This window comes from Sphingomonas sorbitolis (assembly GCF_036663875.1).
Lineage (GTDB): Bacteria > Pseudomonadota > Alphaproteobacteria > Sphingomonadales > Sphingomonadaceae > Sphingomonas.
Genome location: NZ_JAXOJS010000001.1, coordinates 1,095,588 through 1,210,930, shown reverse-complemented (window position 1 = coordinate 1,210,930; position 115,343 = coordinate 1,095,588). Strand labels below are relative to the sequence as shown.

Genomic DNA, 115,343 nt, shown 5'->3' with positions numbered 1-115,343 from the left:
TCGGTCTCGATGTCGTCTCGACCGATGGGGAGGCGATCGGACGGGTCGTTGCGATCGATAATTTCGGTGCGGGCGACGTGATCGAGATCGAGCGGCCGCCCGTGGATGACAAGCCTGGCAAGCGGTTCATGATCCCGATGCGCCCTGAAGCCGTTCCCGAATGGGATGCCGACCAGCTCATTGTCGAGGCTTCGTTCGCGGCTGAATAAGCCTTGTTCTCCTAAGTCGAGTAGCGATTACCGCCGAAGCGGCCGCTGCTCGGCGAGTATGTTGCGGATCGTTGTTGCGGCGACGCCGGCTTCGCCCATTGCATGACTGATCTGGTCGAGACCCTTCACCACGTCGCCGGCCGCGAACAGGCCGGGGATTGAGGTTCGCTGGTGGGAGTCGACCTCCAGACATCCGTCCTCGGATGCGCGCGCGCCTGCTGCGACGGCGAGTTCCGAACGGATGACCGATCCGAGCGCTGGATAGATGCTGTCGAACGACAACCGTCCCTCGACCGTGTCTAAAGCCAATTTGTCTCCCTCGATCGCATAGTTGCCGCAAGGGCCTCCGACGCGGACGATCCCGGCATCGTCTAGCGCCGCTTCGCATGCCGGATCGAGGTCGTGGCCACCCTCTGGGGCGATCAGCGTCACGTCTTTCGTATAGCCGCGGAGGAACAGCGCCTCGCGCATGCCGTGGTCGCCGGTGCCGATGATGCCGACGCGCTTGTCGGTGACCTCGTAGCCGTCGCAGATCGGGCAGTAGCGGAGCAACCCGGCCTCCAGCGCTTCGTCGTGGATTGCGTCGGGCACGTCAGGGCGGTTGTTTACGACTCCGGTGGCGAGCAGTACGCTCCGGGCTCGCGCGCGGCGATCGCCGAGCCGTACGGTGAAGCCGTCGTCGTCGACCTCGATCGCGTCTACCCGCACACCCTCGCGGACTGCGCCATAGGTCTCTGCCTGTGCTAGCATCCGGGCTAGCAGGTCGGTGCCGCGGATACCTTCGGGATAGCCAGCATGGTTGTGGGTGCAGGGGATCAGTGCCGCGCGGCTGCTGCCGCAATCGAACAGGCGGATCGAGAGGTGGAAGCGCGCGAGATAGATCGCCGCGGTGAGGCCTGCCGGGCCGGCGCCGATGATGATGCAATCGTCCATGCCCCGCGAGCGTTTCGCAGGCGTAATTGTTCCTTGCACCGGTTTCGTATATACGTCGTGTGCATACGGAGGCGGCAATGGCCAAGGAATATCGCGCGAAGGTCTTCAAGTCGGGCAACTCGGTCGCGTTGCGCTTGCCCAAAGCGCTTGGGATTGCGGAGGGCGCGGAAATGACCGTGCGCGAGGATAGCGGCAAGTTCATCGTCGAACCCTATTCTCCGGTGCCCAAGAAGATCGACCTTACCGGCATCTACGGCTCGATCCCCGGGTTGAAGCTCATCGACCGCGAAGACCGGATCTTCGAGCCCTCGCCGCGCCCGTGGGATGATCCGTCCTGGCCGGGGCGGACCGACGAGCCGTGAAGTATCTGCTCGACACCAACATCTGCATCCTGTTGCTTGGTGGTAATGTCCCTGTGCTCCGACAGCGTGTCGAGCAGTGCGACGAGGGCGAGCTGGGCATGTCGGCGATCGTCTTTGCCGAACTGGCGGTCGGCTGCTGGCAAGGCAAACTGCCGCCGTTGCAGACGGTCGATGCGTTCAGCCGGTGGGTGCCGGTACTTCCGTTCGACGAAGCGTCGGCTCGGCTATATGCACGACTGCCCTTCAAACGCGGGAGCTTCGATCGGCTGATCGCAGCCCACGCGCTGTCGCTGGGTCTTACTTTGATCACCAACAACGAGCGCGACTTCGCCGACGTGCCCGGCCTTCGCATAGAGAATTGGACGCTGTGACTTTCGCTGCCACGATATTGACGCTGTATCCGGAGATGTTTCCGGGGCCGCTGGGGACGTCGCTTGCGGGCCGGGCGCTGGGGGAGGGGCGGTGGTCCTGTTCGCCGGTGCAGATCCGGGACTTTGCGACCGACAAGCACAAGTCGGTGGACGATACGCCTGCTGGGGGCGGGGCCGGGATGGTGCTCAGGGCCGACGTGGTGGCCTCGGCGATCGACAGCGTTGCCGATGGGCGGCCGGTGCTGGCGATGACGCCTCGGGGGAAGCCTCTCACCCAGGAGCGGGTTCGCGAACTCGCCAAAGGTCCTGGCGTCACCATTCTCTGTGGCCGGTTCGAGGGGTTCGACGAACGGCTGTTCGAGGCGCGGGAGATCGAGGAGGTCTCGATCGGCGACTACATCCTGTCGGGCGGCGAGATGGGCGCGCTGGTGCTGCTCGATGCTTGCATTCGGCTGCTGCCCGGCGTAATGGGCGCGGCTTCTAGTGGGGATGACGAGAGCTTCGAAACGGGGCTGCTCGAATATCCCCACTATACCCGACCTCAGGAATGGGAAGGGCGCACGATCCCGCAGGTGCTGCGATCGGGGGATCATGCGAAGATCGCTGCATGGCGCAAACGCCGCGCGGAGATCGATACACGGTCACGGCGACCGGACCTTTGGGAGCGCCATGAGGGCGTTCGGGTCCAGTCGCCCTCTGGCGCGCAGCGACACGAGGACGAGACATGAACCTGTTGCAGACGATCGAAGCCGAGAACATCGCGAAGTTCCTGGCCAACAAGACGATCCCCGATTTCCGCCCCGGCGATACGCTGAAGGTCGGCGTGAAGGTCGTCGAAGGCGAGCGCACGCGTATTCAGAACTACGAGGGCGTGTGCATCGCGCGCTCGAACAAGGGCATGGGCTCGAACTTCACCGTGCGGAAGATGAGCTTCGGCGAGGGCGTCGAGCGCGTCTTCCCGCTCTACTCGCCGAACGTCGATTCGATCGAAGTCGTCCGCAAGGGCGCCGTGCGTCGCGCCAAGCTGTATTACCTGCGGGGCCGCACCGGCAAGGCAGCGCGTATCGCCGAGCGTCGCGACATGCGCCCTGCCAAGGGCACCGCAGCCGCCGAGTAATCGGACTGCCGCCCGCCCTGGGCTAGAGTTGGAGAAGGGCGCGGGGGCGATGGTCCCCGCGCCCTTTTTCATTGTGCGCGGGGCGGGGGCTGGTTGGGGGGGCAAGGTGTTGGAAGTGTTGTCGTTTGTTGGTGTTTCGCGTTTATGCTGCGGTGCGGAAGTATAGGAAGTGTAGACGCTGGGAAGCTTTCTTGACGTGGGGGTGGCGTCGGGGTGTGGGAGCGGTGTCGCGGTTAAGGGGGTGGGCGCGCGCATCTGGTGATGGTGCGCTTCTCCGGGCGTGTAGGACAGTTGATTAGTTTGCCGGTCAGCGGTGGCGGTGGTGGCTGCACGCTTCGTCTGTCCATCGGGGCGTGGGAGGCGGTTATCCGGTCGGACAGGGACGCGCGGTTCTTCGCAGGCCGACTTGCGCTTCCTTGTTCTCCCGCGAAGGCGGGAGCCCAGTCTGGGTCTCCGCCTTCGCGGGGAAACACGACTTGTTGGCGGATTGGGATGGCTGCTCGTTTGAGGCGTGAGGGGCTTTGCCACGCTGAGCACGCTCGCGTGGACATGCCCCACCCCGACCCTCCCCTGAAGGGGAGGGAGTTTTCGTCGGGCTACCATGCAACCTTGGCGCGTCACGCAACGCACTCCCCGCGCGGGCGGGGAACGCTATCCTCGGGACTTATGATCACATTGCGCCACGGAGCGCAGCTCAACGACTGGATTCACGCGAAGGCACTAAGGCGCGAAGAGAAGACCGGGCAAGTGCGCTAAATAAGCTGCTTCTATTCGCGCCTTAGCGCCTTCGCGTGAACATGCCCTTCTCCGTCATCCTGACGAAAGTCAGGACCCAGGATCACGAACGCCGCGCTGCTTGGCTCTGGGTCCTGACTTTCGTCAGGATGACGGCGTGGGTGGGGAGGCGTTCCGCTTGTAATCACGAACGTTGCCGTCTGTAGAGCGTGCCTGTGGGGTGTACCACCTCAACCACCCGTCAGCCCGCCTCAAGCCCCCGTCAGGCGTCGCGCCACGTGCCGGGCTCCAGACCCGCCACGGTCCAGTCGCCGATGCTCCACCGGACCAGCCGCAGCGTGGGGTGGTCGATCGCGGCGGTCATGCGGCGGACTTGGCGGTTGCGGCCTTCGCGGATCGTGATCTTCAGCCAGCAATCGGGGATGCTCGCGCGGACCCGGATCGGCGGTACGCGCGGCCAGAGGTCGGGCGCGGCGATCCGCTCGACGTCGGCGCGGGCAGGGCCGTCCTTCAGCACGACGCCGCCCCGCAACCGATCGAGCGCGTCCTCGCCGGCATCGCCCTCGACCTGCACGAGATAGGTCTTGGCCAGCTTGAACCGCGGGTCCGCGATCCGCGCCTGGAGGTGACCGTCGTCGGTCAGCAGCAACAGTCCTTCGCTATCGCGGTCGAGCCGCCCCGCCGGATAGACGCCCGGCACATCGACGAACTGCGACAGCGTCGCGCGCGGGGTCGGACTGTTCACGTCGGTGAACTGGCTAAGCACGTCGTACGGTTTGTTGAGCAGGAGTACGCGGGGCATGGCGGGGCTTTAGAGCGATTGTCGACCGGGTTCGACCGTAATTCCTCCCCTACGAGGGGAGGTGGCAGCGCAGAGCGCTGACGGAGGGGTGACCCGCTCAAGATAGGGCGTCACCCCTCCGTCGCTCCGCGCCACCTCCCCTTACAGGGGAGGATAGGGGGGCGGTTTTCCGGATTGGTTTCGACCGCAATCATCGTTCTGAAAGACTGCATTGGTGGAGCCGAGGGGTATCGGTTAAAATCCCCGTAAGAACCGGAAAAAAGGATATTTATTTCGTCGTCGGGACCGTTGTATTAGCCCTTTGTACGAGCGCAGGCGAGGTGCCTTTCAACAACCAAGTGGCGCAACAGAGCGGTCGGTGGGAAGCGCTGCAAGCCTTTGAGCCAAGCCAATGGAACTTGACTCCAATTCCTCTCTTGTAAGCCTTGGTGCCCATAGCTGATATAATGCTACGATATTGTACCAGTAAGGCTGCGCAGTATCGTTCCCACGAAGTATCGAAATAATGTGATAGTTTGATTTTACGGTCGCACAGTACGACCTGCCGATTATGCGGAAACCTGTTTTTTCGTCAGCAACGCGAGAAATAAAGTAGGATGCGATTAGTTCTAGCTCATTGATCGATGAAAGATCAGTCTTTGCTATTAATAATGTTTCATTCATCTTACGGCGCAGATTTGTTGACACCGAAGATGCACTGAAATCACCGAACTCTCCATTAAAAGTAGGCAACTTCAATTCGACAATTTTATCATATTCGATATTCGCCAACCTGATGTATTCGGATAAATATCTCGTTGCAGCCTCGATAGCCTTTTCCTTGGCCAGTCGTTCATTTCGGACATTCGCGTCACGAGAAAACGCTACCAGCTGCGAACGGGCCAAAATGAGACCTATGACGAGAATTATTGTGGCAGTAAAAGACAAAACTTCAAGATACGGTCTGACGGATTTTATAAATTCAAGCATATCTTATTCCCCCTGCCATCTTGATAAGCGCCAGTTAACCTACAGAAAAGACTGGATGAACAGAATTTATCTTGCTGCGCGGCCTTATTTGAACGCATCCCGGCTATGGCCTAATTTCGGTAGAGATTTGCGAGAGGGCAATCTCCATCCCTGCATGACGTGTCACAGTCGCCATAGGATCGAGCTTGAAGAACCGAGCCATAGCCATCCTGCTCGCCATGCTCATTTGGTTTGGCACAGCTATCATCAGGCTTGAACAATACCATTACGCTTCCCTGCTTGGCTTCTGCGAACGCAAGGCCAAGCCGATACGGCTGGAGCAACAGTGTTGCCTCGATACGATAGAGATTAGGACCAGCCCGCTATATCATTTGGCCTACGGACTGTGGCTAATCTGACCTGTCCACAATCGCCAAACGAGGTTCAGGCGAATGCTGGCGGGGCGCTGTTGCTCTTTCGGCGTGAAGCTCAGTGCGGATGCCAGCCCACGTTGGACGCCGCTACAAATTAGAAAAGGCCGCGATGTTTCCACCGCGGCCCGTTCTTTCAATCAACAATCCCAACCCTTACTGGTCGAGGAAGCTCCGCATCTTCCGGCTACGCGACGGATGCTTCAACTTCCGCAGCGCCTTCGCCTCGATCTGGCGGATGCGCTCGCGCGTCACCGAGAATTGCTGGCCGACTTCCTCGAGCGTGTGATCGGTGTTCATGCCGATGCCGAAGCGCATGCGCAGCACGCGCTCCTCGCGCGGGGTGAGCGACGCCAACACGCGCGTGACCGTCTCCTTGAGGTTCGCCTGGATCGCGGCATCCACCGGGATGATCGCGTTCTTGTCCTCGATGAAGTCGCCGAGATGCGAATCCTCCTCGTCGCCGATCGGCGTTTCGAGGCTGATCGGCTCCTTGGCGATCTTCATCACCTTGCGCACCTTCTCCAGCGGCATGGAGAGGCGCTCGGCCATCTCCTCCGGGGTCGGCTCGCGGCCCTGCTCGTGGAGGAACTGGCGGCTGGTGCGGACCAGCTTGTTGATCGTCTCGATCATGTGGACCGGGATACGGATGGTCCGCGCCTGGTCGGCGATCGAGCGGGTGATCGCCTGGCGGATCCACCAGGTCGCATAGGTGCTGAACTTGTAGCCGCGGCGATACTCGAACTTGTCGACCGCCTTCATCAGGCCGATATTGCCCTCCTGGATGAGATCCAGGAACTGCAGGCCGCGGTTCGTGTATTTCTTGGCGATCGAGATCACCAGCCGCAGGTTCGCCTCGACCATCTCCTTCTTGGCGATACGCGCCTCGCGCTCGCCCTTCTGGACCATGTTGACGATCCGGCGGAACTCGGTGAGCGCCATGCCGGTCTGCTGCGTGATGTCGGCGATCTCCGCGCGGATGCGCTCGACCGCCTCGCCCTCGTTCGCGACGAACGCGGTCCACTTCTTGTCGACCTTGTTGACCGTCGTCAGCCAGTTCTCGTCGATCTCGTGCCCGATATAGCGATCGAGGAAGTCCTTGCGCGGCACCTTGTGGCGCTCGGCGAGGCGCAGCATCTGGCCGCCCAGCGCGGTCAGGCGACGGTTATAGGCATATAGCTGATCGACCAGATATTCGATCTTGGCGTTGTGGAACTGGACGCTCTCGACTTCCGCCGTGAGTTCCTCGCGCAGCTTCTGGTATTTCCGCTCGTCGGCCGCGGAGAAATCGCCGCCGATGCCCATCGCGTCGACGCGCGACTGCTGGATCTTGCTGAACTTCTTGTAGAGCGCGGTGATGCTGGCGAACCGCTCGAGCGCGATCGGCTTGAGCTGTTCTTCCATCTGCGCGAGGCTGAGGGTGTTGTCCTCCTCCTCGTCGTCCGATGCGCGCGGAGCCCGGCGCTCGCCGTCCTCGTCCTCGTCGGCGGACGGCTCTTCGGGCTCGGCCTCTTCCTTGAACGAGGGGCCGGCGTTCTTCTCGCTGATCTCGCCGTCGTCGGCTTCTCCGTCCTCGGCCATAGCTTCGGGAGCGGGGTCCTTCGACAGCATCGCGTCGAGATCCATGATCTCGCGCAGCTGCATCGTGCCCTCGTTCAGCGCGGTGGACCAATCGATGATCGCGTTGAAGGTGATCGGCGATTCGCACAGGCCGAGGATCATCGTGTCGCGACCCGCCTCGATCCGCTTGGCGATCGCGATCTCGCCCTCGCGGCTGAGCAGCTCGACCGCGCCCATCTCGCGCAGGTACATGCGGACCGGATCGTCGGTGCGATCGATCGTCTCTTTCTTCTTCTCGATCGCGGGGCCTGTGTCGGCATCCGCGTCGGCGGCCTCCGGCTCGTCCTCGTCGTCCTTGGCGGGCTCGGTCTCGCCGTCCTCGCCGGCTTCGTCGTTCTCGACGATGTTGATGCCCATCTCGCTCAGCGCGGCGCTGATGTCCTCGATCTGGTCGGACGACATCTCGCCCTGCGGCAGCGCTTCGTTGAGCTGCTCATAGGTGATGTAGCCGCGCTTCTTGGCGCGCGCGATGACCTTCTTGATCGACGCATCGTTCATGTCGATCAGCGGCGCATCGCCGGTTTCGTTCGTATCGGCGGGTTCCGCCATGTTCGCCTTAGCCATCAATCGCCCTCGGTACCCAACGCTCGGGCGTCTTCGTTCGACTGTACAAGATTTGCAAGTCGGACTTCCAACGCCTGTTTCTCTCTTACCATAGCCACTTGTCGTTCGAACGCATCTTCGGTGAAGTGCGTCTGCATCGCCGCGGTCGCCTGCTTGAGTGCCGCGTCTACCTCAGGGCGGGCGACCATGATCGCGATCGCCTCGTCGAGGTCGGCACGGACGCGGGCTGGATCGGCCGTGGTCTGCGTGAACGAATAGGGCATCGTATCGGCTCTCAACAGGTCACTCGCGACTGAATTGAAACCGGACCTCGCCAATATGGTGAGCAAGCGCCCGCTATCAAGCTTCTGGTCCTCAAGTGCAACATCTACGACCGCTTCGAACAATCGCCCGAGCGCGCCGTCGATCATTTGCAGCGAGCCGAGCACCTCCATGTGGCGCGCGATCTCGACCGGGTGGCGGATCAGGCCGGCGAGGACTGCCTTCGCCAAGACGCGGTCGATGCCGGTGGCGAGGAAGGCCTTCGCGTCTTCGGTGACGGGGGCGGCGGGGGGCTTCCAGCCGCCTTTCGGTTTCTCGCCGCGGGGCACGAAGGGGGCGCGGACGGGTTTGAAATGCTCGTAGAAGCGGTTCTTGAACTCGGCGTGATATTGCTGCTTCACCGACGGGTCGGCGATGCCCTCCGCGAGTTCGTGGAGGCGGCGCTTGAGGCCGGCGCGCTGTTCGGGGGTGTCGAGCGCCTCGGCGGCGACTTCGGACGCCCAGAGCCGGTCGACGAGCTGTTCGGGGGATTTGAGGAGCGTTTCGAATGCACCGGGGCCGCCGGCGCGGACGAGGTCGTCGGGGTCCTGGCCTTGCGGGAGCGTCACGAACGCGAGGCTGCGGCCGGGGGCGAGTAGCGGGAGCGCGCGGTGGGCGGCCCTGAGCGATGCCTTCTGGCCGGCGCCGTCGCCGTCGAAGCAGAGCAGGGGCACGTCGACCATCCGCCACAGTCGTTCGAGCTGCGCTTCGGTGAGCGCTGTGCCGAGTGGCGCGACCGCTTCGCCGAACCCGGCCTGGGCGAGTGCGATGACGTCCATATAGCCCTCGACCACGAGCACGCGGCCCGACTTGCGCGAGGCGGGGGCGGCCTTGTCGAGATTATAGAGCGTGCGGCCCTTGTCGAAGAGCGGCGTGTCCGGGGAGTTGAGGTACTTCGGCTCGCCACCGTCGAGCACGCGTCCGCCGAATGCCATGGTCCGCCCGCGGGGGTCGCGGATCGGGATCATCAGGCGGCCGCGGAACCGGTCGTAGGGGTCCTTGCCCTCTACCGATATCAGCATGCCGGACTCGACCAGCATCGCGTCGCCGTAGTCCTTCAGCGCGGTCTTGAGCTTGCCGCGGCTGTCGGGGGCGAACCCCATCCCGAACGCGCGCGCCGTCTCGGGCCTGATGCCGCGGCGGTCGAGGAGCGCGCGCGCTTCGGTGCCGGGGAGGCCGTTGAGTTGCTCGGTGAACCAGTCGGCGGCGTCGGACATGACCTCGTGCAGGCCCTTGGCGCGTTCGGCCTTGGCGGCGGACTGGCGGTCCATCGCGGGCATGTCCATCCCGGCGGCCTGAGCGAGTTCCTTCACCGCGTCCATGAAGGGGAGGCCGCGCTGGTCGGTCATCCACTTGATCGCGTCGCCGTGTGCGGAGCAGCCGAAGCAGTGGTAGAAGCCCTTGTCGTCGTTGACGTAGAAGCTTGGGGTCTTCTCGTTGTGGAACGGGCAGCAGCCCTTGTGCTCGCGGCCGGCCTTGGTGAGCTTGGTGGTCTTGCCGACGAGCGCCGAGAGCGAGGTGCGGGCGCGGAGTTCGTCGAGGAATTGTGGGGTTAGCGCCATGGGGTGACTTTGGTGGGGTGGGTGTTTGCGGCACTGCCCTCTCCCGACCCCTCCCGCAGGCGGGAGGGGAGCAGAAGGGGGGCGGCGTTTGCAGCGAGCGCAACCGAGTCCCCCTTCCGCTTGCGGGAGGGGTTAGGGGAGGGGCGTTCCGCAAGCACGCGCCCGATCTCGGCCACCACGCCTTCCATCCGCTCCAACACGTCGTTGTTCCAGAACCGGATCACACGGTAGCCTTGTTGTTCGATGAGGCGCGTTCGCCGGGCGTCATCGTCGGAGTGCCAGTCATGCTGTCCGCCATCGACTTCGACGACGAGTTTCGTAGCGCGGGACACGAAGTCGCAGATGAACGGACCGATCGGGACCTGACGGTTGAACCTCACGCCGGACGTTCGGCGCGCGGCGAGATGTTGCCATAGCGCGCTTTCGGCACGCGTGGGGTTGGTGCGGAGTGCTCGGATGCGGGTGCGTTGTTCCAATGCTCCGTCTCCTTTGTGGCGCTGCCCTCCCCCGACCCCTCCCGCGAGCGGGAGGGGAGCAGAATTTACGATAGCGCTGCCTTTACCAGGCCGCTCGCCTTGCTCATGTCCAGTTCGCTTGCGTGGCGTGCCTTCAGTTCGGCCATCACGCGGCCCATGTCCTTCATGCCGGTCGCGCCGAGTTCCGTCTTGATCGCCTCGATCGCCGCCGATGTTTCCGCCTCGCTCATCTGCTGGGGCAGGAAGCGTTCGATCACCGCGACCTCCGCCGTCTCCGCATCGGCGAGTTCCTGGCGGCCACCCTTCGAGAACATCTCGATCGACTCGCGGCGCTGCTTGACCATCTTCTGCAGCACTTCGACCACCAGCGCGTCGTCGCTTTCGGGCGCCTTGCCATCTCTGGACTGAGGGGCACGCGCCTCGATGTCGCGGTTCTTGATCGCGGCCTGGATCAACGAGATAGCGTTGCGGCTCTGCTTGTCGCCGGCCTTCATGGCGGTCAGCTGCGCAGCCTTGATGTCGTCGCGAATCATGTACTGGTCTTTCAGGCGGTTCGGGATAGCCCGACGGGATAGCGCGTCCGCCGTCCGTTTAACAGATTGACGCTGCGGCACGCCGGCCTTAGCGGACACCACTTAGCGACATCGTCAACGTAAAGAGAGTGCCCAGCCTGATGGCCGACACCAATCCAATAGCCATGCCTGCTGGAGCTACTGGCGTCCTCGTCCTCGCCAATGGCGACGTGATCTGGGGTCGCGGGTTCGGCGCAGAGGGCAGTGCGGTCGGCGAAGTGTGCTTCCACACCGCGATGACCGGCTATCAGGAGGTGCTGACCGACCCGTCGTTCGCCGGGCAGATGATCTGCTTCACCTTCCCGCACATCGGCAACGTCGGCGCGAACCCCGACGACGTCGAGGCAGACGACCCGCACGCGCTCGGCATCATCGTCCGCGAGGACGTGACGCAGCCGTCTAGTTTTCGTGCGGTCGAGGGGCTGGATGGCTGGATGAAACGGCATGCGCGGATCGGCCTGTCGGGGGTCGACACGCGTGCGCTGACGCGGCGGATCCGGGTTGCGGGCGCGCCTAATGGGGTGATTGCGCATTCGGCGAGTGGCGAGTTCGACGTGGCGGCGTTGCTGGCAATGGCGCGGGCGTGGCCGGGGCTGGAGGGGATGGACCTCGCCAAGGACGTGTCGACCGAGATGCATTATGGCTGGGGTGAGGAAGCTCCGGGCGGGACGTGGAAGCTGGGCTTCGGCTACGGGGACAGCTCGCACGCAGGAGAGGGCGCTTCTGCTCCCCTCCCGCTTGCGGGAGGGGTCGGGGGAGGGGCTGGCCAATCAGCCACAACCCCGCCTGAGGCCATGCCCTCCCCCAACCCCTCCCGCTCCGCGGAAGGGGAGCAGAAGGCGCGCCCCCACGTCGTCGCGATCGATTACGGCTCGAAGCGCAACATCTTCCGCAACCTCGTCGAGGCCGGCGCGAAGGTGTCCGTCGTCCCCGCCACCGCCAGCTTCGAGCAGGTGATGGCCCTAAACCCCGACGGCATCTTCCTGTCGAACGGCCCCGGCGATCCCGCCGCGACCGCCGACTACGCGGTGCCGGTGATCCGCCAGCTGCTCGAGACGGGCAAGCCGCTGTTCGGCATCTGCCTCGGTCACCAGTTGCTCGGCCTCGCGGTCGGCGCGACCACGACCAAGATGTTCCAAGGCCACCGCGGCGCCAACCACCCGGTCAAGCGCCTCTCCGACGGCGCGGTCGAGATCACCAGCATGAACCACGGCTTCGCAGTCGAGCGCGACAGCCTGCCGGCGAACGTCCGCGAGACGCATGTATCGCTGTTCGACGGATCGAATGCGGGGCTGGAACTGACCGACCGGAACGCATTCAGCGTGCAGTATCACCCGGAAGCGAGCCCAGGCCCGCAGGATAGCCTGTATCTGTTCGAGAAGTTCGTCGGGTCGCTGCGGTGATTGGGACCTCGTCTGTCCCGACGTATACGCCGGGGATCACCCCTGCCACGAATCGATCAGCGCGAGCCCCAGCCCGTCGGAATGTCTCCAACCGGGGACAGGTTCAGCTTCTCCAGGGATCTATCGTGACGACAGCGATGTCCTCGAAATCGCGAACGTTGCGTGTTGCCAGCGCCACGCCGAGCGCCATCGCTTGTGCCGCGATCAACGTATCGAACTGCCTCGATCCGACGCGCTGTCCGGATATCAAGACTCGCGATCCGAATTCACCCCATTTCGTCGCGTGCGCGAGATCGAAGGGAACGATGCGCCCGTCATGGCGCGCGATCAATCGATCAAGCCATGGCAGGAGCAGGGCGCGTTTACGTGCGCTTGGCGTTGTCCGTATGCCGATCGTCAATTCGGCCAAGACGATCGTCGACAGCAACGTTTCGTTGCGGTGTGCAAACAGCCAATTTACCACGCTGTCGTCGGGCGTCGTCTTGGTCAGTTCGCTGAAGACGTTCGTATCAACTAAAATCATCGAACTGGAACGGCACTGCGCGATCGCCCAATCCACGAAACTGCAAGTTGATCTCCGCACCTGGGCGCGTCATTTCAATCAATTCGTGAACCCAATCGTCGCCCCAGTTTCGCGGTGGAACCACGTCGATCACCGCGGTGTCACTCTGACCGATCTTGTTCAGTTCCGGGCGGTTCATTGGCGCCTGTCTCCTTGCGAGACTTTCCTTACCACATCGAAAGCCGGCTGAGAACAATGCCAAAACGCACCGACATCTCCTCGATCCTCGTCATCGGCGCAGGACCCATCGTCATCGGCCAGGCGTGCGAGTTCGATTATTCGGGCACGCAGGCGATCAAGGCGTTGAAGGAGGAGGGCTATCGTATCGTCCTCGTCAATTCGAACCCCGCCACGATCATGACCGATCCCGAGCTGGCCGACGCGACCTATGTCGAGCCGATCACGCCCGCGATCGTCGCCAAGATCATCGAGAAGGAGATCGCCGCGCATGGTGGTTCTTGGGCGATCCTGCCGACGATGGGCGGGCAGACCGCGCTGAATACGGCGCTGGCGCTGTTCCATGACGGTACGCTGGAGAAGTTCGGCGTGACGATGATCGGGGCGGATGCCGATGCGATCGACATGGCGGAGGACCGGCTGAAGTTCCGCGACGCGATGGACCGGATCGGGCTGGAAAGCGCACGCTCGGCGATTGCCCATACTGTCGAGGAAGCGCTCGAAGGCCTTGAGAAGACAGGGCTTCCGTCGATCATTCGGCCGAGCTTCACGATGGGCGGCTCGGGTGGCGGCATCGCGTACAACCGCGAGGAATTCATCGCGATCGTCCGCAACGGGCTCGATCTTTCGCCGACCACCGAGGTGCTGATCGAGGAATCGCTGCTCGGCTGGAAAGAATACGAGATGGAGGTGGTGCGCGATCGCAACGACAACGCGATCATCATCTGCTCGATCGAGAACGTCGATCCGATGGGCGTCCACACCGGCGACTCGATCACGGTCGCGCCGGCGCTGACGCTGACCGACAAGGAATACCAGATCATGCGCAACGCATCGATCGCGGTGTTGCGCGAAATCGGTGTCGAAACAGGTGGTTCGAACGTCCAGTTCGCAGTCAATCCGAAGGACGGCCGACTGGTCGTCATCGAGATGAACCCGCGGGTTTCGCGCTCGTCCGCGCTGGCGTCGAAGGCGACCGGCTTCCCGATCGCGAAGGTCGCGGCGAAGCTGGCGGTCGGCTATACGCTCGACGAGATCGAGAACGACATTACCGGCGCCACGCCTGCCGCGTTCGAGCCGACGATCGATTACGTCGTGACGAAGATTCCGCGGTTTGCGTTCGAGAAGTTCAAGGGTGCGTCGAACACGCTCGGCACCGCGATGAAGTCTGTCGGCGAGGTGATGGCGATCGGTCGCAACATCCACGAATCGATGCAGAAGGCGTTGCGCGGGCTCGAGACGGGCCTGTCGGGGTTCAACCAGGTCGATCATCTGGTCGGTGCGCCGCGCGCGGAAATCGAGGCGGCGCTGGCCGTCGCGACGCCGGACCGGTTGCTGGTGGCGGCGCAGGCTTTGCGCGAGGGCTTCACGGTCGCCGAGGTGCATGCGATCGCCAAGTACGATCCGTGGTTCCTGGAGCGGATCGCCGAGATCATCGCGGCCGAGGCCGAGGTGATGAAGGACGGCCTGCCGATAGACGCGCCCGGCATGCGCCGCCTTAAGAGCATGGGGTTCAGCGACAAGCGGCTCGCGTGGCTGGCGCTGCAATCCGCCAATCTGCGCGGCATGAACCGCGGGATCGCGCGCGGCTCGGGGCTGATCCACGAGGTCGTCAAGGCGATGACCGGCGGCGTGACCGAGGAGGAGGTGCGCCAGCATCGCCTGAAGCTGGGCGTGCGGCCGGTGTTCAAGCGGATCGATACGTGCGCGGCCGAATTCGATGCGAAGACGCCGTATATGTACTCGACCTACGAGGCGCCGAGCTTCGGTGAGCCCGAGAACGAGTCCGAGCCGACCGATCGCAAGAAGATCGTCATTCTCGGCGGCGGGCCGAACCGAATCGGGCAGGGGATCGAGTTCGATTATTGCTGCTGCCATGCGTGCTTTGCGCTGGCCGATGCGGGCTATGAGACGATCATGGTCAACTGCAACCCGGAGACGGTGTCGACCGATTACGACACTAGCGACCGGCTGTATTTCGAGCCGCTGACCGCCGAGGACGTGCTGGAGGTCCTGCATGTCGAGCAGCAGAACGGCACGCTGGTGGGCGTGATCGTGCAGTTCGGTGGGCAGACTCCGCTGAACCTCGCGCGTGCGCTTGAGGCGGCGGGCATTCCGATCCTCGGGACGACGCCGGACGCGATCGATCTGGCGGAGGACCGCGAGCGGTTCGCGGCGCTGATCACCAAGCTCGGGCTGTTGCAGCCGGCCAATGGCCTGGCGCGAAGCCGGGACGAGGCGGTCGCGGCGGCGGAGCGGATCGGCTATCCGGTGCTGATGCGGCCGTCTTATGTGCTCGGTGGCCGGGCGATGGAGATCGTCGACACGATCGGGCAGCTCGAGCACTACATCGCGACCGCGGTGCAGGTGTCGGGCGACTCGCCGGTGCTGATCGACCAGTATCTGCGCGATGCGATCGAGGTCGATGTCGACGCGATTTGCGACGGCACCGATGTCGTCGTCGCGGGTGTGTTGCAGCATATCGAGGAGGCGGGCGTCCATTCTGGCGACTCTGCGTGCTCGATCCCGCCATATTCGCTGTCGGCGGAGATCATTGCCGAGATCGAGCGGCAGACGGTGGCGCTCGCGCATGCCTTGTCGGTCGTCGGCCTGATGAACATCCAGTTCGCGGTGAAGGATGGCCTGGTTTACCTCATCGAGGTCAACCCGCGTGCGTCGCGGACCGTGCCGTTCGTCGCCAAGGCGATCGGCGCGCCGATCGCCAAGATCGCGGCACGCGTCATGGCGGGCGAGAAGCTGGTCAATTTGCCGACGATCGACCGGCATATCGACTATTATGCGGTGAAGGAGGCGGTGTTCCCCTTCAACAAGTTCCCCGGCGTCGATCCGGTGTTGTCACCGGAAATGAAGTCGACCGGCGAAGTCATGGGAATCGATCCCGATTTCACGATCGCATTCGCCAAGGCACAGCTTGGCGCGGGGACGATCCTGCCGACCAAGGGCAATGTCTTCGTCAGTGTGAAGGACGGCGACAAGGCGATGATCGTCGAGGCGGTGAAGGCGCTGGTCGACACCGGCTTCTCGATCGTCGCGACCGGCGGGACCGCGGATCATCTGGCGCGCGCCGGCTTGCCGGTCGAGAAGGTCAACAAGGTGGCGCAGGGCCGACCGCATATCGTCGACCGGATCAAGGACGGCGATATCGCGCTGATCTTCAACACCACCGAGGGGTGGCAGAGCCTGAAGGACTCGCAGCCGATCCGCGCGTCGGCGCTGGGACAACGCATTCCGTACTTCACGACTGCGCCCGCTTCGCTCGAAGCGGCGAAGGCGATCGCCAAGCTTTCGACGCACAGCCTTGAAGTACGGCCGCTGCAATCCTATTATTCGCAGTCGCACGACTGATCCCGACATGAGAATGATGTGTGGGCGGGGCTGGTACAGGGCCTCGCGCGGGGAAATGGATTTGGGGACGAGATGATGGCGACCGTCGAAAAGATGCCGATGCTGCAGGAAGGCTATGAGACGCTGAGCGCGGATCTGAAGCGCCTGAAGGCCGAACGTCCGACGATCGTCGACGCGATCGAAGAGGCGCGTGCGCACGGCGACCTGAGCGAGAACGCGGAATATCATGCCGCGAAGGAGCGTCAGGGCCAGGTCGAGGCATCGATCTCGGACATCGAGGACAAGCTGAGCCGCGCGCAGATCATCGACCCGAAGGACCTGTCGGGCGACAAGGTGGTGTTCGGCGCGACGGTGACGTTGCTCGACGAGAACGACAAGCCGGTGAAGTATCAGATCGTCGGCCAGACCGAGGCTAACGCGAAGACCGGACGGATCTCGTACAATTCGCCGCTGGGGCGCGGGCTGATCGGGCGGAAGCTCGACGAAGAGGTCGAGGTCACGGTGCCGGCCGGCGAGCGGTATTACGTCGTCTCCAAGATCGAGTTCATCTGAGCTTTATGCAGTTTTTCGAGACGCGGGCGACGGCGATCATTACGATCGTGACGGTCATCGTCTCGGGATTTCTGGTGCTGAGCGGGTCGCTTGGGTACTGGGCGGTGAACGCCGGGTTCATTCCGCTGCGGATGACCGATCTCGGTATTCCGAGCGAGCATATGTTCGTGGTGCCTGCCTGGGCGACGCCGCTGACCGCGACGTTGATCCATGGCGGGTGGGCGCACATCGCGCTGAACCTCGTGATGCTCGTGTATTGCGGGCAATTCGTCGAGAAGGCACTGGGGATGGTCGGGTTGGTCGTGCTGTACGTGCTGGGCGCGTATGCGGCGGCGGCGGGGCATTGGGCGTTCGGGCCTGACTCCACTGCGCCGATGATTGGTGCTTCAGGCGCGATTTCGGCGGTCGTTGGGGCTTATGCGCTTTTGTATGGCGAGCGGCGGGCGCAGGCGATCGGGCCGGTGCCAGCTGGGGTCGTGCATGTGGTGTGGCTGGCTGCGGCGTGGATCGGGATCCAATTGCTGATGGGGCTGGCCGGGTTTGGGGCATCCGTCGGGGCTAGCGGGCCTATTGCTATTGGCGCACATATCGGTGGGTTCTTGGCGGGGCTGGTGCTGGCTCGGCCGTTGTTGCTCTGGCACTACCGCGCGGCTTGAGCGCCCTGTCCCTGACAAGCGCTCGCCGCCCCACGCTAGTCTACACCCACACCCTCACACCCACACCGTTCGTCCTGAGTAGCTGCTGAGCTTGTCGAAGCGGCGTATCGAAGGATGGGTTGGCGCTCGGGACCTGTGCTTCGATACGAGCCCTCGATACGGCTCTTCGAGCCTACTCGGTCTCTACTCAGCATGAACGGGTGGGGGAAGGTCGCGCTTGTGCGCCTTCGTCGGCTGTGCCGGCGTATCTCTACCCTCTTCGGGCGGGGGCAGCGCTTGAACGGAATGCGTCCGTCAACAAGGCAGCGCGACGAGTGCCGGTAGCACTGCTCAGCGTGCCCTCACCCATCGCCGCATTCGGCGTTTCTCCCTCTCCCGTCGGGAGAGAGAAGGGGCACGCGGCTGCTTGGCCTTGGGAAGGGTGAGGGCAAGTTGTTTTGCGCTATGCCAGTTTCGCTAGGTCATGAGCACAAGCTTACGTTGGCGAAGGCAGATGTGCCGTCGCTCAACACCGTCATCCCCGCGCGGGCGGGGATCCATAGCCTATGCCGTTACGATCAGTTCGCGACGTTAGCCAATATGGGTTCCCGCCTCCGCGGCAATGACGGCCCAGAGGCAGTTCAGGCTACAGTCGCACCCAAGTTCGGCTCGAGCATGCGGTGCAGATGTACCACCACGAACTTCATCTCCGCATCGTCCACGGTCCGCTGCGCTGCAGCACGCCAGGCCTTCTCGGCACTTGCATAATCGGGGAAGACGCCGACAAATTCGATCTTGCTCAGATCGTTGAAATCCAGGGTGCGCGGGTCGCTGACGCGGCCGCCGAATACGAGGTGGAGCTTGCTCATGCGCTGCTTGTCCTTGGGAGGGAGGTTGCAGATGCCCTAGCGTGTTCGACCCGCGCTTTGAACCCTTAGCGGTCTCTATTTAGACCGCTGGCTTTTGCGAAACGGCCTTCGCACCTGCGGTACCAGCCGTGGTCAGCGCCTTGACGACGCCTTCGAGCAGACCCTTGGCCTGACCGCGCGCATTGTCCTTGGTGAGTCCCAGTTCGCCGAGTTCAGACTGACCGGCAGCCTTGGCGGCGGCGGTGGCGGCGACGACGGTCTCGCTGAGACGCTTGCCGACCGGCGCGAGCAGTTCCTTCTCGCGCGCCGAACGCGGGATCAGGGCACCGGCGAGCGCACCGACGGCGAGACCGCCGACGAGGATGCCGAGCGGGTTGGATTCAAGGTTGTTGACGACACGCTTCGTCTTTTCGCGCGAGACTTCGAGAACCTCGGAGGCCTTGTCGCCCGCGTCGTGATAGACCTTCGATGCGGTCTCGCGGACGGTGTCGAGGCCTTCGCGCAGGCGGCTTTCGGTCTCGTGGGCGGTTTCGTTTGCGGTGGTCTTTGCGTCGGTCATGGAAATGTCCTTCTGATGGCAAGCTGCTCGCCGTTCAATGCAATGGGGGTTCAACGCGAGCCGGGACTTCAAGGTTTCAATGCGGTGACCGCAGTCAATGCAGTCAGCGCCCGCGGCGGAAGAGTCCGACGATCCGGTGCCGCGCGAGGAACAGCCCGGCGACCGCGGCGAAACCTGCGGTCGGCCCCGGATTGCGCTTCACCGTCTCGACGCTCGCGGTCAGGGCGGCGGTGCCGGCATCGGCGACGTCGCGACTGGCGTTGAGCGCGAGCTTCCGCGGGTTGAGCCGGTCCTGCAACTGCCCAACCGTCATCATGACGCGCTGGCGGGCGAGGGCGGCTTCGATCTCTGCGGCGGCGACTTTGGCGGATGTCATGATACGGGCTCGCTTTTGGTCTGAAGCTTCGACTTGCCGATCATCGCCAGGATGCCGGCCAGCGCCAGCACCGCAACGACGACGATTACGGTCGACCATCCAGGCCCTACCAGCGTTGCCAGCGTCAAGATCGCACCGACCAGCAGTGCGATCAGCGCGGCCAGCGCCAGCACGCCGGCAACTGCGAAGAACATCGCCGCCGACTTGTACGCGCTGGCCGTCTCGCCGAACTTCGCCTTGTAAACAGCGACTTCCGCGGTCGCGAGACTCTTCGTCTGGGTCGCCAGCCGGCCGACGATCGACGAAAGGCTTTCGTCTTCGCCGGTCAGCATCACGGGATCGGACAAGGCGTCAGGCCTTCGGGCTGGCGTCGACGCCCGACTGGACCAGTCGCGCGATGACGAAGCCGATGGCTGCTGCGGCGCCGACCGCGATCGCCGGCGACTTGCGGACCAGTTCGCGCGCGTCGTCGACCAGCTCGTCGATGTCCTTCGCCTTCACCTGGTCGGCGAAACCCGAGACGCTGTCGGAGGCGCTGCGGGCATAGCCGCCGTACTGGGAGCCGAGCTTGTCGTCGACCTGACCGGCCGCATCGTTGAGCAACTGCGCAATCTGCTCCAGCGCGCCGCTTGCACGGGCCTTGCCGTCCTCGGCGAAAGTGCGCGCCTTGTCGGCGGCCTGCGCGCTGTACTTGCTCGCGCCTTCCTTGATCGCCTGCTTGGCGTCGGCGGTCTTGCCGGAGAGATCGCTGGTGCCGTTGTCGTCCATCTTGTTATCGATCGTCTTGCTCACCTCGGTGCCGACCTCGTTCGCGGTCGTTTTCAGGTCGTTGACGGTATCGTTTATGCTGGAGTCGGCCATGACGGTCCCTTTCAGAATTGTTACGCCCTCAACACCGCCGCCGGAGCACGGTTCCCGAACCGTCGCGCGATTGCACGACACTATTCTCGGATGTCCGCGCGATTGCCCGATATGGCGTGAGACGGTAGAGGCGGCGCGAACGACCCGGCACCGGGATTTGTAGGAGCATCGTTACGTGACCGCAATCATCGACCTTCATGCACGCCAGATCCTCGACAGCCGCGGCAATCCGACCGTCGAGGTCGACGTGCTGCTCGAAGACGGCAGCTTCGGCCGCGCCGCCGTGCCGTCGGGCGCGTCGACCGGCGCGCACGAGGCGGTCGAGCGTCGCGATGGCGACAAGACCCGCTGGGGCGGCAAGGGCGTCGATGGCGCGGTCGACGCGGTCAACGACGAGATCACCGACACCGTGCTCGGCATGGACGCGGAGGACCAGTCGGACCTCGACCGCGCGATGATCGAACTCGACGGCACCGAGAACAAGGGCCGACTGGGCGCGAACGCGATCCTCGGCGTCAGCCTGGCCGTCGCCAAGGCGGCTGCCGAAGCGCGCGGCCTGCCGCTGTACCGTTATGTCGGCGGCGTGCAGGCGCATCTGCTGCCGGTGCCGATGATGAACATCATCAACGGCGGCGAGCATGCCGACAACCCGATCGACTTCCAGGAATTCATGGTCGTGCCGGTCGGCGCGTCCAACATCCTCGAGGCGGTCCGCTGCGGCTCGGAGATCTTCCACACGCTGAAGAAGGGCCTGAGCGAGAAGGGCCTGTCGACCAGCGTCGGCGACGAGGGTGGCTTCGCGCCGAACATCGGCAGCACCACCGAGGCGCTCGACTTCATCATGTCGAGCATCGAGAAGGCTGGGTACAAGCCCGGCGAGGACGTGATGCTCGCGCTCGATTGCGCGGCAACCGAGTTCTACAAGAACGGCAAGTACGACATTTCGGGCGAGGGCCGGATCCTCGAGAGCGCCGAGATGGCGGAATATCTCGCCGACCTGACGCGGCGCTATCCGATCTTCTCGATCGAGGATGGCATGGGCGAGGACGACTGGGAGGGCTGGAAGACGCTGACCGACCTGATCGGCGACAAGGTCCAGCTGGTCGGCGACGATCTGTTCGTGACCAACCCGAAGCGTCTGAAGCGTGGGATCGACCAGGGTATCGCGAATTCGCTGCTGGTGAAGGTCAATCAGATCGGCACTTTGACGGAGACGCTGGAGGCGGTGTCGATGGCGCAGCGCGCGAAGTATACCGCGGTGATGTCGCATCGTTCGGGCGAGACCGAGGATTCGACGATCGCCGATCTCGCGGTCGCGACCAACTGCGGGCAGATCAAGACGGGCAGCCTCGCGCGCTCGGACCGGTTGGCGAAGTACAACCAGCTGATCCGGATCGAGGAAGAGCTGGGCGATGCGGCGCGGTACGCGGGTCGCGACATCCTGATCGGCGGCTGATAGGCTGGAGTCTGGGAGAACGAGCATGGCACGCGTGACGACGAAGACCAGCAAACTGCGGAGGACGATGCGCAAGGCCGCGTGGCCGGCGCTGGGGCTGACGCTGATGGCGTTCTTCGGTGCGTATGCCGTGCTCGGGCCGAACGGGATGTTCGCGTATGGCGACTATAAGCGCCAGCTTGCGAAGCGCGAGCAGGACTATGCCGCGCTCGATCGCAAGCGTGAGGTTCTGAAGAACCGGGTGGCTCTGCTAAACCCCGATCATGCGAACCCGGATATGGTCGACGAGATGGTCCGCAAGGAACTGAACGTCGCGCACCCGGACGAGGTGATCGTCCCGCTCGGTAATTGAGGGCGACTTACCACCACTGCGCATAGGACGGGCACGGGAACACCGTTTGTGGCCCGGAACGGCGTGAACGGGGTCGCCATACGCGCACGGCCTCGTAACTCGCTTGGCGCTTGAGGGCGATGCAATAGCGCCACGGCCGGCGGAGTGGGGCCACGGTCGTCAGTACGTCATAGTCGCGTTTGGAGATGCGAATATCGTCACGCTCACCCTCCGATCCGATCGATAGGAAGGGCGTCGCCTTTGCAAGGCCCACCGCGTGGATGGGGAAAATGGCGGTGACGACCGGCTCGTCGGATCGCCAGAATAGGGCGACGTCGACCATTCGATAGGCGACCGTTGCGCCGACGATCATGCCAAAGACAAAGCCGATCGTCGCCATCAGACAGCGGACCACCCAGGGTCGTGCCTTCGCTTTGTGGCGGCCGACCGCGCCTTCGACCACACCGATCACGATGCCGGTTCGAAGCCCCGCCATACCGCCGATCAGACTGATCGCGGTGACGAACCAGATGTTGATAGGCGAGACGACGATCGTCGAGGTGGCGTTGATCGTGACGACCCAGCCAAGGAAAGCCGCAACGGAAACGCCGATGGCGGCCCGATAGGCTTGGCGTGTCGGCAAGACGCGACGAGGCGCGCGAGTTTGGTATGAGAGGGCCACGCGGATGTCGTAGCTGGGAAACTGTAAACAAGTTAATTGAGCGAGACCGGGGCTGGTTTCCAACCCTCGTTCCCGGTTCTACCCTAATCCAGGGTTACTGGCGAGCGCCAGAACCCTGGATCAGAACGATGTGGAGATCCGGAAAGCGTTACTTGCCCAGGAACGTCAGCAGATCGTTGGTGAAACGATCGCTCTCGGTGATCGTCAGGCCGTGCGGTGCACCGTCATATTCGACCAACTGCGAGCCGGCGATGCCCTTGGCTGCAGCACGGCCGGTAGCGTCGATCGGCACCGTCTTGTCGCTCGTCCCGTGCACGATCAGCGTCGGCACGCGGAACGCCGCCAGATCGCCGCGGAAGTCGGTGTGACCGAAAGCCTCTGCACAGCGCAGCGTCGGATGCAGGCCTGCCTGCATCGCCAGGCCCCAGGCCCAGTCGACAACCTCATCGCTGACCGGCGAGGTGATGAACCCGACGCCGAGGAACTGCTGGAGGAAGGTCTTGAAGAACGCCGGGCGGTCGTCCTCGATGCCCGCGCCGATGCTCGCCAACGTTTCCGCATCGACACCGTCGGGGTTGTCGTCGGTCTTGAGCATGTATGGCACTACCGACGCGATCAGCCCGGCGGCGACCACGCCCTTGCCGTCGTAGCGGCTCATGTAGCGCGCGATCTCGCCGCCACCCATCGAGAAGCCGACGATCGTCGCATCGGTGTTCGCGCCGGTCGCTTCCATCACATCGGCGAGATCGTCGGTCAGGGTATCATAGTCGTAACCGCTCCAGGGCTGGCCCGAGCGGCCGAACCCGCGACGGTCATAGGCGATTGCGCGGAAACCGGCCTGTGCGAGCGCCATCGCCTGCGCGTCCCAGCTGTCGGCGTTGAGCGGCCAGCCATGCGTGAGGATCACCGGGCGGCCAGTGCCCCAGTCCTTGACGTAAATATCGGTACCGTCACGGGTTTTTACGTAGGGCATCAAGCTCTCCAGTCATTCGAAACAGGTGTGCGATCAACGGCTCAGCGTGGGCACCGTTCCGCGCACTGGCGCAGTGGCGCTTCGACTGGCAGCATGGCGTCACGAATCGGAATTGGAGACGAGATGCGGATCGGACTTCTGGCCACGGTGGCGGCGGCTGCGCTGACGCTGAGCGCGTGCGGGCCTGCGCAGACTATTTCGAACACACAGGCTGCGGCACCTGCGCCGACCCCTGCTGCGAAGAACGACTGGGCCGGGTTCCGCGACGGCTTCATCGACGGCTGGTTCAAGATCGATCCGGCGAATGCGGTCTATCAGGGCAAGCATGAGTATGATGGCGGACTCGGCGATTGGAGTGCTGCGGGACTGAAGCGACAGGCGGACTTCCTGCACGCCGCGATCGACAAGGCGGCGGCATTCAAGGACTTGAAGCCGGCCGAGGCGTTCGAGCGCGACTATCTGGTGCAGGTCGCCAAGGGGAAGCTGTTCTGGCTCGAGGATGCCGACCAGCCGCATCATAATCCCGCCTGGTATGTGAGTGCGGGGCTCGATCCGAACACGTATATCGCGCGCAACTATGCCGATGCGCCGACGCGGCTGAAGGCGCTGACCGCGTTCTTCCAGAAGATTCCGGCGGCGGCGGGCAACATCAAGGCGAACCTCAAGACCCCGATGCCGCTGAGCTACGTCAATTACGGGACGGCGGCGTTCAACGGCTTTGCCGACTATTACGCGGGCGACGCGGTGAAGGCGTTTGCCGGCGTGAAGGATGCGGCGGCGCAGAAGCAGCTGACCGATGCGGCGCAGGCGGCGTCGAAGGCGATGCGCGATCTGGGGACGTGGACCGAGGGCCAGCGCGCGACCGCGACGCAGGATTTTGCACTGGGGGCGGACAAGTTCGCACGGATGGTGGCGATGACCGAGGGCGTCGATACGCCGCTCGACCAGCTCGAGGCGGCGGGTGTCGCGGATCTGAGGCGCAACCAGGCGGCGCTGGCGCAGGCCTGCGGCGTGTTCGCCAAGGGGCTGTCGATCACGGCGTGCATGGACAAGATGAACGCGAACAAGCCGGTCGGCGGCCCCGTCGCGGAGGCGCGGCGACAAATCCCGACGCTGCGCAAATTCGTGGTCGATCACGACCTGCTGACAATCCCGGGGACCGAACAGGCGCTGGTCGAGGAATCGCCGCCGTATAACCGGCAGAACTCGGCGTATATCGATCCGCCGGGGCCGTTCGATAAGGGCGTGCCGTCGATCTATTACATCTCGCCGCCCGATCCGAGCTGGACCAAGGCGGTGCAGGACGCGTTCGTGCCGGGCAAGAACGACCTGCTGTTCACGTCGGTGCACGAGGTGATGCCGGGGCATTTCGTCCAGTTCCTGCACGCGAACCGCTCGCCGTCGCTCTTCGGGCGGCTGTTCGTGGGGTACGCGTTTGCCGAGGGGTGGGCGCACTATGCCGAGGAAATGATGTGGGAGGCCGGGCTCAACAACGGCGATCCCGAGACGCATGTCGGGCAGATCTCGAACGCTCTCCTACGCGATTGCCGATATCTGTCAGCGATCCGCATGCACGCGAAGGGGATGACGCAGGAGCAGTCGTTCCGGATGTTCGTCGACGAATGTTACCAGGACGAGGGTAATGCGCGGCAGCAGGCGGCGCGGGGGACGTATGATCCGGCGTATCTGAACTACACGATGGGCAAGCTGATGATCCGCAAATTGCGGGCGGACTGGACCGCGACACGGGGTGGGCGGAAGGCTTGGAAGGCGTTCCACGACCAGTTCCTGAGCTATGGCGGGCCGCCGATTCCCTTGGTGCGGGCCGCGATGATGGGGGAGGCTAAGGCGACGGCTGCTTTCTGAGGGGTATCCTCCCCGGGACGGGGAGGGGGACCAGCGAAGCTGGTGGAGGGGGCTCACCCCGGGAATTACGGTCGTGGATGCTCGAGGTCTGCAGGCGGCAGCGGCTCCCGGAGTGTTCGCTCTTCAAGGCGGTACGCTCCGGGTGATCCCCCTCCACCCCCGCTCTGCGAGCGGCGGTCCCCATCCCCGTGCCGGGGAGGAATAGCGGGGTGAACATTGTTCTGCTGCTCCCTCTCCCCGAAGGGGAGAGGGAGTAGGTCACCTCGCTTGGGAGGCCGGCTGGACGTCCTGCGTTTCCTCGATCGGCGGGTTGCGGATCGAGGGGCGGAGGCGGCTCAGGCTGCATAGGCCTGCTACTAGCGCTAGGCCGGCGGCTACGAGCGGCGGGGTCATGCCGGCGCCTACGCCCATCGCCAGCAGCGCGGCGACCAAGGTCGCGCCCGTCGTCTGACCTACCAACCGGACCGTCGACACAAGACCACCCGCCGCCGCCGCCCGCTCCCGTGGCGCACTCCCGATAATCAACCGCGCATTCGGCGCCATGAACATCCCGAACCCCGACCCGCACAACGCCATCCGCCACGCGATGTCGAAATACCCCGGATCCGCCGGCATGTAGGCGAGCAGTAGCAGCGCACAGATCGAGACGCTCATCCCGATCCCGCCGAGCAGCCCCGCCGGATACCGATCCGACAACCACCCCGACAGCGGCGACACGACCATGTTCGCCAGCGGCCACGGTGCGATTGCGGCGCCGACCTCGGCCGCGCTGAACCCATAGGCGTGCGTCAGGCGAAACGGCGTCGAGAGCAACAATGTCATCTGCGCGATGAACGCGGTGTACGCACCGATCGCCGACAGCGCGAGCACCGGCCGGGCGAGCAGGTCGATCGGCAGGATCGGCTTGGTCTCGCCCTGCTCGCGCTTCACGAAGAACCAGCCGATCACCACGCCCGTCAGCACGATCGCCGCCGACACGATCGGGCTGTCGCCGTGCACCGCGCTCTCCGCACCGCCGATGACGAGCCCGATCATCGCCGCGCACATCACCGCGCCGAGCACATCGAACGGCTCGTCACGCCGGTGGGGTTCAGGCAGCGCGCGGCCAAGCAACAACGACGCGATCGCGAACGGCACCGCGCTGGCGAACACCCACGGCCACGGCGCGATCGCCAGCACCAGCCCGCCGATCGTCGGCGCGAGGGCCGCCGAACTCGACACCACGACCGAATTGATGCCGAGCCCGCGGCCGAGTTGCTTGGCGGGATAGATCGATCGGATCAGCGCGGAGGAGACGCTAAGCGCAGCCGCCGCACCCAAGGCCTGCGCGGCGCGGACGACGAGGAGGAACGGCAGGCTCTTCGCAAAGAAACACAGCAGCGTCGCGACCGTGAACAGCAGCTGGCCGTACTGGTACATCCGCTTCAATCCGATCCGGTCGCCGAGCCCCGAGAACGGCAGCAGCGCCATCGCCAGGATCAGCTGGTACACCGTGACGACGGTCACCACCGCGCTGCTGCCGACGTTCAGGTCGCGTGCGATCGTCGGCAGCGCGACGGTGGCGATCCCGCCATCGATGATCGTCAGCGCCGTCCCCGCCGAAATCGCGGCGATCGCCATGAAGCGGCGGGGCTTGGGCAGGCCGTCGGCGGCCGATATCTGGTCCGGTTGCATTGCGGACCGCGATAGACCTCGGCATGTATCGCGCCAAGCAAATCAGGGAGATACGGTGATGCGAGTTCTGGCTTCGATGCTCGCGGCAACGATATTGAGCGGGACGGGCGGCCTTGCAGGCGGCGCGGCGCTTGCCCAAGTCGCACCGATGACGAAAACCGATACTGCCGCCGACCCCTATATCTGGCTAGAGGACAAGGATGGCGCGAAGCCGCTTGCCTGGGTCGAGGCGGAGAATGCGAAGACGCTCCCACGGCTCCAGAACGATCCGCGCTACAAGATCTTCTATGCCGAGGCACTGGCGATCGCGTCGGCCAAGGATCGTATCCCGATGCCGAACCAGATGTTCGGACGGATCTATAATTTCTGGCGCGATGCCGATCATCCGCACGGGCTGTGGCGCTGGACCAGCGCGGCGGATTACGCGACCGCAACGCCGAAATGGACGACCGCGCTCGATCTCGATGCGCTAGGCAAGGCCGAGGGCAAGCAGTGGGTCTGGAAGGGCTCGACCTGCCTCGAGCCCGAGCAGCGGTTGTGCCTCGTCGCGCTGTCCGAGGGCGGCGAGGATGCGGTGACGTATCGCGAGTTCGATTTGCAGACCGGTGCGTTCGTCGCGAACGGCTTCATGCTGCCCAAGTCGAAGCAGGATGCGACCTGGGTCGACAAGGATACGCTGCTGGTCGCGCGCGACTGGGGCGCGGGGACGACCACGCAGTCGGGCTATGCGTTCGTGATGAAGCAGTTGAAGCGCGGCCAGTCGCTCGACGCTGCAACCGAGGTCTATCGTGGCGCCGCGACCGACCAGGGCGGCACCGCGGCGAACGTGCTGACCGATGAGAAGGGCAACCGCCTGATTGTGATCCAGCGCCGGAAGACGTTCTTCGGCGCGGACAAGCTGGTATGGACGCCGGCCGGTGCGCGGCCGCTCGCGTTGCCCGACCGGACGTTCCCGGCAGGCATGATCGACGGCCAGGTGATCTTCTCGACCAGCGATCCGTGGGGCCAGATCCCGGAAGGCGCGATCGCGTCCGCGCCGCTCGCCGAGGTGGAGAAAGGCACGATCAACCCGACGATCGTCTTCGCGCCGGGACCGCGTCAGTCGGTCGACGGCATGGGGCTCACGAAATCGAAGCTGTTGCTGGTCGTGTCGGACAATGTCCGCGGCCGTGCGTCGGTATACACGCATGGGGCAGGGGGTTGGACCGCCAAGCCGATCGCGCTGCCCGACAACGCCTCGATCGACGTGGCGAGCACGACCGATCGCAGCGACGACGCCTATCTGACGGTGACGGGGTTCCTGACGCCGACCTCGCTGTATTCGCTGGATGCGGCCGCTTCCGCTGCACCGAAGCCGATCAAGACTCTGCCGCCGAAGTTCGACGCGTCGAACGACGTCGTCGAGCAGTTCGAGGCGACCTCGACCGACGGGACGAAGGTGCCGTATTTCGTGGTCCACAAGAAGGGCATCGCACTCGACGGGACCACGCCGACGATCATGACCGCCTATGGCGGGTTCGAAGTGTCGATGACGCCGAGCTATTCGGGGAGCACCGGCAAGCTGTGGCTGGAGCGCGGCGGGTCCTATGTGCTCGCCAACATCCGCGGCGGCGGCGAGTTCGGGCCCAAGTGGCATGACGCCGGGCGGAAGACGAAGCGGCAGGTGATCTACGACGACTTCGCCGCGGTGGCGAAGGACCTGTTCGCGCGGAAACTGACGAGCCCGGCCAAGCTCGGCATCTATGGCGGATCGAACGGTGGTTTGCTGATGGGGGTCGAGTTCAACCAGCATCCGGACCTGTGGAAGGCGGTGACGATCCAAGTGCCGCTGCTCGACATGATCCGGTACGAGGGAATCGCGGCGGGGGCGTCGTGGGTCGACGAATATGGCTCGGTTAGCGTGCCGGAAGAGAAGGCGTTTCTCGAAAAGATCTCGCCCTATCAAAACATCAAGAAGGGCGTCGCGTATCCGGAGCCGTATATCTGGACGACCACCAAGGACGACCGCGTCGGGCCACAGCATGCGCGGAAATTCGCGGCGCGGCTGAAGGAATATGGCCTGCCGTATCTCTACTACGAGGACACCGCTGGCGGGCATTCGGGCGATGCGGATATTGAGCAGGGGGCCCGGTTGCAGGCGCTGCAGATGACGTACTTCACCCAGAAGCTCGTCGGTCCAGCGAAGTAGGGATGGGAAAGAGGGTTCTGCAATCCTCCCCCGCCAGGGGGAGGTGGCAGGCGTTAGCCTGACGGAGGGGGAGGGCGCGACAACCTACGTTCCGTGTCCTCCCCCTCCGTCACCTTCGGCGACACCTCCCCCTAGCGGGGGAGGATCAGCGCGAACGGTGGTTCAGCGGCAGCGAACCTGGTTGTTGCTCTGCTCCACCGCACGCCCCGCAAGACCACCTGCAGCCGCGCCCAGCAACGAGCCGACGATCCGCGAACGGCCACCGTCGATCACGTTGCCGAGGATACCGCCACCCGCCGCACCGATGATCAGCCCGGTCGTGCCGTCGTTGCGCTTGCAGTAATAACGCCCATCCTGCCCCGCATAGACGCGGTCGTTGGTCGCCAGCGTGCGCTCCTGGTAGTTCGGACCCGCACGGTAATAGCGCGAGGGATCGTAATTGCCCTCGTCGCGCTCGTCCGGATACGATTCCTGATAGCCGCCGCTGCGATCGGGCGCGGTACGATAGCCGGTCTGCGGCGCATAACCGCCGCGATTGCCACGCACCGACTGGTAGCGATCGAATTCCGTGCGGAAGATCTGCAACTCGCTGTCGAGCCGCGCCTGCGCTGCCGCGAACCGCGCGTCGTCGGCCTGCGACTGCGCAAGCGCGGGCGTGGCAACGGAAAGGCACGTCGCCGCAATCACCGCAGCCGTACCGAAGAAACGCTTCATGATCCAAATCCTCGTCAAAGGGTCACATGCAGGGACGGACGGCGGCGTCATACCACCGTCCGCCTGGTGCCGACGCACCATAGTACGCGCCGGCTCCGCTTACATCAGCGGCAGATCTGCACGCGACGATGGTTGCGCCATTCGGTGCGGCAACGGCGATTGTTGTTCCAGTTGCGACGGTCATTGCCACGGCCGCGATAGCGCCGGTCGTCATGGCGATCGCCGCGGTGATCGTCACGGCGGAAATCACGCCGATCCCCACGGTGATCCCCGCGATGATCGTTGTCGCGATACTGCTGGCTATACCCGCGATCGCGTTGCGCCTCGGCAGGAGCGGCGGCGCCGAGGCCGAGCGTTGCGAAGGCCAACCCGGCCGCGATGAGATGCGTAAACTTCATGAGATGTCCTCTCGAACCCGACAATCGGGATGTGCCGGTGATACGGCTGTCGAGAGACATCGTTCCTGAACGGGTTTGTCGGCTGCGGTACAGGTTTGGGAACGCAAGCGACGACGCATGTAAAGCGTCACTTGTCGGTTGACGTTAAGGCAAGTCCGGCGCACCATCGGGGATGGTCATCGACTCCATCCGGCACAAGGCCTTGCGGGCGTTTGCCGAAACCGGTCGGGCCAAGGGGTTGCCGGGCAACTTGGTCGATCGATTGCGAAATATGCTGGCGTACCTCGCCGCTGTCGAAGCCGTGGACGAACTGACGGTGCCGCCCAATTTCGGCGCGCATCGATTGGCGGGTGACCGGGCAGGCCTATGGTCGCTGACGGTGACGAAGAACTGGCGGATGACGTTTCGGATCAACGATGCGGGTGGCATCGTTGATCTCGATCTGGAGGATTATCACTGATGGCAATCAAGTTGCATGCAAGCTTCGCGGTCCACCCCGGCGCATGGCTGCGCGCCGAAATCGTCACGCCGCACGGGTTGAGCGTAACGGACGCAGCCGCCAAGTTGCGCGTGACGCGACAGGCGATGAGCAACCTGCTGGGAAGCCGTGCCGGATTGTCGGCCGAGATGGCGATCCGGTTCGAGAAGGCGTTCGGCTTGCAGGCCGAGACGCTGATGCGAATGCAGGCCGCGTATGATCTGGCACAGGCGCGGGCGCGTGAGGGCGACATCGAGGTTGAGCGAGTGGCGGCTTAGGCGCCGTCAAAAAACGACTATCTGACTGGTCTACATTTGGTGGGTCAACGCTTCAGATACGCGTCCAGGATTTACATTGAATTTCTGTGCCACGTCGCGCTGGTGTAGTTTTGGAAACCTAGCGGCGAATACCCTGATATCTTCCGCGAGTTCTGGTGTAAAATGCGCGCTTCGCACCGAGGCACGTGTGACGGGCGAATTTCGATACGTTTCGTCGGCTAGATCGTGAAGTTCTTCGATGCCGAACTCGTCTGCGATCTCACGAAGTCGAGAACGTATCTCAGGAATCGTTCGCTTGTTACCCGACATGTATCCGTCCTCGACTCGAAGTCTTGGGGAATGATCTCAAACTTACCGGATATTTGCAAGTTTACGGGAATGCGCGGAAAAAGATCCGTCCGGTTCGGCATCGAACGAATGCCGACGCTTTACTTCAGCCTATGGTGACAAAGCTGTCCATCACCCGTTTCCGCCCGGACTGTTCGAAGTCGATCTCCAGCTTGTTGCCTTCGATCTCCGCGATCGCGCCGTAGCCGAACTTCTGGTGGAACACGCGCATGCCGAGCGACAGGTCGTCGCGGCCTTTGTTGCCGAGGCTAATGGCGCTCGACCGGCTTTCGACGACGCGGGCGGGCTTGATGGAGAAACTGCTGCCAGTGCCGGTTGTCCCTCCAGAGGCCCGCTGCCAGCCGGGGCCGCGGCCGGTGCCGCGGGCGACGTCGGCGAACGGATCTGCGCGGTCGGACCAATTGGCTTGCCACAGGCTTGCGCCGCCGGACATCGTGGTTTCGATGTCAATGTGTTCGGCGGGGAGTTCGGCGACGAAGCGCGAGGGGATCGACGAGTTCCACTGGCCGTAGATGCGGCGGTTGGCGGCGTGAATGATCACGGCCAGACGCCGTGCGCGCGTGATCGCGACATAGGCGAGGCGGCGTTCTTCTTCGAGGCTCTTCACGCCGCCCTCGTCAAGCGAACGCTGCGACGGGAACAGGCCTTCCTCCCAGCCGACCAGGAACACGGTGTCGTATTCAAGGCCCTTGGCGGCGTGGATGGTCATGATCGTGACCTGCGGGTCCTGCGCGCCGCCCTCGTTGTCCATCACCAGCGAGACGTGTTCGAGGAACGCGCCGAGCGAGTCGTACTCCTCCATAGCGCGGACGAGTTCGCTGAGGTTCTCCAGGCGGCCGGTCGCCTCGACCGACTTCTCGGCCTGGTACATCGCGGTGTAGCCGCTTTCGTCGAGCAACTGGCGGGCGAGTTCGGCGTGCGGCAGGCTGGTCGCCATGTCGCGCCAGCGGGCGATGTCGCCGACCAGCCGCCCGAGCGACTTCTTCGCCGCGCCGGTCAGTTCGTCGGTGTCGAGGATGCGCGCGGCGGCGGTGGTCAGCGGCGTGCCGGTGGCGCGGGCGAGCTGGTGGATGCGCGCGACCGCCTTGTCGCCGAGGCCGCGCTTGGGGACGTTGACGATGCGTTCGAAGGCGAGGTCGTCCGCCGGCTGGTTGACGACGCGGAGGTACGCGAGCGCGTCGCGGATCTCGGCGCGTTCGTAGAAGCGGAAGCCGCCGACGATCTTGTACGGCATGCCGATCGCGATGAAGCGGTCCTCGAACTCGCGCGTCTGGTGCTGCGCGCGGACCAGGATCGCGACTTCGTCGAGCGATTTGCCCGAGCGGCGGACGATGTCGATCTCCTCGCCGACGCGGCGCGCTTCCTCGGGGCCGTCCCAGACGCCGATGACTTTGACCTTCTCGCCGACGTCGCGCTCGGTCCAGAGCTGCTTGCCGAGCCGCCCGCCATTGTTGGCGATCACGCCCGATGCGGCGCCGAGGATATGCGGCGTGCTGCGGTAATTCTGCTCGAGGCGGATGACCTTCGCGCCGGGAAAGTCGCGCTCGAACTTCAGGATGTTCTCGACCTGCGCGCCACGCCACGAATAGATCGACTGGTCGTCGTCCCCAACGCAGGCGATGTTCTTGCGCTCCTGCGCGAGCAGCCGCAGCCAGAGATATTGCGACGAGTTGGTGTCCTGATACTCGTCGACCATGATGTATTTGAAGCGCTGTTGATATTGCGCGAGCACATCGCGGTGCGTCTTCAGAATCACGAGCATGTGGAGCAGCAGGTCGCCGAAATCGCACGCGTTGAGCGCGATCAGCCGGGTCTGGTATTGCTGGTACAGTTCGCCGCCGCGGCCATTGGCGTAGCGCTCGCTCTCGCCCGCATCGATATCGGCGGGGACGAGGCCCTTGTTCTTCCACTGGTCGATCAACCCGGCGAGGCTGCGCGTCGGAAATCGCTTCTCGTCGATGTCGGCGGCGAGGATCAGCTGTTTCAGCAACCGCAACTGGTCGTCGGTGTCGAGAATGGTAAAATTCGATTGCAGGCCGACGAGCTCGGCGTGGCGGCGCAGCATCTTGGCGGCGATCGCGTGGAAGGTGCCGAGCCACGGCATCCCCTCGACCGCGTCGCCGACCAGCCGGCCGACCCGCTCGCGCATCTCGCGCGCGGCCTTGTTGGTGAAGGTGACGCTGAGGATTTCCGACGGCCATGCCTTCTTGGTGAAGATCAAATGCGCGAGCCGGGCGGTGAGCGCCGCGGTCTTACCGGTACCCGCGCCGGCGATGATCAGGACCGGGCCGTCGGTGGTCAGCACCGCCTCGCGCTGCGGCGGATTGAGGCCGCGGAGATAGGGGGGCTCGGCATGCGGCTCGGACGTTTGGGCGATCTGGTTCACCGGTGAACAGGTAGGGAACGGGGGGCCATGGGGCAAGCGGGTAACGCCCGCGCGGTGCGGCGATGTGTGGAACAAGAAGCGACCATTTAGCGAGGACGGGACCTGCGGGACGGGGCTGTTCTATACCAACGCCGCGTATCTGCCGGGGATCATCGACGCAGGCATATCCGCATCGTCCTGCCAATAATGGGTCGGCTCCCATTAAGTCAGCAAGCTCCGATGGATAGCCAACGAAGCGCCAACGGCAACAAGACGGCACTATGGAAATTGCGGCAGGTTAACCGCGAACCACAGCGCCGATGCAACCACTCAGCTTGAAAAGCGTCCTGTAAAAGACGATATTCACCGTAACCGGCACCATGCCGGGCAAAGGAGCTGATTTCACAATGGCTAATTGGTCTGACCCCCGGCCCCGCGCCGCGCCGTTCGGAACGACGGCCACGGGCCAGCGCACCGAGGCCTATGACGCTGGTCTCCGGTCGTACATGCTGTCCGTGTATAACTACATGGGCTCGGCAGTCCTTCTGACGGGCATCGTCGCAATGCTGTTCGCGTGGGGCGGTGCGGAATCGCCCGCCGCGCAGGTGTTCATGAGCGGCGGCCCGCTGAAGTACGTCATCATGTTCTCGCCGCTGGCGATCGTGTTCGGCATGAGCTTCGGCCAAAACCGGATGTCGACGGGCACGATGCAGTTGCTCTTCTGGGGCTTTGCGGTCCTGATGGGCCTGTCGATGTCGACCATCTTCCTGGTCTATAGCGGCACGTCGATCGCGGGTGCGTTCTTTGCGACCGCAGCTGGTTTCGCTGGTCTCAGCCTCTACGGCTACACCACCAAGCGCGACCTGTCGGCGTTCGGGACGTTCCTGATCATCGGTGTCGTCGGCCTGCTGGTCGCCAGCCTGATTAACATGTTCCTGCAGTCGGGCGTCATGCAGCTGGTCATCAGCGGCGTCGGCGTGCTGCTGTTCGCAGGCCTCACCGCCTACGACACGCAGCGTACCAAGAGCCTGTATGCGCAGGTCGCGGGGACGGACATGGTCGGCAAGGTCGTGATCATGTCGGCGCTGAGCCTGTACCTCGACTTCATCAACATGTTCATGTTCGTGCTGCGTCTGTTTGGTAGCAGCCGCAACTAACTCGCGCTAAGGGTTGTAAGAACGCAGGGCTCGGCGGGACACCGCCGGGCCCTTTTCTTATGGCCTTGAGACAGGAATGGGACGCGCAATGCGGCTCTCGATCGACGTGCGTCTGGATTACGGGATCACGGGGGATGCCGATGTGCTTCTCCAGATCGAGGCGGCGGCGATGGCCGACCAGAAAATCGAGTCCGAGTCCCTTACCCTGTGGTCCGACAGCCCGATCCGCGCGGTGCGTGGCGAAGACGGGATCGGCCAGCGCTGCTGGTCGCGCGGGCATGGCCGGTTCACTGCCGAATATAAGGCCATCGTCGCGGTGAACCGCGAGCGGGTCCAGCTCGAGCTGTATCCGGCGACGCCGCCGCGGATGCTCGACGGCGAGCTGACGCCGTATCTTATGCCGAGCCGCTATTGTCCGTCGGATCGGTTCGAGGGTTTCGTCGCACGCGAGTTCGGCGGGCTGGAAGGTGGGCCCCTGGCAGCGGCGTTGACCGAGTGGGTGTACCAGTCGCTCGATTATCGCTGCGGATCGAGCAGCGGGGAGACGACCGCGCTCGATACGTTCGCGTCGCGCTCTGGCGTGTGTCGCGATTACTCGCACCTGCTGGTTTCGCTGGCGCGCGCCGGCGGAATCCCAGCACGCTGCGTGTCGGCCTATGCGCCGGGCGTCGATCCACCCGACTTCCATGCGGTCGCGGAATTGTGGCTCGCGGGGGACTGGCGGCTGATCGATGCGACCAAGATGGCGACGTGCAGCGATATCGCGCGGGTCTGCGTCGGGCGTGATGCAACGGATATCGCGTTCATGACGGTGTTCGGGCAGGCGTATCTTTGGGAGCAGACGGTGAAGGTCACGCCGCTCGATTGAGGCCCCCATCATCCTGACGAAAGTCAGGACCCAGAGCCACGAGTGCTTCCCCCGTCACCCTGGGTCCTGACTTTCGTCAGGATGACGGTTGTGGGCTTGGGCAGGAACGCTCCGCTTCTTCGACCGTTGGTCACCGCCAAGATTAAAAAGGGACGTCGCAATGACCGACATAGACAAGAGCGCGCTGGACAGCCTTTCGGTAGCGCCCGACGGCAAGGATGCAGAAGGCAAGAGCTCGGGTCGCGATCCGCGTCAGGAAGCGGGCCAGGACAAGTCGATCGGCAAGCGCCTGCAAAAGAACCCCGACAGCGCCGACGCCCGTCTCGACAACGGGCTCGACGAGTCGATGGACGGCAGCGATCCAATTTCGGCGACGCAGCCGGGGTCGGGCAGCGAGCCGGCAAAGTCGTCGGGCTATGACGAGGACGCAGAGCGGGCGTTGCGCGAAAAGCAGGCGTAACCCGAGCATCTGCTCAACGAACAGGCGTCGGTCGGCAACGACCGGCGCTTTTTTGTTGCCCAAACGCCTCGCAACGTAATCGAATCGCACGATTTCGTTCGGTTCGTCGCAGCCTTGTTGCAGCGCAACAGCTTTCATGGTCGCTTGGCGTTACGGAAAGATGACGCGCGATAGGAACGTTGTTAACCATCCGAGCGCATAGTCTGCCGGTTCCTTGACGAGAGCGGGGTGACGACATGGCTTCCAGAATGAAACCGGCACAGGGCTCGATGACGCTGGCCGAGATGAAGGAATTTGCGGCTTTTCCGAGTTCGACGCAGCGGTACATCCGCCGTTCGCTCGACGTAGGGCTCGACCGCGAGGACGCGATGCTGCGTTGGTCGCGCGACGTCGTCGAGGCGGCAAGCATCCGGGCGCAGGCGCGGCTTTACAACAATCTCCCCGATCTGCGCGCGATGGTGCCCGACGACAGCGGCCTCGATGCGATCGAACCGTTCCTGGCGCCGTTGATGACCCTAGTAGCGTTTGATCTGGGGCAGGGGCGGTTGACGAGCTTTTCGGCGCTGCGGTTTCTGTACGAGCGATTGATCGGCGCGGAGGTTAGGCCGTGGTTGCCGTCGGCGTTCTGTGCCGCGGCCGCGTTGCCGCATCTACATCCGGAACTGCGGCGGAAACTGCTTCAGTCGATCAGTGAGGCGGCGGCAACCGCGTCGGGCTGGTCCAACCGGCAGCCGGCGTTTTTCCCGTACTGGGTCGAGAAGGTGGATTCCGGCACGACGCTGGCGAGCTGAGGCTAGTCCCGTTCGCCCTGAGCGAAGTCGAACGGTCTGTCTCGCGCGCAGGTGCTTCGACTTCGCTCAGTACAAACGGGCAGAGGGGCGGGCAGAGGGGAGCGCGGTGGATCACCGGCACGCCCGCCACCCTGCCGCGCCACGGTTCGCCTGATCCAGATGCAGATGGTCGGCGTGCGCGGCGTTGTAGTCGGGGGACAAAGTCGTCGCGAACACTTTGCAGGCGCCATCGCGCACGTCGCGCAGGAAGGCCGATTTGGCGTCGTCGCCCTTCCAGTCCCGCGCGACGGTGATGCGCGTGCCGTCGGTTAGGCGAAATCCGGCGATGTCGACCGCGTCGGCGGTTGAGTGCTTGCTCCAGGTGCCTAAATCGCGCCCGTAGATCCGCCGGCAACTGTAACTCCCGAAATGATCGATACTGGCGACGCGCGCCCCGAAATGGCGTTGGGCTGCGGGCTGGACGACGTCCCATTCCCACATCGATAGCGCCGCGGCGACCGGGCAGGCGACGCCGAGGCCTGCGGGTACGAACGCGATCGTCCGAGCGCCACCGGTCAGCCTGACGCCATCCGAATACCCGCATTGCCCCTCGCCCTTGCGCGGCGGCAGGACGCTGTAGCGCACGCCCGCGCGATCGAGCAGCGCGCGGCATTGCGGGAAATCCTCGGTCAGCGCGGTGAGCTTTCGTCCGGTGAGCATCCCGATCGGCTGACCGAGATCGAGCGGCGTCCAGGGCAGATCCTGCGGGCGCCCGCGTAGCCCCGACCAGAGCATCATGCCGAGCGCCGCGACGATCGCCAGCCCGACGAGCCAGCCGAGCGTCAGTCGCACCGCCCGCATGTCAGCCGCGCACCGCGTCCGACATCGGTTCCGAGGTGATCGGATAGCCGAGATCGTGCGGAATACAGAGGTGCTCGACGCCGTCGCGCGTTTCGGTCCACGGCGTCACGGTCCGCACCGGATGCGCGCGCGCGTGCTCGACGGCCGCGTCGAAGTCGGCGAACTGTGCCAGCCGTTCGAGATTGCGCCGCGTCGGAAAGATGATCGTCGCGCGCCCCGCATCGGCCTCCGCCAGCACGTCGGCCGCCGTCGCCCAGAGCAGCCGGACATTCTCCGTCGCATCGACCTGCGCTTCGGGGGCGCCCGCCGGCAACCGCGCCAGGTAGAAGCGCGTATCGAAGATCCAGGCGTGGGCATGCGCCGGTCGCCAGCGCGCGAAATATTCCAGCGCATCCAGATCGAGACTAACGGCGGCGTCCGTCAACGCCTCGCCGAACGCGGTCCCGGCATGCAGCGCAGCGCGCATTCGGGCGAACGCGGTCGGGGACGGCATCGCCGATAGCCCGATCGGCAGACCGGCTTCCTCGATCGTCTCGCGTACGGCGGCGATCCGTGCCGCGCTTTCGGCGTCTCCCGTCCCGAGTACCGCGGCCAGCGCATGATCACCGGGATCGACTCGCCCGCCGGGAAACACCAGCGCACCGCCTGCGAACGCCATCGCCTTGGCGCGTTCGACCAACAGGAGTTCCGGCGGTCCGTCGCCGGCGTCGCGGAACACGACCAATGTGGCGGCGGGAATTGCGGGCGGCGTGTCGGTCATATCGGGGCGTAACGCGTCAATTGCCGATCGGGTAGCGCAAGCGGTGTCCGTGCAACCTCAAGGCGCGACCGGGGCGGGGTTCGTGGCGGCATAGGCAAGCGACCAGCCCGGCGGCAGATAGTCGGTCGACATGTAGTAATAGAACAGGCACGCGCCATCACGGCGGTACGTTCCGCCCTTGACGAGACCGAGCGCAACATTGCCGTCGAACACCGGCGCGCCGCTGTCGCCGGCCTTGCAGGTCGGGCCTTCGACCGCGACCCAGGTCGGCAGGCACGCGCCGCCGCACAGATCGCCCGCCGGTGCGAAATCGACCATCGCGACGAGCGCGCAACTATACCCGGTTCGCTCGCCGCGGTGGCAGACGAAATCCCCTGCACGCGTGCTCTCCCGGTTGCGCCACGTCGAGACGGAGCGGGTCAGCGTCTTCGCGGTGTCGGCATAAAATAATGCGGGGAGTGGCGCGCCGGCGGCGATCGTGTTGACCTGAACGTCTTGATAGCCCCAGCCCCATTGCCCGACAAAGTCGAGTGGGACGTTGCCTTGGCGCGCGTCGACATAGGTCAGCGCGTCGGGACAATGCGCAGCGGTGGCGATGCCGGAGCGCGATCCGTCGGTGACGACGAACCCGGTCGTGCAGGCATAGCGCTTGCCATCGACCGTCCCCACGACCCGCGCGCCGCCCTCAACCGAGGGCGCTGGGGGCGTTGGCGGGGGTGGCGGAACGGTATCCGGGATCGGCGCGGGCAGATCGGGAGCGGCCTGTGTCCGAGCCGGCAGCGCGTCCGTCTGGTCGTTGGTGGTCCGGTCGATCGCCTCGATCCGGACGGGGACGCCGGTCATCGTCTCGATCTCAGCCTGCAACGCGCCGTCTCGATCGAGTTCGGCGTCGCGGCCGCTGATCATGACCAGCAGCGCGCCCGTCCGCGGGTCGATCCCCAGGCCGGGCGGATGGGGCAACGCCGCGCGGATCCGCGCCTGATACGTGGCGATGATCGCCAGCATGCCCGTGCGGTTCATCGCCGCGCCGGTGCGAAACACGATCGGGACGACCATCCCGCCGGCCATGACCGACTGGTCCGGAACAGGGGCGGTGCCGGTCAGCAGGATGACGATCCGATAGGTCGGGCTGTGATCGATCGCGATACCCGCCCAGCGGTCGCGGTAGGTCTCGCGCAGGCGATCGGTCACCGCGACGCTGTCCGCCTGGGCGCGCAACCGGTGCATCGCCTCGTCGAGCGTGACGCCGAACGCGCGCGCATATTGGCCGGCATCCTGCATCAGCGCGTCGACCGGCAACTGGATGCGCGGTCCAGCCGGCTGCGTGACCCCGCGCGTAACGGGCGGCGGAACGATCGTCGGAACCTGCGCTGCCGCGGGTCGCGGGATCGCGGTCAGCAGGGCGAGAGCCAGCAATTGCGGGACTCGAAACATCGACATGGACTGGGCATCGCACCGGAGAGTCAGGCGGGCGCACCACGCGGCACGTCCAGCGCGATCAAACGCATGCACCGCGGTGTCCGATCCCGTCGGCCGTCTTGCGGCGCTCTCGGACGTGGATACGCTCAACCGCACGTCACGGCGGGCGGCCCCGCGAGCGCAGGGACCGTGGGTGGCCCGGCCAGCGAGGGCGTTGGCCCTGGTCGCGACAGGTCGATCGCGGCGGCATAATAGGGATCGGCCTCGGCCTCCGTGAGCGTCACAAAGCGAAAGCCCATGGTCTGGTACAGGGCCAGGAGGCGCGGCATCATGCGCGCATCGAAAGCGCCGACATGAAGCAGGAGGACATAGGGAATGTCGCGGCCGAGCTGCGCCTTTGCGCGCGCGCGGGAGGCGATCGCCGCTGCACGGGCATCGGCCAGAAAGCTGTCCTCGAGGCGACGAACCGCATCGGCGTCCCGACCGATATCGCACCCGGCATAGGGCGGATTCCATTTATAATCGTCGAAACTCATCGTCACGGCAGCGACCCGGTAGCCCTTCGCCCTAAGGCTTGCACGGGCGGCATCGCGTGTCGCGGGCGTCTTGCCTTCCGCCAGGAAGGGGTAGCGAAACCAGCGCCAGTCTGCCCCCTGTGCAGCCTCCCCTTGTACAGCAGCGCTGAGCGGCACTTCGTTGCGAGTGATATCGTCAGAAAAGGCGGCCGCGCCGATGTCGTCGAGATTGGCGTGCGAATAGCTATGGTTGCCGAGCGGCAGGCCGGCCGAGCGCCAAGCCGCGACCGCCTTGGCCGAGCCGGCCGGGTCGTCGGTCCCGAAGCCGCCGTTGAAAAAGCCGAAAGCCGGCGCGTTCGCCGCGCCCAGCGCGCGCACGAGGTCACGGATGACGCCTACCCGTGTCGTACCGGCAGGCAGGGGGCCGTGCGCGGGAATATCGTCGAATGTCAGGGCGATCGCCGGTCGCGATTCGCGATGGTGGGGTCGGAGCGCCGCGGCGGCCTGCGCCGGTCGATCCTGACGATCGGTCGACTCGCGCATCGCATCGCCGGTCCGCGCGACGTCCCGCTGCGCCGCGGGGGCGCCAGGCCCCTTGGCCGCGACGACACTCATGGACGCCAGTATCAGCGCCGTCCGCCACCGCATCATCGTCCACTCCATGGTCATCGTCGTTCGCCGCATCACTAACGATGCGCGTGACGGTATCGCAAGTGGTTGGACGCGCGGTGAAAGTAGCAAGCCGATCGCGGTTGCGGTATCAAGCGGCATGAAGATCGATCATCCCGCCGCCACCGATGCGCGCGTCGAGGAACGCGCCGCCGTCGATGCCGCGACGTTCGCTGCCGAAGTCGCGACCAGCTCGACCCCGATCGTCTTGCGCGGGCAGGTTTCGCACTGGGCGAGCGTGCGCGCGGGGCTTGACGGTGATCGCGCGATCGCTGCCTATCTGGCGGGACTCGGCAATGGCGGCCAACCGATGGAAGTGCTGATCGGCGGACCGGAGTTCGGCGGCCGCTTCTTCTATCGCGGCGACCAGCTCGAAGGCTTCAACTTCCACCGTGAAAAGGCGTCGCTTGGCGCGCTACTCAACGAGCTGCTCCGCCTGTCGGCGCTCCCCGAAAACGCGCGGCATATCCTTTATGCCAACGCCGCGACCGCGCCCGAGCATCTGCCCGGCTGGTCCGCGGCGAACCCGCTCGACCTGCCGATGGGCGGCGCCGTGCCAAGGCTGTGGATCGGCAACGGGACGCAGACCGCAACGCACTATGACGGGTCGACCAATCTCGCCTGCGTCGTCGCCGGTCAGCGTCGCTTCACGCTGTTCCCGCCCGATCAGGTCGGCAATCTCTACATCGGACCGCTCGACCGCACGCTGGCGGGACCACCGGCGAGCATGGTCGATCCTCTGGCGCCCGATTTCGATCGCTATCCGCGGTATGCCCAGGCGCTCGGCCACGCGCTGGTCGCCGATCTGGGGCCGGGCGACGCGATCTTCATGCCCGCGATCTGGTGGCATCATGTCCAGGCGTTCGGTACGCTCAACGTGCTGTGTAATTATTGGTGGTCGTTCGATCCGACCATTTCGGCCTTCAACGCGGTCGTGCACGCGCTGATGGCGGTACGCGATCGGCCTGCGGCGGAGAAAGCCGGCTGGCGGGCGTGGTTCGACCATTACGTGTTCGGCGACGACGCGGCGGCGGCGGCCGATCATCTGCCGATGGCGGCGCGCGGTGTACTCGGGCCGGCGAGCGACGAGCGCACCGAACGCCTCCGCAACTATCTGCTCAAATCGCTCCAGCGCCGCTGATCGATACGGGTTCGATCGATACGGGCTCGATCGATACGGGCCCGATCGATACGGGTTCGGGCGGTGCGGCTTTGCTCAGCCGCGTTCGAGCCGCGCCAGCGCGTCGGCATGCGGCGGCATATGCGCCAATGAGGCGGTGACGACCTGCTCGATCTGCGCGATACGGTGCGCGGCACGCGCGATCGGCAGCGCCGCACAAAGCGGGTCGTGACCATCAACGACGGCGTTCTGCCCGGTCAACAGCGCCAGCCAGCTCGTCTCGTTGAACAGTTCGTCGGGTTCGCGGAAGATGCGCCCGCCATCCCGAAACATCGCGAGTTTTTCGGCAAGGCCCTCGGGAATCGGTGCCGCTGCCCGGTCGCGCCAGAAGTGTTCGGGTCGCGCGTTGAGATGATAATGCGCGACGAGGAAGTCGCGGATGCGGACGAACTCAGCGGTCATCACCCGGTTATAGCGCTCGATCACGACCGACGACGCGACACCCGTACCCGGCAGCATCCGCAGCAGATGCTGGAGCCCACTTTGCACCAGATGGATGCTGGTCGATTCGAGCGGTTCCATGAATCCCGCGGCGAGCCCTAGCGCAACGCAATTGCCCGACCAGAATCGACGGCGGTGCCCAGTCGCGAAGCGGATCACGCGCGGATCAGCCAACGCCTCGCCCTCGATCCCGTCCAACAGACATGCGGTGGCCTCATCCTCGCTCATGTAGCGGCTCGAAAAGACGTGACCGTTGCCGGTGCGGTGGCGCAGCGGGATGCGCCAGCGCCATCCGGCGGGTTGCGCGATCGCCCGGGTCAGCGGCAATGGGGCGGCGTCGGCGGACGAGGGCACCGCGACCGCCCGGTCGCACGGCAGCCATGACGACCAATCTTCCCAGCCCGCGGCCAACGCACCCTCGATCAGCAGTGCACGAAAGCCGCTACAGTCGATGAACAAGTCGCCTGCGATCCGCGTCCCGCCGGCCAGGTGAACCGCGGCGATCCCCGCCGGGCCCTGTTCGACACGCACAACCATGCCTTCACAGCGGACGACACCATGTGCTTCGGCTTGCGCGCGGAGGAAGTGGGCATAGCGCGCGGCGTTGAAGTGATAGGCGTAACCAATGCGCGACAGCGGTGAGTCGCCGTTGGCGATCGGCTTAGAGAACCGTCCGGTTTCGGCCGCGCGTGCTTCCAGCGAATATTGTCCCAGCGCTTCGGCCTCGCCCGCCTGCCGGGCACGGAGCCATTGCGCGGCGAACGACTGGCCGGCGATGTCGGTGCCGATCTGGCCGAACGGGTGGACGTAGCTCTCGGTCGGTTGCGACCAGCCTTCGAACCGGATGCCGAGCTTGTAGCTGCCACCGGTCGCAGCCAGGAACGCGTCTTCATCGATCCCAAGCATGGCGTGAAAGGTGCGGATCGGCGGAATCGTCGCTTCACCGACACCGACGGTTGCGATCGTGTCCGACTCGACCAACGTGACGCGGCCACCGGCCGGGACGAGCAATCGGCCGAATGCGACGGCGGCCATCCACCCAGCGGTGCCACCACCGACGATGACGACGGTCATGCCCCGCGCAGTTTCGGATCTGTCGGGTGATGGATTGGAGCTCATGCTATCCTCGGGGAGGGCGTATCTATGATGGGCGGCGCAACACGCCTTATGCCGGTGGTAAGGCCGACCTGGTCAATACCCGATCTCCAATTATCCCTGATACCGTAATGTCGGGCGCGTCCGCGGCCTGAGATAGTGTCGCCCTTAATCGATGTTAGCGCGGGTTGGCGGGCTCACCATATCCGGCCGAACTATTCGGCTATATCGTATAAATAAGATCGTACCCCGCCTGTTATCGTATATTTGATTGGCTTAATCCAAGGTCTTGCCTGCTACGTGGTACCGTTACAAACAATGTAACAATTGTGGCGATCTGTTGCATTTTCGCACTAGCTGTCCGCTCAGGTGCGCGCTACCAAGTGCTTTGTCAAAGCGCGCAATTCACAAATGATAGCGCTATCAGGGAAGAGGGGATGCAGGGCATCATGCAGCGAGAGTCTGGCAATACGCAGTCGTTTGTTCGCGGTGCGGCGCTGAAGAGTGGCGTGTCGCTTTTTGCGGTGTGTCTGGCCGCTTTGCCGTACGCGGCGATGGCGCAGTCGGTCGACGCTGCGGGTGACGCGCCCGCGTCGCAGAGCACGCCGACCCCTAACGCGCTACAGCGTACCGCACCTTCTGATCGCGCCGCCGCGGCACAGCCCTCGGCCGCAACCGGATCGCAGCCATCTGCCAATGCACAAGTACCGTCCGGCGGTGCCGACGTGACTAAGGCGGAGCAGTCCACGGCGACCCCGCAGCAGGAAGCCGCGACGCAGGACGTCGTCGTCACCGGCATCCGTCGCAGCCTGCAGACCGCGCAGGCGATCAAGAAAAATTCCGAAGTCGTCGTCGACTCGATCTCGGCAGAGGACATCGGTGCGCTGCCGGATCGCTCGGTGACCGAGGCGTTGCAGCGCGTTCCCGGCGTCTCGATCAGCCGTTTTGCGGCAGGGGCCGATCCCGATCACTTCTCGACCGAAGGTTCGGGCGTCGTCGTCCGCGGACTGACCTACACTCGCTCCGAGATCAATGGTCGCGATTCGTTCAGCGCGAACAATGGTCGCGGCCTGTCGTTTGCCGACGTGCCGTCCGAACTGCTCGGCGGTGTCGACGTGTTCAAGAGCCCATCCGCGGACATGATCGAAGGCGGCATCGCTGGCACGGTCAACCTGCGCACCCGGCTGCCGTTCGATTCGACGGGATTCACGCTCGGCGGCACGCTCGAGAACAATTATGGCGACTTCGTCAAGAAGTCGGCGCCGACCGTATCGGTCCTGCTCAGCGATCGCTGGGAGACGGGGATCGGCCAGTTCGGCCTGCTCGGCAGCTTCGTCCGCTCGCAGGTGCGCAGCCGTGCCGACAGCGTCCAGATTTCGAACTGGGGCGAGCGGCCGCGTGGCACCGATGGCGCCTATTATCAGCTCAACCAGTATAATGCCGCGAACAACCTGATCACGCGGACCGACGGATCGACGGTTGCGGGCGACGGTCTTTTCTATGTGCCGCGTGGCGCCGCCGTGCGCAGCCAGGAATTTAACCGCACGCGCTACGGCTTTTCGGCCGCGGGGCAGTGGCGCAGCAACGACGGGACGATGAACGCGACCGCGCAGTTCCTGCGGTCCGACTCGCGTGAGGCCTGGACCGAGAACTCGATCGAGGTCGCGACCGACAACGTTCTGTCGGCAGGTGATTCGCAGCCTTATCCCGGCACCAGCTTTACGTTCGATGACGACAATGCGTTCACCAGCGGTCTGATCACCGGCCCGAACGGGTATCGCGCCGACCAAGGCACCGACATGCGCACGCCGACCAACGGCCTGCAGAGCAACAACATCGCGCGCGGCAATACCGGGCGCTTCATCACCAACGATGCGAGCTTCAACTTCAAGTGGCAGCCGACCACGCGGCTTGGCGTGACGGTCGATTACCAGCATGTCTGGTCGAAGGTGACGGTGACCGATCTGACGGTCTGGGGCACGACCTACCAGAATGCGGACATCCGCCTGAACGGCAACGATCCCGCCTATGTGAACTTCGTGCCGGTCGCGAACACGCCCAACAACTATCAGAACGCAGCGCATCCGAGCTATCTCGATCCGTATAACAGCTTCTACCGCTCGGCGATGGATCACATCGAGGACAGCGCAGGCAACGAGGACGCCGCGCGTATCGATCTGGACTATTCCTTCCCGGAGGAGAGCTGGTTGACCTCGGTCCGTGCCGGCTACCGGTTCTCGGATCGTCAGAACGAAGCGCGCTCGACCGCCTATAACTGGGGTGTGCTGAGCGAGATCTGGGGCGGTGGCGACGGCAGCGGCGCAGGTGCCGGTGCGGCTGGCGGACCAGTGTGGTTCGATCGCCCGATCGACGGCAACCCGACCACCCGCGATGTCGGCACGCCGGGCCCGCAACAGGCGTTCCTGTACGACAATTTCTTCCGCGGTCAGGCCAATGATCCGTCGAACGGCGGGCGGGTGTTCTTCCCGGGCAACCAGCTGCAGGATTACGGCAGCGCGGTACAGCAGATCAGCCAGATCGCCCGCGAGTGGCGCAACTTCACGTCGACCAACTCGGGTGCCGACGGCTGGGTGCCGCTCGCGCAGCGCTCCGGCGTCATCGCCGGAACACCGTTCCGTCCCGGCGAGGTCAACCCGGTCACCGAGCGCAACAACGCCGCCTATGTCGCGGTCCGGTTCGGCAACGACCTGTCGAACGGCTGGAACGTCAGCGGCAACGTCGGCGTACGCTATACCAGGACCGAGCGGACCTCGTCGGGCTTCTTCGCGTTCCCCAACCAGTCGTTCAATTGCGTGGCGCCAACCGATGGCTCGGCGATCTCGCGGTTCTGCGCCTTGCCGGACGCCACGCGTGCCGCCGCCGCGGCGTTCCAGAACGGCGCGCTCGTCGCCAACGACGCCAAGCTGACCTATGATTATTTCCTGCCCAGCTTCAACGCCAAGCTCGCGGTCGGCGGTGGTCTCCAGTTCCGCGCCGCATTCAACAAGAGCGTCGCGCCGCCCGAATTCGGCCTGACGCGCTCGTTCTACAATATCGGCCTGAACACCAGCGACCAGACGATCCTCTTCAACGGCGGTCCGGTCGCGATCTTCGACGTCGGCAATCCGAACCTGAAACCGGTGCGCGCCGACAATTACGATCTGACCGCGGAATGGTATTTCTCGAGCGTCGGTCAGCTGACCTTCTCCGCGTTCGCCAAGAACCTGTACGGCGTCCAGTCGGTCGGTACGCAGCGGTTGAGCTTCACCAACAATGGCTCGACGTTCGACGCGATCGTCACCACGCCGCTGAACTCGATCGAGACCGGCAAGGTGCGCGGCTTCGAAGTCGGGTACCAGCAGACCTATGGCTTCCTGCCGTCGGTCCTGGGCGGGCTCGGCTTGTCGGCCAACTTCACCTATGTCCACTCGACCGGCGTGTCGCAGCAACAGCTCGACCCGAACGATCCGAACGTTGCGGCCGGGATCATCTCGTCGGTCGATACCAGCAAATTGCCGTTGCAGGGGCTGTCGAAATACCAATTCAACATCGGGCCATTCTATCAGCGCAACGGGCTGGAGCTTCGTGCGGCGTATAACTGGCGATCGCGCAACCTGTTGACGATCCGCGACGTCATCACGCCGTTCTCGCCGGTCTATGCGGAATCCTATGGCCAGCTCGATGCGTCGATCTTCTATGCGGTGACGCCATCGATCCGGATGGGTTTCCAGGGCGTGAACCTGACCAAATCGGTCACGCGCACCTCCTATGTGATCAACGACGACCTGCTGACGCGTCCGCGCAACTGGTTCATCAACGACAGTCGCTTCACCTTCTCGATCCGCGCCTCGTTCAAATAGGCGCGATCGGACTCGCCGAACGGCGGGGCAATCTCCTGCGCCTGGGGCGTCCCGTTCGCGGGGCGCCCTTTTTTTTGGGATCGGGCCCGCCGCCGCGCGAATAGTTCAGGGCCTGGCCGAGAGCCGAACCCTCAATAGCTCAGGCGAACCGACATCCGCACGGTGCGCGGCGCGCCGGGGAAGACCCAGACCGGACTGTACGAGCTTTGCGCATACCGGGCGTCGAACAGATTATCGGCTTCGAGACGTGCGGCGAGCGTCGGCGAGAAGGCATAGTCGACCGCGGCCTTCGCCTTGAGATAGCGCGGCAGGACGAGGCCGCTGGTGTCGATCGCGCCCGCGCGGGCGCCGACATAGCTGGCGCCTGCGCTGATCGAAGCGCCGCGGCCACCGGGGTCGAGGAACCGGCCTAGAACGAACAGCGTGGCGGCGTGCTCGGGTACGTTGAGTACGCGATCGGTGGCAAAGCTGCGATCGTCGGTCCGCGCCTGCGTCCAGGCATAGTTGGCGACCAGTTGCCAGCGGGCGGCTATTCGCAATGACGCGTCGGATTCGATCCCGCGGCTGGTCAGCGATCCGACCGGCGCCAGGAAGTTCGGATCGACCGGGTCGTTCGTCAGGATATCGCGCTTGGCGATGTCGAATCCGGTCACCGCGATATCGAGACCGGGAAACGCCGCGGTAATGCCGAGCTCATAGCCTTTGCCGCGTTCGGGGGCGAAGCCTTGACCGTCGCGCCCGGTCCCCGAGTTAAGCAGGAAGCTTTCTCCCCAATTGGCATGGACCGCGAACCGCTCGTCGATCGCATAGCGTCCGCCGAACCGGACATGGACGGGCTCGTCGATGCTCCGGCCGGTCTGCCCCGTGCGGTTGTTGCGGACCTGTTGGCGATAGGCGTCGAACCGCACGCCACCGGTGAGCGTCAGCCGCTGCGTCACGTCCCACATGTCCTGGATGTAGAGCGTGCCCACGCGACGCGTCTCGTCATTGTCGGTGAACGGCAGCAGGGGCAGCGCCTGGCCGCCATAGAGCGGCGCGAAGACATTGACCGCGTGCGGCGCAGCGGCGGTCGGGTTCCTGCGGAGCAGGCCTTCGTGATAGTCGAGCGTATAGCCTTTGATCCCGACGCTGGCCCGGTGCGCGCCGAATTCGCCCGTCAGTTCGAGCCGTGCCGAGAGATCCTCGACCGTGTAATCGCGCGCCCGGCGCTGACGCCACAGCGTGTCCCCTGCGACCAGACGGGACTGGTCGGACGAGAATCCCCGCAGCGATCCCGTGCGTCGCGCGATACCGCCGTTCAGGGTCATCCGGTCGGTGACGGCGATCTGGCCGGACAGTTGATGCCGGATATTGCGAAACCGCGTCGTGCCATCGGAGGGCTCGCCATAGAAACGCGATCGGGGCAGCGCGTTCGCGTCGCCGCCGATCGCCGGAATTCCGCGGTCGAACGGTGCATCGAACTGCGTGATCTCGCCGACATAGGTAAGCCGGATGCCATCGCGCGGCGCCCAGGTCAGCGATGGGCTTACCACCCGGCGGCGTAACGTGACGAAATCGCGCCAGCCGTCACTGTTCTCGGCTGCAACCACGATCCGTGCCGCGAGCGTCCTCGATAGCGGACCGGTCACATCCAGTTCGGCACGTCGCGTATCGAACGAGCCATAGGTCAGCGTGGCGGTCGCCCTCGGGGTAAAGCGCGGCGTCTTGCTGACGATGTTGACCCGGCCACCGGGATCGATGTCGCCGAACAGCGCGCCCGCCGGGCCCTTCAGCACCTCGATCCGCTCGGCCGTCACGGGATCGCGTGGCGGGCCGAGGCCACGGTTCGCCAAAAAGCCGTCGACATAATATTCCGCGCCGCCATCGGGCGTGCCGAGAAACCCGCGAATGGCAAAATTGTCGAGGAAGCCGCCACGATTGTTCTGGTTGCTCACGCCGCTGACCAGTTCGAGGGCATCCGACAACCGATACGTTCCCGCCGCGCTTAACAGGTCGCGTTCGAGCGACCGGCTGGACGGCGACATACGTTCGGTCGAGATATCGGATGACAATGTCCGGTCGGGCTGCGTGCCTCGGGTACCCAGCACGACGATCTCTTTACCGTCCGCCTCGCGGACGATTTCGTCGCCGTCCGCTTCGCGATCGGGGTCCTGCGCCGCCAGTGGAAGCGGCAGCGCGAAGCACAGGAGTGCGGAAATGTGGCCGGTACGTCGCAGGAAAGTCGACAAGACTGGTTGCCTTTTTGGTGATGATGTAACATCGCAATGACGGAGGTATGACGACGATGTCAATGACAAGAAACGCGGCGGCGGTGTCCGGCGGGGTGCAGGGACGGATCCAGCCGATTGCGGTTAAGCGTCAGCGGATCGTGTCGATCGACGCGTTGCGCGGGCTCGTCATGCTGGTGATGCTGGTCGATCACACCCGCGAGTTCTTCTATCTTCACGCGCAGGTCAGCGATCCGATGACGATCGCGACGACGCCGCCCGGCTTGTTCTTCTCGCGGCTTGCGGCACATGTGTGCGCACCGGTGTTCGTGCTGCTGACCGGGCTGGCGGCATGGTTATACGCAGAGGGCAGGGCGCCGGAGCAACGTCGCGCGGCAGCATCGTCCTTCCTGCTCAAACGCGGGCTGTTCCTGGTCGTGCTCGAATGGACAATCGTCAATTTCGCGTGGACGTTCGATCCGACTCCGGCGATCGTCTATCTCCAGGTGATCTGGGCGATCGGGCTGTCGATGATCGCGCTCGCGGCGATGGTGCATTTGCCGCGCAGCCTCGTCGTCTTGCTCGGACTGGCGATCGTGTTGGGGCATAACCTGCTCGATCCGATCGCGATCGCGCCGGGCGAGCAGGGCCACGCGATCTGGGCGGTGCTGCACGATCGCGGCCTGCTCGACCTGCCGTTCGGTGGACAGGCTCGAACATCCTATCCCGTGCTGCCGTGGATCGGCGTGATTGCGCTGGGTTGGGCAATCGGCCCCTGGTTCGCGCAGGCCGTCGATCGCGTTCAGCGCCGCAGTCGCCTGCTGGTTGCGGGGAGCGGCGCGCTCGCGCTGTTCGCGATCCTGCGGACGATCAACGGCTATGGCGAGCCGCTGCCATGGCAGGATGGCGGCGGGACGCTTGCCACGGTCATGAGCTATCTCAACCTGACGAAATATCCGCCATCGGCCGACTTCCTGCTCCTGACCTTGGGAACCGGGGTGATCCTGCTCGCCGCGATCGAGCGGATGCCCGCGCGCGTGACGACGCTGTTGGCTGTGTTCGGATCGGCGCCGTTGTTCTTCTACATCCTGCATTTGTATGCCGTGCATGCGTTGAACATCGCGGCCGGACTCGTGCTGGGCTCGGATGGCAAGCTGGTGAGCGTGCCGAATGTGGCGGCGCTCTGGCTGGTCGCGGCGCTGGTCGCGGTGCCGTGCTGGTTCGCGTGTCGAAGCTTTGCCGCCTTCAAGCGTACGCGCACCGGCTGGTGGTGGCGGTATCTCTAACGCCAGGCTTTACGGCGGCGCAGGATGATGCGCGCAGGATCGCTGCGCGCATCGCTCGTGGTCAGATCAGGCCTTCGTGCTGCATCGCCTTCTGGACGGACGGACGCGTCATCAACCGGTCGCGGAACGCGGCCAGATTGGTGGGGACGGTGATTTCGTTCTTTCGTGCCCACAACAGCATGACGAACAGATAGAAATCGGCGACGCTGACGTCCGCGCCGAACAGGAAATCACCCTGCATCGTGTCCGCCAGATAGGTCATGCGCTTGACGATCGTCTCGGCGGCCTTCGCCTTCTCGTCATCCCCCGCACCCGAGAAGAACGGCTTGAAGCTCTTGTGGATCTCGGTCGAGATGAACGCCAGCGCTTCGAGAAGATGCGTATGCCCCATCGCACCCGCGGGCTTCAGCGCCGTATCCTGATGCGCGATCCAGTCGAGGATGGCGATGTTCTCGCTCAACGTCTCGCCGGAATCGAGCGTCAGGGCCGGCACATAGCCCTTGGGATTGATCGTCGTGAAATCGGCACCGCTCTCGGTCCGCTTCGCCTTCAGGTCGACCTTTTCATGCTCGAACGGCATTCCCGCCTCGTGCAGCGCGATATGATCTGCAAGGCTGCAGGCGCCGGGCGAATAATAGAGCTTCATGATGGTCTCTCCGTGGTGAACGGCGTGAACGCGCAGGATCTCGATCGGCTGCCCGGGGCGAAGCGGACTGGAAACGGACTCGAAACGGTCGGGGCGTAGGCCGCTTATTCGAGATCGTCGTCGTCGATGACGACCACGTTCGCGTTGGGACGCTGGTCGGCGACATCGGCACAGACGTCGAGGATTTCATCGCTGAACCGTTCGAACAGTTCGAGCGCGTCGTTCTCGGGCTCGTCGCCGCTGAGTTCGCGGAGCACGGCATATTTCACTGCGAAATCGCGCTCGTCGCCATCGATCTCGGCGGTGAACTCGATCTGGTGGGCGACGTCGTTGTCGGTAAGGCTCGCTTGGTCGACGGTGATACGGCTTGGCATGGCTTTGCACTCCTGGAAAAGGACAGGCCCTGCCCAAGAGCGTTGGCGCAAGCAAGGGGTTCGCGTCGGAGAAGAAAGATTGAGCATCGTCACGGCGAATATCGCGGTGCACGCTTGGCACAGATCCATGCTACCCCTTGCGAGCGCCGGCAAACGTCGGGCAGGCGTCTCTACGAGGACGCAGACGGATGAAAGGGGCTGGGGGGAAGATGGTTTTGGCGGAGGTATCGGTGCCGTCCAATCGGCGGCTGATCCAGTTGGTTACCGACAGTCCGATTCCCTCGGTCATCAGTGATCCGCGGCTTCCCGACAACCCGATCGTTGCCTGCAATCAGCCATTTTGCGATCTGACCGGCTACCCCGCCGAGGATGTCATCGGGCGTAACTGCCGATTCCTGTCGGGACCGGCGACCGAGCCGTGGCTGTCCGAGGAGATTCGGCGCGGGGTCCGCGAGCATAAGCCCGTGCTGGTCGAGATCCTCAATTACAAGCGTAACGGGCAACCGTTTCGCAATGCCGTTCTGGTCGCCCCGCTGTATGACGAGGAGGACCGTCTGCTGTACTTTCTGGGCTCGCAGGTCGAGATCGATACCAATGCGGCGACGCCGACCAGCATGCGACGGATTCGCGCCGCCGAGATGGTCAAGGCGCTCTCGCCGCGCCAGGGTCAGGTGCTCAAGCTGGTCGCGCAGGGCCTGCTCAACAAGCAGATCGCCGGAGAACTGGGACTCGCCGAAAAGACCGTGAAGATGCACCGCGGCATCCTGATGGAGCGTCTCGGCCTCAGGACCACCGCCGACCTTATCCGATTGGCGGTCGAAGCCGGTCTTTGAGCCGCGATTCTGGGCCGCGATCCGGACACCGCGCGTCGAGTCAGCGGCGTGCGACGTAACGACCGATATGGACCAAGTTCCGTATCGCAGGCGGGTCTGGCGGGGCGTATTCCGGACTCGGTCGTCACAGCGGCCAGGGCGCGGGGCGTATCAGCCAACGCCGCGGGTCCTGGGTGGAACTCCCTCCGATACCCTTCAAGGTCGCTGTGGCGCCATCCTCGGGTGAGACCGAACCGGCGATGATCGGCTCGCATCGCCCGCAACTAGCCCGGCATGCCACCGTAGCAAGCCCGGCGCAGCAAGGTGATGGAGATCCCGATGGACATCATAACCCCGTTCCAGTTCTCGCTGGTCTATAATGCGTTTTCGTTCACGTTCGCGACGATGGCCGCGGCGACCGCTTTCCTCTGGCTCAGTCGATCGCAGGTCGCACCGGCGTATCGCACCGCGGTCACGATCTCCGGGTTGGTGACCGCGATCGCGGCGTATCATTATCTGCGCATCTTCGAGAGCTGGAATGCGGCCTATACCTTAAAGGACGGCGTGATCGCGGCGACCGGTTTCGCCTTCAACGATGCCTATCGCTATGTCGACTGGTTGCTGACCGTGCCGCTCCTGCTGGTCGAGTTGGTGCTCGTGATGCGGCTGTCGCCGGAACAGACGTCGTCGAAGACGGTCCGGCTCGGATCCGCCGCGGCGCTGATGATCGTGCTGGGCTATCCCGGCGAGATCGCGGCCGATATTCCGACCCGCGCGCTGTGGGGGACGCTGTCGGCGATCCCGTTCGTCTACATCGTTTGGGAGCTGTTCCGCGGGCTTGGCGAGTCGATCGAACAGCAGCCGGTCGCGGCCCGCGATCTGGTCCGCCGCGCGCGCCTGCTGACGTTCGCATCCTGGGGATTTTACCCAATTGTATACATGGCGCCCTACGCCAACCTAACCGGCGCCACCGCAACGACCGTGATCCAGCTTGGCTACACCATCGCAGACATCGTTGCGAAGGCCGGCGTGGGCGTCCTGATCTTCATGATCTCGGTGCGCAAGTCGCAGGTCGAGGCGCACAGCCCGCTGGTTCACGCCGAGTGATCGCGGTGCCCGGCGCCGCATGATGGGTGCTGTCAGCATGAACCACCACCGCGTCCAGATTGGGCGCGGTGGTGTCGTGCCGGCTGCGTTCTGGCTTGCCGGCGTGTATCTCGTCATCGCGTCTGCCGCGCAACTGCCGCTCGATGGACCTACCGCGACGACAATTGCGACCCTGGTCTTCGTTGCGGGCGGATTGCCGCATGGCGCCTACGACATCGCGCTGCTCGCCCGCTCGACCCGTCTCCGCAGCGGCGGGTTGGGGCTGGCGGTTATGGCGTACATCGGTGTCGCAGCCGCGATGGCAGTGCTGTGGTTGGTCGCCCCGGTAGCAGCGCTGATTTTGTTCCTGATCGTTGCAGCGATCCATTTCGGTGAGGACTGGACGATGATCGACGAGCCGCTGCTCAGAATGGCAGCGGGCACTGCGATCATCGCAGCGCCCGCGATCGGCCAACCAGCGACGGTCGCCCAACTCTTTGTCAGCATGGCGGGCGGCCCCGGCGGTGAGGTCGTCGCGCAAGCGATGATCGCATTGGCGCCGGTTGCGTTGCTGGTGACGGGCGTGGGGATCGGGGTGGCGTGGCACGAAGGCGCGCGCGAGTGGGCAGCGGCGACGGCGTTCGCGATCCTGGCGTTGATCGTGATGCCACCCGTCGCGGGCTTCGCACTTTTCTTCGTGTTTCTGCATTCGCCACGCCATATCGCTGCCGCTCGTACAGTGCTCGCGGGAATGTCGCGGACGATGTGGCTGGCCACCGGAGCCGGGATGTCCGCGTTCGCGATCGGCGGGTGGTTGGTTTTTGCGACGCACGTCGAGGGCTTGCCGACCGATATGACGGCACAGGCGTTTCAGTTGTTGGCGGCCGTCGCCCTGCCACATCTGCTGTTGTCGCGCTGGCTCGAACGGCGGCTCGAACGGCGTCTGGAACTGCCAAATGCAGTCTTACGGCGGACTTAGCCGCCCAGCATCCGATCCGCGAGCATGCGGCCCGATAGCCACGCGCTTTCGATCCGCGGCGCGAGCAGCCAATCGCCCGCGGCGCCAAGTCTTGCCTCGGCGTTCCACAGCGCGCCGTGATTGGCAGCGGTGGCGCGGGCGTAACGCCAGCGATGCCCGGCGCGGACGATCGGCTCGGGCATTGGCTCTTCGGCATGATCCGCCAATGCCGTGAGGAGCCGCCCGACAACGCTGTCCGCCGAGTCTTCGAGATGGGTCGTCGACCAATCCGGCGTGGCCTGGACCACCCACGCCTCCGGGCCGTGACGCCCCGGCTTGGCGCTGTTGCGCGCCGCCCAGCCGATGATGCCGGCGTGTCTGATTATGTCGTCGGCAATCGCCACGGGTTGGGCAAAGGCCAGCATTACAGTCCAGCTCGGCGAGGAGCGGCAGGCCTCGGCCTCGGCCGCCATTACCGGATTATGATCGGCCAATAGCGGCGCGGCCTGTTCGGCGGGAACGGCGATAACGACGGCGTCGAACGGGCCTGCTGTAAGAGAATTGGTCAGGGATAGGTCGCTCGGAGCGAGATCGGTCGAAGACAGCGCGATATGCCAGCCCGCATCGCTGCGGTGGATCGCGGTCACTCGGTGCCGCCAATGAACGTCGGCTTGGTCGGCGAGATACTTGACGATCGCGTTCATGCCCGGAGTGCCGACCCAGGCATCGTCCCCCGCCGCGGGCCAGCGGGCGATCACCCCAGTCGCCGCCCATTCGCCGACCGCCGTGATAAAGGCCGGATCGCGTGCCGTCAGATATTGAGCGCCGTGATCGAACGCTGCCTCACCTGCAGACGTCTCGACACGTCGTGTCGACATCCGCCCGCCGGCACCGCGGCCCTTGTCGAACAGCGTGACACCGTGGCCGGCGTCCTGCAGGCGAAGCGCGCAGGACAGACCGGCAATGCCCGCACCAATGATCGCGATTCTCATGACGGTCTCCGTTATACCCGTACCGCCGGGGGCGGACACGCACCGCATGAACGGTCCACTCCAACGCTACAACACCGGTAGGTCGCCGATATCCGGCATCCTCGTGGGAAGTTGATTTCCCTCAACCTGGCAGGGCCGCGTTGATGGCGCATGCGGTTGGTCAGCGCGGTGTGGCGAGCGCGCAGACCGCATAGCTGAGCGGAGGGAGCGTAACGGTAAGGCTCCCGGGGGCGGCGACCTTGCCGCAGCCCGTGCCGGCGAGCGTCCGCGCCGACGTCGCGCCGACGCCGATCTCCACCTGCCGGGTCAGCGCAGTCGTCGCGGTGTTGAACGCCAGCAGGACTTCCGCCTTCGTGACCGGATCGAAGCGCGAGATCGCGAGCAGCCCCGGCACGTCCTCACGCGCGCGGAGCGTCTGCCGGCCGCGGGTCAGTGCGGGCGTGGCGATGCGGAGTCGTGCCAAAATGGCCGTCTGGCGAAACAGCGGATTGTCGCCGCTGAAATGCGCGGTGGCGGTTGTGCTGTCGGTGCCGATCAGATGGTTGTCGTTGTACACCGCGACCTTGCTGGCGAACATGTCCTCGCGGGCGTCCTGATCGTTGCCGTCGCTCACAAAGCCTTGTTCGTCGCCCGAATAAATCGTCGGCACCCCGCGCAGCGTCAGCAGCATTGCGTTGGACAGCATCACCCGCGCCAGCACTTCGTCGTCGCCAGCCCGCGGAAATGCCTTGCGAACAAAGGTCGCGAACCTGCCGTCATCATGATTGCCGGTAAAGGTCGGCAACGTCACCGCGGTGTCGAAGCCTCGGGCATACAGTGCGTCACCGTCGAACAGCGCCTCGAATGCGTCGGTCCCACGCGTACCCGCAACCGTCTCGACGATCGCCTGTCGGAATGAGAAGTCAAGCACCGCGGGCAGTTTGTCGACGATCGTGTATTGCGCGAGCACGGCGGGGCGTACCTCGTGGTCCGAAACTTCGCCAAAGATGTGGAAATTGGGAATGCCCCTGGCGACGGCACGGGCCTGCATCGCAGGGACGAACGCGGCCCAGAATTCGGGGTTCACATGACGCGCGGTGTCGATGCGGAAGCCATCTACACCGTAGCGATCGATCCAGTTGCCGAAAATGTCTATCATCCCGGACACGACCCGAGGATTCTCGGTCATCAGATCGTCGAGACCGACGAAATCGCCCATCGTCGAACTTTCGTTGCGATAGGTCGTGTCCCCACGATTGTGATAATAGCGCACGTCGTTAAGCCAGGCAGGAACCTTCACGTCCCGTTCGCCGGCGGGGACGAATGGGGTATAGGCATAGTCGCTGCGGGTGAGCTTGGCGAAGTTGTCGGCGGTGTGGACATCGTCGCCGGCGAAGCCTGGATTGATCGCTGCGCCATTGGGGCCAAGCCGACGCTGGTACGGATAGTCTGCCCGGCTGCGATAGGGGCATTCGCGTTTGCCGACGCACTCGCGGTACTGGATTACGTCCGCGGTGTGGTTGATGATGATGTCCATATAGACTTTCATCCCTCGGCCATGCGCGGCTGCAACCAGCGCCGCAAAGTCCGCGTTGGTTCCGAGATGCGGGTCAACCTGCGTGAAATCGGTGATCCAATAGCCGTGATAGCCGGCAGATTGCTGGCCCGGTGCGCCCTGTACAGGCTTGTTCTTGAACACCGGTCCGACCCAGATTGCGGTTGCGCCGAGGTTCTGAATATAGTCGAGGCGCCGGGTCAGGCCTTTGAGATCGCCGCCGTGGAAAAAGCCCTTGGCGGTCGGATCGAAGCCGGTGACCTGCGCGCCGCCGCTCAACCCACCACGATCATTGGTGGGGTCGCCGTTGTCGAACCGATCGGGAAGCAGGAAATAGATAACCTCGTCCTGCGGCAGCCGCGCGCGATAGTCAGCGACCTTCGCGGGCAGGGTCATTGTCGGCGGGGTCCTTGCGGCCCCAGTCTGCGCGGCGACCAAAGGAGTCTGCTCGGCTACCACAGGTTTAGGGGCGGCCAACGCATGAGGCGCGGCGAAGGCCAACGCTAGCAGTATCGTGGATCTCGCGGCCAACCTCGACATGCACTTCCCCTGCATCACCGCATGCCCGATCGTGCCGACCATGTTACCGTTCGCTGTGCGGATGCTCGGTCGCGAAACCAAGCATGGCGCATACGTATTCACGCGGTCCGCAAGCGCAGGGGGCTGGATAGGAAGGCGAGTCCAAGAAAGCGGGGGACGGCGCAAACCGTCTGAGCGGGGCGGCTGATTGAAGCGACTATCGAAGATATCGGGCGTCTGTGCCCGGGCGCTTTCACCCATCCTCACGCCTCTCAAACCGCAACATCCGCGAAAGGCACCGGAACATCATCGGAATGAGGATTTCCGATAATGCGAAAAAATCGCGGAAAGCCTTGGTGCACCCGACTGGATTCGAACCAGTGGCCTCTGCCTTCGGAGGGCAGCGCTCTATCCAGCTGAGCTACGGGTGCCGGATGGCCCGCCTAGCAAAGCGAAACGGGGGACGCCAGACGTTTTCGCGATCAGGGTTCGTCAGTCGGTGTGTGAATGACCGCTTGAGGTGATGAACTCGAGGCAGATCTGCTTTTTGGCAGCGGCGTCTTGGGTTTGTATGCGCACAGATCGCTCACGATGCAGCGCCAGCATTCGGGCGTCCGCGCCTTGCAGACATAACGGCCGTGCAGGATCAGCCAATGATGCGCGTGGAGACGGAATGGCTGTGGAGTCGCCTTGTCGAGCTTCAGCTCGACCGCGAGCGGGGTCTTGCCGCGGGCGAGGCCGGTGCGGTTGCCGACGCGGAAGATGTGCGTGTCGACCGCGAACGTCTCGGCGCCGAACGCGACGTTGAGCACGACGTTCGCGGTCTTGCGTCCGACACCAGGCAGTCGCTCCAGCGAGGCGCGATCGTTCGGGACTTCGCCGCCATAATCGTCGATCAGCATCTGCGAGAGCGCGATGACGTTCTTCGCCTTGGTGTTGAACAGGCCGATCGTCTTGATGTGGCGCTTTAGCTCATCGAGGCCGAGCGCAACCATCTTCTCCGGCGTATCGACCTCGCGGAACAGCGCGCGCGTGGCCTTGTTGACGCCGATATCGGTGGCCTGCGCGGAGAGCGCGACGGCGACGACCAGCGTATACGGGTTGACAAATTCGAGTTCGGTTTCGGGATGCGGATCGGCTTCGGCCAGACGCGCGTAAAACTCGATGACGTCGGCCTTTTTCACCGCGTCACAGCCCGAGCACGTCGCCCATCCGGTACCGGCCGGCAGGCTGACCGGCGAGCCAGATCGCCGCGCGTACTGCCCCTCGTGCAAAGATCGAGCGATCGTCGCCACGGTGGTTGAGTTCGATTCGTTCGCCTTCACCCGCGAAGATCACGCTATGGTCGCCGATCACCGATCCGCCGCGGAGTGACGCGAAGCCGATCGTACCTTCGGTGCGCGCGCCGACAAGGCCGGCGCGGCTGTCGACCCGGAGTTCGGCGAGTGACGATCCGCGGCCCTTGGCGGCGGCATCGCCGAGCAGGAGGGCGGTGCCCGACGGCGCGTCGACCTTGTGCTTGTGGTGCATCTCGACGATCTCGACGTCCCAGTCGGGGCCGAGCCGCGCGGCGGCCTCGCGGACGAGGATACCCAGCAGGGTCACGCCGAGCGAGGTGTTGCCGGTCTGGAGGATCGCGATGTCCTTCGCCGCGTCGTCGATCATCGACTGGTGCTGCGGCGACAACCCGGTGGTGCCGATCACGATAGCGGTACCAGCAGCGCGCGCAGCCGCGAGGTGCGCCTCGACCGCGGACGGCGTCGAAAAATCGACGAGCACGTCGGCAGTGCGGGCGAGTGGGTTCGGGTCCTCGCGCGCGTCGACGCCGCCTGCGAGGGACGCGCCGGCCGCCTCGATCGCATCGACGATCGCCCGGCCCATGCGGCCGGCGCTGCCGTAGATGCCGATTGCGGGCGAACTGGTGGCGGTCGGGGTGGCTTGGGTCGCGAGCGTCTGCATGGGCCGCGCTTTGCACCAAGCGGCGGTTCGGGGACAGGGGGGAGCGGTAGCTTGAGGCAATTTCTCCGCGAAAGACGGCGTCGTCTTTCGCGATGTACGGACCTTAGCGGCGGGCGATCAGGTCTCGGACAAGGTCGAGGTCGGCCGGCTTGTCGACATCGACTGCGGCGAGGCCGAACGGGCTGGCCACCGCTGCGGCGTTCAGGCCGGCGAGACGTCCGAGGTGCGCGAGGGCCGCGACCAGTGTCAGGCGACCCGACATATAGCGGAGCAGCGTGCCGATTCCGAGCCTACGGACGATCCGCCATGGCCGCTTGCGATCCGCCTCGACCTGCGCCCAGAGATCGAGCGCGGCGACCGAGCGGGGTGTGGCGAAGTGGAACAGATTGCACCCAGACCACGCGCCATCGGCGAAGCGGAGAAAGGTGCGTTTTGTGCCGGGCGCGGCGGCTTCGATCACGTCCTGGCGTGCGAGCAGGGCGGCGACGTCGGCGTTTGCCGGTACGTCGGCGAGGAAGCGTGTGATCCATTCGGGCTGGAGCAGTGCATGGTCAGCGGTGGTGACGAGGAGCGGGGTGCCGAGCGCCTCGATCCCGTCACGCACGCTGCGGCTGGGGCCGGATGCGGCGGTCAGGACAGTGAGGCCAAGCGCGGTGGCAGCGTCTCGGACCGTGTCGTCGGACACCGAGACCGCGATCTGCGTTGCGCCGGCCTCATGCAGCACCTGCGCGACACGGGCGAGCAGGGTCTGGCCATCGAGCACGATCAACGCCTTATGCGATACGTCCGCATAGGCCGCGACCGGATCGACGCCGCCGCGTGATCCCGCGAGGATCAGCGCGTTGAATCCTTTGCTCATACCGTCTTTTCACTCGTCTGCGCTCGCGCGCGCCAGACCCGCCATAGTACACCGGGTGCCGCGAGGATCGGATGCTTCTCACGCCATGGGGTCAGCGGCACGGCGACGCCGGTGTGGCGCTCGACCTTCCAGATGCCGTAGCGCGCGGCGCCCTCGAAGGTGAAGGCAGCGCGTACCAGGCGAGCGACGTTGAGCGGTTTGCCCGCGCGGCGGCGGCGTGCCCAGGCCTGAAGCAGGGCGCGATGTCGTGCCGGCGCCAGGTCAGGTTTCAGCATGCCGGCCTCGTCGCGGAAGGCGATGCCGTCGGCGGTCCACGCCAGCGGGAGGAGTTCGGCATAGCGCACTGGATCGAAGCCGAGGATTTGCCCCTCGCGACCCTTGCGTTCGACGCGGAGTTCCGCGGCATAGGTCTGGCGGAACAGCGCGCGCCAATACTCGTCTGCGGTGCCCGACTCGGGGCCGAGCGCGGCGGCAAAGCGCGCGGCGGACTTGGCCGCGTCGGCGATGGCCTCGGCAACCTGCCTCGCGGTGTCCGGATCGCGCACCCAGACGAGTGCGGAGGGCTGCACGAACCGGGTCCAGATCGTCGTGTCGAGCGTCCGCGCCGCCGCCGCCTTCGCAAAGGTTGCCAGCCGCATGGTGGCGATCTTCGCGCGCAGTGTCTCGCCGTGCAGGTCGAACTCACGGTAGCTGACGGTCGGCCACATGCCGCGCTCGGGTGGGCCAGCGGTCAGCACGTAGAAGTCGAGCACGCCTTCGGTCGCGCCGGTGCGCAGGTTCGAGCCGTAGAACAGCACCCCCACGGTGTCGTCCGATCCTTCCGAAAGCAACGCCGCAACGTCGCGGACCGCGGGGATGGTCGGGACGTGCAACTGGCGGCGGACGACGTCGCCGAGCGTGATCACGGGACGACGAAACTGAGTGCGCGCGCTTCGCGGACGGTCAGGTCGCCGCCGGGATAGACTTCGCCGTCGAGGATGAAGCCCGAGTCGATCGACAGGTCGAAGCTTGGCGAATCGATCCGGTGATAGCCCGCGCGGTCGAGCCAGGCGGCGGGCGAGCCAGCGACGATCAACGGCGTCGCAGCGGCGAGCCAGCGTGGCGGCGCATCGACCAGCAGAGTCTTCAGCCCGGCACGGGGTACGCCGAACGGACGGATGCCGATCGGCATGCGCTTCAGCGTCGAGGCGAGCAGGATGTAGCGCGCGCGATCGGTATCGGCGTGCTTGCCGGCAGCATGAACGCCCTCGTCGCCGCGAGACTGGAAGCGGATCCGCATCCGGTTGCCTGCACGCCACGCGCTGTTAGCGCCGCCGAACAGTGTCTGCAGGATCGCCCAACACAAGGCGAGCCCGACCGCGACGCCGTTGAAGGCGCCGGCGCGGTGCGTCCGCTGGGCGAGCGCGGTGGCGTCGACGAACGCGCCCGCGCCGAACAGGAAGCCACATAGTTTGGCGCCGCTGTCCTTGCGGATCACCTCGACGGGATTGCGCAACTTGACGCGACCATGGCGTGCCGCGGTCAGCGCCTGATCGAGCGTCCAGCTGTCGGGGATGCCGAGATCGAGCGCCAGCGCGTTGGTCTTGCCCGAGGGAACGATCGCAACGCGCGGCGCAGCACCGGTCCAGACGCGCGCGGCGGCAGTCATCACGTCGCGGATCGTGCCGTCGCCGCCATCGATCACGAGCAGTTCTATGCCGTGACGTGCGAAATCGGTCAGGACTTCGGCGAGCTCATCCTGCGTGCGCGGCGTGACGGCCAGAACGGTGCCCGACAGGAAGGGCTTTGTCGCCTCGACGCTGCTGCGGTTACGATGGCTCTTGGGGTTGCAGATGATCCCGGTACGGATCTTCGCAGCAGCCTCGCGCGGGTTCACGCCCGGCCGATCCAAGGCAGCGGAATCGAACATCCCCTCGGGCAGCCACGCGGGCACCACCGGAGGGGAGAGCGATTGCCCGCCAAAGGCATCAAAGTTCGAAACAGCATCGGCCACGATATAGGGATACCCGTCACGGTACAGAACCGCTACAAATTTGTGTCAGTAGGATTTCCGTTCCGCGTCGGTCGCAGTCCGGACGCAAATTATCCGCGATACCGCATCTTCATCCGCACGACGGCACCGGATGCGGGCAGGGCGGTGCGGACCGCGTCGAACGACGGCAGTCCGATCGAGGTTGGTGCATCGTTGGAAAAGCCGAAGCCCTCCTTTGGCATGAGCAACGTCCGGTTGAATTTATGATCGCCATTCTCGTCGTGATATTGCGCGATCGCATAATGGCCGGGCTTCATCCAAAAGCAGGCGTGCGGGTTTGCGGCAGATACGCGAGCGCGTCCGACCTTCGCACCCTTCGCCAAAAACCGGGATTTGTCGTCGGGATAGATCGCGAACGCGACTTCGCCGGCGGTGTTGTGCAGTGTCGTCGCCTCGAGAGTCAGCTTGGCGTTGCCGTTGCCCGGTGCGCCTTCGCAGGTCTCGGCGGCGCGGGCCTGAACTGGCGCGAGCGCGGTCGCCGCGCCGAGCGCGATAAGGAATGCGTAGTTCATCGCTAGACCAAGACCCGAAAATAGTGGCGATAGAGCGGCGCGCAGATGACATTTGCGACGTGAACGCGGCGTTTATCGTAAACGCCGGTCGCTCTGTGGGCTTATGCTTGGTTCGGTGCCCGCGTCATCCGTGCCGCCGCGAAGCCCAGCAGGATTGCCACCGCAACCGATCCGGAGGCGACCGCAGCGGCAATCCCTGCCGAGCCATATGTCGGCATCAACGCAAACGCCGCCACGAACAGCAAGCCGACGCCGACCGCTCGGATCGCGAACACCGTGCCCGCGCGGTGCAGCGCGGTCATAACCGTGTCGAGGCTGACGGTGGCAAGGTCGAAGCATCCCGCGGCGGCGAGCCACAACAGCACCGGGTAGGCGCCGACGAACGACTTGCCGCCAACGAGCTTCAGGATCGGCTCGCCGACCATCGCGACGATGGCGAGGATGACGAGCGCGGCGGCGGTGCTGGCGAGCATCGTCCGGATCAGAATGCGGCGCAGGCGCGACGGCTCGGCGGTGCGGACCGCACGGACGATCTCGGGGAAGGCCGCGCGCGACAACATCTGCGACAGTTTCGCCAATGCCTGCGCCAACTGCGTCGCCAACCGGAACGCACCCGCCGCCGCAGGCCCGATCGACGCACCGACGAGGAGCAGCGGGATCTGCTTGCTCGACAGCCCCAGCGTCGCGCTGGCGTTGGTGCTGAGCGAGAAGCGGACGATGCCGGGATTCTCATCGCGGACCTGCCGCCATGTCCCCCGGCCGCTCGCGAGCAGCCGCAGGTCGCCGCTTTTCGCGACCATGATCCAGTAGGTCGCGGCAGTAACGATCTCGGCGACCGCCCAGGCGAGCATGAAGCCGCGGATCGTCGGTTCGAAGAGCATCGCCGCGCCCGCGCCGACGAATCGCATGATCGGCGTCATGCTGTCCGCCACCGCCGACAGCGAGAATTTGTCGCGCAGCCGGAGGATGCCTAGCGGGGTCGAGCGGATCGTGATCAGCTGCACCACCGCGAACATCAGCGTATCGCGCATCAGGTCGGGCGGGATGCCGAACCCGTCGCTCCAGGCGAACAGGATCGCGACGGTCAGCACGGCGCCGACCAGCGCGCTGCAGATGTCGAGGATCGCCGACAACCGGAGCAGGCGTGCGAGCCGCGGCGTGTCGCCATGCTGCATCGGTTCGACGCCGTATTGGACGATGATCTGCCAGGTCTGGAAGCCGACGAACGTGGCGAGCGCCTGCGCCGCACCCGAGATCAGCGCGAACCGGCCGAAATCGACCACCCCCAGCGTGCGGGTCGCGAACCCGAGATAGAAGAGCGACAGGATCGCCAGCACGCTGCGACTGGCGAGCAGCCAGCCGAGGTTGCGCGCTGCCGCCCGGAAAATCCCGGTCGTGCCGGCGCGTGCCGGCGCATCCGCCGGGGCCGGAGAAGGAGCGGGGTCCTGAACCATCTGCGATCGGCCCCTAGAGCGCGACGGCGAGTGCGGCAAGGTGCCCGGGGGCCGTGAGGTGTGAAGAAGGGGCCGGCGCGCCCGAAGGTGACAAAGCGCTGGCCGGCTCCTAGACCGCGCGCGTTCGGGCGGCGGTGCTGCCGTCATGCGAGGGATCGTTCGTCATCTGCGGAATTGCCGGCCTTTACGCACGAGGTGGCGGTGTCGTCTCGCCCCGCCTCATTACCGCGCAGTGCGACACGATCCTGCACCGCGGACCCGATGACCAGGGCGTGATGACCGATGGCGATTTCGGCTTCGGGATGCGCCGGTTGAGCATTATCGACATCGAAGGCGGGCACCAGCCGTTCCACTCGCCCGACCATCGCTATGCGCTCGTCTTCAACGGCGAGATCTACAATTTCCGCGAATTGCGGCGCGAGTTGCAGGCGCTCGGTCGCGTGTTCGAGAGTGCGGGCGATACCGAAGTCATCCTCGCCGGCTATGAACGCTGGGGCGATGATGTCTGGGCGAGGCTCGACGGGATGTTCGCGGTCGCGGTGTGGGATACGCACGCCCGACGGCTCACGCTGGCGCGCGACCCGATCGGCATCAAACCGCTATACTATACCAACCAGGCGGCCGGGTTCGCGTTCGGCTCCGAGCTCAAGACGTTGACGTTGCTGCCGGGGATGGCGTTCGACGTCGACCACCGCGCGCTCCACGATTATTTCAGCTTCGGCCATGTCCGCACCCCGCGTTCGATCTATGCGCAGGTTCGCACCTTGCCGCCGGGTCATGTGATGACTGTCGACGCGAGCGGAACGCCGACGATGCGCGCCTATTGGACGCCGGCCTACCATCCCGCCGAGCCTTTGTCGGAAGCGCAGTGGATCACGCGGTTCCGCGACGAATGGCTCGACACGATCGGCAAGCAGATGGTCGCGGATGTCGATGTCGGGGCGTTTCTATCTGGCGGCGTGGATTCGTCGGCGGTGGTCGCGGCGATGGCGCAGGTCTCCGACCGCCCGGTCCGCACCTTCACGATCGGCTTCCCGGACCCGCGCTTCGACGAATCGCCGCATGCGGAGGCGATAGCGCGGCATCTCGGCTGCCACCACGTTACGCGCACCTTGGAACTCGCGGATGCGCAGGCGATGCTGCCCGAGGTCCAGCATTGCTATGACGAGCCGTTCGCCGACCCCTCCGCGGTGCCGACCTGGTACGTCAGCCAGATCGCCGCGCAGGAGGTGAAGGTCGCGCTGTCGGGCGATGGCGGCGACGAGCTATTCTTCGGGTATAAGCGGCATGCGACCGAGCGGCGGATTGGCGCATTGCCGGCACCGCTGCGTCATCTCGCCCGCGCGCTCGACGCGGTGCCGACCCTGCCGTCACGCCACGCGAACGCGGTGCTGCAACGCTGGCGGAAAACCACCGTTAGCGCCGCGCTCCCGAACGGCATCGCGCGATTCTTCGCCAAGACGCAGATCACGAACGAAGCCTTTCGTCGCGAGATCTTCTCGGCGGAGTTCATCGCCGAGGAGGAGGGCGGGATCGCCGCGCTGGTCGCGGAATATTTCCCCGACCCCGACGCGATCTCGACCGACACGCTGGAGCAGTTCGGCTTGGCGGACCTCGCGCTTAACCTCCCCGGCGCGATGCTGACCAAGGTCGATCGCGCGAGCATGGCGCATTCGCTCGAGGTTCGCGTGCCGATGCTAGGGCAGGGGATGGTCGACCTTGCCTTGTCAATGCCTGCAGACATGAAACTGCACGGCAAAATCGGCAAATACGTTATCCGCCAAGCCATCGCGCCGTGGCTGCCGGAAGGGATTCTCGACCGCCGGAAACAGGGGTTCCAGATGCCGCTGGCGGCGTGGTTCGCAGGCGATTTCGGGGCCTATGCCGAACAGCTCTGGCGCGACAGCGGCGTGCGCGAGCAGGGCATCTGGCGCGCCGACGCGGTCGACAAGGTGTTCGCCGATCACCGTGCGGGGCGGCGGGACTATAGCCGCTTCCTGTATGCTCTGGCGATCTACTGCCTGTGGTGGATCGGACGGCCCAAGGCCGTAACCGTTCGTGCTGAGTAGCGACCGAGTAGCTTCGAAGAAGCGTATCGAGGGCGCGTATCGAAGCATGGGTTCCGCGCGCCAACCTGTCCTTCGATACGCCCTCTCGATACGCTGCAAGAGCAGCTACTCGATGGCTACTCAGGACGAACGGAAGGGAGGGAGGTCGGCGTTAGCAGGTAGCGACCCCGCGAATCCTCAAGCCAACCAGCTCACTAACGTCTCACCCCGAGCTTTGCGCAGCATCGCCTGCACCAGCCGCACGAGATGCACCACCAGCGAAATCGCCGTCCACGCCGCCACCCCGATGATTCCCCAGTCCGGCCGCGTCACTAGCAACCCCACAAACAAAATCACCATGTTCGGGTTACGCCGCGCGGTGATCAGCCGGAACCAGCTGTCGAACCGTTCCCACACATGGATGTGCATCCCGAACCGGACGATGAACGCCCCCTCGATCAGCCGCTGCGCGACATAGCCGAACAGCATCGTCCCGATCACCGCCCAGAACACGCCGTCCTCGAGCGGTCGCCCGTATGGCGCACACCCCGCCGCCCAGGCCCACCACCAGAATGGCGGATGCACCAGGTCGACCCCGTGATCCCACGCATTCCCCAGCTTCGACGAGGTGATCGTGCAGCGCGCGAGCTTCCCATCGACGGTATCCAGCACCATGAAGAACAGCCCGGTCGCGAGGCCCGTCCAGAACCAGCCATACCAGAACGCCACCGTCGCAACGATGCACAGCACCGATCCGAGCGCAGTCACCTGGTTCGGCGTGATCCCCGCACGCGCGCAGACCCGCGTGATCGCCAGCGCCCATTCGGGCCACAGATACTTGGTCAGCAGGTCGGTGACGCCCTTGTACGCGCCGACATAGCTCGCGCGCTCGATCGCCGGCACGGCGGCGGGGGTGAGCAGTTCGGCGAACGGGCGCTCGCGCTTGCGCAGCGCCTCGTTGAGGATGCCTTCCTCGGCCTCGGCGGCGATCACTGTCAGCCCGGTCACCAGCGGCGCTTCGCCGAGCATCGCCGCGGTCATCCGCGCACGCTCATCGGCGTCGCGGACATGCGCGAGCACAGGGACGCCGGTACGCGTGACGACGGTACCGGGGCGCGACTTTAGATGCGCGATCCACACCGGATCGAACGCATAAGCGAGGTTGGCGAGGATTACGGGACCATTCCCATCGTCCTCCGGCAACCCCTGCGCGACGCCGATCCGCCGAATCCGCTCGGCATTGGTCATGCCCCAAAGCAGCGTGTCGTTCGCTCGGACCGTCCGGAGCGCTGGCGTGGGGGCTGTCGAATCTACCATCCCGCACCCGTTACCCGATCTGGTCGTGAAAGCGAGAGGGGCGTGGGATAGGTCGAGGCGCATACCTTCCCGCCCACCACGACTGCACCACACCGATTGCAACCACCCCGGCGAAGGCCGGGGCCCAATTGAAACGTCCGGAGTAATCTCGCGCAGTCCCTCGTTGGCAACGTCCCCCAATTGAGCCCCGGCCTCCGCCGGGGTGGTGGAGACTTAACGGGCTGGCGTGGCCTCCAGCAGTCGAAGAATCTCCCCCGCAGCCCGAGCCGCGCCCCCTTCGACCGCGCCGAGCGATTGCCCGGCGAACTCCACCTGAATCTTCACATACTCCGCATGCATCAACGCCGCCCGGTCCACCGCCGCCACGACGTCCGCAACCTCCTCAACCACCTCGCCACACCCCCACATCACGTAATTCGGATCGCCCTCCCACACGGCCCCCCCCGCATTGAGGAACACGCAAGGCCGCGGCCGCATGAGAAACTCGATCACCTGGCTCGACGTATCGCCCAGATACACGTCCGCGACGCCGGTATAGCTCCCATCGACCATCGCGAACCCATCGATATCGCAGTGCACATGGGCAAGATCGCCAATCTCGCGCATCAGGTCCGCGACCTCCGGAGCCTTCTCGACCAGTCGCTGGTGCGGCGCGAAGATCAGATTGTAGCGCCCGTCCGCGACGATCCGCCGCACCACCTCCGCCCCCCAGCGCCACCAGGACGAGCGATGCTGCTGCCAGTGCGGCGTATATAGGACGACCGGCCGCATATCCGCGAACGGCGGCGCGGCGTGCGTGCGGTGCGTGAAGTCGGCCTTCACATAGCCGGTGGCGACGAACCGCTCGGGCGCGAACCCGCGGTCGAGATACGTCTGCCGCTCCAGTTCGCTCGGCACCAGAGTCAACGCCGCCGCCCGCCGCCGCGGATCGTCGCGCGCGCTCATCGAGCCAACCCCGTGCGAGGTCTTCACGAACTTCGCGCGCATCGGAAACAGCCGCGGGAGCCACAAACTCGTCTGCTCGGCACATACCACGATCGTCGCGCTACGCAGATAGGGCAGTAGCCGAAGCAGTATCGGTATCTTCGCAGGCAGCACCGGATTACGCCCACTGCCGTCATCCGCAACGACACTAAACCCCGGTGCCCGCCGGATGCGAACGGTCGGGAAGGGCGCCGTCCAGCGCGTCAGCAACGTCTCGTGCACCGACGTGCTAACCCAGAGCTCGACCGGCACGTCCGACGTCGCGGCGAGCGCCTCGACGATCGGATAGAGATGCGGGATCAGCAGCGTCTCGCCGAGAAACAGGAACGCGACCTTTCCGCGCGCGCCGGGGCGGGTCATGCCCGGTGATCGCCTTCCCACAGCGCGATATCCTCGGGCCGGTCGATTTCCTGCCAGTGCGCGTCCGGCGGGATCCGGACGGCGCGGACGCCCGGCCCCCGCGCGACGCGGCCGACGACGGCGTGGTGATAGGCGTGGATGCCGTTCTCCTCGCCGATCACTTCGCGTAACGCCTCGGCATAGGCCGCGCCGCCATGCGACACGATCAGCCCGAGCGAACGATCCGTCGCCTCATGGCCGACGAGGTGCTTGCCGACGGCGATCACCCGGTCGCCGTCTGCCTCCACCAGCATGTCGTCGAGCCCGGCGTCGGCCAGCGGCTCGACCAGCAACGCCACGCCCCCCGTGTCGCCGCCAAGCGCGGTGCGCAGGATCGTCGGCTCGAACACCGTATCGCCGTTCATCAAGGCGAACGGCGCTTCGAGATACGCGCGTGCCGCCCAGACGCTGCCGATGCTGTTGGCGATCGCCCAGAACGGGTTGAAGACCAGCTCGGTCGGCAGGCCACCGTCTCGCGCGTCCAGATGCGCCGCGATCTGGTCGATCCGGTAGCCGCCGACCACCACCGCGCCATCGAACCCGGCCGCGGCGACCGCGTCGAGCTGGTGGTCGAGGATCGCGCGACCGCCGACCTCGACCAGGCATTTCGGCGTGGTGAGCGTGAGCGGCAGCAACCGCGATCCGTGACCCGCGGCAAGGATGATGGCCTTCATGGCGTGAGGCTGTACGGGCGAAGTGTGGCAGGAAAATGCATCGATCTGACGGCCTCCTACCTGCTTCCGGTTCCCCCGCGGAGGCGGGAGCCCAGGACCACGGACGCAGCGCTGCTTGATTCTGGGCCCCCGCCTTCGCGAGGGAACATCAGCGCTGCACCGCCGCCGCATCCGCCCGAGACCAGCCACCACCCATCGCTTGGTACAGTGTCACATACGCGGTCAGCCGATCCGCGCGCGCCTGCACCAGCGAGAGCTCCGCGGTGAGCAGCCCGCGCTGCGCATCGAGCTGGTCGATATACGCCGAATACCCTGCGCGGTACCGGTTCGACGCATTGCGCAGTGCACCCGCGAGCGCATCGCGTTGCCCGGCGAGCGCCACCGCCTGCTGACCCGACCGCTGCACGCCCGCCAGGCTGTCGTCGACCTCGCGGAACGCTTGCAGCGCGGTCCGGCGATACGCGAACGCGGCCTGGTCGCGGCGCGCGGTCGCGGCATCGGCCTGTGCCCCGAGCCGGCCGCCGTCGAAGATCGGGCTGAGCACGCTCGCGCCGATCGAGAACACCGCGATCGGGTTTGCCAGCGCGCTCGATAGCACCACGCCCGCCGAGCCGGTCAGCGCGAGGTTCGGCAGCATCGCCGCGCGGGCGCTGTCGAGCGAGCGGTCGGTCGCGACGAGCGTCTGCTCGGCCTGGTAGAGATCGGGGCGGCGGCGGAGCAGGTCGGCGGGGAGGCCATCCGGGATCGCTGGGGCCGCCAACTGGTCGAGCGTGCGGCCGCGCGGGATCGGGCCGGGATTGTCGCCGAGCAACAGGCTGAGCGCATTCTCCTGCCGGCTGATCGCCAGCTGCGCGGCGGGGACGAGCTGTTCGGTGGCGTGATACTCCGCCTCGGCCTGGCGCAGTTCGAGGTTCGAGGTGTAGCCGGTCTCGGCCCGCCGCCGCGCGATCCGTAGGCCTTCCGCACGCGCCGCGAGCGTCTGGCGCGCGACCGCGAGACGCTGGTCGAGCGCGCGGAGCGTGATGTACCCGGTCGCGACGCTGCTCGCGATGCCGAGCCGGACGGTGTCGCGCGCGGCTTCGCTGGCGAGCAGTTGCGCACGCGCGGCCTGGCTCGCGAGGCGGAGGCGACCGAACAGGTCGAGGTCGTAGCTGATCGCCACCCCCGGCTGCGCGCCGATCGCGTCGGAGGGCGTGCCGAGCGGGCTGACGGTCTGGCCGGTGGTGCTTGGTGCCGAGCCGCTGACGAGTGGGGTCTGTTGCGCGCGGGCAAGACGTGCGGCGGCGCGGGCTTCGTCGATGCGCGCGGCGGCCGAGCCGAGATCGGGGCTGTTGGCGAGCGCCCGAGCGACGAGGTCGGTGAGGACGGGGTCGCCGAACGCACTCCACCAGTCCGCACGGATCGGTGCCCCGGGGCTGAGCGCGGTGCGCCACGCCGGGGGCGGGGTTACCGCGGTGGTTGTGGGTGCCTCGGGGCGGGGGCCGATACAGGCGGTGGCGAGGAGGGCGAGGGTCAGGGCGGCGGTCGTTTTGCGACGTGGCCGCCCAATCGCGTGCCGCCATCCCGCAACGCTACGCCACCCCGGCGAAGGCCGGTGCCCAGGTGGAAAAGTCTCAGTAATAGCGGACGGCGCTTCGTTATCACCGTCCCCCAACTGGGCCCCGACCTTCGCCGGGGTGGGGCAGTTTGGGGTGGGACTTGCACCTCTTTTCCCGTTGCTGCGGACGCGGCTCAAGCAAGCAATGTTTCGCCGCGAAGGCGGGGATCCAGACTGGGCTCCCGCCTTTGCGGGAGAACAAGACGAGGGCGCGACGCCAGGTTCAGGCCGCATCACCGAACCCCCGGCCCGCCAGCGGTATCCACCCGAGCCTGCACCGACATCCCCGGTCGCAACCGTGCGCTCAGCGGCTGCCCCGCATCCACCCGAATCCGCACCGCGATCCGCTGCGGCACCTTGGTGAAGTTGCCCGTCGCATTGTCCGCCTTCAGCACCGCGAACTCCGACCCCGCCGCGGGGGAGATCCGCTCGACACGGCCAGTCAGCCGCGCGTTCGCCAACCCGTCCACCGTGAACGACGCCGGCTGCCCAACCACCATCTTGGCGGTCTGCGCTTCCTTGAAGTTCGCGATCACCCACGTCTCGGGCGGCACCAGGAACATCAGCTGCGACCCGGCCGTCACATACTGCCCGAGCCGAACGCCGACCTCGCTCAGCCGCCCTGTCTCGGGCGCACGGATCACGGTGTTGGCGAGGTCGATCCGGGCGAGCTGTCGTGCCGCCTCCGCGCCCGAGACACCCGCCTGCTGGCCACCACGCCCGACCTCGACCGTACGGATATCCTGCCGCGCGATCTCCCGCGCGGCCTTGGCTTGCCGGACCTGCGCCTGCACCTGGCGCAACGCCGCCAGCGTCTGGTCACGCTCGCGCAGCGACACCGAGCCGTCCGTCACGAGGTCGTTGACGCGCGCCATGTCGGCCTGCGCGCGCATCAATTGCGCCTCGGCATTCGCGACCGCGGCGTCCTGCGCCGCGAACGTCGCCTCGCGGCTGGCGGCCGTCTGCCGGCTGTTGGCGAGCGTCGCAGCCTGCGCATCGACCTGCGCCTGCGCCTGATCGACGCGCTGGCGATAGATGCGGTCGTCGATCTTCACCAGCGGATCGCCCTGCTTCACATCGGCGAAATCGCGCACGAGCACCTGCGTCACATAGCCGCTGACCTGCGGGCTGATCACCGTCGTCCGGCCGCGGACATAGGCGTTGTCGGTCGACTGATAGCTCGTCGCGAACGGGGGCAGGCGCCATGCCGCCAGCACCGCGCACACGCCCGCGATCGCGAGCAAGGCGATGACGATGATGACGTTGCGGCTGGGCGGTTGCGGCCGCCAGCCGGAGCCGACCGGCGTGACCGGGGCGGCTGGTGCAGCGGCCACCGCCGCCTGCTTTTCTTCGGTCGCCGGCCCCTCGGCCACCGGGCTGCGTGCGTCGCTCATGTCGTCCCCTCAACCGGGCCCTCAAGCCGCGCCCGTCTCTCGCGTCGCGCGCGTCTCGCCAGCAGGAACAGCAGATATCCAAACGTCCCGCCGGCGAGGACCGCGATCAACCGGAAGACGTCGTCATACGCAAGCACGTTCGCCTCCCGCGTCGTGGTTTGCGACAGGATCGCGGCGCCCTCCGCATTGCGCAGCGTTGGATCGACGATCACCCGGCTGACCGCGGCGCCACCGGCGGCGATGCGCTGCGTCACGATCGGGTCGGTCGGGGAGATCTGCTGGACAAGCGCGACGCTGTTCGCCTTCTCGCGGATCACCTGATAGCTGCCGAGCAGCGCGGTGCCGCCGATCCCGCCAAGCGAATTGATGATCCCGAACAGCGCGATGAAGCTGATGATGTGCCCCGCGCCTTCCTTCAGCGCGCGGGTCATGCCGAACAGCAAAGCGGGGCCGAGGAAGAACGTCGCGGAGAAGCCGATGATCGCCTGCGTCACGTACATCTGCGGCGCGCGCGTCAGGCTGGTCGCGTAGGAATCGAACCATGCCGCTACTGCTACGAGGCCAATGGCCAGCATGATCGGGTGGCCGAGCCGCTCGACGTCCAAGGTCACCGCGCTCGCGATCACGCCGGCGACCGACGCGACGAAGATGATCAGGAAGAACGGCACGAGCTGGTCGTTGTTCTGGCCGAGCACGGTGAGCAGCCCGACCGACGCATAGGTCTGCTCCGACAGCACGATCCGCGCCATCACGATCACGATCGTGAAGCGGACGATGTCGGCGCTGCCCAGCCACCGGGTGTTGAGCAGCGGGTTGGCGCGGTGATGCTCGACGACTATCGCGGCGGCGAACATCGGGATCGCAACGATCAGCGCCCAGCCGATCCACGGCGCGTTGGTCCACCACACGATCCGCCCGAGCCCGAGCACCGCGGCGAACAGCGCGGTCGAGCCGGCGAACAGCACGAACGTCAGGAAGTCGAGCGGCTCGAACGCCTTGCTCCGCGTCGTCGGTGGCAGGCGAAGCGCGGCGACCGCGGCGAGCGAGAGCAGTGCAAGCCCGAGTTCGAACAGGTACAAAGTGCGCCACTGCGACATCGCCAGCAGGTCGGGCGAGAACAGCCGTGCGAGCGGCGTCGCGCATTGCGGGATGCCGATGCCGAGCACGACCGCCTTCAACCGCCATTTCGCGGGGAGCGACTGCATCACGTAATAGAGGCACAGGCTGCTTAGCGCGGCGCCCGCCATCCCGCTGATCGCCCGCACCGCGATCGCGGTCGCGAAGCCGTGGACGAACAGATGCGCGAGCGTGATCAGCACGTAGAGAATCAGGAAGATCATCGCGAACGGGCGCAGGCCGAACTGCGCGCGGAACTTGATCATCAGCAGGTTTATGCTGACGTTGGTCATCACGTAGACCGTCGGCAACCACGCGATCTCGGCGGGATCGAGCCCGAGCGCGCCCTGGAGCGTATAGGTGTTGGCGCTGATCAGCGCGTTGCCGAAGCCTACCGTCAGGCCGAGCAGGATACCGATCAGCGCGTAGGCGATCTGGCGGTGTCTGGGGTGCGCTGGCGAGCCGGGGGAGCCGGGGAGGACAGGGCGTTCGTGTTCGGCGAAGTGCCAGTCCTCTTCGCTCAGGAAGTGTCTGATTCTCTGGGCGATCATGGTTGGGCGGTTCTGGCATGATCGGGGGGAGACGTCATTGGGTATCGTTTGCGGCGGAGCGTAATCGGCAGCAAAAACATGACCACACCGGCGGAGGCCGGGGCCCAGTTGGGGGATGGGATTAACTGCGGACAGCCCGTTGTTACTGCCACCTTTCCAACTGGGCCCCGGCCTCCGCCGGGGTGGTGGTTTTTTGATGAGATGGCCGTCCCAAGTTCACCGCCAACCAAAATGCTGCACTGCAGCGGAACATCCCGCTTCCCCCAACCGTTGCGCTAAAATGCGCATGTTCAGATCGCTCCACATACCCCCCGAATGGGTCTGGCTGGAGAGCGTCGCCGTCGTTTCGGCCGCCGTCCTCGTCGCGCTGGTCGCGCATTGGCTGACGATGCGGATCGGCGGCCATGCGCAGCGGCGCTCGACCGCCAAGACCGACGGCCTCGTCCTCGCCCGCGTCCGCCGCCCGTTGCGCGCGGTGTTCGTTTCCGTCGCGGTCGCGTTCGTCTCGCGCATCCTGCCGATGGACAACGACATCGAGGATCTGTGGAAGCAATTGCTCGGCTTTCTGGTCCCCGGGTTGCTAGGCTGGCTCGCGGTCGCGGCCCTCCGCGCGTTTCAGGACGTGATCGAGATCCGTGCCGACATCTCGGTCGAGGACAATCTCCGCGCTCGGCGGAAACGCACGCGGGCGGCGATTCTCGGGCGGATCGGGACGTTCTTCATCATATTCGTCAGCGTCTGCCTGATGCTGCTGAGCGTCCCCGGCATCCGCTCGATCGGCGTCACGCTGATGGCGTCCGCCGGTATTGCCGGCCTCGTCGTCGGTGCCGCCGCACAGCCCGCGCTGAAGAACCTGATCGCGGGCGTGCAGATGGCGTTCACCGAGCCGATCCGGATCGATGATGTGCTGATCGTCGACGGCGAATGGGGGCGGGTCGAGCAGATCAACCTGACGTTCGTGGTCATCAAGATCTGGGACGAACGCCGCCTCGTCGTGCCGGTGTCGAAGTTCCTCGAACAGAGCTTCCAGAACTGGACGCGCGAGACCAGCCAGCTGATGGGGTCGGTGTTCTGGTATCTCGATCCGTCCGCCGACGTGCCGCGGCTGCGCGAGAAACTGGGGGAGATCGTCACCTCCAACCCGCGTTGGGACAAGCGGTTCTACAACCTCCAGGTGACCGACGTGAAGACGGACTGCATCGAACTGCGCGGTTTGATGACCGCCAAGGACGCTGCGATCGCGTTCGATCTGCGGTGTGATGTGCGGGAAGCGTTGCTGAAGTATATCCGCGAGGAAATGCCCGAAGCCATCCCGCGCAACCGCCTGCTGATGGCGCCGGACCCGGTGCCGCGGACCTAAGCGAATCCTCCCCCGCCAGGGGGAGGTGGCGCCGAAGGCGACGGAGGGGGAGGCACGCGCCACGTGCGTTCCGTGTCCTCCCCCCTCCGTCTGGCAAGTGCCAGCCACCTCCCCCTGGCGGGGGAGGATTGAATTACGCCTCGACGTGCTCGGGCACCGCCTCGAGGGCCGTAATAAACAGCTCGCACCACCACATCACGTCCTCCTTCCGGACGTTGTCGATCAGCTTCTCCCACCGCGCTTTCCGCTCGGCCAGCGGCATCTTCAGCGCCCGGTCGATCGCGTCGGACATCTCCTCGGGGCTGTACGGATTGACCAGCACCGCGTCCTTCAACTGCGTCGCCGCGCCCGCGAAGTGCGACAGCACCAGTACGCCCGGATCCTCGGGGTCCTGCGCCGCGACATATTCCTTCGCGACCAGGTTCATCCCGTCGCGCAACGGCGTCACCAGCCCGACCCGGGCGGCGCGATAAATCCCCGCCAGTACATCGCGCGGAAAGCCCTTGTTGACGTAGCGGATCGGCGTCCAGTCGATGTCCGAATATTCGCCGTTGATCCGCCCCGACATCGAATCGAGGTTCGCGCGGATCTCCTGGTAGGTATCGACCTTCTCACGCGAAGGCGGCGCGATCTGGAGCATGTAGACCAGCCCACGCCGATCCGGATGCGACCCGAGGAAGCGCTCGTACCCCGCGAACCGCTCGGCGAGACCCTTCGAATAATCGAGCCGGTCGACCCCGACGATCAGGCTGCGGCCGGTGGCGGACATGTACATCCGCTCCTTTGCGTGCCGCGCCGCGTCGCTGTTCGCCGACTTCTCGAAGTCCGCGGTCTCGATCCCGATCGGGGTCGTGATCGCCTTGATCGTGCGATCGCCAACCGTCACCCAGCCATCCTCGCCGACCACGCCGTCGAGCTGGCTCGTCACGTAATGCAGGAAGCTGTCGAGCCAGTCCTGCGTCTGGAACCCGATCACGTCGTACGCGAACATCGATTCGACCAGCGCGCGGTGGCTCGGCAGCGACAGCAGCATCGCCATCGGCGGCCACGGGATGTGGAGGAAGAACCCGATCTTGTTCTCGACGCCGAGCTTGCGCAGTTCCTGGCCGAGCGGGACGTGGTGGTAATCGTGGACCCACACCAGATCCTCAGGCTCGATCAAGGGCAGCACCGTCTCCGCGAACCGCTTGTTCACGCGCGCATAGCCGCTCGAGAAATCGCGTTCGAACTCGGTCAGGTCGATCCGGTAATGGAACAGCGGCCACAGCGTGCGGTTCGCATAGCCGTTATAATATTCGTCGAAATCTTGCTCTTCGAGGTCGATCGTCGCGGTGGTGACGCCCTTGCCCTGCTGGAAATTGATATGTCCCGTGAAGGTCTCGGTGGTCGATCCCGACCAGCCGAACCACACGCCGCCCTTTTCGCGGAGCGCGGCGAGCAGCGCGACCGCGAGGCCGCCCTGATTGCCCGAGGGGGCATCGACCGACTGAACGCGGTTCGAGATGACGACGAGGCGGCTCATCGGACAGAACTCCACGGTTTGCTGAGCAGGACCGCGCAGTTGATCAGCCCCACCAGCGAATAGGTTTGCGGATAATTGCCCCACAGCTCGCCGGTATTCGGATCGATATCCTCCGACAGCAGCCCGGCAGGCGTCCGCCGCGCGACCATCTCGCAGAACAGCGCGCGGGCATCCGCGGTCCGGCCGGTCGCGTGCAGCGCCTCGATCAGCCAGAAGGTGCAGACGTTGAACGCGGTGTGCGGCAGGCCGAAATCATCCTCGGTCGCATAGCGCAGCATGTGGCTGCCACGCCGCAGCCCTTCCTCGACCGCCTTCAGCGTCGACTGGAACCGCGGATCGTCGGGCGCGAAGAAGCGCAGGTCGAGCAGCTGGATCAGGCTCGCATCGAGATCGTCGCCACCGAACGTCGCCGAGATACGCTGCGTCTCCTCGCGCCAGGCCGACTGCTCGATCGTCGTGCGGATCGTGTTCGCGCGCTCTTCCCAGAACGTCCGGCGATCCTCGAGCCCGAGAACCTCCGCCGCGTTGGCCAGCCGGTCGCACGCCGCCCAGCACATCGCTGCCGAATAGGTGTGGACGTGCGCCTTGGTGCGCAACTCCCAAAGGCCAGCGTCGGGCTTGTCGTACGTCTCCCACGCGCGGTCGCCTACCAGTTCGAGGCTCTTGAAGTCTTCCTCGCTCGACATCCGGAACAGCCGCTTGTCGAAGAACGCCTGGACGTCGGACAGGATGATCTGGCCGTACGCGTCGTGCTGGATCTGCTCGTACGCCTGGTTGCCGACGCGCACCGGACCCATCCCGCGATAGCCGGGCAGGTCGCTTTCGATCCGCTCGGTCAGCGTCGCCTCGCCGCCGACGCCGTAGAGCGGCTGGACGTGCCCCCCCTTCGACGCATCGACGATGTTGCGCAGATATTCGAGATAGCCCTCCAGTGCATCGAGCGCACCCAGCCGGTTCAGCGCCTGCACCGTGTAATAGGCGTCGCGGATCCAGCAGTAGCGATAGTCCCAGTTGCGCTCCGACCCCTCATGCTCGGGGATCGAGGTGGTGAGCGCGGCGACGATCGCGCCGGTCTCCTCGTGCTGGCACAGTTTCAGCGTGATCGCCGCGCGGATGACGACGTCCTGCCACTCGACCGGCGTCGCCAGCCCGCGCACCCAGTGCCGCCACTCGTCCTTGGTCCGCGACAGCATCGCTTCGGCCGCCTCGTGCAGCACGCCCGCGAAGCTTTCGTCGGGGCCGAGGAACAGGTGCATCTGGCGTTCGAGCCGGAACCAGTTCTCGCCGACGATATGCCCGACCGGCGCATCGGTGGTCAGCCGCAGGGTCTGGTCGTCCATCAGGAAACGGATGTGGTTCGAGCCCTGCGTATGCTCGGTCGCATGCCCCCAGTTGGTCGCGACGCGCATGCGGATGCGGATCCGCGGCGAGCCCGCGACCGGCTTGACGATCCGGACGAAGCTGGTCGGGCGATAGGTCCGCCCCTCGCGCACGAAGCGCGGACAGAAATCGATCACCTCGACCGCGTTGCCGGCCTCGTCCTCGTGCCGCGTCACCAGGATCGGCGTGTTGCGGATATAGGCCTGCGTGGTCTTGGCGGCGTTCTCGATCTCGATCGCCCAAAACCCGGTCTCGGGCGCATCGCCGCCGAGCAGCGCGCAGAACGCCGGGTCGCCATCGACGCGGGGCACGCAGCCCCAGACGAACGTGCCGGTCTTGTCGATCAGCGCGGAGACCTGGCAATTGCCGATCGGCCACAGGTTCATGTCGGCTTTTTGGGTAGGTGCGGTCATCGTATTTCCAATATGGCAGCAATCCAGTCGCGAAGTGCAGCAACGTCGTTCAGGCGGTAGGTGGCGGCGGTAGGCCGTTGCTCGCCGATCAGCACGCCCGCCCCGCCAAGGTCGCGCGCCGCCTCGAACCCGTCCTCGTCGGTGACGTCGTCGCCGAAGAAATACGGCACGCTGCCCGTCATCGCGGGCGCCGCGATCAGGTCGCGGAGGGCGGCGCCCTTGTCGCCGGGGGTGCGTAGCTCGACCATCATCTTGCCGCGCTGGAGCGTGAGGCCGTGGGTGGCGGCGAGGTCTTCGGCGAGGCGGACGGCGGCGGGTTCGAAGTCCGGCGCCATCCGGTAGTGCAGCCCGGCGCCGAGGCTCTTGGCTTCGTAGACCAGGCCGTTGGCGTCGGCGAAATTGCGAAACGAGGCGGCGGCGGCTTCGAGCGAGGCGGGGCGCTCGGCCGCGACATGACCGTCCTCGGGCGTGCGCGTCTCGGCCCCGTGACTGCCGGCGACCGCAAACAAATGCGCGTGGCGCCCGAGCATCGCGTCGAGCTGCGCGATCGAGCGCCCGCTGATGATCGCGACGCGACCGGGGAAGCGCTCGGCGAGCGTATCGAGCGTATCGAGCAGGATCTGGCTCACCACGACCGCATCGGGTGTCGCGGCAAGGTCGATGAGCGTCCCGTCGAAATCGAAGAACAGGCTCACGGCGTCGGGCACGGCAAGGGACGGCGCGAGGTCATCAGTCGCGGGCTGGCGTTCGGCTAGCATTATCCCTGAACCCCTAGCGCCACCGCTCCGTTCCGCTGCACTGCAAAATTGGAACGGGTGCGGTTCGATTTTTCGGGGTGGGGGCGGGGTGGATTGGGTGGGGCGGGGTGGCAGCGGAACTGCGCCTCCTTGTTCTCCCGCGAACGCGGGAGCCCAGGACCCAGCAGCGCATCGCCCTTAAACCTGGCCCCCCGCCTCCGCGGGGGAACAAGGAGGCGGCGGACCCTGATCTCCTACCTCATCTACCACCCCGGCGAAGGCCGGGGCCCAGTTGGGGGACGGCAATGAAGCATGTTGCGCGCTATTACCTCAGACGTTCCAACTGGGCCCCGGCCTCCGCCGGGGAGGTACTAAAGCGGGGAGGTGCTAAAGGATGCGCATCTCACTACCTTTCAGGCCTGCAAACCTTGTTTCCCCGCGAAGGCGGGGACCCAGACTGGACTCCCGCCTTCGTGGGAGAACAAAGCAGCGGGGAGTGCTTCACATTAAACAGCGTATCGACACCCCATCGGGATAGCAGCCGAGCAAGTCCGCGGTGCCGGCGCCAGATGAAGCCCCCTCCAATCCAACCCACCTGCGACACCTCGCGACACAAAACCGCTGGACTAGCTCCAGCCGCTTGGCCAAGCCTGCCAACCATGTCCCGCGTCCGCGCCCTCCTCATCGCACCCGTCTCCGCAGCCGCCCTGCTAGCCGGCTGCACCGTCGGCCCGGACTACCACCCCAAGGCCGCCGCAGAGCTGGGCGTCCCCGACGCATACTCGGTCACTCCCGAGACCAAGCCCGAAGACCTAACCCGCTGGTGGCAGAAGTTCGACGACCCCGTCCTAGGCCAGCTCGTCGAGCAGGCCGCCGCCGCCAACCTCGACATCGCACAGTCCGTCGCCCGCCTCCGCCAGGCCCGCGAAAGCCTGCTCCAGAACCGCGCGTCTCTGCTCCCGACGGTCAACGGCTCGGCCGGGTATCAGCGCAACGAGAACGTCCGCGGCGGCGGGCGCTCGTTCACGCTCCCCGACGGCACCGTCGTCGACACCGGCGGCGGCGGCGCGAACAGCTTCACGCTCGGCGCCAGCGCCAGCTACCAGGTCGGCGTGTTCGGCGAGATCCGCCGCACCGTCGAGGCGAGCCGCGCCGACTACGCCGCGTCCGGCTACGACTACGCCACCGTGTTGATCTCGGTCGAAAGCGAGGTCGCGCGCAACTACGTCCTCGCGCGCTCGTACCAACAGCAGCTCGCCAACGCCCGCGCCTCGCTCGCGATCCAGGACGACAATCTAGAAATCGCCGGCTTCCGCGTCCAGGCCGGGCTCGTCTCCAGCGTCGATGCCGAGCAGGCCCGCGCCCAGCGCGCCCAGACCGCCGCGACGATCCCCAGCCTCGACCAGCAATATGCCGCCGCCGTCGCGCGGATCGGCGTGCTGACCGGCCAAGCCCCCGGCGCGCTCCGGACGATGATGGCGCCGGCCAAGGCGATCCCGACCGGCCCCGCCGCGGTCGGCGTCGGCATCCCCGCCGACACCCTGCGCCAGCGCCCCGACATCCGCTCGGCCGAGCGCGCGCTCTCCGCCGCGACCGCGCGGATCGGCGTGGCCAAGGCGCAGCTCTATCCTGCGCTCGCGATCACCGGCAACCTGAACACCAACGCGACCTCGATAGGCAGCATCGGCGACGCGATCACCGGCAGCCTCTTCGCCGGGCTGACCCAGGCGATCTTCAACGGCGGGCGGTTGCGAAGCCAGGTCCGCACCAGCGAAGCCGCCGCCGACGGCGCGCTGGCGCTCTACAAATCCACAATCCTCACCGCGCTGGAGGATGTCGAGAACGCCGTCGTCGCGCTGCAGACCGCGCAGGAACGCGATCGCCAGTTCGCGATCGCACTCGACGCGTCGAACAATTCCGCGATCCTCAGCCGCAGCCAATACCGCACCGGCCTCACCGATTTCACCACGCTCAACCAGCAGGAAACCGCGCTCCTGTCCGCGCGCAACGGCGCCACGCAGGCGCGCGCAGACGCGGCCACCGCGTTGATCGCACTCTATGCCGCACTCGGCGGCGGCTGGGACTCCACCGTGATCCCTGAAGCGCCCATATCCAATCCAGAGGCACGCTGATGGCCGACGCATCGATCGACGACTTCCTCGGCGTAAAGCCGCAGGCCCCCTGGAAACGCTACGTAAAGTGGGTCGTGATCGCGGTCGGCGTGGTCCTGCTGTGCCTGCTGCTCGCCAAGTGCTTCGGCGCGAAGGAGCAGACGCAATATTCGACGCAGGCGGCGCAACGCGGCAACCTGACCGTCAGCGTCTCGGCGACCGGCAAGCTCGCGCCGACCACGCAGGTCACGGTCGGTTCGCAGCTGTCGGGCCTCGTCACCAAGGTCGTCGTCGACGTCAACGACCGCGTCACCGCAGGCCAGCCGCTCGCGCTGATCGATCCCGAACAGCTCGACGACCAGATCCGCCAGACCAGCGCACAGCTTGCTGCGAACCAGGCGCAGGTCGCGCAGGCACAGGCCACCGTCGCCGAATCGCGCGCACAGCTGAACCGCCTCGAAGAAGTCTCGCGCCTCTCGGGTGGCCGCGTGCCGTCGAAGACCGAGCTCCAGACCGGCCGCGCCGATTACGCCCGCGCCGTCGCGGCGCAGAAGGTCGCCGAAGCCAACGTCGTCGCCAGCCGCGCGCTCCTCGCGCAGAACCAGACTCAGCGCGCGCGTGCGATCATTCGCTCGCCGGTGACGGGGGTGGTGCTCGCACGCCAGATCGATCCCGGCCAGACCGTCGCCTCGTCGTTCAACACGCCGACGCTGTTCGTGATCGCCGAAGACCTCACCAAGATGAAGCTCGAGGTCGCGATCGACGAAGCCGACGTCGGCGAGGTCAAGATCGGCCAGAAGGCCAGCTTCACCGTCGATGCGTTCCCCGGCCAGACCTTCCCCGCGACGATCAGCCGGGTCGATCTCGGCTCGAACCTGACGGTCAGCTCGGCGACCTCGTCGACCTCGACCACCGCGACCTCGACCACCGGGCAGGTCGTCTCTTACGCAGCCGACCTGACGGTGGGTAATCAGTCGCTGACGCTGCGCCCCGGCATGACCGCGACCGCGGACATCGTGACCTCGGACAAGCGCAACGTCCTGCTCGTTCCGAACGCCGCGTTGCGCTTCAAGCCGACCGCGGCGTCCGGCGATGCGGGCGGCGGCATCGCCGGTTCGCTGACCTTCCGTCCGCGCCGTGGCGGCGGTGCGGAGCGTACCGCGACGGTCGCTCGCGGCGCGCAGCAGACGATCTACGTCAAGGGCGCGGACGGCACGCCGCAGCCGGTGCAGATCACCACCGGCGACACCAACGGCACGATGACCGAAGTCCTGTCGGGCAATCTCCAGCCCGGCGCGCAGGTCATCACCGGCCAGTTGGCGAGCGGCGGCGACGACGCCAAGCGCAGCGGGGGCGCACGTCGCTCGGGTGGCGCGAGCAAGGGTGGGGGCGGTGGCCAGTAACGCGCCGCTCACCGCCGAACCGCTCATCACCCTGCGCGGCGTCACCAAGACGTACGGGCAGGGCGCGACGATGTTCCAGGCGCTCAAGGGCGTCGACCTCGACATCGCGGCGGGCGATTTCGTCGCGGTGATGGGGCCGTCGGGGTCGGGCAAGTCGACGACGATGAACATCCTCGGCTGCCTCGACGTGCCGAGCGACGGCACCTTCCTGTTCCGCGGTCATCACGTCGAGACGCTCGACCGGGACCAGCGCGCGCTGCTGCGGCGAAAATATCTCGGCTTCGTGTTCCAGGGCTTCAATCTCCTCTCGCGCACGTCGGCTTTGGAGAATGTCGAACTCCCGTTGCTCTACCGCGGCGACGAAAAGCGCGCGCGCCGGGACGCGGCGATGGCGAGCCTCGACACGGTCGGCCTCGCGGACTGGTGGGATCACACCCCGGCCGAACTCTCCGGCGGCCAGCAACAGCGCGTTGCGATTGCCCGCGCGCTGGTGACGAGTCCCGACGTGCTGCTCGCCGACGAGCCCACCGGCAACCTCGACAGCGAACGCTCGGTGGAGATCATGCAACTGCTCACGCGGCTGAACGCGGAAAAGAACATCACGGTCCTGATGGTCACGCACGAACCCGACATGGCCGCCTTCGCTAGGACAGTGGTCCACTTCAAGGACGGCCTGGTGGAACGCATCGAAAGCCAGCACCGCCAAGGTGAAAGTGTGGAATCGTGAGTGCCTCCCAAAAAACATTCCCCTCCCGCTTGCGGGAGGGGTCAGGGGAGGGCGCGACGTACGTACTGGCTTCCGGTCTGTTTGGTCAGCCCCTCCCCCAACCCCTCCCGCAAGCGGAAGGGGAGCAGCAAGACTGCGCTCTCGATACCGGAGCGACGCGATAATGTTCGGAACAACCCTCGTCCTCGCGCTCCGCTCGATCCGCCGCCATCTCCTGCGGTCGTTCCTCACCATCCTCGGCATCGTCATCGGCGTCGGTGCGGTGGTGACGATGGTCACGCTCGGCAAGGCGACCACCGCCGCGGTCCAGCAGTCGATCTCCGCACTCGGCACCAACATCCTCCAGGTCCGCCCGGGCCAGGGCTTCGGTCGTGGCGGCGGCGGCCCGCGTCCGCCCGACTTCAAGCCCGAGGACGTCGCCGCGATCGCCAACCAGATCGCCGGCGTCACCGCGGTCGCGCCGCAAGCCAGCGCCACCGCCACCGCGATCTACGAAGGCGCCAACTGGTCGACCACGATCAACGGCACCACCGACGCCATCTTCCAGGTCCAGCCTTGGCCGCTAGCCTCGGGCCGCCGCTGGACGCCGGTCGAGGAAAGCGCCGGTGCCGCGGTCTGCATCATCGGCAATACCGTCTCGAAAAACCTGTTCCCCGGCGGCGATCCGGTCGGCCATCGTTTCCGTATCGGACCGATCAGCTGCGACGTGATCGGCGTGCTGACCACGCGCGGCCAGGCCGGCTTCGGCGGCGATCAGGACGACACCGTGGTCATGCCGATCAAGGCGGTCCAGCGGCGCTTCACCGGCAACCGCGATATCCGCCTGATGCTGGTCGGCGTCGACGAGCGTTTCTCCACCAGCACCGTGCAGGCCGGGATCACCGACCTGCTCCGCGAACGCCGCACCATCACCGGCGACAAGCCCGACGACTTCAACATCTTCGACACCAAGCAGATTTCGGACACGCTGACCGGCACCACGACCTTGCTCACCGGCATCGTCGCCGCGGTCGCCGGGATCAGCCTGGTGGTTGGCGGGATCGGCATCATGAACATCATGCTGGTGTCGGTGACCGAGCGCACGCGCGAGATCGGCATCCGACTCGCGATCGGCGCGGTCGCGCGCGAGGTGCTGTTGCAGTTCCTCGTCGAGGCGATCGCGCTGTCGTGCCTCGGCGGCGTCATCGGTCTGATCGTCGCGCAGGCGGCGATCGCGATCATCGCGCCGCTGATCAAGGTTCAGTGGCTGTTCGTGCCCGAAATCAACATCTTCGCGTTCGCGATCTCCGCGGTGATCGGCGTCGTCTTCGGCTATTTCCCGGCACGGCGCGCCGCGGCGATGAACCCTATCGACGCGTTAAGGCACGAGTGATCGCCGCCTTGGGATCGCGGACCAGCGCCTGCAGCCGGTCCAGATCCTCCGGCGTGTCGATGTCGATCAGTTCGGCGGGCGCGGTCACGACGTGCCGCCCCGCCTTCACCAGGTCACGCGCGCCCGCGTCGCCGTCCAGCGTCAGCAGGAAATCGAACCGCTCGCGCCCGAACAGGGCAGGGGGGCTCGGCTTTTCGCCATCGCTCGACGCGACCACCGCATCCGCGCTGTCGGCGGCATCGAGCATCCGGTAAATATGCGCCGCGGTCACGCGCGGCATGTCGGCCAGCGCGATCAGCACCGCCTCCGCGCCCTCGTCCTTGGCACACTGCACACCCAGCTTCACCGACTGCGACATCCCCGACGACGGATCGTCGTTGTGCACGACTTCGAAATGATGGCTGATGAAGTCGAGCTTGCAGCCGTCGGTGACGACCAGCCGCCGCTTGAACGGAATGTTCTCGAACGCGGTGACGACGTGCATGCCCAAAGGCTTGTTGAGGAACGGCACCTCGAGCTTGTTGGGGATGCCGAACCGCTCCGAGCGCCCGGCCGCGAGCAGGATGAGGAAGACGTCTTCAGCGGCGATCATTGAACGCTCCTATCATCGCCGCCGCGACCGACAGCGCAATCTCCGAAGGGCCGATCGCGCCGATGTCGAGCCCGACCGGCGCGTCGATCCGGTCGATGTTCTCCGCCGTAACGCCTTCCGAGGCAAGCCGCTCGCGCCGTGCCGCATGGCTCTTCCGACTGCCGAGCGCGCCGACATAGGCGGCATCGGACGCGAGTGCGGCGATCAGCGCAGGGTCATCGATCTTGATGTCGTGACTCAGCGTTACGACCGCGGTCGACGGACCGGGACGGAGTGCGGCGATCGCCTCGTCCGGCCAGCGATCGTCGAGCGTCACGCCCGGAAACCGCTCCTCGGTCAGGAAGCGCGCGCGCGGATCGATCACCACCGTTTCGATCCCAAGCTCCCGGGCGAGCCCTGCCAAGGCCTGCGCGATCTGCACCGCGCCGACGATCAGCAGCCGGCGCGGCGGATCGTAGCGGTTGACGAACACCTCGCCCGTTTCCAACGGCCGCGCGTCACTGTGTCCGGTCGCAAGATCGGTCGTCACGGTCAGCGCATCGCCCTGGTCGCGCGCATCGGCGATCCGGTCGAACAGCTCGGGATCGAACCCTTCGGCCGACACCGGCTGCACCATCACCGCGATCTCGCCGCCGCACGGCAGCCCGACTTCCCACGCCGCCGCATCCGCCACGCCGTAGTTGCGCACCTGGAACGGCGCACCCGCGATCACCTCCGCGGCGGTGGCGAGGATGTCGCTCTCGACGCACCCGCCGGACACCGATCCCTCGAACCGCCCATCGGCATGGACGAGCATGTGGCTCCCCTTGGGCCGCGGCGCGGATCCCCAGGTCGAAACGACCGTGGCGATCGCCATCTTCTCGCCCTTCCAGGTCTTCGCAGCAGCGAGCACGCTATCGTTTTCGGCCATGTCTTCTCTCTTCTATTCCTCCCCGCACGCGGGGAGGGGGACCAGCGCAGCTGGTGGAGGGGGCCAGCCGCAAACGTTACGCTCGGGGTCGCCCCCTCCACCACGCCAAGGGGCGCGGTCCCCCTCCCCGTACCGGGGAGGATCAGACGGCAGGCAACCCTTCGAGCAACTTGTCGAGCGTCACCGGAAAGTCCCGAACCCTCACCCCGGTCGCGTTGTAGATCGCATTCGCCACCGCAGCCCCCGCGCCGGAGATTCCAAGCTCCCCAACGCCCTTCGCCCCCACCGGGTTCGCCGACTCGTCGATCTCCTCGATAAAATGCACCTCAAGCTGCGGAATGTCGGCATTCACCGCGACATGATACTCGCCGAAATCGGGGTTCACGAACGCCCCCGTCCGCGTGTCGACGATGCCCTCCTCGCTCAGCGCATAGGCGATCCCCCATGCCATCCCGCCGGTGATCTGGCTCGTCGCGGTCTTGCGATTGAGGACGCGGCCGACATCGAACACGCCCAGCATCCGCCGCACGCGCGTCTCGCCCGTCACCGCGTTGACCGCGACCTCGACGAAATGCGCGCCGTGGCTCGCCTGGCTGGTGCGCTTGCTCTCGGCACCCGGCCCGGTCTTGCCCATCGCCACGATCGGCTCGTCGCGCACCAGATCGGCGAGCTTCACCGACCGCCCGCCCGCGCTAACGCAGCCATCGTGCAAGCTCAGATCCTCGGGGGCGGCGTTCATCCGCAACGCCAGTTCGCCAAGGATATCCTCGCACGCCAACACCACCGCCGAACACGCGCTGCCAGCGCCGAACGACCCGCCCGACCCCGCGCTCGGCGGGAAATCGGTATCGCCGAGCCGCACATTCACCTCGTCCACTGGCAACCCGAGCATCTCGCCCGCGGTCTGCGCGAGGATGGTGTACGTCCCCGTACCAATGTCCGTCATGTCGCACTCGACCGTCGCGCGGCCATCCGCCTCCAGCCGCACGCGCGCCTGCGCCTCGACCGTGAAGTTGCCGCGCAAGCTCGCCGCCATGCCGATCCCGACCAGCCACTTGCCGTCGCGCACCGACCCCGGCGCCGGCACGCTCGCCGGCCAGCCGAACCGCTCAGCCCCCTGCGTGTAGCAATCAAGCATCCGCCGCGTGGAGAACGGCTTGCCGCTCACCGGATCGGTTTCGGGCTCGTTGCGGCGCCGCAGCTCGATCGGATCGATCCGGAGCTGCTCGGCCAGTTCGTCCATCGCGCACTCGACCCCGAACGTCCCGACCGCCTCGCCCGGCGCCCGCACCGCACCGCTCGCGGGCAGGTCGACGCGCACGAGGTCGGTCTTGAACCGCCGCGCGTCGCCCCGGTACAGCGGCAATGTCCCGAACGGCACCGGCTCGAGAAATTCGCCATCGTCGTTCTGCGCGACGACGCTCTCATGCCCCATGCCGAGGATCACGCCGTTTGCGTCAGCGGCGATCCGGATCCGCTGCGTCGTGTGCGAACGGTGATGCACCATATACGCGGTCTGGCGGCGGGGCAGCGCGACCTTCACCGGCCGCCCGACGACCTCCGCCGCGATCGCCGCGAGGATCGCCTCGGGCCCGACACCGGTCTTGCCCCCGAACCCGCCGCCGACATACGGGGCAAGGACACGCACCTTGTCCGCATCGATCTTCAGCGCCTTCGCGATCGTCTTCCGCGCGCCGCCGATCACCTGGTTGCTGGAGCGTACCGTGAGCTTGTCGCCCTCCCACCACGCGGTGGTCGCATGCGGCTCCAGCGCGGCGGGGAAATGTACGGGCGTCGTGTAGGTCCGGTCGAACGTCACCGCCGCGTCGGCCATCACCGCGTCGAGATCACCGTTGTCGATCGGCGGCAGGAAGCCGATCTTGGGCGCGGTATCGACCGGCTGCGCCTCGACGTCGAACCGATCCTCGCCCGCCTCGGTGCGAACCACGACCAGCGCCGCAGCATCGCGCGCGATCGCCTGATCCTCGGCAACCACGATCGCGACCGGCTGGCCGAGGTGGAGAATGACGTCGGTATCGAACAGCGGCATCGCGCGGGAGTTCGACTCGCCGGCCGGCATGCGCGCGTCGTTGTGAATCACGGCGATGACGCCGGGCAACGCCTCGGCGGCACTGACGTCGATACCGAGAATGCGCCCGCTGCCTACGGGCGTGCCAACGACCGCGGCGTAGGCGATGCGATCGGGCGTACCCTCATACGCATAGTCCGCCACGCCGGTGACCTTCGCCGGCCCCTCGATCCGATCGAGCCCGAGCCCGAGAACGCCCTGCTTCGCGCGGTCGAGACCGCCCGGCCGGAACGCCGCATCCATCACGTGTTCGTTCATTCTGCGGTCCTCGGGTGGAGGGAAGGATATGGGGAGGGCGGGGGTGTTTGACGAGATCACGGCCCAACCCCCAACACCACCCCGGCGAAGGCCGGGGCCCAATTGGGGAACGACAGTAACGGCGGACGGTCCTCCGTTATCAAAGCCTTCCCAATTGGGCCCCGGCCTCCGCCGGGGGGTAACTGTTACACGAGGTAAGCTTTACTCAGCCTCGCGCTCAAACAGCCGGCAACTGGTCCAGCAGCTTATCCAGCGTAATCGGGAACTCGCGCACCCGGATCCCCGTCGCATTATACACCGCGTTCGCCACCGCGGCACCAGCACCCGAGATCCCCAGCTCGCCGATCCCCTTCGCGTGGATCGGGTTCGCATGGATGTCGCGCTCGTCGACGAAGTGGACGTCCATCTGCGGAATATCCGCATTGGCCGGCACGTGATATTCCGCCAGATCGTGGTTCACCAGCTTGCCGGTCCGCGTATCGTGGATCAGGTCTTCGGTCAGCGCCGCGCCGATCCCGAAGGTCATCCCGCCAAGGCACTGCGAACGTGCGGTCTTCGCGTTGAGCACGCGCCCCGCCGCGAACGACCCGAGCATCCGCCGCACCCGCGTCTCGCCGGTGATCACATTGACTGCGACCTCCGCGAAATGCGCGCCGAACCCAGCCTGCGTCGTCTCCTTCTCCTGCTTGCCCGGCTTGATGTGTCCAATAGCCTCGAGACCCTTGCCGACCAGCTCGCCGATCGGTGTCGAGCGATTGTCGCCGATCGCCTTGCCGTCCTTGAGCGTCAGGCCGTCCTCGTCGACGCCCGCCGCCTTGGCAAGCTTCCCGCGCAGCATCTCGCACGCGAGATACACCGCAGTCCCCGAAGACGCCGCACCCCACGAACCGCCCGAACCCGCCGCCGGAGGATCGTTGGTATCCCCCAGCGACATCGTGATGTTCTCGACCGGAATCCCCAGGATCTCCGACGCGATCTGCGCCAGGATCGTGTAGCTTCCGGTGCCGATATCGGTCATCGCCGACGACACCGTCGCCGAGCCGTCCGGGTGGATCTCGACCTTGGCCGACGATTCCATCATCATGTTGCCGCGCACCGCCGAGGCGACGCCCATGCCGATCAGCCACTCGCCCTCGCGCCGCGTGCCAGCCTTCCGGCGCTTGTCCCAACCGAACTTCTTCGCACCCTCGTCGAGCGCACGCGTCAGGTTGCGCGACGAATAGGGCACGTCCTTCTCGGGGTCGATCTTCGGATCGTTGCGCTTGCGCAGCTCGATCGGATCCATCTCGAGCTTCTCGGCCAGCTCGTCCATCGCGCCCTCAAGCGCGAGCATCCCGACAGCCTCGCCCGGCGCCCGCATCGAGCCCGACAGCACGAAGTTCACATCGACCACCTCATGCGTGATCAGCCGGTTCTCACCGCCGTACAGCAGATGCGTGCCAATCCCCGCTGGCTCGAAATAATTCTCGGTCGACTGGTTCGACGTCAGCGTCTCGTGACCGATCGCCGACAGCTTGCCGTCCGCATCCGCCGCGAGGCGCACGCGCTGCTCGGTATTCGACCGCCGCACCGTCGCCTCGAACACCTGCGGGCGCGACATTACCGCCTTGACCGGACGGCCAAGCTGCTTCGCCGCGATCGCCGCCGCGACGCTCTCGGGTGCGATGCCGAGCTTCGATCCGAACCCGCCGCCGATATAGCGCGCGATGATCCGCACCTTCTTCTCGGACAGCCCCAGCGACTTCGCCAGCTGCTGCGCATCCGATGTCGGCATCTGGTACGCGCCGTACAGCGACAGCGAGCCGTCCTCTTCCCACACCGCGGTCGAGGCATGCGGCTCCATCGCCGCCGAATTCTGGCTCGGCGTGATGTAGGTCGAATCGATCGTCATCGCCGCCTCGGCCATCGCCTTGTCGACGTCGCCCTGCTTGAAGTGCGCGGGCGTCGCGTCGTCCGGCGGGGTCCGGGTCTCGTCGCGGTGCGCGGCGAAGTCGTACTGACCCTCGGCCTCGTCATATTCGATCGGCAGGCGCGCCGCCGCATCGCGTGCGACCTCGAAGCTCTCGGCGAGCACGATCGCGACGATCTGGCCGAAGAACGCGATGTCCTTCACGCCCTGCGTCGGCGCATCGGTCGCACCACCCTGTGCCGATACGCGGATGAACTGGTCGAAATCGGTGACGACGTCGATCACGCCGGGGATCGCCTTGACCGCGTCGACGTCGATCGAGACGACCTTGCCCGCCGAGATCTTCGTCCCGACCAGCACGCCATACGCCATGTTGGCGAACTGGTATTCCGCGGCATAGGTCGCCGTGCCGGTGACTTTCAGCGGACCGTCGATCCGGTCGAGCGGCTTGCCGATGACGCCCTGGACGCCCGTATCCAGAAGACTGTCCGGATGCGGCTTGTCCATCGTCAGGCTATTCGTGGTGCCAAGACCAAACATGCTTATGCTCCCGTGACGTTGCGCAGCGTCGCGATCAGCGTGCGACGGGCGAGGGGGATCTTGAAGTCGTTCGAGCCATAGCCCTTGGCATCGGCCAGCAGCGCGGTCGCCGCAGCCTCGAACACGGCATCGGACGGCGCCTTGCCGACCAGAGCCGCCTCGACCGCCGGGTTGCGCCACGGCATCGGCCCGAGCCCACCGAACGCGAGCGAGGCGGAAGCGATCACGCCGTCCTGCACGTCGACGATCGCCGCCACCGAGACGAGCGCAAACGCATAGGACGCACGATCGCGCACCTTGCGGTATTCCTGCTTGCCCTTGGGCGGCGCCGGCAGCTCGATGTGCGTGATCAGTTCACCCGCTTCGAGCGCGTTCTCGATCTGCGGCGTATCACCCGGCAGGCGATAGAAGTCGTGGATCGAGATCCGCCGACGATCGCCGTCCGCCTTCAGTGTCACGATCGTCGCGTCGAGCGCACGCATCGCCACCGCCATGTCGCTCGGGTGCGTCGCGATGCAATGCTCGCTCGTCCCCAGCACGGCGAGGATGCGGTTGAAGCCACCGATCGCCGAACAGCCGCTACCCGGCTCGCGCTTGTTGCAGGCCGCTGCCGTGTCGTAGAAATAATAGCACCGCGTCCGCTGAAGCAGATTGCCCCCGGTCGACGCCTTGTTGCGCAACTGCCCCGACGCGCCGGCCAGCAATGCGCGGCTCAGCACTTCGTACTTGGCGACGACGCGGCGGTCTGCGGCGAGATCGCTGTTCGGCACCAGCGCACCGATCGTCAGCCCACCATCCTCGCGCTCCTCGATCTTCGCCAGATCGAGCCGCGAGATGTCGACCAGCTTGTCCGGCGTCTCGACCTGCAACTTCATCAGGTCGAGCAGGTTGGTACCGCCCGCGATGAACTTGGCGCCGCTCGTATCGATATCCTTGACCGCAGCCTCGGGCGTAGCGGGCTTCTCGTACGTGAAGGTCTTCATGCTACCAGCTCCCCACGCGCGTTGGCTTCCATCGCGGCATCCTTCTCGTCTGCGGTCCGGCCGGCGGGCTCGGCACCACCGACTTCGCGGATCGCATCGACGATGTTCGGGTACGCGGCGCACCGGCACAGATTGCCGCTCATCCGTTCGGAAATCTCGGCATCGTCGAACTTCGGATCGGTCAGGTCGCCAGACGCATGGCTGGCCCAGCCCTTCTTGACCTCGTCGAGCATGCCGACCGCCGAACAGATCTGCCCCGGCGTGCAGTAGCCGCACTGATAGCCGTCGTGCCGCACGAACGCGTCCTGCAATGCGTGCAGGTTGCCCGGCTGGCCGATGCCCTCGATCGTCGTGATCTCGTCGTCCTGGTGCATCACCGCGAGCGTCAGGCAGGAATTGACGCGGCGCCCGTTGATCAGCACCGTGCACGCGCCGCACTGGCCATGATCACAACCCTTCTTCGACCCCGTCAGCCCGAGATGCTCGCGGCACAGGTCGAGCACCGACGTACGAATATCGGGCTCGGCGTCATATGATTGACCATTGATCGTGAAATGCATGGCGGTGCCCCTGGTTGAATGTGCCGGGAATGTACGGATTTCGAGGACTCAACGCCGATGCGACCGATCGTTTCCTATTGCGACAAGCTCTCACACATCGGCGCGCTGGCGCTCGTCGCGGCAAGCGGGCAAGCTGCGGCGATGACGCCAGCTTCTCCCCGATTGTCGCCCCCGATCGTCATTGCGCATCGTGGCGCGAGCGGGCTCCGGCCCGAGCATACGCTGGCGGCCTATTCGCTCGCGATCGACCAGGGCGCGGACTTCATCGAGCCCGATCTGGTGCCGACCAAGGACGACGTTCTCGTCGCGCGCCACGAGAACAACATCGCGGAAACGACCAACGTCGCCGACCACCCCGAGTTCGCCGCGCGCAAGACCACCAAAACGATCGACGGCCAGACGATGACCGGCTGGTTCGTCGAGGACTTCACGCTCGCCGAACTGAAGACGCTGCGCGCAAAGGAGCGTCTGCCCAAGCTCCGCCCGGCCAACACCGCCTATGACGGCCAATTCGCAATTCCCACGCTCGCCGAGATCATCGCGCTCGCAAAGCGCCGCACGACCGAGACGGGCCGGACGATCGGCATCTATCCCGAGACCAAGCATCCGACCTATTTCGCCAAGATCGGCCACCCGACCGACGCGAAACTGGTCGCCGAACTGCGCGAAGCCGGCTGGGACTCAGCCAAAGCGCCGGTGTTTATCCAGTCGTTCGAGGTCGCCAACCTCCAACGCCTCCACAAGATGACCAAAATCCGCCTGATTTAGCTCATGGACGGCGAGGGCGGTCCCGCCGATGGCGCGCAACCGAGCTACAAGGCGATGATCACGCCCGAAGGCCTGAAGGCCGTCGCCGCCTACGCCTACGGCATCGGCCCGAACAAGAGCATGCTCTGGACCGACGCGACCCCTACCACGCTGGTCGCTGACGCGCACGCCGCGGGGCTGCGCGTCCACCCCTGGACCTACCGCGCGGAAAACTACTTCGAACCCACCCGCTTCCGCCGCGGCACCGACCCAGCCGCCCACGGCGACATCGCCGCGGAGATCGACGCCGGCCTTGCACAAGGTATCGACGGTTTCTTCACCGACTTTCCGCTATACGGAGCTCAAACGCGCGACCGAGCCCAGGGAACTGCGCGTGCAGGAGTAAAGTAAATGCGTAAGGTTCTTCCCGTACTCGCGGTGCTGCCGTTCCTCGCAAGTGGCTGCATCAGCACCGCAACTTCGATCGTGAAGGCGCCGTTCCAGGTCGCCGGCAAGGCGGTCGACTGGACCACCACCAGCCAGGAAGAATCGGACCGCAACTACGGCAAGAAGATGCGCAAGCAGGAAGCCGAAGAAGGCAAACAGCGCAAGGAACTGGCGAAGCGCTGCAAGAAGGACCCACAGCGCTCGGAATGCCGGCAGTACCAAGGGTATCGTGCAGGAAACTGATCCCGACCCCAACCCCCAACACCACCCCGGCGAAGGCCGGGGCCCAATTGGGGGACGTCGCTGACGACGGACTGCGCACTGTTACCGCTGCTTCCCAATTGGGCCCCGGCCTGCGCCGGGGTGGTGGCCCGAACTACTGCTTCTTCCGCTTCTTGTTCTCCCGCGAAGGCGGGAGCCCAGACTGGACTCCCGCCTTCGCGGGAGAACAGGGTTGGCTCAAAACCACCCCATCACAGTAACCGGAAACGGCGTCCACCACCCAACCCGAACCCCCGCAAACCGCAGCGCATCCCCCGTCCACGCATTACACGTCCGCACCGCGCTATACCGCCCCCTAGCCTCATAAAACGCGTCATACCCAGCATACCCTCGATACCGCGCACCCCCATCGCGAAAGCTCGCCCGGATATACGCCGCCAACCGCCGATACTGCGCCGGCGATAAGATGATCTCCCGAGCCCCATCCCCCGCACGCGGCCTCGGCAGATGATCGACGTGCATCAACGTCCGGTCACTCCCGACCGCCGAAGCAATCACGGTTCGCAATTTCACGTCCGCCCAGGTCGGCGTCTCGAGATAAAACGTCTTCTCCCCCCACCCGAACGCCACATGATCGAACGCGCCATACCGCGGATCACGCAAATCCTCCGCCCGAGCCACCCCGCGCCAGTCCACCCCGGCCGCGACCTTTGGCACGATGATCCCGGTATGCACGCCGTTGCTCTCGACGAAGATATGCACGCCCTCGACCGGCGCCCGCCAGTCGCGATTGCTCGGGATCGACCCGCCGACCAACCCCGCCACCGCATAGCTCGCGACCACTCCGAACACCGCCGCGACCGCCCGTAAAATCGACTTAACCCAACGCGTTTCCGTCTTCATTCCGTCATGCTAGACCAGCCGCATGGCCAATGACACACATGTGCTGAGCACCCCGCCCGAAGGCGCGCCCGACTGGACGATCCCGCAGAACTGGGCGGATTACACCGCGGAGGATCACGCGACCTGGGACACGCTGTTCGCGCGCCAGTCGAAACTGCTTCCCGGCCGCGCGTCGAACGCTTGGCTGCGCGGGCTCGATGTCCTGAAGCTCTCGAAGCCCGGCATTCCCGATTTCGAGGAGCTGTCCGAACGCCTGACCAAGCTCACCGGCTGGTCGGTCGTCGCGGTGCCCGGCCTCGTCCCCGACGACGTGTTCTTCGACCACATGGCCAACCGGCGGTTCGTCGCCGGCAACTTCATCCGCCGCCCCGACCAGCTCGACTATCTGCAGGAACCCGACGTCTTCCACGACGTGTTCGGTCACGTGCCGATGTTGGCGGATCCGGTCTTCGCCGACTACCTCGCCGCCTACGGCCGCGGCGGCCAGCGCGCTTTGGGGTTCGACGCGCTGAAGTATCTAGGCCGGCTCTATTGGTACACGGTCGAGTTCGGCCTGATCGCGGAACCCGAAGGCCTGCGCATCTACGGTTCGGGGATCGTCTCCAGCTACGCGGAAACCCGGTTTGCGCTCGACGATCCGAGCCCCAACCGGATCGCACTGGACTTGGCCCGCGTAATGCGGACCGAATACCGGATCGACGATTTCCAGCAGAACTACTTCGTCATCCCGAGCTTCGACGAGTTGCTCAGGCTAACGGTCGAGACGGACTTTGCACCGTTGTATGAGGAGCTGAAGGCGCTCCCGGATATCCCTGTCGCGCGGATCGAGCCGAGCGATGTCGTGCTGACCAAGGGCACGCAGGACTACGCGAACGCAAAGGTGACCGCCGAGACCGCATAAGCATCCCTCACAGAGGCCACCACCCCGGCGAAGGCCGGGGCCCAATTGGAATGGTGGAGCGATCTGTTGCGAAGGTTCGCCCAATTGGGCCCCGGCCTCCGCCGGGGTGGTGTTGGAGTTTGAGGTGAGGGCACTCCCTATTGTTCCCCCGCGAAGGCGGGGGCCCAGACTGGCCCCCCGCCTTCGCGGGGGAACAACCTTCTTCGGGGCAAGGCGGCGCTACCTAAATATCCAACGCCCACCCATCGCGCCCCTTGGGATCAAACGGCCCCTCAGCCACGAACCTCACCGCCCCAGCCTTCAACCGAAGCACACTCCAATCCCCCCGCCGGTCGACAGCCTCGAGCGAACACCCGCAAGCCTCATACGCCGCGACAACCCCAGCCCGCTGCGTCTCCAGCAACCCGGCCAGAACGATCGTCGCCCCCACATCCGAAATCGAAGCGATCTCCGGCGCCATCGACACCAGCGGCCCCGCCAGAATATTCGCGATCACCAGATCATACGGCGCCCGAACCACGATCGCATCGTCAAGCGTACCATCCGCCACAACCAGATCAATCCCCCCGACCCCATTGAGCGCCGCATTCTCCGCCGTCACATCGATCGAGACCGGATCGATATCCGTCCCCATCACGGCCGCCCCAGGCCAAAGGTGCGCCGCGGCAAACGCCAGCAACCCCGTGCCCGTCCCGATATCGATCACGTTCGCAAAGTCGGCATCCGCCAACCCGTCGAGCATCGCCAGACACCCGCTGGTCGTCTCATGATGCCCCGTCCCGAACGCCCGGCTCGCCTCGATCAGGAACGCCCGCTTGTCCGCCGGCACCGCGCCCGCATGCGCGCCGGTATGCACGAAGAACCGCCCGACCGACAAAGGCTCGAGCCCAGCCTGGCTCATCGTCACCCAGTCCGCATCGCCCAACCGCTCGACCGCGATCTCGGCCCCCGCCGCACTCGGCACCAGCGCGCGCACCGCCGCGACCGTGTCCGCCGCCGGCTCATGCTCGAAATACGCATCGAGCCGCCAGGATTCGACGTCGTCCTCGATCTCCTCGGTCGTCATCAACACGCCATCGATCGTCAGGTCGTCGCTCGCATCGATCGCCTCCGCCTCCGCCCGCGTGCAGGGCAGGGTGAGCTTCCAACTATCGGACATAGCTCGCCCCATTCACGTCGATCACCGACCCCGTCATCGAAGCCGGCGCCTCCAACGCGAGAAACTTCGCCGCCGCCGCGATCTCGTCAGGCGCCGCGACCCGCCCGAGCGGAATATCCGCCAGCAACGCATCGCCCCCGCGGCTCGACAGATAGTCGTCCGCCATCCCGGTCATCGTGAACCCCGGACACACCGCGAATGCAAGGATGCCCTCCCGAGCATACCCCCGCGCAATCGTCTTGGTCATCGCCACCATCCCCGCCTTCGACGCGGCATAATGCCAATGCGACGGCGAATCCCCGCGATACGCCGCGCGGCTCGCGATATTGACGATCCGCCCCCCGACACCCCGAGCCTGCCAATGCAGCACCGCCAACCGACAAAGCTCGGCCGAAGCGGTCAGGTTGATCCGCATCGTCCGCTCCCACTGCGCGGTCCAGTCGTCATCGGCGAGCGGCGCCGCCTCGAACACCCCCGCATTGTTGATCAGCACATCGATCGTGCCGCCAGCTTGCTCCAGCGCAGCGTTCCACAACGCAGTCGGCCCTTCGGGATCGCTGAAGTCGGCCGGGATACCGCTAGCGGTCCCATGTCCGATGACGGAAGCGCCCGCATCGGTCAGCGCCACGTGAATCGCCGCACCGATACCGCGACTGGAGCCGGTAAGAAGAATGGTCATGAGCGGCTCTTAGCGCGCAGTTTCCGGTCGCGTCACCCCATGTCGACGGTGGTACCGACCGAGACTGACCTTCATTCGGGCGCGCGCTGAAGGACGCCGACGCGTTCGATCTGCGTGACGGTGCCATCTTCGGAGATTGCAACCCCCTCGCTGCGGGGGTCTGCCGCACCGACCCATTTGCCGCCGACCCGCTCGATCGCGTTGGCCTTAAGACCAAGCGCGGCGACTTGGACGGTCTCGCCGAGCGCCTGCAACGTGGGGACCATCGCCTCGCGCTCGGTGCCCTTCTCCGCCGCGGCGACGTGGCCGGGGGCGTAGAGCAGGCCTAGCGCGATTGAGTCCTGCGCGGACAGTTTCCAGTCGACCACGCCGATGATTGCCTTGGCCACCTGCGCGATGATCGTCGAGCCGCCGGCTGCGCCGACCGCGAGGCGGACTTTCCCGTCGGGGCCGTAGACGATCGTGGGCGACATCGAGCTGCGCGGGCGCTTGCCACCCTCGACGCGGTTGGCGACGAGCGCGCCGTCCTTCTCGGGGACGATGTCGAAGTCGGTGAGCTGGTTGTTGAGGACCGTGCCGTCAACGGTGATGCCGGAGCCGAAATAGCCTTCGACGGTAGTGGTGACCTCGACGACGTTGCCGCGGGCGTCGACCGTCGCGATGTCGGTGGTGCCGGGGACTTCGCTGACCGGGGCGCGGGTGCGTGCGGGGGCTTCGGGAGGCGACCCGGCGGTGACGTTCGCCAACGTCTTCGCCGGCGAGATCAGTGCGGAGCGCGACGCGAGATACTTGGTGTCGAGCATACCCTGCACCGGCACGCGGACGAAATCGGGATCGCCGACGTACAGGTCGCGGTCGGCATAGGCCAGGCGCGAGGATTCGGCGAACAGGTGCCAGGCCTGCGCGCTGTCCTTGCCGAGCTTCCCCATGTCGAAGCGTTCGAGCTGCTTCAGGATCATCAGCACGGTGATCCCGCCGGACGAGGGCGGGCCCATCCCGCAGACGCGGTAGACGCGGTATTTGATGCAGACCGGCGGCCGTGATTTCGCGTCGTAGCTGGCGAGATCGCCGAGCGTCATCTTAGACGGATTGCGCGCGGCGGTGTTGACGGCAGTGACGATCTTCTGCGCCTCGGGGCCGACGTAGAAGCTGTCCGGACCGCGCGTGGCGATGCGCCGGAGGAGCGCGGCCTGCTCCGGATTCTTGATCGTGGCACCGATCGCGACCGGCGAGCCGTCGGGGGCGGAGAAGAGTGTCCGAGTCTCGGGCGTGATGTGGTCGCCATACGCCTTCATCCCGTTGACGAGGCGGGGTGAGGCTTGGAAACCGTTTGTCGCGAGCCGGATCGCGGGGGCGAACAGTTGCGCCCAGGGGAGCTTGCCTGAGGCGCGGTGCGCGAGCGCCATGCCGCGGAGTGCGCCGGGTATGCCAACGCTGCGTCCGCCGGGGACCGCGTCGCTGTGGCTCAGCGGCGTGCCGTCGGGGGCGTAGAACCAGCGCGCATCCGCGGCGGCAGGCGCGGTCTCGCGCGCGTCGATCGTGCTGAGCGTGCCGCCGGCCGCGTGGGAGATCCAGAAGCTGCCGCCGCCGATGCCCGAGCTTTGCGGCTCGACGACATTGAGCGCGAGCATGGTGGCGATCGCGGCGTCGGTGGCGCTGCCGCCGGCGCGGAGGATTTCGACGCCAGCGGCGGCGGCGCGCGGGTCGGCGGCGCTGACCATGCCTTGGTCTTTGGCCTGGGCAGGCTGGCGAGCCTCGGTGGCAGCGGGGATAAGGAGGGCGAGCGCTAAGAGGGGGGTCTTCATCGGCGGCGAGCCTAGCGCGGTTCGGATATGAGGCAAGCGGCTAGGCTGGATTCTGTTCCCCTTCCCAAGTCCGTCACCCCAGCGAAAGCTGGGGTATCCCGGTTAGGCGGGCTGCAGGAGACCAACGGGGATATCCCAGCTTTCGCTGGGATGACGGGAGGGGGCAGGTGCGGATGGAAGGGGGTGACGAGTGTGATAACGGGATGGGCAGGTCAGCGCGCGTCGACACCGACCGCATCGCCCACCGAGGCAAAACCGTCGCGGGTTAGTAGCGCGTCCAGTTCGCGGAGGATGCGGGCGGGGAGGCCGGGGCCTTCGTACACCAGCGCGGTGTAGAGCTGGACGAGGCTCGCCCCGGCGCGGAGGCGGGCATAGGCTTCGGCGCCGCTGTCCACGCCGCCGACCGAGATCAGGGGGATCGCTGCGCCTGTTGCCTTGCGGAAGTCCGACAGGCGTTGGCGGGCCAGCGGGGCGAGGGGGGCTCCGGACAGGCCGCCGGTTTCCTTTGAGTTGGCCGAGCGCAGGTTGGGGCGGGAGATCGTCGTGTTGTTGATGATCAGCGCGTCGATCCGGTTGTCGAGCGCGGCGCGGGCGATGTCGTCGATGTCGGCGGGTTCGAGGTCGGGGGCGACCTTGAGGAAGATCGGCGTCGTGCCCTTGGCGGCGGTGCAGGCGGCGAGGAGGTCGCGGAGCGCGGCGCCGTGTTGGAGGTCGCGCAGGCCTGGGGTGTTGGGGGAGCTGATGTTGATGGTGATGTAGTCTGCGTGGGGGGCTGCTCTGGTAACGCCGTGGACGTAGTCGGCGGTGCGATCCGAAGCGTCCTTGTTCGCGCCGACGTTGATTCCGAGAACCCTGTTTCCCCGCGAAGGCGGGGACCCAGACTGGGCACCCGCCTTCGCGGGTGAACATACTCTTTGCAGCGCTGCATCGAGCCCGCCGTTGTTAAAGCCCAAACGGTTGATCACCGCGCGGTCTTCGGGGAGGCGGAAGATGCGGGGCTTGGGGTTGCCGGGCTGCGCGAGCGGGGTGAGCGTGCCGATCTCGACGCTGCCGAAGCCTAGCCCGAAGAAACCGTCGATCGCGCGGCCGTCCTTGTCGACGCCTGCCGCTAAGCCGACCGGGTTGGGGAAGGCGATCCCCGCCACGGTCGTCGCGAGCCGCGGCACGCTGGGGGCGAGCGGCGTGCCGGCCTTCCCCCATGCGCCGAGCGCGGCGATGGTGAGGGTATGCGCGCGCTCGGCGTCGAGACGGAAGAGGATCGGGTGGTAGAAGGCCATGCGCGCTCTTAGGCATATCGGCTGGGGCGGCCAAACCCTTCTTCCGTCACCCCACATTCTCCGTCACCCCAGCCTCCGTCACCCCAGCGAAAGCTGGGGTATCCACGTTCGAGGCGCCCGACCCAAACCAGGAGACCCCAGCTTTCGCTGGGGTGACGGGTGGTCGGGGGATGGTGCTGAAAGAGGGCGCGCGGGGCGACCAGAAATGCCTAGCCAGTTGCGAGTCGTTAGCACCGCTCGCCGGGTTGACGATGCACTGCACAAAGCCCATCTGACCAATCGGATCATATCGGTCCGATTGGATTCCGAAGCCACCATGCGTCTTTCCAGCCTAGCCGACTATGCAGTCGTGATGATGAGCGCCGCAGCGCGTCATTGCGGCGGTATCGCGCGGCTGAACGCGACGCTGCTGGCGGAGGAGACCGGCGTGCCGCTGCCGACCGTGCAGAAGCTGGTGAGCCGGCTGTCCGCAGCTGGGCTGATCGAGAGCACGCGCGGCACCGGCGGCGGTTTCCGCCTGTCGCGACCGCCCGCGATGATCTCGCTCGCCGACATCATCGAGGCGGTCGAAGGCCCGATCGCACTGACGTCGTGCGTCGATGGCGCGTCGCAGGACTGCTGCGTCGAGCAGACCTGCAAGGTGAAGCCGCACTGGAACGCCGTCAACGGCGCGGTCCGCGGTGCGCTCGCCGGCGTGTCGCTCGCCAGCCTTTCGCAAACCCCGGTTTTACAGGTGCCCGCATGAAGAACACATCGCGCGCAGCGCTTCACCTTTTCCTCCGCGTCTCCGCGTCTCCGCGTGAATCAGTTTTGTTCACGCGGAGACGCGGAGGCGCGGAGATTTTAGAGAGCCGCTTTGCGGCCGAGGACAGATAATGGCTACCCGGAACGCAGAGGCATACGCCGCCGCGAACAAGACGTACGAGTGGGGCTTCTCCTCGGACATCGAACAGGAATTCGCGCCGAAGGGCCTGTCGGAAGACACGGTGCGCTTCATTTCCGCCAAGAAGGGCGAGCCGCAGTGGATGCTTGACTGGCGGCTGAAGGCGTTCGCGTTGTGGCAGACGATGGAGGCGCCCGACTGGTCGAAGCTCAACGTCCCGCCGATCGATTACCAGGACGCGTATTATTACGCGGAGCCCAAGGCGAAGCCGAAGCTCGGGTCGCTTGACGAGGTCGATCCGGAGATCCTGCGCGTCTACGAGAAGCTCGGTATCCCGATCGGCGAGCAGAAGATGCTGGCCGGCGTGGTCGAGGATCCGCTGAACGAGGACGGCACGCCCAAGCGTCGCGTCGCGGTCGATGCGGTGTTCGACAGCGTCTCGGTCGCGACCACGTTCCGCAAGGAGCTCGAGGCCGCAGGCGTGATCTTCCGCTCGATCTCCGAGGCGATCAAGGAATATCCCGATCTCGTCCGGAAGTGGCTCGGCAAGGTCGTGCCGCAGCGCGATAACTATTTCGCGACGCTGAACTCGGCGGTCTTCTCCGACGGCACGTTCGTCTACATTCCGGAGGGCGTGCGCTGCCCGATGGAGCTGTCGACCTATTTCCGCATCAACGCGGAGAATACCGGGCAGTTTGAGCGCACGTTGATCGTCGCGGACAAGGGTTCGTACGTCTCGTATCTCGAAGGCTGCACCGCGCCGATGCGCGACGAGAACCAGCTGCATGCCGCCGTGGTCGAGCTGGTCGTGCTCGACGATGCCGAGATCAAGTATTCGACCGTGCAGAACTGGTATCCGGGCGACGAGAACGGCGTCGGCGGGATCTATAACTTCGTCACCAAGCGTGCGTTGTGCCAGGGCAAGAACTCGAAGGTCAGCTGGACCCAGGTCGAGACCGGCAGCGCGATCACGTGGAAATACCCCTCTTGCGTGCTGCTCGGCGATGGCTCGGTCGGCGAGTTCTATTCGGTCGCGGTGACGAACAATCGCCAGCAGGCCGATACCGGCACGAAGATGATCCACCTCGGCAAGAATACCCGGTCGACGATCGTGTCGAAGGGGATTTCGGCGGGGCGTTCAGACAACACGTACCGCGGACTGGTGCGCGTCGCGCCGACCGCGGAGGGTGTGCGGAACTTCACGCAGTGCGACAGCCTGCTGCTCGGCGACCAGTGCGGCGCGCATACCGTGCCGTACATCGAGGTCCGCAACCCGTCCGCGCAGATCGAGCACGAAGCGACGACGTCGAAGATCTCCGAGGACCAGCTGTTCTACGCGATGTCGCGCGGGCTGGACCAGGAGGCGGCGGTGGCGCTGATTGTCAACGGCTTCGCGCGGGAAGTGCTGCAGCAGCTGCCGATGGAGTTCGCGGTGGAAGCGCAGAAGTTGCTTGGGATCAGCCTTGAGGGGTCGGTGGGGTGATGTCGGAAACCGAAAATTTGAGCATCCGGTTTGAGATCGACATTAATGGCGAAGCTACGTCGATGGAAATGGATAACTTGGCGGTTCTCCCACGCACCGGGGACGTCGTCGAATGTAACTACGTTCACGGGACCAAGGTCGAATTCGAAGTGATCGCAGTTCGCCATTTTTTGTACAGCAGCGGACATGACATCATCCAAAACATAACTGTTCGCGGTAGGGCTATTTAACGTGCTGAAAATTGAAAACGTCCACGCCGAGATCGACGGCAAGGAAATCCTCAAGGGCCTGTCGCTCGAAGTGAACGCGGGCGAGGTGCATGCGATCATGGGGCCGAACGGGGCGGGCAAGTCGACGCTGGGCTATGTGCTCGGCGGGCGGCCCGGCTACGAGGTCACGGCGGGCTCGGTGACGTTCGATGGCGTCGACCTGCTCGAGCTGGAGGCGCATGAGCGTGCTGCGGCAGGTGTCTTCCTCGGCTTCCAGTATCCGGTCGAGATCCCCGGCGTGTCGAACGTTCAGTTCCTGCGCGAGGCCTTGAACGCCCAGCGCGCGACGCGTGACGAGAAGCCGCTGTCGGGGGGCGAGTTCCTGAAGCTCGCGCGCGGGCAGGCGGATCTGCTCGGCATGGATTACGACATGCTCAAGCGGCCGGTGAACGTCGGCTTTTCGGGCGGCGAGAAGAAGCGCAACGAGATGGTCCAGATGGGCATCGTCAACCCGAAGTTCGCGATCCTCGACGAGACCGATTCGGGGCTCGACATCGATGCGTTGCGCGTCGTCGGCGACGGCATCAACCGCATCATGCGCGCGCCCGACAAGGCTGTGCTGCTGATCACGCATTACCAGCGCTTGCTGGATTACGTGGAGCCGGACTTCGTCCACGTGCTGGCGGATGGCAAGATCGTCCGCTCGGGCGGCAAGGACCTCGCCAAGCAGCTCGAGAGCGAAGGCTATGTGGGGATCGCCGCGTGACGATGCTGCTCGACCTTCCCTCGACGCGCGAGGAATCGTGGCGCTGGGGTGATCCGGCGGCAATTGCGGCGGCAGCTGGACTGCCGCGCGGCGCCGCGCTGGACGCCGATGCGTGGTTTTTGGACCTGCCGGGTGCGCGGGCGCTGTTCGTCGACGGCGTGCTGGATCAGGGTCGGAGCGATCTGCGCCATGTCACGATGACGGCGATCCATGGTGGCGAGCATGCGCTCGGTCGTCGTACAACGGGCAACGGTTGGTCGATCCGGGTCGAGGCGAACGCCGGCGTTGAGCTTCTCCAGATCGTCCACATCGCGACGGGCGGCGAGAACCAGCTTCCGGCCGAGATCGTGCTCGCCGATGGCGCGAGCGCTTCCGTGATCGAGACGTATGTCGGGACTGGCTGGTCGAACCGGTCTACGCGGATGATGCTTGGCAAGAGCGCTAAGCTGACGCGCGCGGTGCGGTTGCTTCAGGCCGGTGGCTTCGTGTCGTTGCGCGACGAGGTCGAGGTCGGGGCTGAAGCGAGGCTGATCGTGACGGTGCTCGGTGCGGGCGATGCCGGGACGCGGATCGATGGGTCGATTACGGTGACGGGTGACGATGCGTTTGCCGAATATGGCGGCGCGTTGCTGACGCGGAACGACCAGCGGCAGGAGTGCGCGGTGTCGGTGCGGCATGCGGCGCTGAACGGACAGAGCAAGCAGATCTGGCGTGCGGTCGCGGCGGACAAGTCGACGGCCAGCCTTGCGGCGCGGGTCGAGGTCGCGCGCGATGCGCAGAAGACCGACGGGGTGCAGTCGTTGCGCGGGTTGCTGTTGCAGCGGACCGCGACGGTGAACCTCAAGCCCGAGCTGGAGATCTTCGCCGACGACGTGAAGTGCGCACACGGCGCGACGGTCGGCGAACTCGACCAGCGCGCGCTGTTCTACATGCAGAGCCGCGGCATCCCGCACGCCAAGGCGCAAGCACTGCTCACGCGCGCGTTCGTCGGCGATGCGTTCGCCCAGATCGGGGACGAGACGGTGCGAGAGGCTTTCGTGGCGGACGCCGATGCGTGGCTGGAGCGGGCGTTGTGAGCGTGATCGCCGACGTTCGTCCCCTGGATCGCCTGTCGGACTTCCCGGCGATCCCCGAGGGCTGGGCGTATCTCGATACCGCCGCCACCGCGCAGAAGCCGCAGGTCGTGGTCGATGCGATTACGCGCGCGTATGGCGAGACCTACGCCACTGTGCACCGCGGCGTGTACCAGCGCTCGGCCGACATGACGGTCGCGTACGAAGCGGCGCGTAAGGCCGTCGCGCGGTTCGTCGGTGCGGGATCGCCCGACGAGATCGTGTTCGTGCGCGGTGCTACCGAGGCGATCAATCTGGTCGCGCAATGCTGGGTTGGCACGCAGTTGAAGGCGGGCGATCGCATCCTGCTCTCCATGCTCGAGCATCACTCGAACATCGTGCCGTGGCAGATGATCGCGGAACGCCTCGGCGTCGCGATCGACGTGCTGCCGCTGACGTCCGACCACCGCATCGATCTCGACGCGATGGAGCGGATGATTACGCCGGCGCACAAGCTGGTTGCGCTCGGGCATGTCTCGAACGTGCTCGGCTCGGTGCTCGATGCCAAGCGCGCGACCGAGATCGCGCATTCGGTGGGCGCGAAAATCCTGCTCGACGGCTGCCAGTCGGTGCCGCGGATCACGGTCGACGTGAAGGCGATCGGCTGCGATTTCTACGTGTTCTCCGGGCACAAGCTGTACGGGCCGACCGGAATCGGCGTGCTGTGGGCCAAGCCGGAATTGCTCGACGCAATGCCGCCGTACCAGGGCGGCGGATCGATGATCGACAAGGTGTCGTTCGCCAAGACCACCTACGCGCCGCCGCCGGGACGGTTCGAGGCGGGGACGCCGCATATCGTCGGCGCGCTGGGCCTGCATGCGGCGATCGACTATGTCGAGAGCATCGGGCTCGACGCGATCCATGCGCACGAGACGGCGCTGGTGACCGCCACGCGCGAGGCGCTGTCGGGGATCAATTCGGTGCGCCTCTATGGCCCGGCGGACTCGGCGGGGATCGTAAGCTTCACGATCGAGGGGGTTCATCCGCACGACATCGGCACCATATTGGACGAGGAGCGCGTCGCGATCCGCGCCGGCCATCACTGCGCGCAGCCGCTTATGGAGGCGCTTGGCGTCGAGGCGACGGCGCGCGCGAGCTTTGGCGTTTATAACGGGCCAGCGGACGTCGAGGCGCTGGTGCGCGGTATCGAGCGAGTAACGAGGATCTTCAAATGAGCGATCGGTTCGAGATCGAGGAAGTGGATGCCGTCGCATCGCCGCCCAAGGCGCGCGTCGTGATGGAGACGGACTCCGACGCGGAGCGTAAGCGCGATTATCTCGCGGGTTTCCTGGCGCAGAAGCCGCAGGTGGACTCGCCCGGCGAGCCCGGTGGCGCGGTGTACGATGCGATCATCGATGCGCTGAAGGAGATCTACGATCCCGAGATCCCGGTGAACATCTATGATCTGGGGCTGATCTACGGCGTCGAGGTGACCGAGGACGGGCACGCGGTGGTGGCGATGACGCTGACGACGCCGAACTGTCCTGTCGCGGAGTCGATGCCGGCGGAGGTCGAGATGCGCGTCGGGTCGGTGCCTGGGGTCGGGTTCGCGGAAGTGAACCTGGTCTGGGATCCGCCTTGGGATCCGCAGAAGATGTCGGACGAGGCGAAGCTCGAACTGGGCATGCTGTAACAATTCCCCTCCCGCTTGCGGGAGGGGTTAGGGGAGGGGAGAGCGGAACGCTGCTGTTCAAGCCCTCCCCCGACCCCTCCCGCAGGCGGGGAGGGGAGCAGAAGGAATTGGTTATGGCGACGACATTGCGAGCACGACCGGCGGCGCTGAACCTCACGGCGACGGCACACGCGCGGATCGCCGACCTCATGGCGCGCGCGCCGGCGGATGCGATCGGGGTCAAGCTGTCGACGCCCAAACGCGGGTGTTCGGGGCTGGCCTATTCGGTGGATTACGTCACTGAGGCCAAGCCCTTCGACGAGCGGATCGATACGCCCGGCGGCACGCTGTTCGTCGATGGCGGGTCGATTTTGTACCTGATCGGGTCGACGATGGATTGGGTCGAGGACGACTTCACCGCTGGGTTCGTGTTCCAGAACCCCAACGCTAAGGGCGCGTGCGGGTGTGGGGAAAGCTTTACCGTCTGAGAGCTGCCGTAAGGTAGCGTGTTTCCCCGCGAAGGCGGGGACCCAGACTGGGCTCCCGCCTTCGCGGGAGAACAAGGACGAGCGGATTGCCTTTAAATTTTGTCACCCCTTCTACCACCCCGGCGAAGGCCGGGGCCCAGTTGGTAAACGCTGCTGACATAGCGCTGCGCATCGTCACGATGGCCTTACCAACTGGACCCCGGCCTCCGCCGGGGAGGATATTGGCGCTGGGGTAGGTGGTTGGCTGCTGACCTTGCCCCCCGCTCCCTTCCTGTGCCACTCCCCGCGCCAAAGAAGAGGGGATATCCGTGGCCAGTCTGTTTCGCCGAAAAATCGTCACCGAGCAGCCGCCCGAGCATCAGCTCGCGCGGACGCTGTCATGGCCGCATCTGGTGGCGATGGGCGTGGGCGGCATCGTCGGCACCGGGATCCTGACGCTGATCGGCGTGGGAGCAGGGCTCGCCGGTCCCGCCGTGATCCTTTCGTTCGTCATCGCCGGCGGCATCTGTGCCTGCGCGGCGCTCGCCTATGCCGAGATGGCGACGATGATCCCGGCGTCGGGCAGCGCCTACACCTACAGCTATGTCGTGCTCGGCGAGCTGATCGCGTGGGTGATCGGCTGGTCGCTGATCCTCGAATACTCCCTCGTCGTGTCGACCGTGGCAGTCGGCTGGTCAGGCTATGCCGCGCCATTGTTACGCGGGGCGTTCGGCTTCCCCGAGGCGCTGACGCTCAGCCCTGAGCTCGGCGGCATCCTCAACGTCCCCGCCATCTTCATCATCGCGGTCGTCGCTGGCGTGTTGTCGTTCGGCACGCGCGAAAGTGCGACGCTCAACGCGGTGCTGGTGGCTGTGAAGATGATCGCGCTGACCGTGTTCGTGTTCATCGCGTTGCATTATTTCAACAGCGCCAACCTCCACCCGTTCATGCCCTATGGCTTCCCCAAGGCGGTCCAGCCCGACGGCGCCGAGCGCGGCGTCATGGCGGCGGCAGCGATCATCTTCTTTGCCTTCTACGGCTTCGATGCGATCTCCACCGCCGCGGAAGAGACCAAGAACCCCGGCCGCGATCTTGCGATCGGGATCGTCGGGTCGATGGTCGCGTGCATCGCGATCTACATCCTCGTCGCGGTCGCCGCGGTCGGCGCGCTGTCGTACACCAAGTTCGCCGGCAGCGCCGAGCCGCTCGCGCTGATCCTGCGCGAGATCGGCCGGCCGGGGTTCGCGACCTTCCTCGGCGCCTCAGCCGTGATCGCGTTGCCGACGGTGCTGCTCGCGTTCCTGTTCGGCCAGAGCCGGATCTTCTTCACGATGGCACGCGACGGGTTGCTCCCGCTGAGCCTCGCCAAGGTCTCCAGGCGAGGTGCCCCCGTCCGCATCACCTGGATCACCGCGGCGATCGTTGCCGTCATTGCAGGCCTGTTGCCGCTCGCCGAGATCGCCGCGCTCGCCAACGCCGGTACGCTTGCCGCATTCGTCGCGGTCTGCGCCTGCATGCTCGTGATGCGCCGCCGTGCGCCGGATGCGATCCGCACGTTCCGCGCGCCAGCGGCGACGCTGGTCGGCACGATCGGCATCCTCGGCTGCCTGTACCTGTTCTTCAGCCTCCCCTCGAAGACGCAGCTGTATTTCGGGCTGTGGAACCTGCTCGGCCTCGCGATCTACTTTGTCTACGCACGGCCGAGGGCGCTCGCCAAGTGAGCGGCTGGACGATCGGCATCATCGGCGGCTCCGGACTGTACGCGGTCGACGGTATCGAGGATGGGCGCTGGCAGACCGTCGAGACCCCATGGGGCGAACCGTCGGACGCAATCTATACCGGTCGCGTCGGCCATGTCGGTGTCGCGTTCCTGCCGCGGCACGGCCGAGGGCATCGCATTTCCCCCTCGGAGCTCAACGCGCGCGCAAACATCGACGCGCTGAAGCGGCTCGGGGTCACCGACGTTCTTGCAGTATCGTCGGTAGGCTCGCTGGTCGAGGCCCGCCCGCCCGGCAGCTTCACTGTCGTCGACCAGTTCATCGACCGCACCAAGGGGCGACCGTCGAGCTTCTTCGGCACCGGCTTGGTCGCACATGTATCGATGGCGGACCCGGTCTGCCCGCGGCTCTCTCGCTATGCGGCGGACGCAGCGCGAGAAGCCGGCGCGCATGTCGACGACCGCGGTACCTACCTTGCGATGGAAGGCCCGCAATTCTCGACGCGCGCGGAAAGCCGGCTCTACCGCCACTGGGGCTGCGACGTGATCGGCATGACCGCGATGCCCGAGGCCAAGCTCGCGCGCGAGGCGGAGCTTCCCTACGCGCTGGTCGGCATGGTGACCGATTACGATTGCTGGCGCGACGACGAGGCCGGCGTCGACGTCGCGCAGGTCGTGGCGCAACTCGGCGCGAATGCGGCAAAGGCCCGCGCGATGGTGATCGCGCTGCTGCGCAATTTGCCGATGGAGCGCGAGGCTTCGCCGATCGACAAGTGTCTCGACACCGCGATCATCACCGCGCGCGATGCCCGCGATCCGTCGCTGGTGGCGAAACTAAGCGCGGTAGCAGGGCGCGCGCTGTAGTGGGCGGATCCGCCGAAACGGATCCGCACACGCGACTTACTTCTTCTTGTTCTTCCGCGCGGCGTACTTCGCGTCGCGAATCGCCTTCTTCTCGGCGTCGGTTAGCTCGATCTTGGCTTCGGCCTCGCGCTTCTTGGCAGCAGCCGCTTCGGCCTCGGCCTTCTTCGCAGCCTTCGCTTCGTTCTCGGCGGCACGCTTGGCGGCGCGCTTTTCACGCTCGGCCAGTTCCTTGGCTTCACGCGCGGCGAGGCGCTCGGCAACGACCGCCTCGTCGATCGGCGGCTTGGCCTTCAGCGCTTCGAGCGCCTTCTGCTTGGCGGCGGCTGCGCTGCTCGTGCGGTCCTGGAAGCTGGGGTCCTTGAAAGAGGCCATTGTCGTAGAATAATCCTGTAATATCGGTCTGACCGCCCCGACGCAGGAATGCGCGGGCAGTGACGCTGACGGCGCCTGTAAATCATCGCGCGCCGGATCGGAAGAGATGTGTTCGAAAGCGCAGGTTTCAACCCACGCCGCGCAAACGATGTCATCGATTCGTCACATCATGGTCATGCAAGCGTCATCCAAATCGCATCGTAACGTCACGCGCTCCGCATAGTCGCCTAATCGAGGTCGGCAGGGGGGAGCCTGAGTCGATCCATCAGATCAACGATTTCGACCGGGAGTCTCTCGAATGACCATCTTCAAGCGCACGAGTCTCGTTCTGCTGGCCGGCACCGCCTGTCTCGCCCTCTCGGCCTGCGATGGCGCGGACAGCGTCGCGTCGCCGGGCGAGGGCGTGATCGTCGTTCCGGGTACGCCGACGCCGAGCCCGACGCCCACGCCGACTCCTACCCCGACCGCAGGCACGCCCGCGACGTCGTGCCCGACCGGCACCACCGATGTCGGCATCCTCGGCAATTACCGCTCGTGCCGCCTGCCGTCGCTGATCACGTCAGCCTTGAGCCTGCCAAAGGCCGCGGGCGTCGCCTATGAGATCAACGGCCGCGTCGACGTCGGCGTCGACATCGGCGGCGCAGGCAGCGCACCGGGCGGGATCGCCACCACGCTGACGATCGCAGCCGGCTCTCTGGTGTATGCCAACACCACCAACGCCGATAACGACTATATGGTCGTTAACCGCGGCTCGAAGCTGATCGCCGAGGGCACCGAGACGCAGCCGATCATCTTCACCGCGCAGGCGAACATCACCGGCGGCGTCACCGACGAATCGCAGGGCCTGTGGGGCGGCATCATCTTGGCCGGTCGTGCACCGATCTCGAACTGCAACAATACCGTCCCCGGTGGCAACGTGGCCTGCGAGAACGTCGTCGAGGGCACCAGCACCGCGCTGTACGGCGGCGCGACGCCGACCGACAGCAGCGGCAGCATCCGCTATGTCCAGATCCGCTATTCGGGCACCGTCATCAGCCCGAACAACGAGCTTCAGGGCCTGACGCTCGGCGGCACCGGCTCGGGCACGACGCTCGATCACATCCAGGTCCACAACAGCTCGGACGACGGCATCGAGATTTTCGGCGGCCGCAGCAACCTGCGCTATCTGGTGCTGACCGGCTCGGATGATGACGGCCTGGATACCGATGTCGGCTGGCAGGGTTTCGTCCAGTTCGTGCTGGCGATCCAAAAGCCGACCAACACGCAGACCGACAACTATTCGACCGAGATCGATTCGAACGGTTCGGAAGACGCGCTGCCGCGCCAGGCCTACACACTCGCCAACTTCACCTTCATCGAGACGTCGACCGCGACCAACGCGGCGATCCGTCTGCGCGGTGGTGCCGATGCGACCTTCGTCAACGGCATCGTCAGCAACCCGAACAGCGCCTGCCTCAACGTCATCGCGGGTGCCGACGCGGGCGGCAAGACGACCATCCGTCCTGCCGACACGACGTTGCAGGACAAGGGCCCGCCGGTGTTCAACTCGGTCGTGTTCAGCTGCCTGACGCCGTATGCGACGACCACCGTCAACGGCATCACCGTGACGGTAGAAGAGCAGCAGGCGCTCTTCCGCGCCGGTACCAACAACACCGATAGCGCCGCGGTCGGCTCGGCCGTCACCGGCACCTTCCTACCCGCGGGCGCATCGAGCACGACCACCGCGTTCAACGCCGCCACGCTCAACCCGACCGGGACCTCGTTCCTCGTCAACACCAACTATGTCGGCGCGGTCAACGGCAGCACCGACACCTGGTATCGCGGTTGGACCTGCAACTCGAACCGCGCGAGCTTCGGGACGACGAGCAGCGCCTGCACCGCGCTGCCGACCAGCTGACACCGACGCCAAGCCTGAGGCTGCGCGGGGGGCGGGGGCCCGCCGCGCAGCCTTGTACCTACCGAATTCCTCTTGTTGCCGGGGCAGCCATGAAGTCATCCGTTCTCGTCTCCGTCCTGCTCGCGACGACGACGCTCGTCCCGGCGCAGTCGTTCGCACAAAGCGCACCCGCCGGCAGCGTCGTCTCGCCGCAGGCAGGGACGCCGGTCGAGCAGCGCACCGACCCCGCTACTCAGGCCGAACAGCAGCAGGAGCAGGTCGAGATTTCGACTCCTGGCGGCAGTGGCACCGGTGAGGACATCGTCGTCGTCGGCCGCAACGTCCCCAACGCGGTCCGCGCCACCGCCGCCGTCGTCAACGTGCTGTCCTCGGCGGATATCGCGCGGACCGGCGAGGGCGATATCGCCGGTGCACTCCAGCGCGTCACCGGGCTGTCGGTGGTCGGCAACGGCCTCGTCTATGTCCGCGGTCTTGGCGATCGCTATTCGTCGTCGCTGCTCAACGGATCGCCGCTGCCGTCGCCGGAGCCACTGCGCCGCGTCGTGCCGCTCGATATCTTCCCGACCAACGTGATCGCCTCGGCGGTCGTCCAGAAGAGCTATTCGGTCAATTACTCGGGCGAATTTGGCGGCGGCGTCATCAATCTGACGACCAAGGCGGTCCCCGAAAAGACCTTCTTCCAGTTCGGCGGATCGGTCGGCGCGGACACCGTCACGACCAGCGAACTCGGCTATGTCTATGACGGCGGCAAGCACGACTGGACCGGTTTCGACAGTGGCGAGCGCAAGGTGCCCGGCTTTATCAAGTCGGCGGGCGCGAACGGCACGTCGCTGACTGGCGCGCAGATCACCGCATTGTCGAACGCCAAGACGACCTTGCTCCAGCAGAACAACCAGATTCCTGCCAACCTCTCGGGTGAGACGAGCTTCGGCACCTCGGCCGATATCGGCAGCACGCGCGTCGGCGTGATCGCTGCGGCGGGGATCAGCAACACGTGGCGGACGCGCGATACGCTGCAGCAGTCTACCGACGACGTCGGCGGCATCCTGACGCGCGATTTCCGCACCGTGCTGACCGACAACCGCTCGATCATCAACGGCCTGCTCGGCTTTGGCGCGGAGTTCGGCGAGAACAAGATCCGCTGGACCAACCTCTACATCCACGACACGCTGAAGCAGGGCCGCCTCAGCACCGGCTCGACCTCGAACATCGGCGATGTCGACGGCATCCAGCCGTTCATCGTCCAGAACACTAGCTGGTTCGAACGCCAGTTGATCGACACGCAGCTGGTCGGCGAGTTCAAGTTTGGCGATTTCGCGCTCGATACGCGCGGCAGCTACGCGAAAACCGAGCGCAACTCGCCCTACGAACGCCAGTTCACCTATCAGTACAATGCAAATGTCGGTGACTATACCAATAACCTCAGCGGCTTGCAGAGCGCGGCGGTGGCGTTCAGCGAACTCGACGAGACGCTCTG

Annotated in this window: 102 protein-coding genes, 1 tRNA gene and 1 pseudogene (2 of these 104 cut by a window edge); 45 read left to right on the top strand and 59 right to left on the bottom strand. The window is 65.6% G+C overall.

The window, feature by feature from the left end; genetic code table 11:
- Nucleotides 1-209, top strand: partial view of a ribosome maturation factor RimM gene (gene rimM / locus U1763_RS05155; RefSeq protein WP_332754361.1) — the 3' end only. 292 nt of this gene lie to the left of the window's left edge; the window shows 209 of its 501 coding nt (coding positions 293-501); its start codon lies beyond the left edge, outside the window; the stop codon is at nt 207-209.
- 27 nt (nt 210-236) lie between these two features.
- Here the strand turns inward: rimM and U1763_RS05150 are convergent, their stop codons facing one another.
- Nucleotides 237-1,142 (bottom strand): NAD(P)/FAD-dependent oxidoreductase, encoded by a 906-nt coding sequence (locus U1763_RS05150; protein ID WP_332754419.1) that lies wholly within the window; start codon nt 1,140-1,142, stop codon nt 237-239.
- A 77-nt stretch (nt 1,143-1,219) separates the two neighbouring features.
- Between U1763_RS05150 and U1763_RS05145 the strand changes: the two genes are divergently transcribed.
- From U1763_RS05145 to rplS, 4 genes are read left to right on the top strand one after another with little or no spacing between them, the layout of a single operon-like run.
- A complete protein-coding gene (locus U1763_RS05145; protein ID WP_060526851.1) occupies nt 1,220-1,504 on the top strand; it encodes an AbrB/MazE/SpoVT family DNA-binding domain-containing protein in 285 nt (94 codons plus the stop codon).
- A complete protein-coding gene (locus U1763_RS05140; RefSeq protein ID WP_332754360.1) occupies nt 1,501-1,875 on the top strand; it encodes a type II toxin-antitoxin system VapC family toxin in 375 nt (124 codons plus the stop codon). Before U1763_RS05145 ends, U1763_RS05140 begins: the two co-directional genes overlap by 4 nt.
- Nucleotides 1,872-2,603: a tRNA (guanosine(37)-N1)-methyltransferase TrmD gene (gene trmD / locus U1763_RS05135; RefSeq protein ID WP_332754359.1), complete on the top strand. Its 732-nt coding sequence runs from the start codon at nt 1,872-1,874 to the stop codon at nt 2,601-2,603. Before U1763_RS05140 ends, trmD begins: the two co-directional genes overlap by 4 nt.
- On the top strand, nt 2,600-2,992 hold the full coding sequence (gene rplS / locus U1763_RS05130; protein WP_031395442.1) for a 50S ribosomal protein L19: 393 nt from the start codon (nt 2,600-2,602) through the stop codon (nt 2,990-2,992). Before trmD ends, rplS begins: the two co-directional genes overlap by 4 nt.
- A gap of 997 nt (nt 2,993-3,989) precedes the next feature.
- On the opposite strand, the gene U1763_RS05125 is transcribed toward rplS, so the two are convergent.
- The 6 genes from U1763_RS05125 to U1763_RS05100 form a co-directional block, all read right to left on the bottom strand.
- Nucleotides 3,990-4,529, bottom strand: a complete 540-nt coding sequence (locus tag U1763_RS05125; RefSeq protein ID WP_332754358.1) for a pseudouridine synthase — start codon at nt 4,527-4,529, stop codon at nt 3,990-3,992.
- Between the two features lie 327 nt (nt 4,530-4,856).
- Nucleotides 4,857-5,498 (bottom strand): hypothetical protein, encoded by a 642-nt coding sequence (locus U1763_RS05120; protein WP_332754357.1) that lies wholly within the window; start codon nt 5,496-5,498, stop codon nt 4,857-4,859.
- 566 nt (nt 5,499-6,064) lie between these two features.
- Complete coding sequence (gene rpoD, locus U1763_RS05115; protein WP_332754356.1) at nt 6,065-8,092, bottom strand: RNA polymerase sigma factor RpoD; 2,028 nt, start codon at nt 8,090-8,092, stop codon at nt 6,065-6,067.
- Nucleotides 8,092-9,954 (bottom strand): DNA primase, encoded by a 1,863-nt coding sequence (dnaG, locus tag U1763_RS05110; RefSeq protein WP_332754355.1) that lies wholly within the window; start codon nt 9,952-9,954, stop codon nt 8,092-8,094. The genes rpoD and dnaG overlap by 1 nt, the downstream gene beginning before the upstream one ends.
- Nucleotides 9,945-10,430 (bottom strand): endonuclease domain-containing protein, encoded by a 486-nt coding sequence (locus tag U1763_RS05105; protein WP_332754354.1) that lies wholly within the window; start codon nt 10,428-10,430, stop codon nt 9,945-9,947. Before U1763_RS05105 ends, dnaG begins: the two co-directional genes overlap by 10 nt.
- A 65-nt stretch (nt 10,431-10,495) precedes the next feature.
- Complete coding sequence (locus U1763_RS05100; RefSeq protein WP_332754353.1) at nt 10,496-10,963, bottom strand: GatB/YqeY domain-containing protein; 468 nt, start codon at nt 10,961-10,963, stop codon at nt 10,496-10,498.
- 140 nt (nt 10,964-11,103) lie between these two features.
- Here U1763_RS05100 and carA point away from each other — a divergent pair, with 140 nt between their 5' ends.
- Nucleotides 11,104-12,405, top strand: coding sequence for a glutamine-hydrolyzing carbamoyl-phosphate synthase small subunit (carA, locus tag U1763_RS05095; protein ID WP_332754418.1), 1,302 nt, complete (start codon nt 11,104-11,106; stop codon nt 12,403-12,405).
- A 103-nt stretch (nt 12,406-12,508) separates the two neighbouring features.
- Here carA and U1763_RS05090 read toward each other — a convergent pair whose 3' ends face one another.
- Nucleotides 12,509-12,964 carry a PIN domain-containing protein gene (locus tag U1763_RS05090; protein ID WP_332754352.1) on the bottom strand — a complete coding sequence of 152 codons (456 nt, stop codon included), beginning with the start codon at nt 12,962-12,964 and terminating at the stop codon, nt 12,509-12,511.
- Nucleotides 12,915-13,106: a hypothetical protein gene (locus U1763_RS05085; RefSeq protein ID WP_332754351.1), complete on the bottom strand. Its 192-nt coding sequence runs from the start codon at nt 13,104-13,106 to the stop codon at nt 12,915-12,917. The genes U1763_RS05090 and U1763_RS05085 overlap by 50 nt, the downstream gene beginning before the upstream one ends.
- Nucleotides 13,107-13,162: 56 nt before the next feature.
- Between U1763_RS05085 and carB the strand changes: the two genes are divergently transcribed.
- From carB to U1763_RS05070, 3 genes are all read left to right on the top strand, one after another.
- Entirely contained in the window at nt 13,163-16,510 is a 3,348-nt protein-coding gene (carB, locus tag U1763_RS05080; protein WP_332754350.1) for a carbamoyl-phosphate synthase large subunit, read from the top strand.
- A gap of 75 nt (nt 16,511-16,585) precedes the next feature.
- Nucleotides 16,586-17,062 (top strand): transcription elongation factor GreA, encoded by a 477-nt coding sequence (greA, locus tag U1763_RS05075; protein ID WP_056052861.1) that lies wholly within the window; start codon nt 16,586-16,588, stop codon nt 17,060-17,062.
- 5 nt (nt 17,063-17,067) lie between these two features.
- Nucleotides 17,068-17,718: a rhomboid family intramembrane serine protease gene (locus tag U1763_RS05070; RefSeq protein ID WP_332754349.1), complete on the top strand. Its 651-nt coding sequence runs from the start codon at nt 17,068-17,070 to the stop codon at nt 17,716-17,718.
- A 620-nt stretch (nt 17,719-18,338) separates the two neighbouring features.
- Here U1763_RS05070 and U1763_RS05065 read toward each other — a convergent pair.
- From U1763_RS05065 to U1763_RS05045, 5 genes are all read right to left on the bottom strand, one after another.
- Complete coding sequence (locus tag U1763_RS05065) at nt 18,339-18,566, bottom strand: DUF4170 domain-containing protein (protein WP_056051043.1); 228 nt, start codon at nt 18,564-18,566, stop codon at nt 18,339-18,341.
- Between the two features lie 79 nt (nt 18,567-18,645).
- Entirely contained in the window at nt 18,646-19,125 is a 480-nt protein-coding gene (locus tag U1763_RS05060) for a hypothetical protein (protein ID WP_332754348.1), read from the bottom strand.
- A 103-nt stretch (nt 19,126-19,228) separates the two neighbouring features.
- Nucleotides 19,229-19,501, bottom strand: coding sequence for a phosphatase (locus U1763_RS05055; protein ID WP_132740434.1), 273 nt, complete (start codon nt 19,499-19,501; stop codon nt 19,229-19,231).
- Entirely contained in the window at nt 19,498-19,848 is a 351-nt protein-coding gene (locus tag U1763_RS05050) for a phage holin family protein (protein ID WP_332754347.1), read from the bottom strand. Before U1763_RS05050 ends, U1763_RS05055 begins: the two co-directional genes overlap by 4 nt.
- Nucleotides 19,849-19,852: 4 nt before the next feature.
- Nucleotides 19,853-20,362 carry a hypothetical protein gene (locus U1763_RS05045; RefSeq protein WP_332754346.1) on the bottom strand — a complete coding sequence of 170 codons (510 nt, stop codon included), beginning with the start codon at nt 20,360-20,362 and terminating at the stop codon, nt 19,853-19,855.
- Nucleotides 20,363-20,537: 175 nt separating this feature from the next.
- Between U1763_RS05045 and eno the strand changes: the two genes are divergently transcribed.
- Together eno and U1763_RS05035 are read left to right on the top strand one after the other, a co-directional pair.
- Nucleotides 20,538-21,818 carry a phosphopyruvate hydratase gene (gene eno / locus U1763_RS05040; RefSeq protein WP_121884554.1) on the top strand — a complete coding sequence of 427 codons (1,281 nt, stop codon included), beginning with the start codon at nt 20,538-20,540 and terminating at the stop codon, nt 21,816-21,818.
- A 25-nt stretch (nt 21,819-21,843) separates the two neighbouring features.
- Entirely contained in the window at nt 21,844-22,170 is a 327-nt protein-coding gene (locus tag U1763_RS05035) for an FtsB family cell division protein (RefSeq protein ID WP_332754345.1), read from the top strand.
- A 7-nt stretch (nt 22,171-22,177) separates the two neighbouring features.
- On the opposite strand, the gene U1763_RS05030 is transcribed toward U1763_RS05035, so the two are convergent.
- Both U1763_RS05030 and U1763_RS05025 read right to left on the bottom strand, forming a co-directional pair.
- Nucleotides 22,178-22,894 carry a hypothetical protein gene (locus U1763_RS05030; protein ID WP_332754344.1) on the bottom strand — a complete coding sequence of 239 codons (717 nt, stop codon included), beginning with the start codon at nt 22,892-22,894 and terminating at the stop codon, nt 22,178-22,180.
- A gap of 85 nt (nt 22,895-22,979) precedes the next feature.
- Complete coding sequence (locus U1763_RS05025) at nt 22,980-23,804, bottom strand: alpha/beta fold hydrolase (protein ID WP_277983997.1); 825 nt, start codon at nt 23,802-23,804, stop codon at nt 22,980-22,982.
- Between the two features lie 123 nt (nt 23,805-23,927).
- Between U1763_RS05025 and U1763_RS05020 the strand changes: the two genes are divergently transcribed.
- The gene (locus U1763_RS05020) at nt 23,928-25,670 is read left to right on the top strand and encodes a DUF885 domain-containing protein (RefSeq protein ID WP_332754343.1); all 1,743 of its coding nucleotides are present in this window, start codon (nt 23,928-23,930) and stop codon (nt 25,668-25,670) included.
- A gap of 258 nt (nt 25,671-25,928) precedes the next feature.
- Here the strand turns inward: U1763_RS05020 and U1763_RS05015 are convergent, their stop codons facing one another.
- Nucleotides 25,929-27,344: an MFS transporter gene (locus U1763_RS05015; RefSeq protein WP_332754342.1), complete on the bottom strand. Its 1,416-nt coding sequence runs from the start codon at nt 27,342-27,344 to the stop codon at nt 25,929-25,931.
- 58 nt (nt 27,345-27,402) lie between these two features.
- Here U1763_RS05015 and U1763_RS05010 point away from each other — a divergent pair, with 58 nt between their 5' ends.
- On the top strand, nt 27,403-29,532 hold the full coding sequence (locus U1763_RS05010) for a prolyl oligopeptidase family serine peptidase (RefSeq protein ID WP_332754341.1): 2,130 nt from the start codon (nt 27,403-27,405) through the stop codon (nt 29,530-29,532).
- A 162-nt stretch (nt 29,533-29,694) separates the two neighbouring features.
- Here the strand turns inward: U1763_RS05010 and U1763_RS05005 are convergent, their stop codons facing one another.
- Both U1763_RS05005 and U1763_RS05000 read right to left on the bottom strand, forming a co-directional pair.
- Nucleotides 29,695-30,246 carry a glycine zipper 2TM domain-containing protein gene (locus tag U1763_RS05005; protein WP_332754340.1) on the bottom strand — a complete coding sequence of 184 codons (552 nt, stop codon included), beginning with the start codon at nt 30,244-30,246 and terminating at the stop codon, nt 29,695-29,697.
- A gap of 104 nt (nt 30,247-30,350) precedes the next feature.
- Nucleotides 30,351-30,644 carry a hypothetical protein gene (locus U1763_RS05000; protein ID WP_332754339.1) on the bottom strand — a complete coding sequence of 98 codons (294 nt, stop codon included), beginning with the start codon at nt 30,642-30,644 and terminating at the stop codon, nt 30,351-30,353.
- A gap of 172 nt (nt 30,645-30,816) precedes the next feature.
- Between U1763_RS05000 and U1763_RS04995 the strand changes: the two genes are divergently transcribed.
- Together U1763_RS04995 and U1763_RS04990 are read left to right on the top strand one after the other, a co-directional pair.
- The gene (locus U1763_RS04995; RefSeq protein ID WP_332754338.1) at nt 30,817-31,104 is read left to right on the top strand and encodes a type II toxin-antitoxin system RelE/ParE family toxin; all 288 of its coding nucleotides are present in this window, start codon (nt 30,817-30,819) and stop codon (nt 31,102-31,104) included.
- The gene (locus tag U1763_RS04990; RefSeq protein WP_132740403.1) at nt 31,104-31,400 is read left to right on the top strand and encodes a HigA family addiction module antitoxin; all 297 of its coding nucleotides are present in this window, start codon (nt 31,104-31,106) and stop codon (nt 31,398-31,400) included. The genes U1763_RS04995 and U1763_RS04990 overlap by 1 nt, the downstream gene beginning before the upstream one ends.
- Before the next feature lie 433 nt (nt 31,401-31,833).
- On the opposite strand, the gene U1763_RS04985 is transcribed toward U1763_RS04990, so the two are convergent.
- On the bottom strand, nt 31,834-34,125 hold the full coding sequence (locus U1763_RS04985) for an ATP-dependent helicase (protein WP_503676871.1): 2,292 nt from the start codon (nt 34,123-34,125) through the stop codon (nt 31,834-31,836).
- A gap of 395 nt (nt 34,126-34,520) precedes the next feature.
- Here U1763_RS04985 and U1763_RS04980 point away from each other — a divergent pair, with 395 nt between their 5' ends.
- The 4 genes from U1763_RS04980 to U1763_RS04965 all read left to right on the top strand — a co-directional run bounded on the left by U1763_RS04980 (nt 34,521) and on the right by U1763_RS04965 (nt 37,389).
- On the top strand, nt 34,521-35,270 hold the full coding sequence (locus U1763_RS04980; RefSeq protein ID WP_132896898.1) for a Bax inhibitor-1/YccA family protein: 750 nt from the start codon (nt 34,521-34,523) through the stop codon (nt 35,268-35,270).
- Between the two features lie 88 nt (nt 35,271-35,358).
- On the top strand, nt 35,359-36,138 hold the full coding sequence (locus U1763_RS04975; protein WP_332754336.1) for a transglutaminase-like domain-containing protein: 780 nt from the start codon (nt 35,359-35,361) through the stop codon (nt 36,136-36,138).
- Nucleotides 36,139-36,298: 160 nt separating this feature from the next.
- Nucleotides 36,299-36,598 (top strand): hypothetical protein, encoded by a 300-nt coding sequence (locus U1763_RS04970; RefSeq protein WP_332754335.1) that lies wholly within the window; start codon nt 36,299-36,301, stop codon nt 36,596-36,598.
- 236 nt (nt 36,599-36,834) lie between these two features.
- On the top strand, nt 36,835-37,389 hold the full coding sequence (locus U1763_RS04965) for a hypothetical protein (RefSeq protein WP_132740394.1): 555 nt from the start codon (nt 36,835-36,837) through the stop codon (nt 37,387-37,389).
- A gap of 111 nt (nt 37,390-37,500) precedes the next feature.
- Here the strand turns inward: U1763_RS04965 and U1763_RS04960 are convergent, their stop codons facing one another.
- The 4 genes from U1763_RS04960 to U1763_RS04945 form a co-directional block, all read right to left on the bottom strand.
- Nucleotides 37,501-38,229 (bottom strand): extensin-like domain-containing protein, encoded by a 729-nt coding sequence (locus U1763_RS04960; protein WP_332754334.1) that lies wholly within the window; start codon nt 38,227-38,229, stop codon nt 37,501-37,503.
- Nucleotide 38,230: 1 nt separating this feature from the next.
- Complete coding sequence (locus tag U1763_RS04955; protein ID WP_332754333.1) at nt 38,231-38,989, bottom strand: NUDIX hydrolase; 759 nt, start codon at nt 38,987-38,989, stop codon at nt 38,231-38,233.
- Nucleotides 38,990-39,046: 57 nt separating this feature from the next.
- Nucleotides 39,047-40,429, bottom strand: coding sequence for a chymotrypsin family serine protease (locus U1763_RS04950; RefSeq protein ID WP_332754332.1), 1,383 nt, complete (start codon nt 40,427-40,429; stop codon nt 39,047-39,049).
- A 125-nt stretch (nt 40,430-40,554) separates the two neighbouring features.
- Nucleotides 40,555-41,538 carry a polysaccharide deacetylase family protein gene (locus U1763_RS04945; protein WP_332754331.1) on the bottom strand — a complete coding sequence of 328 codons (984 nt, stop codon included), beginning with the start codon at nt 41,536-41,538 and terminating at the stop codon, nt 40,555-40,557.
- Between U1763_RS04945 and U1763_RS04940 the strand changes: the two genes are divergently transcribed.
- Nucleotides 41,537-42,733 carry a cupin-like domain-containing protein gene (locus U1763_RS04940; protein WP_332754330.1) on the top strand — a complete coding sequence of 399 codons (1,197 nt, stop codon included), beginning with the start codon at nt 41,537-41,539 and terminating at the stop codon, nt 42,731-42,733. The genes U1763_RS04945 and U1763_RS04940 overlap by 2 nt on opposite strands.
- A 75-nt stretch (nt 42,734-42,808) precedes the next feature.
- On the opposite strand, the gene U1763_RS04935 is transcribed toward U1763_RS04940, so the two are convergent.
- Nucleotides 42,809-44,287: a tryptophan halogenase family protein gene (locus U1763_RS04935; RefSeq protein WP_332754329.1), complete on the bottom strand. Its 1,479-nt coding sequence runs from the start codon at nt 44,285-44,287 to the stop codon at nt 42,809-42,811.
- A gap of 458 nt (nt 44,288-44,745) precedes the next feature.
- On the opposite strand from U1763_RS04935, the gene U1763_RS04930 reads away from it, so the two are divergent.
- On the top strand, nt 44,746-48,168 hold the full coding sequence (locus U1763_RS04930) for a TonB-dependent receptor (RefSeq protein WP_332754328.1): 3,423 nt from the start codon (nt 44,746-44,748) through the stop codon (nt 48,166-48,168).
- 131 nt (nt 48,169-48,299) lie between these two features.
- Here the strand turns inward: U1763_RS04930 and U1763_RS04925 are convergent, their stop codons facing one another.
- Nucleotides 48,300-50,396: a TonB-dependent siderophore receptor gene (locus tag U1763_RS04925; protein ID WP_332754327.1), complete on the bottom strand. Its 2,097-nt coding sequence runs from the start codon at nt 50,394-50,396 to the stop codon at nt 48,300-48,302.
- A 56-nt stretch (nt 50,397-50,452) separates the two neighbouring features.
- Between U1763_RS04925 and U1763_RS04920 the strand changes: the two genes are divergently transcribed.
- Nucleotides 50,453-51,661, top strand: coding sequence for an acetyltransferase domain-containing protein (locus tag U1763_RS04920; RefSeq protein WP_332754326.1), 1,209 nt, complete (start codon nt 50,453-50,455; stop codon nt 51,659-51,661).
- Nucleotides 51,662-51,722: 61 nt separating this feature from the next.
- On the opposite strand, the gene U1763_RS04915 is transcribed toward U1763_RS04920, so the two are convergent.
- Together U1763_RS04915 and U1763_RS04910 are read right to left on the bottom strand one after the other, a co-directional pair.
- Entirely contained in the window at nt 51,723-52,307 is a 585-nt protein-coding gene (locus U1763_RS04915; protein ID WP_332754325.1) for a glutathione S-transferase family protein, read from the bottom strand.
- Nucleotides 52,308-52,411: 104 nt separating this feature from the next.
- Complete coding sequence (locus U1763_RS04910; RefSeq protein WP_165886556.1) at nt 52,412-52,681, bottom strand: DUF1488 family protein; 270 nt, start codon at nt 52,679-52,681, stop codon at nt 52,412-52,414.
- Nucleotides 52,682-52,911: 230 nt separating this feature from the next.
- Between U1763_RS04910 and U1763_RS04905 the strand changes: the two genes are divergently transcribed.
- The 3 genes from U1763_RS04905 (at nt 52,912) to U1763_RS04895 (ending at nt 55,558) form a co-directional block, all read left to right on the top strand.
- Complete coding sequence (locus U1763_RS04905; protein ID WP_332754324.1) at nt 52,912-53,514, top strand: LuxR C-terminal-related transcriptional regulator; 603 nt, start codon at nt 52,912-52,914, stop codon at nt 53,512-53,514.
- Between the two features lie 318 nt (nt 53,515-53,832).
- Nucleotides 53,833-54,600, top strand: coding sequence for a bacteriorhodopsin-like (locus U1763_RS04900; RefSeq protein ID WP_132740364.1), 768 nt, complete (start codon nt 53,833-53,835; stop codon nt 54,598-54,600).
- A gap of 37 nt (nt 54,601-54,637) precedes the next feature.
- Nucleotides 54,638-55,558 carry a Brp/Blh family beta-carotene 15,15'-dioxygenase gene (locus tag U1763_RS04895; protein ID WP_332754323.1) on the top strand — a complete coding sequence of 307 codons (921 nt, stop codon included), beginning with the start codon at nt 54,638-54,640 and terminating at the stop codon, nt 55,556-55,558.
- Here the strand turns inward: U1763_RS04895 and U1763_RS04890 are convergent.
- The 10 genes from U1763_RS04890 to U1763_RS04845 form a co-directional block, all read right to left on the bottom strand.
- Nucleotides 55,555-56,529 (bottom strand): NAD(P)/FAD-dependent oxidoreductase, encoded by a 975-nt coding sequence (locus U1763_RS04890; protein ID WP_332754322.1) that lies wholly within the window; start codon nt 56,527-56,529, stop codon nt 55,555-55,557. The genes U1763_RS04895 and U1763_RS04890 overlap by 4 nt on opposite strands.
- A gap of 160 nt (nt 56,530-56,689) precedes the next feature.
- Nucleotides 56,690-58,459, bottom strand: coding sequence for an alpha-amylase family glycosyl hydrolase (locus U1763_RS04885; RefSeq protein WP_332754321.1), 1,770 nt, complete (start codon nt 58,457-58,459; stop codon nt 56,690-56,692).
- Between the two features lie 477 nt (nt 58,460-58,936).
- Nucleotides 58,937-59,013, bottom strand: a tRNA-Arg gene (locus U1763_RS04880).
- A 51-nt stretch (nt 59,014-59,064) separates the two neighbouring features.
- A complete protein-coding gene (gene nth / locus U1763_RS04875) occupies nt 59,065-59,766 on the bottom strand; it encodes an endonuclease III (protein ID WP_332754320.1) in 702 nt (233 codons plus the stop codon).
- A 4-nt stretch (nt 59,767-59,770) separates the two neighbouring features.
- Nucleotides 59,771-60,541, bottom strand: coding sequence for a 4-hydroxy-tetrahydrodipicolinate reductase (gene dapB / locus U1763_RS04870; RefSeq protein WP_332754319.1), 771 nt, complete (start codon nt 60,539-60,541; stop codon nt 59,771-59,773).
- 103 nt (nt 60,542-60,644) lie between these two features.
- The gene (locus U1763_RS04865; RefSeq protein WP_332754318.1) at nt 60,645-61,400 is read right to left on the bottom strand and encodes a nucleotidyltransferase family protein; all 756 of its coding nucleotides are present in this window, start codon (nt 61,398-61,400) and stop codon (nt 60,645-60,647) included.
- A complete protein-coding gene (locus tag U1763_RS04860) occupies nt 61,397-62,305 on the bottom strand; it encodes a hypothetical protein (protein ID WP_332754317.1) in 909 nt (302 codons plus the stop codon). Before U1763_RS04860 ends, U1763_RS04865 begins: the two co-directional genes overlap by 4 nt.
- On the bottom strand, nt 62,302-63,393 hold the full coding sequence (locus U1763_RS04855) for a diacylglycerol/lipid kinase family protein (protein ID WP_332754316.1): 1,092 nt from the start codon (nt 63,391-63,393) through the stop codon (nt 62,302-62,304). Before U1763_RS04855 ends, U1763_RS04860 begins: the two co-directional genes overlap by 4 nt.
- 89 nt (nt 63,394-63,482) lie before the next feature.
- Nucleotides 63,483-63,944: a DUF2141 domain-containing protein gene (locus tag U1763_RS04850; RefSeq protein ID WP_332754315.1), complete on the bottom strand. Its 462-nt coding sequence runs from the start codon at nt 63,942-63,944 to the stop codon at nt 63,483-63,485.
- A 101-nt stretch (nt 63,945-64,045) separates the two neighbouring features.
- On the bottom strand, nt 64,046-65,398 hold the full coding sequence (locus U1763_RS04845; RefSeq protein ID WP_332754314.1) for a lipopolysaccharide biosynthesis protein: 1,353 nt from the start codon (nt 65,396-65,398) through the stop codon (nt 64,046-64,048).
- 134 nt (nt 65,399-65,532) lie between these two features.
- Between U1763_RS04845 and asnB the strand changes: the two genes are divergently transcribed.
- Entirely contained in the window at nt 65,533-67,467 is a 1,935-nt protein-coding gene (gene asnB / locus U1763_RS04840) for an asparagine synthase (glutamine-hydrolyzing) (RefSeq protein ID WP_332754313.1), read from the top strand.
- Between the two features lie 177 nt (nt 67,468-67,644).
- Here the strand turns inward: asnB and U1763_RS04835 are convergent, their stop codons facing one another.
- The 6 genes from U1763_RS04835 to U1763_RS04810 all read right to left on the bottom strand — a co-directional run bounded on the left by U1763_RS04835 (nt 67,645) and on the right by U1763_RS04810 (nt 75,478).
- Nucleotides 67,645-68,763: a CDP-alcohol phosphatidyltransferase family protein gene (locus U1763_RS04835; protein ID WP_132740287.1), complete on the bottom strand. Its 1,119-nt coding sequence runs from the start codon at nt 68,761-68,763 to the stop codon at nt 67,645-67,647.
- A 213-nt stretch (nt 68,764-68,976) separates the two neighbouring features.
- Entirely contained in the window at nt 68,977-70,107 is a 1,131-nt protein-coding gene (locus U1763_RS04830; RefSeq protein ID WP_332754312.1) for a CDP-glycerol glycerophosphotransferase family protein, read from the bottom strand.
- Nucleotides 70,104-70,820, bottom strand: a complete 717-nt coding sequence (locus tag U1763_RS04825) for a phosphocholine cytidylyltransferase family protein (RefSeq protein WP_332754311.1) — start codon at nt 70,818-70,820, stop codon at nt 70,104-70,106. The genes U1763_RS04830 and U1763_RS04825 overlap by 4 nt, the downstream gene beginning before the upstream one ends.
- 148 nt (nt 70,821-70,968) lie before the next feature.
- A complete protein-coding gene (locus U1763_RS04820; protein ID WP_443026885.1) occupies nt 70,969-72,369 on the bottom strand; it encodes an efflux transporter outer membrane subunit in 1,401 nt (466 codons plus the stop codon).
- A gap of 281 nt (nt 72,370-72,650) precedes the next feature.
- A complete protein-coding gene (locus U1763_RS04815) occupies nt 72,651-73,811 on the bottom strand; it encodes an HlyD family secretion protein (protein ID WP_332754310.1) in 1,161 nt (386 codons plus the stop codon).
- The gene (locus U1763_RS04810) at nt 73,808-75,478 is read right to left on the bottom strand and encodes an MFS transporter (protein ID WP_332754309.1); all 1,671 of its coding nucleotides are present in this window, start codon (nt 75,476-75,478) and stop codon (nt 73,808-73,810) included. Before U1763_RS04810 ends, U1763_RS04815 begins: the two co-directional genes overlap by 4 nt.
- Before the next feature lie 286 nt (nt 75,479-75,764).
- On the opposite strand from U1763_RS04810, the gene U1763_RS04805 reads away from it, so the two are divergent.
- Nucleotides 75,765-76,838, top strand: a complete 1,074-nt coding sequence (locus tag U1763_RS04805; protein ID WP_332754308.1) for a mechanosensitive ion channel family protein — start codon at nt 75,765-75,767, stop codon at nt 76,836-76,838.
- A 133-nt stretch (nt 76,839-76,971) separates the two neighbouring features.
- On the opposite strand, the gene U1763_RS04800 is transcribed toward U1763_RS04805, so the two are convergent.
- Genes U1763_RS04800 through otsB form a run of 3 tightly spaced genes read right to left on the bottom strand, consistent with a single transcriptional unit; the run spans nt 76,972 to nt 80,911 of the window.
- Nucleotides 76,972-78,360 (bottom strand): alpha,alpha-trehalose-phosphate synthase (UDP-forming), encoded by a 1,389-nt coding sequence (locus U1763_RS04800; protein WP_332754307.1) that lies wholly within the window; start codon nt 78,358-78,360, stop codon nt 76,972-76,974.
- Nucleotides 78,357-80,153: a glycoside hydrolase family 15 protein gene (locus U1763_RS04795; RefSeq protein WP_332754306.1), complete on the bottom strand. Its 1,797-nt coding sequence runs from the start codon at nt 80,151-80,153 to the stop codon at nt 78,357-78,359. The genes U1763_RS04800 and U1763_RS04795 overlap by 4 nt, the downstream gene beginning before the upstream one ends.
- Nucleotides 80,150-80,911 carry a trehalose-phosphatase gene (gene otsB / locus U1763_RS04790; protein ID WP_332754305.1) on the bottom strand — a complete coding sequence of 254 codons (762 nt, stop codon included), beginning with the start codon at nt 80,909-80,911 and terminating at the stop codon, nt 80,150-80,152. The genes U1763_RS04795 and otsB overlap by 4 nt, the downstream gene beginning before the upstream one ends.
- Before the next feature lie 638 nt (nt 80,912-81,549).
- Between otsB and U1763_RS04785 the strand changes: the two genes are divergently transcribed.
- From U1763_RS04785 to U1763_RS04770, 4 genes are all read left to right on the top strand, one after another.
- On the top strand, nt 81,550-83,022 hold the full coding sequence (locus U1763_RS04785) for an efflux transporter outer membrane subunit (protein ID WP_332754304.1): 1,473 nt from the start codon (nt 81,550-81,552) through the stop codon (nt 83,020-83,022).
- Complete coding sequence (locus U1763_RS04780; RefSeq protein ID WP_332754303.1) at nt 83,022-84,404, top strand: efflux RND transporter periplasmic adaptor subunit; 1,383 nt, start codon at nt 83,022-83,024, stop codon at nt 84,402-84,404. The genes U1763_RS04785 and U1763_RS04780 overlap by 1 nt, the downstream gene beginning before the upstream one ends.
- A 70-nt stretch (nt 84,405-84,474) precedes the next feature.
- Complete coding sequence (locus U1763_RS04775) at nt 84,475-85,131, top strand: ABC transporter ATP-binding protein (protein ID WP_243643425.1); 657 nt, start codon at nt 84,475-84,477, stop codon at nt 85,129-85,131.
- 163 nt (nt 85,132-85,294) lie between these two features.
- Nucleotides 85,295-86,503: an ABC transporter permease gene (locus tag U1763_RS04770; RefSeq protein ID WP_056060727.1), complete on the top strand. Its 1,209-nt coding sequence runs from the start codon at nt 85,295-85,297 to the stop codon at nt 86,501-86,503.
- On the opposite strand, the gene U1763_RS04765 is transcribed toward U1763_RS04770, so the two are convergent.
- From U1763_RS04765 to U1763_RS04740, 6 genes are all read right to left on the bottom strand, one after another.
- Nucleotides 86,478-87,095: a nucleotidyltransferase family protein gene (locus tag U1763_RS04765; RefSeq protein ID WP_332754302.1), complete on the bottom strand. Its 618-nt coding sequence runs from the start codon at nt 87,093-87,095 to the stop codon at nt 86,478-86,480. The two genes, U1763_RS04770 and U1763_RS04765, sit on opposite strands and share 26 nt — an antisense overlap.
- Entirely contained in the window at nt 87,082-88,005 is a 924-nt protein-coding gene (locus U1763_RS04760; protein ID WP_107964075.1) for an XdhC family protein, read from the bottom strand. Before U1763_RS04760 ends, U1763_RS04765 begins: the two co-directional genes overlap by 14 nt.
- 142 nt (nt 88,006-88,147) lie before the next feature.
- Nucleotides 88,148-90,352 carry a molybdopterin cofactor-binding domain-containing protein gene (locus U1763_RS04755; protein ID WP_332754301.1) on the bottom strand — a complete coding sequence of 735 codons (2,205 nt, stop codon included), beginning with the start codon at nt 90,350-90,352 and terminating at the stop codon, nt 88,148-88,150.
- Nucleotides 90,353-90,569: 217 nt separating this feature from the next.
- Nucleotides 90,570-92,801, bottom strand: a complete 2,232-nt coding sequence (locus U1763_RS04750; RefSeq protein WP_332754300.1) for a xanthine dehydrogenase family protein molybdopterin-binding subunit — start codon at nt 92,799-92,801, stop codon at nt 90,570-90,572.
- A 2-nt stretch (nt 92,802-92,803) separates the two neighbouring features.
- Entirely contained in the window at nt 92,804-93,784 is a 981-nt protein-coding gene (locus U1763_RS04745) for an FAD binding domain-containing protein (protein WP_332754299.1), read from the bottom strand.
- A complete protein-coding gene (locus tag U1763_RS04740; protein WP_082441359.1) occupies nt 93,781-94,344 on the bottom strand; it encodes a 2Fe-2S iron-sulfur cluster-binding protein in 564 nt (187 codons plus the stop codon). The genes U1763_RS04745 and U1763_RS04740 overlap by 4 nt, the downstream gene beginning before the upstream one ends.
- Nucleotides 94,345-94,485: 141 nt before the next feature.
- On the opposite strand from U1763_RS04740, the pseudogene U1763_RS04735 reads away from it, so the two are divergent.
- Both U1763_RS04735 and U1763_RS04730 read left to right on the top strand, forming a co-directional pair.
- Nucleotides 94,486-95,502 (top strand): annotated as a pseudogene (locus U1763_RS04735) (glycerophosphodiester phosphodiesterase).
- Nucleotides 95,503-95,781, top strand: coding sequence for a hypothetical protein (locus U1763_RS04730; RefSeq protein WP_332754298.1), 279 nt, complete (start codon nt 95,503-95,505; stop codon nt 95,779-95,781). It abuts the pseudogene before it with no gap.
- Nucleotides 95,782-95,997: 216 nt separating this feature from the next.
- On the opposite strand, the gene U1763_RS04725 is transcribed toward U1763_RS04730, so the two are convergent.
- Nucleotides 95,998-96,663 (bottom strand): TIGR02117 family protein, encoded by a 666-nt coding sequence (locus U1763_RS04725; RefSeq protein ID WP_332754297.1) that lies wholly within the window; start codon nt 96,661-96,663, stop codon nt 95,998-96,000.
- Nucleotides 96,664-96,685: 22 nt separating this feature from the next.
- Here U1763_RS04725 and phhA point away from each other — a divergent pair, with 22 nt between their 5' ends.
- Nucleotides 96,686-97,564, top strand: a complete 879-nt coding sequence (phhA, locus tag U1763_RS04720; protein ID WP_332754296.1) for a phenylalanine 4-monooxygenase — start codon at nt 96,686-96,688, stop codon at nt 97,562-97,564.
- A 223-nt stretch (nt 97,565-97,787) separates the two neighbouring features.
- Here the strand turns inward: phhA and U1763_RS04715 are convergent, their stop codons facing one another.
- The 4 genes from U1763_RS04715 to U1763_RS04700 form a co-directional block, all read right to left on the bottom strand.
- Nucleotides 97,788-98,723 (bottom strand): 50S ribosomal protein L11 methyltransferase, encoded by a 936-nt coding sequence (locus U1763_RS04715; protein ID WP_332754295.1) that lies wholly within the window; start codon nt 98,721-98,723, stop codon nt 97,788-97,790.
- Nucleotides 98,713-99,402 (bottom strand): SDR family NAD(P)-dependent oxidoreductase, encoded by a 690-nt coding sequence (locus U1763_RS04710; protein ID WP_332754294.1) that lies wholly within the window; start codon nt 99,400-99,402, stop codon nt 98,713-98,715. The genes U1763_RS04715 and U1763_RS04710 overlap by 11 nt, the downstream gene beginning before the upstream one ends.
- A 71-nt stretch (nt 99,403-99,473) precedes the next feature.
- Complete coding sequence (ggt, locus tag U1763_RS04705; RefSeq protein ID WP_332754293.1) at nt 99,474-101,207, bottom strand: gamma-glutamyltransferase; 1,734 nt, start codon at nt 101,205-101,207, stop codon at nt 99,474-99,476.
- Between the two features lie 212 nt (nt 101,208-101,419).
- The gene (locus tag U1763_RS04700; protein WP_332754292.1) at nt 101,420-102,484 is read right to left on the bottom strand and encodes a quinone-dependent dihydroorotate dehydrogenase; all 1,065 of its coding nucleotides are present in this window, start codon (nt 102,482-102,484) and stop codon (nt 101,420-101,422) included.
- A 316-nt stretch (nt 102,485-102,800) separates the two neighbouring features.
- Here U1763_RS04700 and U1763_RS04695 point away from each other — a divergent pair, with 316 nt between their 5' ends.
- The 9 genes from U1763_RS04695 to U1763_RS04655 all read left to right on the top strand — a co-directional run bounded on the left by U1763_RS04695 (nt 102,801) and on the right by U1763_RS04655 (nt 111,597).
- Entirely contained in the window at nt 102,801-103,229 is a 429-nt protein-coding gene (locus U1763_RS04695) for an SUF system Fe-S cluster assembly regulator (RefSeq protein ID WP_056057656.1), read from the top strand.
- Between the two features lie 130 nt (nt 103,230-103,359).
- Nucleotides 103,360-104,850, top strand: coding sequence for a Fe-S cluster assembly protein SufB (gene sufB / locus U1763_RS04690; RefSeq protein WP_056057660.1), 1,491 nt, complete (start codon nt 103,360-103,362; stop codon nt 104,848-104,850).
- A 231-nt stretch (nt 104,851-105,081) separates the two neighbouring features.
- Nucleotides 105,082-105,825 carry a Fe-S cluster assembly ATPase SufC gene (gene sufC / locus U1763_RS04685; protein ID WP_332754291.1) on the top strand — a complete coding sequence of 248 codons (744 nt, stop codon included), beginning with the start codon at nt 105,082-105,084 and terminating at the stop codon, nt 105,823-105,825.
- A 2-nt stretch (nt 105,826-105,827) separates the two neighbouring features.
- The gene (locus U1763_RS04680; protein ID WP_332754416.1) at nt 105,828-106,901 is read left to right on the top strand and encodes a SufB/SufD family protein; all 1,074 of its coding nucleotides are present in this window, start codon (nt 105,828-105,830) and stop codon (nt 106,899-106,901) included.
- Nucleotides 106,898-108,112 (top strand): cysteine desulfurase, encoded by a 1,215-nt coding sequence (locus U1763_RS04675; protein ID WP_332754290.1) that lies wholly within the window; start codon nt 106,898-106,900, stop codon nt 108,110-108,112. The genes U1763_RS04680 and U1763_RS04675 overlap by 4 nt, the downstream gene beginning before the upstream one ends.
- The gene (locus tag U1763_RS04670) at nt 108,109-108,570 is read left to right on the top strand and encodes an SUF system Fe-S cluster assembly protein (protein WP_056057670.1); all 462 of its coding nucleotides are present in this window, start codon (nt 108,109-108,111) and stop codon (nt 108,568-108,570) included. The genes U1763_RS04675 and U1763_RS04670 overlap by 4 nt, the downstream gene beginning before the upstream one ends.
- Nucleotides 108,571-108,683: 113 nt before the next feature.
- A complete protein-coding gene (locus tag U1763_RS04665; RefSeq protein WP_332754289.1) occupies nt 108,684-109,037 on the top strand; it encodes a HesB/IscA family protein in 354 nt (117 codons plus the stop codon).
- 308 nt (nt 109,038-109,345) lie between these two features.
- Nucleotides 109,346-110,737: an amino acid permease gene (locus U1763_RS04660; RefSeq protein ID WP_332754288.1), complete on the top strand. Its 1,392-nt coding sequence runs from the start codon at nt 109,346-109,348 to the stop codon at nt 110,735-110,737.
- Complete coding sequence (locus U1763_RS04655; RefSeq protein ID WP_332754287.1) at nt 110,734-111,597, top strand: S-methyl-5'-thioadenosine phosphorylase; 864 nt, start codon at nt 110,734-110,736, stop codon at nt 111,595-111,597. Before U1763_RS04660 ends, U1763_RS04655 begins: the two co-directional genes overlap by 4 nt.
- A 36-nt stretch (nt 111,598-111,633) precedes the next feature.
- On the opposite strand, the gene U1763_RS04650 is transcribed toward U1763_RS04655, so the two are convergent.
- Nucleotides 111,634-111,969 carry a DUF6481 family protein gene (locus tag U1763_RS04650; protein WP_332754286.1) on the bottom strand — a complete coding sequence of 112 codons (336 nt, stop codon included), beginning with the start codon at nt 111,967-111,969 and terminating at the stop codon, nt 111,634-111,636.
- 298 nt (nt 111,970-112,267) lie between these two features.
- On the opposite strand from U1763_RS04650, the gene U1763_RS04645 reads away from it, so the two are divergent.
- Nucleotides 112,268-113,866, top strand: coding sequence for a beta-helix domain-containing protein (locus U1763_RS04645; RefSeq protein ID WP_332754285.1), 1,599 nt, complete (start codon nt 112,268-112,270; stop codon nt 113,864-113,866).
- An 89-nt stretch (nt 113,867-113,955) separates the two neighbouring features.
- Nucleotides 113,956-115,343 carry the 5' portion of a TonB-dependent receptor domain-containing protein gene (locus U1763_RS04640; RefSeq protein ID WP_332754284.1) on the top strand. Its footprint extends 1,333 nt past the window's final position, so the window shows 1,388 of its 2,721 coding nt (coding positions 1-1,388); the start codon lies at nt 113,956-113,958; its stop codon lies beyond the right edge, outside the window.

Bases quoted from the DNA above. Each gene is read 5' to 3' on its own strand.
- U1763_RS04950 (WP_332754332.1), bottom strand. From the start codon at position 40,429: ATGTCGATGTTTCGAGTCCCGCAATTGCTGGCTCTCGCCCTGCTGACC.
- U1763_RS04940 (WP_332754330.1), top strand. From the start codon at position 41,537: ATGGACGCCAGTATCAGCGCCGTCCGCCACCGCATCATCGTCCACTCC.
- dnaG (WP_332754355.1), bottom strand. From the start codon at position 9,954: ATGGCGCTAACCCCACAATTCCTCGACGAACTCCGCGCCCGCACCTCG.
- U1763_RS04830 (WP_332754312.1), bottom strand. From the start codon at position 70,107: ATGACCCGCCCCGGCGCGCGCGGAAAGGTCGCGTTCCTGTTTCTCGGC.
- U1763_RS04900 (WP_132740364.1), top strand. From the start codon at position 53,833: ATGGACATCATAACCCCGTTCCAGTTCTCGCTGGTCTATAATGCGTTT.
- carA (WP_332754418.1), top strand. From the start codon at position 11,104: ATGGCCGACACCAATCCAATAGCCATGCCTGCTGGAGCTACTGGCGTC.
- U1763_RS05055 (WP_132740434.1), bottom strand. From the start codon at position 19,501: ATGACATCCGCCAAAGTCGCCGCCGCAGAGATCGAAGCCGCCCTCGCC.
- U1763_RS04695 (WP_056057656.1), top strand. From the start codon at position 102,801: ATGCGTCTTTCCAGCCTAGCCGACTATGCAGTCGTGATGATGAGCGCC.
- U1763_RS04765 (WP_332754302.1), bottom strand. From the start codon at position 87,095: ATGATCGCCGCTGAAGACGTCTTCCTCATCCTGCTCGCGGCCGGGCGC.
- U1763_RS05120 (WP_332754357.1), bottom strand. From the start codon at position 5,498: ATGCTTGAATTTATAAAATCCGTCAGACCGTATCTTGAAGTTTTGTCT.
- U1763_RS04865 (WP_332754318.1), bottom strand. From the start codon at position 61,400: ATGAGCAAAGGATTCAACGCGCTGATCCTCGCGGGATCACGCGGCGGC.
- U1763_RS04895 (WP_332754323.1), top strand. From the start codon at position 54,638: ATGAACCACCACCGCGTCCAGATTGGGCGCGGTGGTGTCGTGCCGGCT.
- U1763_RS04915 (WP_332754325.1), bottom strand. From the start codon at position 52,307: ATGAAGCTCTATTATTCGCCCGGCGCCTGCAGCCTTGCAGATCATATC.
- U1763_RS04650 (WP_332754286.1), bottom strand. From the start codon at position 111,969: ATGGCCTCTTTCAAGGACCCCAGCTTCCAGGACCGCACGAGCAGCGCA.
- phhA (WP_332754296.1), top strand. From the start codon at position 96,686: ATGGCCAATGACACACATGTGCTGAGCACCCCGCCCGAAGGCGCGCCC.
- U1763_RS04845 (WP_332754314.1), bottom strand. From the start codon at position 65,398: ATGGTTCAGGACCCCGCTCCTTCTCCGGCCCCGGCGGATGCGCCGGCA.
- U1763_RS05025 (WP_277983997.1), bottom strand. From the start codon at position 23,804: ATGCCCTACGTAAAAACCCGTGACGGTACCGATATTTACGTCAAGGAC.
- U1763_RS04935 (WP_332754329.1), bottom strand. From the start codon at position 44,287: ATGACCGTCGTCATCGTCGGTGGTGGCACCGCTGGGTGGATGGCCGCC.
- U1763_RS04680 (WP_332754416.1), top strand. From the start codon at position 105,828: ATGCTGCTCGACCTTCCCTCGACGCGCGAGGAATCGTGGCGCTGGGGT.
- U1763_RS04800 (WP_332754307.1), bottom strand. From the start codon at position 78,360: ATGAGCCGCCTCGTCGTCATCTCGAACCGCGTTCAGTCGGTCGATGCC.
- U1763_RS05060 (WP_332754348.1), bottom strand. From the start codon at position 19,125: ATGACCGACGCAAAGACCACCGCAAACGAAACCGCCCACGAGACCGAA.
- sufB (WP_056057660.1), top strand. From the start codon at position 103,360: ATGGCTACCCGGAACGCAGAGGCATACGCCGCCGCGAACAAGACGTAC.
- U1763_RS04710 (WP_332754294.1), bottom strand. From the start codon at position 99,402: ATGACCATTCTTCTTACCGGCTCCAGTCGCGGTATCGGTGCGGCGATT.
- U1763_RS05000 (WP_332754339.1), bottom strand. From the start codon at position 30,644: ATGAAGTTTACGCATCTCATCGCGGCCGGGTTGGCCTTCGCAACGCTC.
- U1763_RS04920 (WP_332754326.1), top strand. From the start codon at position 50,453: ATGTCAATGACAAGAAACGCGGCGGCGGTGTCCGGCGGGGTGCAGGGA.
- U1763_RS05100 (WP_332754353.1), bottom strand. From the start codon at position 10,963: ATGATTCGCGACGACATCAAGGCTGCGCAGCTGACCGCCATGAAGGCC.
- U1763_RS04980 (WP_132896898.1), top strand. From the start codon at position 34,521: ATGGCTAATTGGTCTGACCCCCGGCCCCGCGCCGCGCCGTTCGGAACG.
- U1763_RS04670 (WP_056057670.1), top strand. From the start codon at position 108,109: ATGAGCGATCGGTTCGAGATCGAGGAAGTGGATGCCGTCGCATCGCCG.
- U1763_RS04955 (WP_332754333.1), bottom strand. From the start codon at position 38,989: ATGACCGACACGCCGCCCGCAATTCCCGCCGCCACATTGGTCGTGTTC.
- U1763_RS04930 (WP_332754328.1), top strand. From the start codon at position 44,746: ATGCAGGGCATCATGCAGCGAGAGTCTGGCAATACGCAGTCGTTTGTT.
- U1763_RS04815 (WP_332754310.1), bottom strand. From the start codon at position 73,811: ATGAGCGACGCACGCAGCCCGGTGGCCGAGGGGCCGGCGACCGAAGAA.
- U1763_RS04810 (WP_332754309.1), bottom strand. From the start codon at position 75,478: ATGATCGCCCAGAGAATCAGACACTTCCTGAGCGAAGAGGACTGGCAC.
- U1763_RS04945 (WP_332754331.1), bottom strand. From the start codon at position 41,538: ATGAGTGTCGTCGCGGCCAAGGGGCCTGGCGCCCCCGCGGCGCAGCGG.
- U1763_RS04910 (WP_165886556.1), bottom strand. From the start codon at position 52,681: ATGCCAAGCCGTATCACCGTCGACCAAGCGAGCCTTACCGACAACGAC.
- U1763_RS04770 (WP_056060727.1), top strand. From the start codon at position 85,295: ATGTTCGGAACAACCCTCGTCCTCGCGCTCCGCTCGATCCGCCGCCAT.
- U1763_RS04885 (WP_332754321.1), bottom strand. From the start codon at position 58,459: ATGACCCTGCCCGCGAAGGTCGCTGACTATCGCGCGCGGCTGCCGCAG.
- U1763_RS04835 (WP_132740287.1), bottom strand. From the start codon at position 68,763: ATGGTAGATTCGACAGCCCCCACGCCAGCGCTCCGGACGGTCCGAGCG.
- U1763_RS05035 (WP_332754345.1), top strand. From the start codon at position 21,844: ATGGCACGCGTGACGACGAAGACCAGCAAACTGCGGAGGACGATGCGC.
- U1763_RS05065 (WP_056051043.1), bottom strand. From the start codon at position 18,566: ATGAGCAAGCTCCACCTCGTATTCGGCGGCCGCGTCAGCGACCCGCGC.
- otsB (WP_332754305.1), bottom strand. From the start codon at position 80,911: ATGCTAGCCGAACGCCAGCCCGCGACTGATGACCTCGCGCCGTCCCTT.
- U1763_RS04805 (WP_332754308.1), top strand. From the start codon at position 75,765: ATGTTCAGATCGCTCCACATACCCCCCGAATGGGTCTGGCTGGAGAGC.
- rplS (WP_031395442.1), top strand. From the start codon at position 2,600: ATGAACCTGTTGCAGACGATCGAAGCCGAGAACATCGCGAAGTTCCTG.
- U1763_RS05125 (WP_332754358.1), bottom strand. From the start codon at position 4,529: ATGCCCCGCGTACTCCTGCTCAACAAACCGTACGACGTGCTTAGCCAG.
- ggt (WP_332754293.1), bottom strand. From the start codon at position 101,207: ATGAAGACCCCCCTCTTAGCGCTCGCCCTCCTTATCCCCGCTGCCACC.
- dapB (WP_332754319.1), bottom strand. From the start codon at position 60,541: ATGCAGACGCTCGCGACCCAAGCCACCCCGACCGCCACCAGTTCGCCC.
- U1763_RS04785 (WP_332754304.1), top strand. From the start codon at position 81,550: ATGTCCCGCGTCCGCGCCCTCCTCATCGCACCCGTCTCCGCAGCCGCC.
- U1763_RS05010 (WP_332754341.1), top strand. From the start codon at position 27,403: ATGCGAGTTCTGGCTTCGATGCTCGCGGCAACGATATTGAGCGGGACG.
- carB (WP_332754350.1), top strand. From the start codon at position 13,163: ATGCCAAAACGCACCGACATCTCCTCGATCCTCGTCATCGGCGCAGGA.
- U1763_RS05045 (WP_332754346.1), bottom strand. From the start codon at position 20,362: ATGGCCGACTCCAGCATAAACGATACCGTCAACGACCTGAAAACGACC.
- U1763_RS04665 (WP_332754289.1), top strand. From the start codon at position 108,684: ATGGCGACGACATTGCGAGCACGACCGGCGGCGCTGAACCTCACGGCG.
- U1763_RS05005 (WP_332754340.1), bottom strand. From the start codon at position 30,246: ATGAAGCGTTTCTTCGGTACGGCTGCGGTGATTGCGGCGACGTGCCTT.
- U1763_RS04965 (WP_132740394.1), top strand. From the start codon at position 36,835: ATGGCTTCCAGAATGAAACCGGCACAGGGCTCGATGACGCTGGCCGAG.
- U1763_RS04645 (WP_332754285.1), top strand. From the start codon at position 112,268: ATGACCATCTTCAAGCGCACGAGTCTCGTTCTGCTGGCCGGCACCGCC.
- U1763_RS04730 (WP_332754298.1), top strand. From the start codon at position 95,503: ATGCGTAAGGTTCTTCCCGTACTCGCGGTGCTGCCGTTCCTCGCAAGT.
- U1763_RS04760 (WP_107964075.1), bottom strand. From the start codon at position 88,005: ATGGCCGAAAACGATAGCGTGCTCGCTGCTGCGAAGACCTGGAAGGGC.
- U1763_RS04755 (WP_332754301.1), bottom strand. From the start codon at position 90,352: ATGAACGAACACGTGATGGATGCGGCGTTCCGGCCGGGCGGTCTCGAC.
- U1763_RS04775 (WP_243643425.1), top strand. From the start codon at position 84,475: ATGTTCCAGGCGCTCAAGGGCGTCGACCTCGACATCGCGGCGGGCGAT.
- U1763_RS04700 (WP_332754292.1), bottom strand. From the start codon at position 102,484: ATGGCCTTCTACCACCCGATCCTCTTCCGTCTCGACGCCGAGCGCGCG.
- U1763_RS04725 (WP_332754297.1), bottom strand. From the start codon at position 96,663: ATGAAGACGGAAACGCGTTGGGTTAAGTCGATTTTACGGGCGGTCGCG.
- U1763_RS05085 (WP_332754351.1), bottom strand. From the start codon at position 13,106: ATGAACCGCCCGGAACTGAACAAGATCGGTCAGAGTGACACCGCGGTG.
- U1763_RS04825 (WP_332754311.1), bottom strand. From the start codon at position 70,820: ATGAAGGCCATCATCCTTGCCGCGGGTCACGGATCGCGGTTGCTGCCG.
- rpoD (WP_332754356.1), bottom strand. From the start codon at position 8,092: ATGGCTAAGGCGAACATGGCGGAACCCGCCGATACGAACGAAACCGGC.
- U1763_RS05150 (WP_332754419.1), bottom strand. From the start codon at position 1,142: ATGGACGATTGCATCATCATCGGCGCCGGCCCGGCAGGCCTCACCGCG.
- U1763_RS05070 (WP_332754349.1), top strand. From the start codon at position 17,068: ATGCAGTTTTTCGAGACGCGGGCGACGGCGATCATTACGATCGTGACG.
- U1763_RS05145 (WP_060526851.1), top strand. From the start codon at position 1,220: ATGGCCAAGGAATATCGCGCGAAGGTCTTCAAGTCGGGCAACTCGGTC.
- U1763_RS04780 (WP_332754303.1), top strand. From the start codon at position 83,022: ATGGCCGACGCATCGATCGACGACTTCCTCGGCGTAAAGCCGCAGGCC.
- U1763_RS04850 (WP_332754315.1), bottom strand. From the start codon at position 63,944: ATGAACTACGCATTCCTTATCGCGCTCGGCGCGGCGACCGCGCTCGCG.
- greA (WP_056052861.1), top strand. From the start codon at position 16,586: ATGGCGACCGTCGAAAAGATGCCGATGCTGCAGGAAGGCTATGAGACG.
- U1763_RS04890 (WP_332754322.1), bottom strand. From the start codon at position 56,529: ATGAGAATCGCGATCATTGGTGCGGGCATTGCCGGTCTGTCCTGCGCG.
- U1763_RS04740 (WP_082441359.1), bottom strand. From the start codon at position 94,344: ATGCATTTCACGATCAATGGTCAATCATATGACGCCGAGCCCGATATT.
- U1763_RS04745 (WP_332754299.1), bottom strand. From the start codon at position 93,784: ATGAAGACCTTCACGTACGAGAAGCCCGCTACGCCCGAGGCTGCGGTC.
- U1763_RS04975 (WP_332754336.1), top strand. From the start codon at position 35,359: ATGCGGCTCTCGATCGACGTGCGTCTGGATTACGGGATCACGGGGGAT.
- U1763_RS04990 (WP_132740403.1), top strand. From the start codon at position 31,104: ATGGCAATCAAGTTGCATGCAAGCTTCGCGGTCCACCCCGGCGCATGG.
- U1763_RS04995 (WP_332754338.1), top strand. From the start codon at position 30,817: ATGGTCATCGACTCCATCCGGCACAAGGCCTTGCGGGCGTTTGCCGAA.
- U1763_RS05015 (WP_332754342.1), bottom strand. From the start codon at position 27,344: ATGCAACCGGACCAGATATCGGCCGCCGACGGCCTGCCCAAGCCCCGC.
- U1763_RS04715 (WP_332754295.1), bottom strand. From the start codon at position 98,723: ATGTCCGATAGTTGGAAGCTCACCCTGCCCTGCACGCGGGCGGAGGCG.
- U1763_RS05020 (WP_332754343.1), top strand. From the start codon at position 23,928: ATGCGGATCGGACTTCTGGCCACGGTGGCGGCGGCTGCGCTGACGCTG.
- U1763_RS04795 (WP_332754306.1), bottom strand. From the start codon at position 80,153: ATGACCGCACCTACCCAAAAAGCCGACATGAACCTGTGGCCGATCGGC.
- U1763_RS04750 (WP_332754300.1), bottom strand. From the start codon at position 92,801: ATGTTTGGTCTTGGCACCACGAATAGCCTGACGATGGACAAGCCGCAT.
- U1763_RS04960 (WP_332754334.1), bottom strand. From the start codon at position 38,229: ATGCGGGCGGTGCGACTGACGCTCGGCTGGCTCGTCGGGCTGGCGATC.
- U1763_RS04970 (WP_332754335.1), top strand. From the start codon at position 36,299: ATGACCGACATAGACAAGAGCGCGCTGGACAGCCTTTCGGTAGCGCCC.